112 protein-coding genes, 4 tRNA genes, 1 pseudogene and 1 riboswitch (1 of these 118 running past the window's edge) are annotated in these 111,758 nt (G+C 72.0%); of the genes and pseudogenes, 95 read left to right on the forward strand and 22 right to left on the reverse strand.

Translation table 11 applies throughout. The annotated features are described in order from the left end of the window. Positions 1–673 precede the first annotated feature (673 nt). Positions 674–1,096: pseudogene (locus tag ACFYE1_RS10235) on the forward strand (tyrosine-type recombinase/integrase); the annotation flags it as partial. Between the two features lie 141 nt (positions 1,097–1,237). On the opposite strand, the gene ACFYE1_RS10240 reads toward ACFYE1_RS10235, so the two are convergent. Then, positions 1,238–1,729, reverse strand: a complete 492-nt coding sequence (locus ACFYE1_RS10240) for a YajQ family cyclic di-GMP-binding protein (RefSeq protein ID WP_387742438.1) — start codon at positions 1,727–1,729, stop codon at positions 1,238–1,240. Between the two features lie 137 nt (positions 1,730–1,866). Between ACFYE1_RS10240 and ACFYE1_RS10245 the strand changes: the two genes are divergently transcribed. The 5 genes from ACFYE1_RS10245 (at position 1,867) to ACFYE1_RS10265 (ending at position 5,237) form a co-directional block, all read left to right on the forward strand. Continuing rightward, positions 1,867–2,187 (forward strand): hypothetical protein, encoded by a 321-nt coding sequence (locus tag ACFYE1_RS10245; protein ID WP_387742440.1) that lies wholly within the window; start codon positions 1,867–1,869, stop codon positions 2,185–2,187. A gap of 105 nt (positions 2,188–2,292) precedes the next feature. Further along, a tRNA-Tyr gene (locus ACFYE1_RS10250) sits at positions 2,293–2,374 on the forward strand. A 469-nt stretch (positions 2,375–2,843) separates the two neighbouring features. Beyond that, positions 2,844–3,545, forward strand: coding sequence for a hypothetical protein (locus ACFYE1_RS10255; RefSeq protein WP_387742442.1), 702 nt, complete (start codon positions 2,844–2,846; stop codon positions 3,543–3,545). 86 nt (positions 3,546–3,631) lie between these two features. Further along, positions 3,632–4,324: a class F sortase gene (locus ACFYE1_RS10260; RefSeq protein WP_387742444.1), complete on the forward strand. Its 693-nt coding sequence runs from the start codon at positions 3,632–3,634 to the stop codon at positions 4,322–4,324. A 535-nt stretch (positions 4,325–4,859) separates the two neighbouring features. Further along, positions 4,860–5,237 carry a thioredoxin family protein gene (locus ACFYE1_RS10265; RefSeq protein ID WP_387742446.1) on the forward strand — a complete coding sequence of 126 codons (378 nt, stop codon included), beginning with the start codon at positions 4,860–4,862 and terminating at the stop codon, positions 5,235–5,237. Between the two features lie 136 nt (positions 5,238–5,373). Here the strand turns inward: ACFYE1_RS10265 and ACFYE1_RS10270 are convergent, their stop codons facing one another. Both ACFYE1_RS10270 and ACFYE1_RS10275 read right to left on the reverse strand, forming a co-directional pair. After that, on the reverse strand, positions 5,374–6,093 hold the full coding sequence (locus ACFYE1_RS10270; protein ID WP_387742448.1) for a VIT1/CCC1 transporter family protein: 720 nt from the start codon (positions 6,091–6,093) through the stop codon (positions 5,374–5,376). 101 nt (positions 6,094–6,194) lie between these two features. Continuing rightward, a complete protein-coding gene (locus tag ACFYE1_RS10275; RefSeq protein WP_387742450.1) occupies positions 6,195–7,184 on the reverse strand; it encodes a DNA-3-methyladenine glycosylase family protein in 990 nt (329 codons plus the stop codon). Between the two features lie 50 nt (positions 7,185–7,234). Between ACFYE1_RS10275 and ACFYE1_RS10280 the strand changes: the two genes are divergently transcribed. From ACFYE1_RS10280 to ACFYE1_RS10300, 5 genes are all read left to right on the forward strand, one after another. Beyond that, complete coding sequence (locus tag ACFYE1_RS10280) at positions 7,235–8,677, forward strand: DUF2079 domain-containing protein (protein WP_387742452.1); 1,443 nt, start codon at positions 7,235–7,237, stop codon at positions 8,675–8,677. A gap of 241 nt (positions 8,678–8,918) precedes the next feature. After that, entirely contained in the window at positions 8,919–10,796 is a 1,878-nt protein-coding gene (locus tag ACFYE1_RS10285) for a DEAD/DEAH box helicase (protein ID WP_387742454.1), read from the forward strand. Positions 10,797–10,920: 124 nt separating this feature from the next. Continuing rightward, entirely contained in the window at positions 10,921–12,510 is a 1,590-nt protein-coding gene (locus ACFYE1_RS10290; RefSeq protein ID WP_387742456.1) for a sensor histidine kinase, read from the forward strand. A gap of 9 nt (positions 12,511–12,519) precedes the next feature. Continuing rightward, positions 12,520–13,176 (forward strand): response regulator transcription factor, encoded by a 657-nt coding sequence (locus ACFYE1_RS10295; protein WP_387742457.1) that lies wholly within the window; start codon positions 12,520–12,522, stop codon positions 13,174–13,176. Between the two features lie 513 nt (positions 13,177–13,689). After that, positions 13,690–14,367, forward strand: coding sequence for a hypothetical protein (locus ACFYE1_RS10300; RefSeq protein WP_387742459.1), 678 nt, complete (start codon positions 13,690–13,692; stop codon positions 14,365–14,367). Between the two features lie 186 nt (positions 14,368–14,553). Here ACFYE1_RS10300 and ACFYE1_RS10305 read toward each other — a convergent pair whose 3' ends face one another. Continuing rightward, on the reverse strand, positions 14,554–15,003 hold the full coding sequence (locus ACFYE1_RS10305; RefSeq protein WP_387742461.1) for a MarR family winged helix-turn-helix transcriptional regulator: 450 nt from the start codon (positions 15,001–15,003) through the stop codon (positions 14,554–14,556). 100 nt (positions 15,004–15,103) lie between these two features. Here ACFYE1_RS10305 and ACFYE1_RS10310 point away from each other — a divergent pair, with 100 nt between their 5' ends. Beyond that, positions 15,104–15,910, forward strand: coding sequence for an alpha/beta fold hydrolase (locus tag ACFYE1_RS10310; RefSeq protein WP_387742463.1), 807 nt, complete (start codon positions 15,104–15,106; stop codon positions 15,908–15,910). Positions 15,911–16,215: 305 nt separating this feature from the next. Next, entirely contained in the window at positions 16,216–17,277 is a 1,062-nt protein-coding gene (locus ACFYE1_RS10315) for a glycosyltransferase family 4 protein (protein WP_387742465.1), read from the forward strand. Positions 17,278–17,399: 122 nt separating this feature from the next. Here ACFYE1_RS10315 and ACFYE1_RS10320 read toward each other — a convergent pair whose 3' ends face one another. The 3 genes from ACFYE1_RS10320 to ACFYE1_RS10330 form a co-directional block, all read right to left on the reverse strand. Next, the gene (locus ACFYE1_RS10320; protein WP_387742467.1) at positions 17,400–18,869 is read right to left on the reverse strand and encodes a carboxylesterase family protein; all 1,470 of its coding nucleotides are present in this window, start codon (positions 18,867–18,869) and stop codon (positions 17,400–17,402) included. A 430-nt stretch (positions 18,870–19,299) separates the two neighbouring features. Beyond that, positions 19,300–20,079 (reverse strand): ANTAR domain-containing protein, encoded by a 780-nt coding sequence (locus tag ACFYE1_RS10325; protein ID WP_387742469.1) that lies wholly within the window; start codon positions 20,077–20,079, stop codon positions 19,300–19,302. Between the two features lie 76 nt (positions 20,080–20,155). After that, positions 20,156–20,500, reverse strand: a complete 345-nt coding sequence (locus tag ACFYE1_RS10330) for a hypothetical protein (RefSeq protein ID WP_387742471.1) — start codon at positions 20,498–20,500, stop codon at positions 20,156–20,158. Between the two features lie 174 nt (positions 20,501–20,674). Here ACFYE1_RS10330 and ACFYE1_RS10335 point away from each other — a divergent pair, with 174 nt between their 5' ends. The 9 genes from ACFYE1_RS10335 (at position 20,675) to ACFYE1_RS10375 (ending at position 30,636) form a co-directional block, all read left to right on the forward strand. Then, positions 20,675–21,424 carry a YqjF family protein gene (locus ACFYE1_RS10335; protein WP_387742472.1) on the forward strand — a complete coding sequence of 250 codons (750 nt, stop codon included), beginning with the start codon at positions 20,675–20,677 and terminating at the stop codon, positions 21,422–21,424. 245 nt (positions 21,425–21,669) lie between these two features. Continuing rightward, a complete protein-coding gene (locus ACFYE1_RS10340; RefSeq protein ID WP_387742474.1) occupies positions 21,670–22,878 on the forward strand; it encodes a glycosyltransferase family protein in 1,209 nt (402 codons plus the stop codon). Then, positions 22,875–24,221 (forward strand): glycosyltransferase, encoded by a 1,347-nt coding sequence (locus ACFYE1_RS10345; RefSeq protein WP_387742476.1) that lies wholly within the window; start codon positions 22,875–22,877, stop codon positions 24,219–24,221. Before ACFYE1_RS10340 ends, ACFYE1_RS10345 begins: the two co-directional genes overlap by 4 nt. Further along, positions 24,221–25,495, forward strand: coding sequence for a glycosyltransferase family 4 protein (locus tag ACFYE1_RS10350; RefSeq protein ID WP_387742478.1), 1,275 nt, complete (start codon positions 24,221–24,223; stop codon positions 25,493–25,495). Before ACFYE1_RS10345 ends, ACFYE1_RS10350 begins: the two co-directional genes overlap by 1 nt. Further along, complete coding sequence (locus ACFYE1_RS10355; RefSeq protein ID WP_387742480.1) at positions 25,492–27,321, forward strand: ABC transporter ATP-binding protein; 1,830 nt, start codon at positions 25,492–25,494, stop codon at positions 27,319–27,321. The genes ACFYE1_RS10350 and ACFYE1_RS10355 overlap by 4 nt, the downstream gene beginning before the upstream one ends. Further along, positions 27,318–29,756, forward strand: a complete 2,439-nt coding sequence (locus ACFYE1_RS10360; RefSeq protein ID WP_387742482.1) for a phosphotransferase — start codon at positions 27,318–27,320, stop codon at positions 29,754–29,756. Before ACFYE1_RS10355 ends, ACFYE1_RS10360 begins: the two co-directional genes overlap by 4 nt. 54 nt (positions 29,757–29,810) lie before the next feature. Further along, a complete protein-coding gene (locus tag ACFYE1_RS10365; protein WP_387742484.1) occupies positions 29,811–30,248 on the forward strand; it encodes a hypothetical protein in 438 nt (145 codons plus the stop codon). 181 nt (positions 30,249–30,429) lie between these two features. After that, positions 30,430–30,501, forward strand: a tRNA-Thr gene (locus ACFYE1_RS10370). A 61-nt stretch (positions 30,502–30,562) separates the two neighbouring features. Continuing rightward, positions 30,563–30,636, forward strand: a tRNA-Met gene (locus tag ACFYE1_RS10375). A 108-nt stretch (positions 30,637–30,744) separates the two neighbouring features. On the opposite strand, the gene ACFYE1_RS10380 is transcribed toward ACFYE1_RS10375, so the two are convergent. Then, positions 30,745–31,878: a calcium/sodium antiporter gene (locus ACFYE1_RS10380; protein WP_387742486.1), complete on the reverse strand. Its 1,134-nt coding sequence runs from the start codon at positions 31,876–31,878 to the stop codon at positions 30,745–30,747. Positions 31,879–31,990: 112 nt separating this feature from the next. Here ACFYE1_RS10380 and ACFYE1_RS10385 point away from each other — a divergent pair, with 112 nt between their 5' ends. The 4 genes from ACFYE1_RS10385 to ACFYE1_RS10400 are packed head-to-tail and all read left to right on the forward strand — an operon-like array spanning position 31,991 to position 34,487. Next, entirely contained in the window at positions 31,991–32,440 is a 450-nt protein-coding gene (locus ACFYE1_RS10385; protein ID WP_387742488.1) for an FAS1-like dehydratase domain-containing protein, read from the forward strand. Positions 32,441–32,442: 2 nt separating this feature from the next. Beyond that, on the forward strand, positions 32,443–32,922 hold the full coding sequence (locus tag ACFYE1_RS10390; protein WP_387742623.1) for a MaoC family dehydratase: 480 nt from the start codon (positions 32,443–32,445) through the stop codon (positions 32,920–32,922). Positions 32,923–32,965: 43 nt separating this feature from the next. Continuing rightward, entirely contained in the window at positions 32,966–34,081 is a 1,116-nt protein-coding gene (locus ACFYE1_RS10395) for a UDP-N-acetylmuramate dehydrogenase (RefSeq protein ID WP_387742490.1), read from the forward strand. Positions 34,082–34,091: 10 nt separating this feature from the next. Then, a complete protein-coding gene (locus tag ACFYE1_RS10400; protein WP_387742492.1) occupies positions 34,092–34,487 on the forward strand; it encodes a PGPGW domain-containing protein in 396 nt (131 codons plus the stop codon). 21 nt (positions 34,488–34,508) lie between these two features. Here the strand turns inward: ACFYE1_RS10400 and ACFYE1_RS10405 are convergent, their stop codons facing one another. The 9 genes from ACFYE1_RS10405 to ACFYE1_RS10445 all read right to left on the reverse strand — a co-directional run bounded on the left by ACFYE1_RS10405 (position 34,509) and on the right by ACFYE1_RS10445 (position 43,163). Further along, positions 34,509–34,883: a GntR family transcriptional regulator gene (locus ACFYE1_RS10405; protein ID WP_387742494.1), complete on the reverse strand. Its 375-nt coding sequence runs from the start codon at positions 34,881–34,883 to the stop codon at positions 34,509–34,511. A 3-nt stretch (positions 34,884–34,886) separates the two neighbouring features. Then, entirely contained in the window at positions 34,887–36,029 is a 1,143-nt protein-coding gene (gene asd, locus ACFYE1_RS10410) for an aspartate-semialdehyde dehydrogenase (RefSeq protein WP_387742496.1), read from the reverse strand. Positions 36,030–36,039: 10 nt separating this feature from the next. After that, positions 36,040–36,432, reverse strand: a complete 393-nt coding sequence (locus tag ACFYE1_RS10415; RefSeq protein WP_387742498.1) for a GNAT family N-acetyltransferase — start codon at positions 36,430–36,432, stop codon at positions 36,040–36,042. Between the two features lie 26 nt (positions 36,433–36,458). Continuing rightward, complete coding sequence (locus ACFYE1_RS10420; protein WP_387742500.1) at positions 36,459–37,082, reverse strand: dihydrofolate reductase; 624 nt, start codon at positions 37,080–37,082, stop codon at positions 36,459–36,461. After that, the gene (locus tag ACFYE1_RS10425) at positions 37,079–37,921 is read right to left on the reverse strand and encodes a thymidylate synthase (RefSeq protein WP_387742502.1); all 843 of its coding nucleotides are present in this window, start codon (positions 37,919–37,921) and stop codon (positions 37,079–37,081) included. Before ACFYE1_RS10425 ends, ACFYE1_RS10420 begins: the two co-directional genes overlap by 4 nt. Positions 37,922–38,031: 110 nt before the next feature. After that, positions 38,032–39,054: an NUDIX hydrolase gene (locus tag ACFYE1_RS10430; RefSeq protein ID WP_387742504.1), complete on the reverse strand. Its 1,023-nt coding sequence runs from the start codon at positions 39,052–39,054 to the stop codon at positions 38,032–38,034. A 92-nt stretch (positions 39,055–39,146) separates the two neighbouring features. After that, complete coding sequence (locus tag ACFYE1_RS10435; RefSeq protein ID WP_387742506.1) at positions 39,147–41,432, reverse strand: RNA degradosome polyphosphate kinase; 2,286 nt, start codon at positions 41,430–41,432, stop codon at positions 39,147–39,149. A 64-nt stretch (positions 41,433–41,496) separates the two neighbouring features. Continuing rightward, a complete protein-coding gene (gene mshD, locus ACFYE1_RS10440; RefSeq protein WP_387742508.1) occupies positions 41,497–42,429 on the reverse strand; it encodes a mycothiol synthase in 933 nt (310 codons plus the stop codon). A gap of 50 nt (positions 42,430–42,479) precedes the next feature. Continuing rightward, a complete protein-coding gene (locus ACFYE1_RS10445; protein WP_387742510.1) occupies positions 42,480–43,163 on the reverse strand; it encodes a response regulator transcription factor in 684 nt (227 codons plus the stop codon). Positions 43,164–43,404: 241 nt separating this feature from the next. Here ACFYE1_RS10445 and ACFYE1_RS10450 point away from each other — a divergent pair, with 241 nt between their 5' ends. From ACFYE1_RS10450 to ygfZ, 3 genes are all read left to right on the forward strand, one after another. Beyond that, a complete protein-coding gene (locus ACFYE1_RS10450) occupies positions 43,405–44,010 on the forward strand; it encodes a hypothetical protein (RefSeq protein ID WP_387742512.1) in 606 nt (201 codons plus the stop codon). 116 nt (positions 44,011–44,126) lie between these two features. Continuing rightward, positions 44,127–44,726: an FABP family protein gene (locus ACFYE1_RS10455; RefSeq protein ID WP_387742514.1), complete on the forward strand. Its 600-nt coding sequence runs from the start codon at positions 44,127–44,129 to the stop codon at positions 44,724–44,726. 5 nt (positions 44,727–44,731) lie between these two features. Then, the gene (ygfZ, locus tag ACFYE1_RS10460; protein WP_387742516.1) at positions 44,732–45,829 is read left to right on the forward strand and encodes a CAF17-like 4Fe-4S cluster assembly/insertion protein YgfZ; all 1,098 of its coding nucleotides are present in this window, start codon (positions 44,732–44,734) and stop codon (positions 45,827–45,829) included. Between the two features lie 102 nt (positions 45,830–45,931). Here the strand turns inward: ygfZ and ACFYE1_RS10465 are convergent, their stop codons facing one another. Continuing rightward, a complete protein-coding gene (locus ACFYE1_RS10465) occupies positions 45,932–46,963 on the reverse strand; it encodes a 6-phosphofructokinase (protein ID WP_387742518.1) in 1,032 nt (343 codons plus the stop codon). A gap of 186 nt (positions 46,964–47,149) precedes the next feature. On the opposite strand from ACFYE1_RS10465, the gene ppk2 reads away from it, so the two are divergent. After that, positions 47,150–48,061 carry a polyphosphate kinase 2 gene (gene ppk2 / locus ACFYE1_RS10470; protein WP_387742520.1) on the forward strand — a complete coding sequence of 304 codons (912 nt, stop codon included), beginning with the start codon at positions 47,150–47,152 and terminating at the stop codon, positions 48,059–48,061. Positions 48,062–48,143: 82 nt separating this feature from the next. On the opposite strand, the gene ACFYE1_RS10475 is transcribed toward ppk2, so the two are convergent. Together ACFYE1_RS10475 and ACFYE1_RS10480 are read right to left on the reverse strand one after the other, a co-directional pair. Further along, positions 48,144–48,491: a hypothetical protein gene (locus ACFYE1_RS10475; protein WP_387742522.1), complete on the reverse strand. Its 348-nt coding sequence runs from the start codon at positions 48,489–48,491 to the stop codon at positions 48,144–48,146. Then, positions 48,488–49,693: a pyridoxal phosphate-dependent aminotransferase gene (locus ACFYE1_RS10480; protein ID WP_387742524.1), complete on the reverse strand. Its 1,206-nt coding sequence runs from the start codon at positions 49,691–49,693 to the stop codon at positions 48,488–48,490. Before ACFYE1_RS10480 ends, ACFYE1_RS10475 begins: the two co-directional genes overlap by 4 nt. Before the next feature lie 284 nt (positions 49,694–49,977). Between ACFYE1_RS10480 and ACFYE1_RS10485 the strand changes: the two genes are divergently transcribed. The 60 genes from ACFYE1_RS10485 (at position 49,978) to glmM (ending at position 103,619) form a co-directional block, all read left to right on the forward strand. Next, a tRNA-Trp gene (locus tag ACFYE1_RS10485) sits at positions 49,978–50,050 on the forward strand. Between the two features lie 111 nt (positions 50,051–50,161). Continuing rightward, positions 50,162–50,434: a preprotein translocase subunit SecE gene (gene secE / locus ACFYE1_RS10490; protein ID WP_387742526.1), complete on the forward strand. Its 273-nt coding sequence runs from the start codon at positions 50,162–50,164 to the stop codon at positions 50,432–50,434. A gap of 84 nt (positions 50,435–50,518) precedes the next feature. Further along, positions 50,519–51,397, forward strand: a complete 879-nt coding sequence (gene nusG / locus ACFYE1_RS10495) for a transcription termination/antitermination protein NusG (RefSeq protein WP_387742528.1) — start codon at positions 50,519–50,521, stop codon at positions 51,395–51,397. Between the two features lie 146 nt (positions 51,398–51,543). Further along, positions 51,544–51,975, forward strand: coding sequence for a 50S ribosomal protein L11 (gene rplK / locus ACFYE1_RS10500; protein WP_368799086.1), 432 nt, complete (start codon positions 51,544–51,546; stop codon positions 51,973–51,975). A gap of 88 nt (positions 51,976–52,063) precedes the next feature. Continuing rightward, positions 52,064–52,771 carry a 50S ribosomal protein L1 gene (gene rplA / locus ACFYE1_RS10505; protein ID WP_387742530.1) on the forward strand — a complete coding sequence of 236 codons (708 nt, stop codon included), beginning with the start codon at positions 52,064–52,066 and terminating at the stop codon, positions 52,769–52,771. Between the two features lie 145 nt (positions 52,772–52,916). Next, a complete protein-coding gene (locus ACFYE1_RS10510) occupies positions 52,917–54,068 on the forward strand; it encodes a GNAT family N-acetyltransferase (protein ID WP_387742532.1) in 1,152 nt (383 codons plus the stop codon). A gap of 333 nt (positions 54,069–54,401) precedes the next feature. Next, positions 54,402–54,926, forward strand: a complete 525-nt coding sequence (gene rplJ, locus ACFYE1_RS10515) for a 50S ribosomal protein L10 (protein ID WP_387742534.1) — start codon at positions 54,402–54,404, stop codon at positions 54,924–54,926. A gap of 98 nt (positions 54,927–55,024) precedes the next feature. Then, the gene (gene rplL, locus ACFYE1_RS10520) at positions 55,025–55,408 is read left to right on the forward strand and encodes a 50S ribosomal protein L7/L12 (RefSeq protein WP_387742536.1); all 384 of its coding nucleotides are present in this window, start codon (positions 55,025–55,027) and stop codon (positions 55,406–55,408) included. 118 nt (positions 55,409–55,526) lie between these two features. After that, positions 55,527–55,635, forward strand: a riboswitch (glycine riboswitch). Between the two features lie 154 nt (positions 55,636–55,789). After that, positions 55,790–58,675 (forward strand): aminomethyl-transferring glycine dehydrogenase, encoded by a 2,886-nt coding sequence (gene gcvP / locus ACFYE1_RS10525; RefSeq protein ID WP_387742538.1) that lies wholly within the window; start codon positions 55,790–55,792, stop codon positions 58,673–58,675. A gap of 275 nt (positions 58,676–58,950) precedes the next feature. Next, positions 58,951–62,460: a DNA-directed RNA polymerase subunit beta gene (rpoB, locus tag ACFYE1_RS10530; RefSeq protein WP_387742540.1), complete on the forward strand. Its 3,510-nt coding sequence runs from the start codon at positions 58,951–58,953 to the stop codon at positions 62,458–62,460. 62 nt (positions 62,461–62,522) lie between these two features. Further along, a complete protein-coding gene (locus ACFYE1_RS10535; protein WP_387742542.1) occupies positions 62,523–66,407 on the forward strand; it encodes a DNA-directed RNA polymerase subunit beta' in 3,885 nt (1,294 codons plus the stop codon). Positions 66,408–66,555: 148 nt separating this feature from the next. Beyond that, positions 66,556–67,320, forward strand: coding sequence for an IclR family transcriptional regulator (locus tag ACFYE1_RS10540; RefSeq protein ID WP_387742544.1), 765 nt, complete (start codon positions 66,556–66,558; stop codon positions 67,318–67,320). Positions 67,321–67,461: 141 nt separating this feature from the next. Beyond that, positions 67,462–68,661, forward strand: a complete 1,200-nt coding sequence (locus ACFYE1_RS10545; protein ID WP_387742546.1) for a 4-hydroxybenzoate 3-monooxygenase — start codon at positions 67,462–67,464, stop codon at positions 68,659–68,661. 174 nt (positions 68,662–68,835) lie between these two features. Next, positions 68,836–69,657 (forward strand): protocatechuate 3,4-dioxygenase subunit beta, encoded by an 822-nt coding sequence (gene pcaH, locus ACFYE1_RS10550; protein ID WP_387742548.1) that lies wholly within the window; start codon positions 68,836–68,838, stop codon positions 69,655–69,657. Beyond that, positions 69,650–70,234: a protocatechuate 3,4-dioxygenase subunit alpha gene (pcaG, locus tag ACFYE1_RS10555; RefSeq protein WP_387742550.1), complete on the forward strand. Its 585-nt coding sequence runs from the start codon at positions 69,650–69,652 to the stop codon at positions 70,232–70,234. Before pcaH ends, pcaG begins: the two co-directional genes overlap by 8 nt. Positions 70,235–70,329: 95 nt before the next feature. Next, positions 70,330–71,775, forward strand: a complete 1,446-nt coding sequence (locus ACFYE1_RS10560) for a lyase family protein (protein ID WP_387742552.1) — start codon at positions 70,330–70,332, stop codon at positions 71,773–71,775. Then, on the forward strand, positions 71,772–72,608 hold the full coding sequence (locus ACFYE1_RS10565) for an alpha/beta fold hydrolase (protein ID WP_387742554.1): 837 nt from the start codon (positions 71,772–71,774) through the stop codon (positions 72,606–72,608). Before ACFYE1_RS10560 ends, ACFYE1_RS10565 begins: the two co-directional genes overlap by 4 nt. Then, a complete protein-coding gene (gene pcaC, locus ACFYE1_RS10570; RefSeq protein WP_387742556.1) occupies positions 72,605–73,027 on the forward strand; it encodes a 4-carboxymuconolactone decarboxylase in 423 nt (140 codons plus the stop codon). Before ACFYE1_RS10565 ends, pcaC begins: the two co-directional genes overlap by 4 nt. A 70-nt stretch (positions 73,028–73,097) precedes the next feature. Then, positions 73,098–74,291, forward strand: coding sequence for a thiolase family protein (locus ACFYE1_RS10575; protein ID WP_387742558.1), 1,194 nt, complete (start codon positions 73,098–73,100; stop codon positions 74,289–74,291). Positions 74,292–74,339: 48 nt separating this feature from the next. Beyond that, positions 74,340–75,032, forward strand: coding sequence for a 3-oxoacid CoA-transferase subunit A (locus tag ACFYE1_RS10580; RefSeq protein ID WP_387742560.1), 693 nt, complete (start codon positions 74,340–74,342; stop codon positions 75,030–75,032). Position 75,033: 1 nt separating this feature from the next. Then, positions 75,034–75,711 (forward strand): 3-oxoacid CoA-transferase subunit B, encoded by a 678-nt coding sequence (locus ACFYE1_RS10585; protein WP_387742562.1) that lies wholly within the window; start codon positions 75,034–75,036, stop codon positions 75,709–75,711. Positions 75,712–75,786: 75 nt separating this feature from the next. Further along, positions 75,787–76,599, forward strand: coding sequence for an IclR family transcriptional regulator domain-containing protein (locus ACFYE1_RS10590; RefSeq protein ID WP_387742564.1), 813 nt, complete (start codon positions 75,787–75,789; stop codon positions 76,597–76,599). 306 nt (positions 76,600–76,905) lie between these two features. Then, positions 76,906–77,280: a 30S ribosomal protein S12 gene (gene rpsL / locus ACFYE1_RS10595; protein WP_017833291.1), complete on the forward strand. Its 375-nt coding sequence runs from the start codon at positions 76,906–76,908 to the stop codon at positions 77,278–77,280. Then, complete coding sequence (rpsG, locus tag ACFYE1_RS10600) at positions 77,280–77,750, forward strand: 30S ribosomal protein S7 (protein WP_017833292.1); 471 nt, start codon at positions 77,280–77,282, stop codon at positions 77,748–77,750. Before rpsL ends, rpsG begins: the two co-directional genes overlap by 1 nt. Before the next feature lie 69 nt (positions 77,751–77,819). Continuing rightward, entirely contained in the window at positions 77,820–79,934 is a 2,115-nt protein-coding gene (fusA, locus tag ACFYE1_RS10605) for an elongation factor G (protein WP_387742566.1), read from the forward strand. A 160-nt stretch (positions 79,935–80,094) separates the two neighbouring features. After that, on the forward strand, positions 80,095–81,285 hold the full coding sequence (tuf, locus tag ACFYE1_RS10610) for an elongation factor Tu (protein ID WP_387742567.1): 1,191 nt from the start codon (positions 80,095–80,097) through the stop codon (positions 81,283–81,285). A 619-nt stretch (positions 81,286–81,904) separates the two neighbouring features. Continuing rightward, entirely contained in the window at positions 81,905–82,213 is a 309-nt protein-coding gene (gene rpsJ, locus ACFYE1_RS10615) for a 30S ribosomal protein S10 (RefSeq protein WP_003803825.1), read from the forward strand. Between the two features lie 16 nt (positions 82,214–82,229). Beyond that, positions 82,230–82,886: a 50S ribosomal protein L3 gene (rplC, locus tag ACFYE1_RS10620; protein ID WP_017833296.1), complete on the forward strand. Its 657-nt coding sequence runs from the start codon at positions 82,230–82,232 to the stop codon at positions 82,884–82,886. Positions 82,887–82,893: 7 nt separating this feature from the next. Then, positions 82,894–83,517, forward strand: coding sequence for a 50S ribosomal protein L4 (gene rplD, locus ACFYE1_RS10625; RefSeq protein ID WP_387742569.1), 624 nt, complete (start codon positions 82,894–82,896; stop codon positions 83,515–83,517). Beyond that, positions 83,514–83,819, forward strand: coding sequence for a 50S ribosomal protein L23 (gene rplW, locus ACFYE1_RS10630; protein WP_017833298.1), 306 nt, complete (start codon positions 83,514–83,516; stop codon positions 83,817–83,819). Before rplD ends, rplW begins: the two co-directional genes overlap by 4 nt. Positions 83,820–83,849: 30 nt before the next feature. Beyond that, positions 83,850–84,689, forward strand: a complete 840-nt coding sequence (rplB, locus tag ACFYE1_RS10635) for a 50S ribosomal protein L2 (protein WP_387742571.1) — start codon at positions 83,850–83,852, stop codon at positions 84,687–84,689. Between the two features lie 12 nt (positions 84,690–84,701). Then, positions 84,702–84,983: a 30S ribosomal protein S19 gene (gene rpsS / locus ACFYE1_RS10640; RefSeq protein WP_017833300.1), complete on the forward strand. Its 282-nt coding sequence runs from the start codon at positions 84,702–84,704 to the stop codon at positions 84,981–84,983. Between the two features lie 53 nt (positions 84,984–85,036). Then, positions 85,037–85,402, forward strand: coding sequence for a 50S ribosomal protein L22 (gene rplV, locus ACFYE1_RS10645; RefSeq protein WP_387742573.1), 366 nt, complete (start codon positions 85,037–85,039; stop codon positions 85,400–85,402). Then, positions 85,403–86,254: a 30S ribosomal protein S3 gene (rpsC, locus tag ACFYE1_RS10650; protein ID WP_387742575.1), complete on the forward strand. Its 852-nt coding sequence runs from the start codon at positions 85,403–85,405 to the stop codon at positions 86,252–86,254. It abuts the gene before it with no gap. Continuing rightward, complete coding sequence (rplP, locus tag ACFYE1_RS10655) at positions 86,255–86,671, forward strand: 50S ribosomal protein L16 (protein WP_017833303.1); 417 nt, start codon at positions 86,255–86,257, stop codon at positions 86,669–86,671. Positions 86,672–86,673: 2 nt separating this feature from the next. Then, entirely contained in the window at positions 86,674–86,949 is a 276-nt protein-coding gene (gene rpmC / locus ACFYE1_RS10660) for a 50S ribosomal protein L29 (RefSeq protein ID WP_387742577.1), read from the forward strand. Beyond that, positions 86,946–87,236 carry a 30S ribosomal protein S17 gene (gene rpsQ / locus ACFYE1_RS10665; RefSeq protein WP_387742579.1) on the forward strand — a complete coding sequence of 97 codons (291 nt, stop codon included), beginning with the start codon at positions 86,946–86,948 and terminating at the stop codon, positions 87,234–87,236. Before rpmC ends, rpsQ begins: the two co-directional genes overlap by 4 nt. 355 nt (positions 87,237–87,591) lie before the next feature. Continuing rightward, positions 87,592–87,960 carry a 50S ribosomal protein L14 gene (gene rplN / locus ACFYE1_RS10670; RefSeq protein ID WP_017833306.1) on the forward strand — a complete coding sequence of 123 codons (369 nt, stop codon included), beginning with the start codon at positions 87,592–87,594 and terminating at the stop codon, positions 87,958–87,960. Positions 87,961–87,962: 2 nt separating this feature from the next. Then, entirely contained in the window at positions 87,963–88,307 is a 345-nt protein-coding gene (gene rplX, locus ACFYE1_RS10675) for a 50S ribosomal protein L24 (RefSeq protein ID WP_380216031.1), read from the forward strand. After that, positions 88,307–88,876 carry a 50S ribosomal protein L5 gene (gene rplE, locus ACFYE1_RS10680; protein WP_017833308.1) on the forward strand — a complete coding sequence of 190 codons (570 nt, stop codon included), beginning with the start codon at positions 88,307–88,309 and terminating at the stop codon, positions 88,874–88,876. The genes rplX and rplE overlap by 1 nt, the downstream gene beginning before the upstream one ends. Before the next feature lie 85 nt (positions 88,877–88,961). Beyond that, positions 88,962–89,360, forward strand: coding sequence for a 30S ribosomal protein S8 (gene rpsH / locus ACFYE1_RS10685; RefSeq protein WP_017833309.1), 399 nt, complete (start codon positions 88,962–88,964; stop codon positions 89,358–89,360). A 23-nt stretch (positions 89,361–89,383) separates the two neighbouring features. Continuing rightward, on the forward strand, positions 89,384–89,920 hold the full coding sequence (gene rplF, locus ACFYE1_RS10690; protein WP_387742581.1) for a 50S ribosomal protein L6: 537 nt from the start codon (positions 89,384–89,386) through the stop codon (positions 89,918–89,920). Between the two features lie 2 nt (positions 89,921–89,922). Further along, positions 89,923–90,294, forward strand: coding sequence for a 50S ribosomal protein L18 (gene rplR / locus ACFYE1_RS10695; RefSeq protein ID WP_387742583.1), 372 nt, complete (start codon positions 89,923–89,925; stop codon positions 90,292–90,294). Beyond that, positions 90,291–91,022 carry a 30S ribosomal protein S5 gene (gene rpsE, locus ACFYE1_RS10700; RefSeq protein WP_387742585.1) on the forward strand — a complete coding sequence of 244 codons (732 nt, stop codon included), beginning with the start codon at positions 90,291–90,293 and terminating at the stop codon, positions 91,020–91,022. The genes rplR and rpsE overlap by 4 nt, the downstream gene beginning before the upstream one ends. Further along, positions 91,022–91,231: a 50S ribosomal protein L30 gene (rpmD, locus tag ACFYE1_RS10705; protein ID WP_344119400.1), complete on the forward strand. Its 210-nt coding sequence runs from the start codon at positions 91,022–91,024 to the stop codon at positions 91,229–91,231. The genes rpsE and rpmD overlap by 1 nt, the downstream gene beginning before the upstream one ends. Before the next feature lie 2 nt (positions 91,232–91,233). Continuing rightward, positions 91,234–91,722 (forward strand): 50S ribosomal protein L15, encoded by a 489-nt coding sequence (gene rplO / locus ACFYE1_RS10710; RefSeq protein ID WP_387742586.1) that lies wholly within the window; start codon positions 91,234–91,236, stop codon positions 91,720–91,722. Between the two features lie 267 nt (positions 91,723–91,989). After that, the gene (secY, locus tag ACFYE1_RS10715) at positions 91,990–93,300 is read left to right on the forward strand and encodes a preprotein translocase subunit SecY (protein ID WP_387742587.1); all 1,311 of its coding nucleotides are present in this window, start codon (positions 91,990–91,992) and stop codon (positions 93,298–93,300) included. Between the two features lie 87 nt (positions 93,301–93,387). Continuing rightward, positions 93,388–93,951, forward strand: a complete 564-nt coding sequence (locus ACFYE1_RS10720; RefSeq protein WP_387742589.1) for an adenylate kinase — start codon at positions 93,388–93,390, stop codon at positions 93,949–93,951. Positions 93,952–94,068: 117 nt separating this feature from the next. Further along, positions 94,069–94,905, forward strand: coding sequence for a type I methionyl aminopeptidase (gene map, locus ACFYE1_RS10725; RefSeq protein ID WP_387742591.1), 837 nt, complete (start codon positions 94,069–94,071; stop codon positions 94,903–94,905). 50 nt (positions 94,906–94,955) lie between these two features. Next, positions 94,956–96,131: a 23S rRNA (adenine(2503)-C(2))-methyltransferase RlmN gene (gene rlmN, locus ACFYE1_RS10730; RefSeq protein WP_387742624.1), complete on the forward strand. Its 1,176-nt coding sequence runs from the start codon at positions 94,956–94,958 to the stop codon at positions 96,129–96,131. Positions 96,132–96,395: 264 nt separating this feature from the next. Next, a complete protein-coding gene (infA, locus tag ACFYE1_RS10735) occupies positions 96,396–96,617 on the forward strand; it encodes a translation initiation factor IF-1 (protein WP_017833319.1) in 222 nt (73 codons plus the stop codon). Between the two features lie 55 nt (positions 96,618–96,672). Then, a complete protein-coding gene (gene rpmJ / locus ACFYE1_RS10740; protein ID WP_017833320.1) occupies positions 96,673–96,786 on the forward strand; it encodes a 50S ribosomal protein L36 in 114 nt (37 codons plus the stop codon). 170 nt (positions 96,787–96,956) lie between these two features. Then, a complete protein-coding gene (gene rpsM, locus ACFYE1_RS10745) occupies positions 96,957–97,325 on the forward strand; it encodes a 30S ribosomal protein S13 (RefSeq protein ID WP_387742593.1) in 369 nt (122 codons plus the stop codon). Positions 97,326–97,407: 82 nt separating this feature from the next. Then, entirely contained in the window at positions 97,408–97,812 is a 405-nt protein-coding gene (gene rpsK, locus ACFYE1_RS10750) for a 30S ribosomal protein S11 (protein ID WP_017833322.1), read from the forward strand. Positions 97,813–97,949: 137 nt separating this feature from the next. Continuing rightward, positions 97,950–98,957 carry a DNA-directed RNA polymerase subunit alpha gene (locus ACFYE1_RS10755; protein WP_387742595.1) on the forward strand — a complete coding sequence of 336 codons (1,008 nt, stop codon included), beginning with the start codon at positions 97,950–97,952 and terminating at the stop codon, positions 98,955–98,957. 67 nt (positions 98,958–99,024) lie between these two features. After that, positions 99,025–99,798, forward strand: a complete 774-nt coding sequence (rplQ, locus tag ACFYE1_RS10760; protein WP_387742597.1) for a 50S ribosomal protein L17, sunset domain variant — start codon at positions 99,025–99,027, stop codon at positions 99,796–99,798. Positions 99,799–99,892: 94 nt separating this feature from the next. Beyond that, positions 99,893–100,885: a tRNA pseudouridine synthase A gene (locus ACFYE1_RS10765; protein ID WP_387742599.1), complete on the forward strand. Its 993-nt coding sequence runs from the start codon at positions 99,893–99,895 to the stop codon at positions 100,883–100,885. Positions 100,886–101,145: 260 nt separating this feature from the next. Further along, positions 101,146–101,589, forward strand: a complete 444-nt coding sequence (gene rplM / locus ACFYE1_RS10770; RefSeq protein ID WP_368799130.1) for a 50S ribosomal protein L13 — start codon at positions 101,146–101,148, stop codon at positions 101,587–101,589. 33 nt (positions 101,590–101,622) lie between these two features. After that, positions 101,623–102,129, forward strand: coding sequence for a 30S ribosomal protein S9 (rpsI, locus tag ACFYE1_RS10775; protein ID WP_387742602.1), 507 nt, complete (start codon positions 101,623–101,625; stop codon positions 102,127–102,129). A 134-nt stretch (positions 102,130–102,263) separates the two neighbouring features. Continuing rightward, entirely contained in the window at positions 102,264–103,619 is a 1,356-nt protein-coding gene (gene glmM / locus ACFYE1_RS10780) for a phosphoglucosamine mutase (protein WP_387742604.1), read from the forward strand. Positions 103,620–103,677: 58 nt separating this feature from the next. Here glmM and ACFYE1_RS10785 read toward each other — a convergent pair whose 3' ends face one another. Together ACFYE1_RS10785 and coaA are read right to left on the reverse strand one after the other, a co-directional pair. After that, positions 103,678–104,487, reverse strand: a complete 810-nt coding sequence (locus ACFYE1_RS10785) for a M15 family metallopeptidase (RefSeq protein WP_387742605.1) — start codon at positions 104,485–104,487, stop codon at positions 103,678–103,680. After that, positions 104,487–105,443 (reverse strand): type I pantothenate kinase, encoded by a 957-nt coding sequence (coaA, locus tag ACFYE1_RS10790; RefSeq protein WP_387742606.1) that lies wholly within the window; start codon positions 105,441–105,443, stop codon positions 104,487–104,489. Before coaA ends, ACFYE1_RS10785 begins: the two co-directional genes overlap by 1 nt. A 172-nt stretch (positions 105,444–105,615) precedes the next feature. Here coaA and ACFYE1_RS10795 point away from each other — a divergent pair, with 172 nt between their 5' ends. From ACFYE1_RS10795 to ACFYE1_RS10815, 5 genes are all read left to right on the forward strand, one after another. After that, positions 105,616–107,709, forward strand: a complete 2,094-nt coding sequence (locus ACFYE1_RS10795; protein ID WP_387742607.1) for a PTS mannitol transporter subunit IICBA — start codon at positions 105,616–105,618, stop codon at positions 107,707–107,709. Continuing rightward, positions 107,709–108,854 carry a mannitol-1-phosphate 5-dehydrogenase gene (locus ACFYE1_RS10800; protein ID WP_387742609.1) on the forward strand — a complete coding sequence of 382 codons (1,146 nt, stop codon included), beginning with the start codon at positions 107,709–107,711 and terminating at the stop codon, positions 108,852–108,854. The genes ACFYE1_RS10795 and ACFYE1_RS10800 overlap by 1 nt, the downstream gene beginning before the upstream one ends. A 124-nt stretch (positions 108,855–108,978) precedes the next feature. Further along, positions 108,979–110,871, forward strand: coding sequence for a glutamine--fructose-6-phosphate transaminase (isomerizing) (glmS, locus tag ACFYE1_RS10805; protein WP_387742610.1), 1,893 nt, complete (start codon positions 108,979–108,981; stop codon positions 110,869–110,871). Between the two features lie 79 nt (positions 110,872–110,950). Beyond that, positions 110,951–111,322 (forward strand): holo-ACP synthase, encoded by a 372-nt coding sequence (locus ACFYE1_RS10810; RefSeq protein ID WP_387742612.1) that lies wholly within the window; start codon positions 110,951–110,953, stop codon positions 111,320–111,322. Beyond that, positions 111,319–111,758: the 5' end (the start) of an NAD(P)H-hydrate epimerase gene (locus tag ACFYE1_RS10815; RefSeq protein ID WP_387742614.1), read on the forward strand. 1,126 nt of this gene lie beyond the right edge of the window; the window shows 440 of its 1,566 coding nt (coding positions 1–440); the start codon lies at positions 111,319–111,321; its stop codon lies off the right edge, out of view. The genes ACFYE1_RS10810 and ACFYE1_RS10815 overlap by 4 nt, the downstream gene beginning before the upstream one ends.

The following is a 111,758-nucleotide window of genomic DNA, read 5'->3' on the forward strand; positions in this document are numbered from 1 at the left end:
CTGGCCCTCAGCGCCTGACCACCCCAAGAATCACGCGGGGACTGCGTTACACCACGCAAATGGACTTGACCCGCTACCCATGACCAGCCCGAAAACACCAGCATGACCGCATGGTCACCCCCCCCATATGTACTTCAACGTCCACGAGGTCGCTCCCTTGATCGGCATGAACCCCGAAACCCTCCGCGGATTGTGCCGCATCGGCCCGAACCACGGCGGACTGCGGGCCGTCAAAGGTCCCGCACGAAACTCGCCCTGGCGCATCCCCGAGTCAGCAAACGTCGAGTGGGAGCAGCGCAACACCTACAACCCCGGGGGTGTGACGGTGCCAAGGCCGCAGCCGCCGGTATGGTCAAGCCCCTGTCCCTCGGGGCAGGTACCGGATCGCCACCCTGAGTACGTGAACGTCCCGCCGGACGTCGGGTTGGCGGGACGTTCTGCCTAGTCAGGCCCTATCGTCCGCTATGTGACGAGGTTGCCCCTATTGGCCGGTGGCCCACCAACTAGTTTTCCAATTGCTAGGCCAGTCGAGTGGGGGCTCGACGTAGGCCAGGGCACCCTCTGGGGGGACGCCGAGCCACCCCGGCTGAACGCGCCTAGCCCTGCGCCGCCGGCGCAGCGAAACGCCCCCCGCCTTCTCCCAGGCGGGGGGCGTTTTCGTTATCCCGGTGACGTGCTGCGGCTGGGCGAGGCCGCTGGGGTGCAGCTCGGGGACGTGGACTTCCTGCGGCGGACCTTGCACGTCGGGCGGCAGGCGCAACGGGCCAAGGCCGGGGAGGTCGAAATCCTGGCGCCCGAGTACGGGTCTGAACGAGACGTGTTCCTGCCCGAGGAGCTGGTGCGCATGCTCGCGGCCCAGGTTGAACGCCATGTCATCGGGGACGAGGAGGGGTCGTTCCGTGGCCCGAACGGGAACCCGCCGGACCGTGCCGCGGTGGGGTACTGGTGGCGGAAGGCGACGACAGCGGCGGGCGTGGACTTCGTGCTCCACAACCTCCGGCACTTCTACGCCTCTGGTCTGATCGCTGCGGGGGCGGACGTAGTGACGGTGCAAAGGGCGCTGGGGCACTTGTCGGCGGCTATCACACTCGGCACCTACAGCCACATGGGGCCGACAGCGGAGGACACTACTCGTCGCGCCGCGGCCGGCCTGATGGGGCAGGTATTTGGAGCTCCTGCGGACCCTGTCCGCACCGACGAGGTAGCCCGCGCCGCTGACCAGGGCAAACGGGGCATGTCAGCGGTAGTTGATGAACTGCAGGTCCACCTCGAGCTCCGAGCTCTTCAGCAGGGTGATGACGTCCTGGAGATCGTCGCGGGACTTCGACGACACCCGCAGCTCATCGCCCTGGATGGTGGCCTTCACGCCCTTGGGGCCCTCGTCGCGGATGAGCTTGGTGATCTTCTTGGCCTGGTCCTGGGCGATGCCCTCCTTCACGGAGGCCTCGATCCGGTACTCCTTGCCGGAGGCGAAGGGCTCCCCGGCATCAAGGGACTTCAGGGAGATGCCGCGCTTGACCAGCTTCGACTGGAAGACGTCGAGGACGGCGTTGACGCGCTCCTCGGAGTTCGCCTTCATGAGGATCTTCTCGCCGGAGAAGTCGATCTCGGCGCCCACGCCCTTGAAGTCGTAGCGCTGCGCGATCTCCTTCTGGGCCTGGTTCAGGGCGTTGGACACCTCCTGCTTGTCGACCTTGCTGACGACGTCGAACGAGGAATCGCTGGCCATGCTGCCTCCTGGGCTGGAACGGTGGGCGGGCGGCGGACGGCCCGTGGGACCGTGGCCCAGCCTACCGGGAGGACCCCGTCACCGTTTCGTGACCTGCGCCCAAGGATCCGTCCAGGTCGGTCTCCCAGGATGGCGGCATGAGCACATCCCAGGGTCACGACGACGTGATGCCCGGTCCGGGGCGGTCCCTGCGCGGCAGCGCCGTGGCGGCCACCGCCCTGGCGGCGGTCCTGTTGATGGGCATCGGCCTGAGCCCCGCGGCGGCGACCGCCGGCGGGGCGGCGCCGCCCTCGCGCCCGGGCCCGGGAGCTCCGGCCAGCGAGCGGATCGACCCCGAGGTGGCGCAGCGGCTGATCGGCGTCGCCCAGGACCTCGCGGAGGCTGTGACCCACGGCGAGATCACCGCGGAGCAGGCGGAAAAGTTCCTCCAGCAGGTGTGCGAGCGGCTCGCCGCCTGAGCCGCTCCGGCAATTTCGCATCGCGGCGGATGTTCTGTACTGTTGAACTGCTCCCGCACGCGGGGGCCGCCACCACCGGGCCGGAAGGGCCGGCGGCAGCACCCCGGCAGATTACCCGAGCGGCCAAAGGGGGCTGACTGTAAATCAGCTGGCACAGCCTACGGGGGTTCGAATCCCTCATCTGCCACGAGCTCCACGACGAAGGCCCCGGTCCGAGGACCGGGGCCTTCGTCGCACCCGGTCACAGGCGGTCCAGCGGTCCCCCGTGGCGTGGACGCTCCCGTTCGCACCGCGGCCTGGAGGCTTCCGCCACGGGTGCCGGTCCGGCGGGGGAGGGCCACTCCCGCGCGCGGAATCCTGGGACGGGATCCCCCGATGCGGGGACACTGTGAAGATGCCGCCGCGCCGTTCCGGCCTTAACAATTGCTAAGAACATGAATATACTTGTAGCTTGAGGCGACAGCATCATCCGGCCGCGTGCCAGCACTCCCCGAGCCGGCACGTCGGGACCCCCTACTCCGGATGACCAGCAGCACGACCGACCCTGCAGCGCTCCTGCCGGTGCACCACGCCGAGGACGCTGGGAAGGACTGTGCCGCGCGCTGGTACCCCAGGGGCAGGCCCGGGGTTCTGAACGATTGAGGAGACAGACCGATATGACTGCTGTGAAGAAGTGGGTGGCCGCGGGTTCGTCTGCTGCCGTCCTGGCCGGAGGCCTGTTCCTGGGTGCCCCCGCGGCCCACGCCGACACCTGTGTGGCCCCCGCCGCCAGCACCGCGGTGACCAACCTGGTCACCGCCGCCGACCACCTCTACGACGCGGGCACGCACTTCAACTCGCTCGTCACGGACCAGGCGGTCCTGAGCCAGCTCCAGACGCAGCAGGCCGTGCTCGAGGACGCCATCGTGAACGACGACACCATCGACCGTGCCCAGGCCGCCTGGAACGAGATCCTGCGCCTGCAGGAGTCCTACGCCGCCTCCACCGACGATCCCGCCGTGGACGAGGCCTATGCGGCGAGCTCTGCCGCCGCGGCCGCCTTCCAGACCGCCGCCGTGGAGGCCCGTGCGCAGGGCGAGGTCTTCATGGAGGACGGCGCCGATCTCGTGGCGCTCTTCCAGGGCAACTGCGACGTCCTGGGCACCGGGACCGACTCCGGTAACTGGAGCGACTCGGACGACTGGAGCGACTCCGACGACTGGGCCGGCGCCGGCACCGACTCCGGTGTCAACCAGGGCATCAACATGCAGACCGCCGAGGAGGGCGGGCTCAGCACGGGTGTGCTGGCCGGCCTGCTGGCCGCCGGTGCGGCCGTGTCCGGGGCCGTGGCCTTCCGGATGCGCCGCGGGCGCGCCTGATCCCGAACCGCTGACCGCCCTGGTGCCGCGCTCGCGCGGCACCAGGGCGCAGCCATTTCCCGAGCCGACCCCGTGAGGACCCCAGCATGGACGCACCCGAGCAGAAGACCGCGCCCCCTCGTCGTACGGGCACGCGCTGGGCCGCCGTCGGCGGTCTCGGCGCCGCGGCGGTCCTGTCCACCGTGCTGCTGACGGATCCCTGGGGCGCGGAGGAGTCCGACACCGGCTCCCCGGCCGCGACGGCCACCTCTCCGATGGAGGCCGCCTCGGCGGCACCCCCCACCACGGCGGCCACCACGGACGCACCGTCCGCCGCGGCCTCCTCCGACCGGCCGGCGGCGGCGGCGCCGTTGCGGCTGGCCGTGGAGGACGCCCAGCTCGACGTGACCGTCCTGCCGCTGACGCCGAGCGAGCAGGAGCTGGCCACGGAGCTGCTGGTGCCGCCCGACACCCTGGACGGCTACTGGCTCACCCCCTACGGCATGCCGGGCGAGGGCTCGGAGAACACCACCTACATCACCGGCCACAGCTGGGAGGACCGGGACGCCCCGTTCAACCGGCTGAGCAATCCGGGACTGGTGGGCAGCGAGATCGAGCTGGAGACGGGGACCGGGACCCTGGAGTACGTGGTGGACTCGGTGGTCACCCACGACAAGAACACCCTGAAGGACAGCGACATCTGGCGCATCGTCCCGGACCGGCTGGTCATCGTCAGCTGCTACACCGACGACCTCTGGGGCAAGAACGTGGTGCTCACGGCATCCCCCGCGCCGGCCTGAGCCGAAGCCCCTCGCCCCACCGCCGGGCGCCGGTGCCCGACGTCAGCTCAGGGCCGCGCGCACCCACGGCACCACCTCGGCGCCGAGCAGCGTGATCGACTCGAGCGCCAGGTGGTGCGGGACGCCGCCCGCGTCCATCCGCAGCAGGAGACGCTCGTGGCCGAGCGCGCCGCTGGGCCACGATCTCGGCGGCCACCTCGTCCGTCCCGTGGTTCTCCCCGACGCCCATCACGGTGAGCCCGGCGCGCTCCGCGGCCTCGGCCTGCTCGATGATGTCCCGCAGGCGCTGACGGCTGTCGGGACGGGTGTCCGTGACAGAGCCGGGGACCACGTCGCCCAGGGAGAAGATGCCGATCTCGAAGTTCATGGCGCACCCCGGCGTGCACGGGCTCTGCCGCCGGACCGCAAGCCCGGTACAGGAGCCCGGACCGGCGGCCCGGCCCGGACGCCCCGTCCAGTTCGCGCCCACCGCCCGGTCTTGAGCCGGCAGTGAAATCCGGTGCCCCCGGGCGGTCGGGCCTCTACGCTGGAGGGCATGGCTACCGTTGACATCACCCAGGACACCCTGGGCCAGACCATTGCCGAGAACGACATCGTCCTGCTCGACTGGTGGGCCGAGTGGTGCGGACCCTGCAAGCAGTTCGCCCCCACCTACGAGGCCGCCTCGGAGAAGCACGGGGACATCGTCTTCGGGAAGGTCGACACCGAGGAGCAGCAGATGCTCGCCGCGTCGGCCCAGATCTCGTCGATCCCCACGCTCATGGCCTTCCGCGAGGGCATCCTCGTCTTCTCCCAGCCGGGGGCCCTGCCCGCCTCCGCCCTCGACCAGGTCATCGACGCCGTCAAGGGCCTCGACATGGAAGAGGTCCGCGCCGAGGTCGCCAAGCAGTCCCAGGACGCGCCCAACGCCTGACCGCGGAACCGTTCCCGCACCACCGCGCCGGGCCCCGCCTCTTCGGAGGCGGGGCCCGGCGCGGTCGCGTCCCGCGTGCCCGGGTGCGGCGCCCGTGCCCGGGGAGCGGACGGCGTCACCCCCTGCCGAGAGCGGGTCAGACGATGCCGGTGACGCCCAGCAGGGAGCCCACGGCGAAGGTCGCGACGAGGGCCAGGGCGCCGCCGACGACGACGCGCAGGGCCGCGCGACCCGTCTGCGGCGTGTCCCCGAGCCGGGCCCCGAGCCAGCCGGTGAGGGCGAGGGCCGCGAGCACGGCGACGAACGTCACGGGGAGCCGCCACTCCTCCGGCGGCAGCAGGATGGCCAGGAGCGGCAGCAGGGCGCCGAGCAGGAAGGACAGCGCGGAGGCGACCGCCGCGTTCCAGGGGCTGACGATGTCCTCCTCGTCGATGTTGAGCTCGGCGTCGAGGTGCGCGGCCAGGGCGTCGTGCTCGGTCAGCTCCTCCGCCACCAGCCGTGCGGTGCCCTCGGTGAGCCCCTTGGCCCGGTAGATCTCGGCGAGCTCCTGCAGCTCCGCCTCGGGCATCTCGGCGAGCTCGCGCTTCTCCTTCTCGACCAGAGCCCGGTGGGAGTCCGACTGGCTCGAGACGGAGACGTACTCGCCCAGGGCCATGGACAGCGCGCCGCCGACGAGCGCGGCGGCGCCCGCGGTGAGGATCGCGCTCGAGCTGGCGGTGGCGCCCGCCACGCCGACGACCGTCGCGGCGACCGAGACGATGCCGTCGTTGGCGCCCAGCACCCCGGCCCGCAGCTTGTTCATCCGCTCGGTGTAGCCCACACCGTGCGGCTCCTGGATCACGTGTTCGGGGGTCATGGCTCCATTGAACTCCCGCCGGTGCGGCCGTGCCAGCAAGGACAGGATGTCCTCACCGGCACGCAGCAGCACGCACCGGCACGTCGCGGCGCGCGGGGGTTTCACCGGCGCCGGTGGTCCTCCGGGTGCAACCGCGGGGCGAAGGACGGCTTGCGGAAGCCGGAGGCGCGCAGCAGGCGCACCACCCGCTGCCGGTTGCCCCGCCACGGCTCCAGCAGCTCGAGCATCCTGCGGTCGTCGCCGGGACGCCGGTCGAAGAACCAGCACACCGTGTCCGCGAGGTGGAAGTCGAAGACGCTGACCGAGTCCGGGTCGCCGTGGGTGCACTGGACGATCTCCGCGACCGTCCAGGGCCCGAGCCCGGGGATCGAGCGCAGACCCCGGTGCAGCTCGGCGTCCAGCGGTGCCCGGCCCAGGCGCTCCAGGGCGGCGGCCCGTCCGGCCACGCGCCGGACGGTGGCCGCCCGGGCGCCGTCGACCCCTGCCCGGTGCCACTCCCAGACGGGCACCCGGCACCACGCCTCGGCGGTCGGGGGGACCCGCATCCCCTCCGGGGCCGGGCCCGGAGCGGGCTCGCCGTAGCGCCGCACGAGCTGCCGGTGTGCGGCCACGGCCTCGCGCACGGTGACGCGCTGCTCGAGCACCGAGAGCACGGCGCGGTCCAGCACCCGGCCGGTCGAGGGCAGCCGCAGCCCCGGGTGGTGGTGCCGGGCCGCGCTCAGCCGGTGGGGCAGCGCGCGGAAGGCGTCCGAGACCTCGAACCGTTCCCACGCGTCCTCCGCGCCCGCCCAGCGCGGGGCCTCCAGCAGGAACTCCTCGGCGCCCGGGCCCCACGCGCGCACGCGCACGGGCCGCTGCAGGGGACGGCCGGCGCCGGTGCGGGAGAAGAGGGCGGTGACCGGGCCCGCCGCTGTCCCGGCCGTGACCCACACGGCGTCGGGAGCCGCGAGCCGGACCAGGGGATCGGCGTTGCCGCGGCCCAGCACGCCGAGCGTCTGACCCAGGTGCAGCGCGCCCTCCGGGTCCCACACGAGCTCGGCGTCCGGGGTCACCGGTCGCCGGCGGGCAGGCGGGGGAGCGGTGACGGTCATGAGACCATGATGGCAGTCCTGTCAGACGGCGCCCCCGCCCCGAGGAGGCCATGCCCGCCACCGCGCTCCGTCGGGCCGCACCGCCGGCCCATCCCGTGCCGCTCACCGGGCGGGCGCGGCTGGTGCCGCTGGGCGTGGGGCTCCTCGTGCTCGTCCTGTACTCATGGTGGTCCCTGCTCCAGTGGCACCGCTGGGAGGTCCCGTCCTGGGACCTGGCCATCTTCACCCAGCTCGCCAGGTCCTACGCCGCCGGGGACGGCCCGATCGTGCACATCAAGGGCCACGGCGCCAACCTGCTGGGCGACCACTTCCACCCGGTCCTGGTGCTGCTGGGACCGGTCTACGCGCTGTTCCCCTCCGCGCTCACCCTGCTCGTGGTCCAGGACGTCCTCGTGGCGATCTCGGCGGGGGCGCTGACGGGCTTCGCCGTGCGGGCGCTGGGCACGGGCCCGGGCGCGGCCCTGGGGCTCGCCTACGGGCTGAGCTTCGGGCTGCAGGCCGCGGTCGCGGTGCAGTTCCACGAGGTGGCCTTCGCCCTGCCGCTGCTGGTCCTCGCCCTCGGCTGCCTGCTGGAGCGGCGGTGGACGGCGGCCGCGCTGTGGGCCGCGCCCATCGTGTTCGTCAAGGAGGACCCGGGCGTCACGGTCGCGGTGCTCGGCCTGGTGCTCGCCTGGCGGGCGCATCGCGAGGCGGACGGGGAGCGCCGCCCGGTGGTGCTGGGGTTCGCGCTCTCCGCGTGGGGCGCGGCCTGGTCGTTGCTCGCGGTGACCGTGGTGCTGCCCGCCCTCAGCCGGGACGGCCGGTTCGCGTACGCGGACCGGCTGGACCTCGCGGCGGCGGCGGCCGACCCCGTCGGGGCGCTGGTCTCCCTGGTGGTGCCGGGTCAGAAGGCGCTCACCTGGCTCACCGTGCTGGCGGTGGGCGCGGTGGTCGTGGTGCGCTCTCCGCTGGCGCTCGTGGCGCTGCCCACGCTGATCTGGCGGATGCTCTCGCCGAACCACGGCTACTGGGGCACGGGCTGGCACTACAGCGCCGTCCTCATGCCCATCGTCCTCGTCGCGCTGCTCGACGCCGTGCTCCGGCTGCGCGGCGGACGGTTGAGCCGGCCGGCCCACGCCGCCCCGGCACTGGCGCTCGTCGTCGCCCTCCTGCTCGTCCCGGGGCGACCGCTGGCCGACCTCGTGGACCCCGCCGCCTACCGGCCCGACCCCCGGGCGGACGCCAAGGCCGCGGTCGTCGCGGCCGTCCCCGAGGGGGCGAGCGTGGCCACGGACCTGACGCTCCTGCACCACCTCGTGCCCCGCGCGCAGGTGCACTGGGTGGGGTCCGAGGGCGATCCCGCCCCCGAGTACGTGGTGATCGACCGGCACGGCGCCGCGTGGGGCGGGGACCCGCCGGTGGACGTCGCCGACTGGGCCCGCCAGCGCTACGGCACCGGCTACATCGAGATGCGTGACGAGGAGCACCTCGTGGTGGTGCGTCGACGGGGATGACCGCACCGCCCGGTGCGCTAGACTGGACAGACCGAATCCGGTCACTCCCTCACTTTCTCGTGCAACGCGATGCCGTCCGCGCATCGTGTTCGGCCGCGGCCCGTGTCGCGCCGTGTCCGACGCTCCCGCTCCGTGCGGGGCTCCAAGTGGTTGGCAGGGACGTCCGGACACCACGACCGTGGCCGACGCCCCTGGGCATGCTCCCGGGCCGCCACCCGCACAGATAACGAGGCACTTCTCCATGACCGTCGACACCCCCAGCACCTCCGGCACCGCCGAGGAGCACACCACCACCTTCGCCGAGCTCGGCATCGACTCCAGGGTGCTCGCCACCCTGGACGAGGTCGGCTACGAGAATCCCACGCCCATCCAGGCCGCCACCATCCCGGTGCTGCTGCAGGGCAAGGACGTGGTGGGCCTGGCCCAGACCGGAACCGGCAAGACCGCGGCCTTCGCCGTGCCCGCGCTGTCCCGGCTCGCCGAGCTCTCCGACGTCAACGGCGTCTCCCGCGACACCCAGGTCCTGGTGCTCGCCCCGACCCGCGAGCTCGCCCTCCAGGTCGGCGAGGCGTTCTCCTCCTACGCCACCCACCTCGAGGACTTCACCGTCCTGCCGGTCTACGGCGGCTCCCCTTACGGCCCGCAGCTGGCCGGGCTCCGCCGGGGCGCCCAGGTCGTCGTCGGCACGCCCGGCCGCGTGATCGACCACCTCAAGAAGGGGTCCCTGGACCTGTCCCACCTGCAGTACGTGGTCCTCGACGAGGCCGACGAGATGCTGCGCATGGGCTTCGCCGAGGACGTCGAGCAGATCCTCTCGCAGACGCCCGTCGAGAAGCAGGTCGCGCTGTTCTCCGCGACCATGCCGCCGGCGATCCGCAAGATCGCCAAGCAGTACCTGCGGGACCCGCAGGAGATCGCCGTCAAGGGCAAGACCACCACGGGCACCAACACCCGCCAGCGGTACCTGCAGGTCATGGGCTCCCACAAGATCGAGGCCATGACCCGCATCCTCGAGGTCGGGGACTACGACGGCGTCATCGTCTTCGTGCGCACCAAGGCCGCCACCGAGGAGGTCGCCGACCGGCTCAAGGCCCGCGGCTACGCGGCCGCCGCGATCAACGGCGACATTCCGCAGAACCTGCGCGAGCGCACGGTCGAGGCCCTGCGCGATGGCAAGATCGACGTCCTCGTGGCCACGGACGTCGCGGCCCGTGGGCTCGACGTCGAGCGCATCTCGCTCGTGGTCAACTACGACATCCCGCACGACACTGAGTCCTACGTGCACCGGATCGGGCGCACCGGCCGCGCCGGGCGCTCCGGCGAGGCGATCCTGTTCATGACCCCGCGGGAGAAGTATCTGCTGCGGGCCATCGAGAAGGCCACCCGCCAGCCGGTGGAGCTCATGCGCATGCCCTCCACGGAGGACGTGAACCGGACCCGCAAGGACAAGTTCGCCCAGCAGATCACGGACACCATGGAGTCCGAGGACCTCGCCCAGTTCCGTGAGCTGGTCGAGCAGTACCAGTCCGAGCACGACGTCGACGGCGTGGAGATCGCCGCCGCGATCGCCGTGATGGCCCAGGACGGCCGGCCCTTCTTCGTGGAGGAGCTGCCCGAGCCCGTGCAGCGCACCCGCGACCGGGACCGCCCGGGACGGGACGGCGACGACCGGCCGCGCCGCGAGCCGCGCACCGAGAAGGGCATGGCCACCTACCGGATGTCCGTCGGTCACCGGCACCGCGTCTCGCCGGGCTCCGTGGTGGGGGCGCTCACCAACGAGGGCGGACTGAGCGGCGAGCAGATCGGGGCGATCGACATCCGTTCGACCCACACCCTGGTGGGCCTGCCCGAGAACCTGCCCGCCTCGACCCTGGACCGGCTCTCCCGCACGCGCATCAACGGGGAGCTCATCCAGCTCGAGGCCGACCGCGGCCCGGGCGCCGGCGGGCGGGCCCGGCCCCGCAGCACCTCGTCCTCCTACCAGGACCGCCCCCGTCGCGGCGGCGGTGCCCGGGGCGACGACTCGCGCGGCGGCTACCAGGGCAAGCGCTCCGGGTTCTCCGCGGGCGACCGGGACGGCGACAAGCCGTTCCGCAAGCCGCGCCACAAGAAGTACTGAGCCCGGGGGCAGGACCCGCGAGCTGAGAAGGAGGGAACGGGCCGCGCGGCCCGTCCCCTCCTTCATTTTCCTCTCACGTGCCGTCGATAGGCTGGGCCGCATGGCGGGCGCGCGGTGGGAGAGGGTGCGGACGGAGCTGCGGTCCGTGCGCAGCCGGGTGCTCGCCACGACCATCGCCTTCCTGGCCGTCGCCCTCCTCGCCGTGGGCGGCATCACCCACTACCTGCGCCTGGTGGACCTCGACGAGTCCGTGCGCCAGGACATCGTCCAGGAGGCCGGAGAGCTGCAGCGGCTCGCGCAGCGCGGTCCGCTGGGTCCGGACGCCTCCCTCTCGGAGGACCTGGACGCCACGGCCGAGGAGCCGTTCACGGACCTGCCGCAGCTCTTCTACACCTTCATGACCACCACGGTGCCCGGGGAGCACGAGAGCATCCTCGCGCTCGTCGGCGGCGAGCCGGCGTTCGAGCACGCCGACCGGTCCCGGTTCCAGCTCGACGACCCCGCGACCCTCGCCGCGGCCGCGGGGCGGGCCCGGCCCGGGCAGACCGTGGTCTTCGACCACGAGCAGGACGGCCGCGCGCTGCGCCTCGGCGTCATCGCCGTGGTCCTGGACCAGGACCCGCGCCAGGGCTACCTCGTGGTCGGCTTCGACATGAGCGCCCAGCGCCAGATCGTGCTGGACTCCCTGTGGCGCTACCTCGGCATCGCCGCTCTCACGACGGTCGTGGCGGGGCTGGCGGCCTACGTCCTGGTGGGCCGGGTCACCGCCCCGATCACCCGCCTGCGCCGGGCCACGGAACAGATCAGCCCGGAGGACCTGGGGCGGCGCGTGCCCGTGACGCAGGACGACTCGGACGTGGGCCAGCTCGCCGTGAACTTCAACGGCATGCTCAGCCGGATCGAGGCGGCCTTCGTCCAGCAGCGCCAGTTCCTCGACGACGCCGCCCACGAGCTGCGCACCCCTCTGACGATCCTGCACGGCAACCTCGAGCTGATGGACGAGCACGACCCCGCCGACGTCGCGGAGACCCGGGCGATGCTCCTCGACGAGATCGAGCGGATGAACCGTCTCGTGGAGGACCTGCTGCTGCTCGCCAAGGCCCCGCGCGCCGACTTCATCCGCCCCGGCCCCGTGGACGTCCCCGCCTGGCTCGACGACACGATGGACCGGTTGCGCGCGCTGGGGGACCGGCACTGGGAGCTCGAGGCGCGGGCCGAGGGACAGCTCGTGGCCGATGCGCAGCGCCTCACCCAGGCGGTGGTGCAGCTCGCCGCCAACGCGGTGAAGTTCTCCGCTCCCGGGGACCTCGTGGCCCTGGGCGCGGGCTGGGCCACCGGGCCCGCCGCGCCCGGCGAGGACGCCCCCGCGCGCAGCCTCGAGGTGTGGGTCCGGGACACCGGCGTGGGCGTGGCCCCGGAGGACCAGCAGCGGATCTTCGAGCGCTTCGGCCGGGCCGAGACCGGGCGCACCGTGGAGGGCTCCGGGCTCGGCCTCGCGATCGTGGCGGCCATCGCCCACGGCCACGGCGGGACCGTGGGACTGCGCTCGAGCCCCGGCCACGGGGCCACGTTCACCCTCCGCCTGCCAGAGGTCCCACCGGCCGCGGTCCCGATGGCCGATTCCTCCGGATCCGGATCCGCCGCGACCGGGTCCGCCGTGTCGCCGGTCCCCGTGCCCGGTCCCGCCGTCAGCACCGCATCCCCCAGGAAGTAGAGGCGACCCATGGCCAGCATTCTCATCGCCGAGGACGAGGAGCGCATCGCGCGCTTCATCCAGAAGGGCCTGCGCGCCGCGGGCTACACGACCACGGTGGTCGAGGACGGCACGAGCGCCCTCGACTACGCGAGCACCGGTGAGTTCGACCTGCTCGTCCTCGACGTGGGCCTGCCCGGCATGGACGGCTTCCAGGTGCTCTCGGTGCTGCGCTCCCTGGGCTTCTCGATCCCCGTGATCATGTGCACCGCCCGCGACTCCGTCGAGGACACCGTCGCGGGGCTGGAGCAGGGTGCCGACGACTACCTCGCGAAGCCGTTCCGCTTCCAGGAGCTGCTGGCCCGGCTCCGGGACCGGGCGGTGGCCGAGCAGACCCCCGACGCGCTGCGGTACGGCGGACTCGCCCTCGACGTCGGGACCCGGTGCGCTGTGCTCGAGGACCGGCAGATCGAGCTCTCCACCCGGGAGTTCGCCATGGCCCGGGCCTTCCTCGAGAGCCCCGGCCAGGTCCTCACCCGCGAGCAGCTGCTGAACAAGGTCTGGGGCTACGACTTCGACGGCTCCTCCAACGTGGTGGACGTCTACGTCCGCTACCTGCGCAACAAGCTCGGCGCGGAGCGCATCGTCACCGTCCGGGGTGCCGGGTACCGGCTCGCCAAGCTGTGAGAGGGACCGGGATCGCGGGGTGCCGTGCGTGCCTCGCAGGCTGAGTCGCGCACGCGTCGCCGGCGCCGGTGAGCGCCCGGAGGCGCTCGAGGACGACCCGACTCCGCCGAACCGCACGTCTCCGTTCGCCCCCGTCCGGATCACCGACCGTCGATGCCGCCGGTCTCGTCGGACGACTTCGTCGGACGACACGCGGTGTCGAACCGACATGACACGTCGCGGCGGTGATCTCCGCCCGGGTCGTGCACGGCGTCCCAGGAGCCGGCGGGAGGTCTCGAAGGCCATGGGCTGTGGGGGGCTGTGGTTGCGGAACGTCGTGTGCCCGGATGGTTCCGTCCCATGGTCCGGGTCATGTCGCGCCGGCTGTGCCGCCGCCAGGGCACAGGGGTTTCGCAGGGACTCGAGACCGCCGAAGTCTTCTGCTCCGACAGCCCGATGGGGGAGGATTGCCTCACGACCCGGCGTTGCCCTGTGCCAGCCCCCCGTTGCCAGGCCGTTTCCTTGGAGCAGATCATGCATGACCCTCTCAGCCTCACCCTCGACGGTTTTCCCGCCACTCCCAGTCCGCTGGATGCGGTGCTGGCCCCTGCGACGCAGCGTGCCTTCCTGGGTGGCCGGCGCTCCTCGATCTTCTGCTCGATCTGTCCGGGAACGGTGACGAGCCCGCAGCTGCGCCGGCTGGCGGGCACTGGAGGTTTCGAGGTCCTCGTGGGCTTCTTGGCCCACTACGTGGCGTTGGCGCTGCCGGATCCAGTGGCGACCGAGGGCAGCTTCTGGGCGGTGGGAACGGTCACCGACTCCGATGTTCCGGTGGGGGATCGGCAGCAGCTGGTGCGGCTCCGGGTCCACGGAGTGGCGGTGGCCACCGTGGTGGAGGACCCGGACGGGGACGGGCAGGAGCCCATGGTGTGTCTGGCGCTGGCCCCGGCGCCGGTCGTCGACCGGATGTACTCCCCCCGGTCGTGCTACCTGGACGTGGCAGGCGCCCCGGTGCCCGCCCAGCACGCCGAGGGGCCTGCGGGGGAGATGGCAGGGAGGTTGCTCGCGGACCCGGAGCTCCTGACGGCGGCACGCCGGGCCGTGATCGGGCTCATGCGCCTGGGCGCCACCGGAGGAGCGCGGCACGAACGCGACCTCGCTGATGCCGTGTTCACCGCCATCGCCCATACGGAGCACTTGGCCGGCCCGTGACTGCACGCCTGAACGCGGCTCCTGGAGGGGCGGCGGCCAGGTCTGCGCGCTCCCGGCCCGCCCGGTCCGGCCCGCCCTGCCCTGCCGGACAGGGCTTGCGTCGGAAGGTCGAACACCGCCGTCATCCGTTCGCGCAGTCGCCGAGGACAACGGATCCGCGCGGGACGGGTGGCTGCGCGATGCGCGTCACTCCAGACCGGCGAGCATGGACCGCAGAACACGGAGAGCGGTGTCGATGTCGGCGTCGGTGAGATGACCGGCCACCCGGGCCATCATGCGGTGCTCGCGGTCGGTCACCGCCGCGATGGCACTGTGGCCCTCGGGTGTGAGCCGGACCAGGGACGACCGACGGTGACGCGGGTTGCCGACCAGCTCGACGAGGCCCGCCTCCCGCGCCTCGTGCACCATGCGTTGGACGAACTGGCGGCTGAGCTCCTGGGAGGCCGCGATCGTCGGGACGGTGACTTCGCCGTCGCGCTGCAGCTGTTCCAGCACTGCCCGCACCCCCACCGACATGCCCATGACCGGTTGCTCGCGTTCCACGACCCGGGAGGCCTTGCGGTAGAGCGGCCCGACGACGAGGTATATCTCGGCGAGGCGGGCCGCGAGGGCATCAGGGCTGAGCGAGTCGGACACGTCGACAATTATGACACCCGGGTTGTCACTCCGGATGCAGTGTGACACCTTGGGTGTCATGTTCGGTCCGTCGCGAAGTCGGCAGCTCGCCGACCACACCGTGAGCTTCTTCGACGTCGCCGCATCAGTGTCCGCACCACACACCGCATTGATCCTGCTGCACGGTGGCGCGGTCGACCGACGGATGTGGACCCCCCAGCTGGATGCGTTCCCCGAACGGCGCGTCATCGCCCCGGACGCCCGAGGACACGGCGGCTCCTCCGACGCCGACAGCCCGTATCGGCTCGCCGACGACGTCGTGGCCGTGATGGATGCGCTGGAGATCGACCGCGCCGTCCTGGCCGGGGTCTCGATGGGGGGTGGCACTGCCGTCGACGTCGCGCTGGAACACCCGGATCGTTGCGCAGCCCTCGTCGTCACCGGCACGGGAACCAGCGAGCCGGTCTTCACCGATCCGTGGACGCTGGCGGCGTTCCGTGAGTGGAAGGACGCCGTGGCGGCGGGCGATGTGGATGCCTGGGTCGACGTCTTCATGCGGTTCACGCACGGGCCGTACCGCACCCGCGCCGATCTCGACCCCACCGTCGATGCGCTGGTGGAGCAGATGGCGCGCGAGACCCTCCTCGGCCACCTCCGGTGCGACCCGGGCGGAGCGCCCGTACCGCCGACGCCGCCGTCCCCGGTCCCCGGCACCTGGGGGCGGGTGCCGGGGATCGGCGTGCCGGTGCTCGCGCTCAGTGGGGCACTGGACGCACCGGATCACCTGGAGAACGGCCGTCGGCTCGCTGAACTCGCTCCCGCCGGCGCACATCTGGAGATCCCCCGAGCGGCGCACTACCCCAATCTGGAACAGCCGGCCGAGTATGCCCGGACGGTCCAGGAGTTCCTGCGCGTGCACCGTCTCTGAAGCAGAGGTCAGTTCCGGCATGCGGCGGCCTCCCCGCCGGCCCCGTCGCGACACGGACCTCCTCCGTGCACCGGGTGAGCGGCATCCGTGCCACAGGGGCGGCCCCACCCACAGCACGATCCGGCGACGGGGTGACGACGTCCGCCACCGGGTCCGGCGCCACCACCGCCTGTAACGTGGGTCACGTGATGGACGCTGCGACGACGGGACCGCTTCCGCGGCCGAGCGCCTCTTCGGCCGGGGAGGGCGTCCGGGAACCCCGCCGGTCCGTCTGCTTGTACACTCGGTCCGCGAGCCCTTCCGGAATGGGGTGGCACATGCTGGACCTGGTGGAGGGCCTCAAGGACCGGATGGACGTCTGGGTGATGTGCCGCACGGATCCCGGCGCACGCTGGCTCTTCGAAGAAGCCTCCGCACGCGGGGCGCGGACGGTGCCACTGCCCGGCCCGCATGAGAGCACCTACCCGCAGGTGATCCGTGAGTTCCTGTCCGCTCATCCGATGGACGTCTTCCACTGCCACGCCGGATGGGGCTGGGAGGATCCCGACGGGCTGCGACTGGCGAGGGCCGCCGGAGTACCGGCGGTCGTCATCACCCACCACATGCCGTTCCTGCTCACCAAGCGGGCCAAGGCCGACAAGCTGGTCGAGCGCACCTCCTTCGCCCACTGGAGGATCGCAGTGTCCGACGGGCTCCGCGAGACCTACACCGGGCGAGGTGTCAGCGAGGAGCACTTCACCACGGTGCCCAACGGCGTCAGGCCCCGAAGCCGCCCGCCGGGGCGGGCCGCGGCCAGAGCAGCGCTGCACCTGCACCGGGACGATCCCGTCGTGATGTCGACCGGCCGACTGATGCGGCTGAAAGGGCAGCGGGATCTGATCGAAGCAGCCGCACTGCTCAAGCCTGTGCACCCGACGGTGCAGGTCGTGATCCTGGGCGAGGGAGAGCTGCGCCGGGACCTGGAGGACCTGGCCGCCGAGCGCGGCCTCGCCGGCTCGGTCCACCTTCCGGGCCACCAGGAGGAGGCCCGGATGCTTCTGGACGCCGCCGACGTGTTCGCGCTGCCGTCATGGGCCGAGGGCATGCCGCTGGCCCTGATCGAGGCGATGGAGGCCGGCCTGCCGGTGGTGGCAACACAGGTGACCGGCTCCACGGAGGTCGTGGCCCATGGTGAGACAGGGCTTCTCGTGCCGGCAGGGGACGCCGAGATGCTGGCAGCAGCGCTCGCGGAGCTGCTGGCGGACGGTGAGAGGCGGGCGCTGTACGGAGCAGCCGGCCACAGAAGATATCTGCGCCACTTCACCGTCGAAGACATGGTGACGCGGACACGCGCCGTGTACGACCTTGCCCGGGGAGCTCAGGCATGATGCGGTGAGGTGAAAGCCTGCCACGCTGGGGGTTCCAGCGGCCGCCACACCACCGGGGATCGTGCCGCGGGTCTGTGCCGCGGTGGCGAGGAACAGCGTGCGGCCACCGCCGGCTCGACATCTCATGCTTCCAGTACGGCGACGGGCAGCCCCTGCCGGTGCTCGGACCGTCCTGCCCGAGGTGGATGCCCGGGGGGCGGGACCGGTCGCGACATCGGGGTGTCCGCAGGACCGGTCCACCCGGTCACCGCTGCCCAGGGCAGGTCCTGAGCGCGCCGATAGCGCAGCGCCCCGGGGATGCGGCCCTTCTCGTCCAGTGCGGTCCCGCGGGCGAAGGCGGCCCACAGCCGACGGAGCTGGCGGCCGTGGGCGTCGACCTCCTCCCAGTCGGCGCCGGCGACGAGTCCGGTGCCGGACCAGGTGTGCTCGCCCCCGAACAGCAGGGGCAGATCGATGGCGTGGGCGGCTCCGTACTCGTTGCCCGGAGCGGCCCAGGAGATCTGGTAGGTGTGGGCGGTGCCACCGGCGCGCACGTGACGCCTCGCGAAGCGCCGGATGGCCCGGGAGTAGACCGCTGCGGTCACGTGGCCCACGACGGCGCGGCGGACCAGCGGGCCGACCACCGGCAGCCGGATCCACCGTTGCAAGGTGGTGGCGGTGGGGATGTGCAGTCGTGCTTCTTCGGTGGTGTGACCGATGAGGACGTCGATGTGCGGGGCCGCACGGTCCCAGGCCGCCTCGATCTCGTCCTCCTCGGGCAGGGGGTGGTGGCCGTACTGGGTGCCGAAGGCCATCGCTCCCATGAGCCCGAAGGAGGTGGCGTGGGCGGCGACCTCGGCCTGGAGGGCCACCACCTCGGCCACGGGTGTGTCGGCGGTGACGACGTCGGCCGCACGGTTCATGGCCGCGTTCATCGCCGCCCGGCCGCGAGAGATGCCCAGCGGGGGGCTCTGGAGAATGGCGCGGCGGAACAGCGACGCCGCGCCGGGGGTGGCCATGAGGTGGGCCACGGCGTCGGCCCCGGCGGACTGCCCGAAGGCGGTCACCTGGTCCGGGTCCCCGCCGAAGGCGGCGATGTTGCGTCGCACCCAGCGGAAGGCCTCGAGCTGGTCGAGTAGCCCCAGGTTGGCCGGGCGGTGGTGGCCTGAGCCCAGGTAGCCGAACAGGCCCAGCCGGTAGGTGACCGTCACGACCACCACGCGTTGTTCGGCGACCAGCCGGGCCGGGTCCATGATCGGGGCGTCCCCGGCCCCGGTGGTGTAGGAGCCGCCGTGGATCCAGACCATCACCGGCAGCCTCTCGTCCGGTGCCACGTCGCGGGGCAGGGTCACCGACAGTCGCTGGCAGTGCTCGTCCCGGGGCAGAGCCGCCATGGCCCCGCCCAGGACCTCCTCGAGAAAGGCCGAGCGGACCTGCGGACAGGCCGGGGCCGGGGCGGTGGCGGCGAAGGGCTCCTCCCAGTCGGTGGCCGGGACGGGGGCGGTGAACCGGCCGGCCGTGGCGTAGGGGATCCCGGTCGCCCGGATGACCTCGCCGTCGGCCCATCCGTGGACGGGCCCGCAGGCCGGTGTGAACGTCAGTGTGGAGATCATCGATCCAATTCTCGTCGGTCAGAAGTGAGGCACGGGTGGGGCCGTGGAGGTGGAGCGCTGCCTCAGGGCTCGGGGACAGAGGACCGATGTGTCCTCGCACCGGGGCGTACGGCCTTGCGCCCCGGGCGATCCTCCGAGACCGTCACTGGCGCGGGAAGGGCCTCACCGTGCTCCCCGGCCCGGACCGGCGTGCTGCGGTCGCCGGGGACCGGTGGCCTCGAGCTGTCGGCGCGAGCATCCGTCGCCGGCCTCGGCGCTGGGACGACCACTGCCGTCCGGGCGGCATGGGAGGTTCACGGTGCAAAGGGCAGCTCCTGGCCACGAGGCTCGTTGCGGCCGGCTGCTGGACCTCCCCCGAGACTAGAGGCACGGAGGTGTTCTGGCCAGTCAGGGGCACGGCCGGCACCCCTGGAGCCTGGGCTCCGGCGCGTCAGCATCCGGGGCCGGACGTCGGGTGGCCGGTGTGAGTTCGGTGGGGTCCGGTGGGTGCGGCTGGGAGCCGCCCGATGGTGGTGTCGACGATCTCTGTGGCGGCCTCGGCCATGCTGCGGTGACTGTCCTGGGCCGCTGCTCGGAGCAGGTGCAGGGCTTCGTCGCGGGGGATCCCGTGGCGGGCCATCAGCACCCCGACGGCGGTGCCGACCTCGCACGCCGTGCCCACGAGCCGTTCGGCACGCCGGTGGTGCTGATCGGCCGAGACCGCCGCCACGGCGTGGGAGGCCAGCACGCTCCCGGTCCACAGCTCCGGCGCGCCGAAGGCGTCGGCGGCATCGGAGTAGAGGGTCAGCCCCACGGTGGTGCCGGACTCCTCGGGCAGGGGCAGACGGTAGGCCAGGAGGCCGGCCACGCCCAGGCGTTGTACGGCCTGGGCTGCGAACTCGGGCCAGCGGCGGTCCCGGGCCAGATCCCCGATCAGGTGGACGGTGCCCTCCAGCGTGGGGTCCACGACGGGACCCTGCCCGATGGAGTGCTGGAGCTCGTCGGCCTCGGCGGCCATGGGGGCGGTGGCCACCAGGGTGCGGAACCGCCCCTGTCCGCCCATGCTCACGCTGGCCCACCGGGCGCCTGGCACGTGGTAGACGGCTGCTTGGGCGATGGCGGCGACCGCAGCCCCGCCCGAGACCGTGCGCAGCCGCCGGCCCAGGGCGGTGAGGACCCGGTCGGTCTCGGTCAGCTGCGCCGAGGAGTTGACGCGTGCAGATCTGGTCATGTCCGGGGACTCCTGCCTGTGGTCCGCCGCGCGCTCGTCCCGGAGCGCCCGCCTGCGGTGGGCGCGGCGGTCCGTCTCATGCCGCCCACGGTTCCGGGGCCTCCAGACGGCGGTCGGTCCGGTCCGGCGCGGACCGGTGCCCGGGCAGGCCGTGGGGGACGAGCAGTTCCACCGGGCTCGATCCGTCCCGGGTTTCGTCGTGGTCGAACGCCCAGCGCAACAGATCGACCGCGGTCGGCTCCACGTGCCCGGCGGCGGTGAGGTCCACGCTGACGGCCACCGGGGTGATCAGCGTCCGTGCCCGGCGGATCAGCGGATACAGGACGTGCTGGTTGGCCTCCGTGAGGCACCCGGTCACGGTCAAGCGCACATAGGTCCCGTTCAGATCGATCTGGACGAGCACGGAAAGCTTGTGGTCCATGAGAGCATCCTTCGTCGCAGGCGATCTGTCTCATGGCCGTCTACTTGACCTCTCCTCACGGTACTCCTGCCGCGCCTGGTCGACCAGGGATCTGCATGATCTGCGTCTCCAGCTCATGTCCTGAGCACAGGTCGGGTCTGGAGGAGGGACCTCGACCGTTGCTAGGTTGACGCCATGCACGTGCGTCGATCCGGTGGGACCGATCCGTGGCCGGCCGGGCCGGTGGTGGCCCGCCCCTGGCTGATGGAGCAGACCTGGTCGGAGGCGGTGATCCTGCACTGGCGTCTGCCCGCCGGCGTTGCCGCCGGGTTCATGCCGCCGGGGACGGTGCCCGACGTGTTCGGTGGATCCACCTGGGTGGGGCTGATCGGTTTTCGCATGAGCGGGGTCCGCCTGGGCCGGGTCCTGCCGGTGCCGTACGTGGGTACCTTCGTCGAGGTCAACGTGCGCCTGTACTCCCGTGGGGCGGACGGGACGCGGGGCGTGGTGTTCCTGTCACTGGATGCCCCCCGGCTGCCCGTGGTCCTGGCTGCGCGCGCGCTGAGCATCCCCTATGTCTGGTCGCGGTGCCGGTCCACCGGCACGGACGGGTCGGCACCGATCTGCGGATACGACGTCCAACGCTGCCGCCGGCAGGCAGGCTCTTCCTTCGCCGTCCGCCCGGACCGGTCCGTGCAGGCCGATGACGAGCTGTCGTTGGAGCTCACCGCTCGTTTCGGGGCGCACACCCGGTTCGCCGGCCGGACCTTCTTCCTGCCCGTCTCGCACCGGCCCTGGCCGTTGCACCCGGCGGAGCTGGTGCACCTCGACGACGGGCTGCTGGGCGCGGCCGGCCTGGACGTGGAGGGTCCGCCGGAGTCGGTGCTGTTCTCACCGGGAGTGGACACGGTGTTCGGCCGCCCCGGGTGGGTTCCGGAATCCTGAGCGGTCCCGCCCTCCTGACAGATCGGCACCGACCGGTGGGGTAGCGGGTCCCGCGCCGCCCCTGGAGCCGAGGTGATGGCGGGAACTCGCGGCGCGGACCCCGGGAGCGTGCCCGGACCCGGCCGGCCCCTGCAGATGAGAACCTTTTCATCGACGGCTCATGTTCTCATCATGTCCCTCGGCCACAGTGGGCGGCAGCTGCCACGGCGCCGGACCCACCGGCGCCATCCCCCGAGGAGGACACGATGAGCGACGACGAGCTGCGGGTGGTGCTGTACTCGCACGACTCCCAGGGCCTGGGCCACACCCGCCGGAACCTTGCACTCGCCCGGTCCCTCGCCCAGCACCTGCCGGCGCTGACCGGGCGCCCGGTGACGGGCATGCTGCTGACCGGCATCGACGCCGCCACCTCCTACGGGCGTCCCGAGGGCTTCGACTGGGTGGTGCTGCCCGGGATCCGCAAGGGCGCGGGCGGCTACGCGCCCCGCAACCTCGCCGTGGGCATGACCCACCTGACCGCCCTGCGCTCCGGGATGGTGGACGCCGCCCTCACGGGCTTCCGCCCGCACCTCGTCGTCGTCGACCGCCACGCCTGGGGGGTGGACCGGGAGCTGCTGCAGCCGCTGCGGAGGCTGCGTGCCCAGCGCCCCGGCACGGTCGTGGTCCTCGGCCTGCGCGAGGTCCTCGACGGGCCCGCGGCCGCAGCCCGGGAGTGGGCGGCGCTCGGTGACCTGGACTCCGTGCGGGACGTCTACGACCAGATCTGGGTCTACGGCGACCGGGCGGTGCACGACCCGGTGGCCTCCGGCGAGATCCCCGCCGAGCTCGTCGACCGCGTCCGCCACACCGGCTACCTCGCGACCGGCCGGGCCGCAGGGCGGCGCACGAGCGGAGTGGACCGCCCCTACGTCCTGACCATGGCCGGCGGCGGCTCCGACGGCCACCGGCTGACCCTCGCGGCCGCGCGCGCCCGGGTGCCCCACGGCCACCGTCACGTGGTGATCACGGGCCCGCAGATGCCGGTGGAGCACGCCGAGCAGGTGCGCGCTGCCGCCGTGCCGGGCACCCTCGTCCTGCCCTCCGTGCCCGACGCGCTCGCGGAGGTGGTCGACGCGAGCGCGGTGGTGTCCATGGGCGGCTACAACTCGGTCGCCGAGATCCTCACCACGAACACCCCTGCGCTCCTGGTGCCCCGCGACCGGCCCCGGCAGGAGCAGCTGATCCGGGCCCGCGCCCTCCGGGCGCACGGAGCGGTGGACGTGCTAACCGCCGACGCCCTCACCAGCGCCGCGCTCAGCGGCTGGCTGCACCGCGTGGTCGGCACCGTGCGGCTGCGCCGGCACCTCGCGCTCGACGGGCTGCACACCGTGCCCGTCCTCGCCGCGCGGCTCCTGCCCGCGGACCCGCCACCGGTCCCGGCCCCCGTCCCGGCCCGCGCGGGCGGCCTCCGGTGAACGGACACCGCATCGGCTACGTGCTGAAGGTCTACCCCCGCTTCTCGGAGACGTTCGTCGTCACCGAGGCCCTGGCCCGGGAGGCCCAGGGCGAAGACCTCACCATCTTCGCCCTCCGGCACAGCACCGACCCGCGATTCCACCCCGAGCTGTCCCGCGTCCAGGCGCCGGTCCAGCACGTGGAGCGTCCCGAGCGGGCCTCCGCCGGCTGGGCCGTCCTGGCCCGTGCGGCGGAGGTGGTCCCCGGGTTCGGCCCCCGCTTCACCGCGCTGCTGCCGGAGCTGGCCGGCACGGAGGCGTCGGAGGTCCACCAGGGCGTGGCGCTGGCCACCCGGGTCGTGGAGCAGGGCATCACCCACCTGCACGCGCACTTCGCGACCCTCGCCGCGCACGTCGCCGAGGTCGCGTCCCGGCTCACGGGGGTGCCGTTCTCCGTGACGACCCACGCGAAGGACATCTTCCACGAGTCGGTGGACCCCGCCAGGCTGCGCCGCACGCTCGAGCGGGCGGACCACGTGGTGGCGATCTCCGAGTACAACCGGCGGCACCTGGCCTCCGCGCTCCCCGCGTACGCGCACCGGCTGCGGCTGGTGCGCAACGGCCTCGAGCTCGCCCGCTTCCCCTACCGGGACCCCGCGCCCGTGGGGGAGACCCTGCGGGTCGTGGCCGTGGGACGGCTCGTGGAGAAGAAGGGCTTCGACCGCCTCGTGCGGGCGGCCGCACGGTACCGGGACGACGGCGGACGGCTGTCCGTCACCGTCGCCGGCGGCGGCGAGCTGGACCGGCCGCTGCGCGCCCTGATCGCCGAGCTCGGTGCCGAGGACGTCGTCGAGCTGATCGGGCCCCGCACCCAGGCCGAGATCGGGCAGCTGGTGCGCGCCGCGGACGTCTTCGCGGTCCCGTGCACGGTGGGCGCGGACGGCAACGCCGACGGCCTGCCCACCGTGCTGCTCGAAGCGATGGCCATGGGCGTGCCCGTGATCGCGAGCGACGTCACCGGCATCCCCGAAGTGGTCCGCAACGCGACCCCCCGCACCGGGATCCTCGTGCCCGCCGACGACGACGAAGCCCTCCTCGGGGCGCTCGCCGCGGTCGCCGACCCCGCCTTCGACCGGGTGGGCACCGCCCGCGCCGCCCGGTCGCTCGTCGCCCGGGACCACGACTCCACCCGCCAGGCCGCCACCTTGCGGGCGCTGCTGCCCCCGCCGGGTTCCGCCCCGCCGGATCCTGCCCAGCACCCCGGTCCGGACCCGGAGAGCGTCCCCGCCCCGGGCCCCGTCCCGTCCCTCACCCCGCACCTCACCCCGGGCCCCGTCCCGGTCACCGAAGGAGCCGACCGCTGATGCGCCTCGCCTACGTCTGCGCCGACCCGGGCGTCCCCGTGTTCGGCACCAAGGGCGCCTCCGTCCACGTGCAGGAGATCCTGCGCGCCTGGCGCGCACGCGGCGCCGAGGTCCGCCTCTACGCCACCCGCGTCGGGGACGACGTCCCCGCCGACCTCGCCGATGTCCCGGTCGTCCACGTCCCGGTCCCGGCGGCCCCCGCAGGGACCGCCCCCGGGCGCGCCGCCCGCGTCGCCGCCCGGGAGCGGGCCCAGGCGGACGCCGCCCGCCGGATCACGGAGCGGGTCGTCGCCGACGGCGCCGACGCGGTCCACGAGCGGCACTCCCTGTTCTCGACCTCCCTGGCCGGGATCACCGGCGCGCTCGGCGTGCCGGGCGTCCTCGAGGTGAACGCGCCCCTCATCGACGAGCAGCGGACCCACCGCGACCTCGTGGACGAGGCGGCCGCCCGCGCCGCGCTCGCCGTGCAGGTCGCCGCCGCCGAGCGCACGGCCTGCGTCTCCGAGCCGGTCGCCCGCTGGGTGGAGCGGACCGTGGCCGCGGCCGGCGGAACCGCCGACCGGGTCCTGGTCGCGCCCAACGGCGTGAACGTGGAGCGCATCCTTCCGTGCCGCGACTCGGCCACCCGGGGACCGGACCCCGTGCCGCCGGTCGTCGTGTTCATCGGCACGCTCAAGCCCTGGCACGGCGTGGAGCACCTGCTCCGCGCCCGCTCGGCGGCCGCCACCCAGTGGCGTCTGCGCGTGGTGGGGGACGGCCCCCAGCGGACGTTCCTCGAGCAGCTGGCCGCCGGGCTGGGCGTCGAGGCCGAGTTCACGGGCGCGGTGGCTCCCGCCGAGGTCCCCGGGCTCCTGGCCGACTGCGCCGTGGCCGTCGCGCCCTATCCCGCCACGCAGGACGCGGCGGACCAGTACTTCTCGCCGCTGAAGATCCACGAGTACGCCGCCGCGGCCCTGCCGGTCGTCTCGTCCCGCGTGGGCCAGGTCCCAGCAGCCGTCGAGGACGGGGTCACCGGGCTGCTCGTGGAGCCCTCGCAGCCCTCCGCGCTGGCCGGGGCCGTCGACGCGCTGGTGGCCGATCCGGACCGGCGGCGGGCCATGGGCCGCGCCGGCCGCCGCGCCGCGGTCGCCCGGCGCTCCTGGACCGCGGTGCTCGGCGGCATCCTCGCCGGCACGGACGTTCCCGGCACGGACGTTCCCGGCACGGACGTCGCCGGCACGTCGTCGGGTGCCGGCGCAGCGCCGCGCCCGGCGCCGGCGGGAGCGCCGCGGTGAGCGGGGGCAAACGGCTCGACCGCCGGGCCCTCCGGCGCACCGTCGGGCTGCTGGCCCCGCACCTGCGCGAGTACCGGCTGCTCGCCGCGGGCGGCGTCGTGGTGCTGCTGGCCGAGGTGGCCTTCCGCGTGCTCGAGCCCTGGCCGCTGAAGATCGTCGTCGACGCGGTCTCCCTCTCCCTCGGCGCGGACAACGTCGACCCGTGGATCCCGGAGGCCTCGTGGCAGCTGCTCCTGGCCGCCGGCCTGGCCACGATCGCGGTGGTGGGCTTCCGCGCGCTCGCCAACTACCTCGCCACGGTCGCGTTCGCCCTCGTCGGCTCCCGGGTCTCCACCGCGCTGCGCGAACGGGTGTTCGCCCACGTCCAGGCCCTCTCGGACCGCTACCACTCGGTCTCCCGGGCGGGGGACACGGTCCAGCGCCTCGTCTCGGACATCGGCAGGCTCCAGGAGGTGGCCGTCACCGCGGGCCTGCCCCTGCTGGCCAACGTCATCACCCTCGTGGTCATGTGCACGGTGATGCTGTTCCTCGACTGGCTCCTGGCCCTCGTGGTGGTCGTGGCGATCGTGGCCTTCCTGCTGGTGGGACGCGGGTCCTCCGGGCGGATCACCGAGGCCTCGCGCCGGACCCGGCAGGGGGAGGGCGCCCTGGCGAACACCGCCCACGAGTCCCTCGGCGCGATCCGCACGGTCCAGGCCTACGGGCTGGAGGAGCACATGGCCGAGTCCTTCGGCCGCTCCAACCGGCAAGCCCTCACCCAGGGGGTGCAGTCCCGCCGTCTGGCCGCCGCGCTCGAACGGGCCACGGACGTGATCGTGGGCGTGGCCACCGCGGCCGTGATCTTCGGCGGCGGCATGCGGGTGCTCCAGGGCGCCATGAGCCTGGGCGACCTGGTCCTGTTCACGACCTACCTCAGGACGTGCATGAAGCCCCTGCGGGACATGGCCAAGTACACCGGGCGCATCGCCCGCGCCGCGGCCTCCGGAGAGCGCGTGGCCGACCTCGTGGACGAGCCCGTGGACGTGCGGGAGGCCCCGGACGCCCTGGTCCTCCCGGGCGTGCGCGGGGAGATCGCCTTCCACCACGTGGACGCCGCGTACGGTGACCCGGGAGACGGCGGGCGCACCGTGCTGCGCGACATCGACCTCGTGGTCCCGGCGGGCCAGCACGTCGCCGTCGTCGGACCGTCCGGCTCCGGGAAGTCGACCCTCGTCTCCCTGCTGGTGCGGATGATGGACCCGGTCGCCGGCTCCGTGACCCTCGACGGCCACGACCTGCGGGCGCTCGGCCTCGGCACCGTGCGCGGCAGCACCGCCCTGCTGCTGCAGGACTCCGTCCTGTTCCACGGCACCGTGCGGGAGAACATCCGGCTCGGCCGCCCGGGCGCCACCGACGCAGAGGTCGAGGCCACCGCATCCGCCGCCCAGGCCCACGAGTTCGTGACGGCGTTCCCGCAGGGCTACGACACCCCGGTGGGGGAGCGCGGCTCGACGGTCTCGGGCGGGCAGCGCCAGCGACTGGCCATCGCGCGCGCCCTGCTGCGGGACGCACCGGTCGTGCTGCTCGACGAGGCCACCACCGGACTGGACCCCCGGTCCACCCGGGACGTGCTGGACGCCGTCGGCCGCCTGGTCCGCGGCCGCACGTCCCTGGCGGTGACCCACGACGCCGCCCTGGCGCTCGCCTCCGACCGCGTGCTGTGGATCCAGGACGGGCGCATCCTGCTCGACGGCGCCCCCGAGGAGCTGCTCGCCCGGCCGGACGGCGTGTTCGCGGCGTGGGTCGAGCAGCAGCGGGCGCAGGACCGCCGGGAGGTCCGCTCATGAGGTCCCTCCTGCCGGACTCCTGGGAGAGCCTGCCCGCGCTCGCCACGGTCCTCGACCCCGGCCGGCTCACCGAACTCTTCGGCCACGAGCTGGGCGGTCCGCTCCGGACGGGCCACCTGCGCTACAAGCCGGGCGTCTCGGTGGTGGCCCGCGTGGACGTCGAGTCGACGGGATCGGTGCACTGGGTCGCGGCCTACGCCCCCGACGGGGGCGGGCGGGACAAGCTCGAGAAGGTCCTGGCCCGCGCCGGGCGCGCCCCGCGGAACGGCCGCGCCGCGCCCGTGCTCGTCGCCGACGTGCCGGGACGGACCGGTCAGCGCCTGGCCGTGGGAACCATCGGCACGGACCCCGAGCTGCGGCGCGCGCTCGCCGTGCTGGGACCGGACCGGGCCCAGGGACTCGGACGGCCGGGGGACCCTGCCCGGCTGCTGCGCTACAACCCCCGCCGCCGCGCGGTCCTCACGGACGCCGACGACCACGGTGCCGGCCCGGTCACGAAGCTCACCGCCGGCCCCTCCCCGGCGGACCCGCTGCTGTTGACCCGGCTCGCCGCCGCCGGGCTCCCGGTGCTCACCCCGGTGCCCGTCCCCGGCCTCCCGGTGTCACCGCACGTGCTGCACTACCCGTGGTTCGGCGACGGGGACCTCGCGGCCCACGCCGTCGTCCCAGGCGGAGCCGGCCACAGCGCACTCGTGCACGAGGCCGCCGCCGCCGCGGGCACCGCCCTGGCGGAGCTGCACGTGCGCGGCCCGTCCCTCCTCGGCTCCGCACGGGTCGGCGCCCCCCTCGACGCGGACCGGAAGCTGCGCTCCGTGGCCGCCGACCTGTCGGCCCTCGACCCGCGGTCGGCCGCCCGCTGCGCCCGGGCGGGCCGGGCCGTCGCCGAGGCCCTCGCGGGCCGCACCGGGGCCCCGGCGCGGCTCCTCCACGGGGACTTCTCCGCGGACCAGGTGCTCGTGCGCCGCTCGGGGCGCCCGGACCCGCCGGAGCTCCGGCTCGCCGACCTCGACCGGGTGCGCACCGGCGCGGCGGCCGACGACCTCGGCGGGTTCCTCGCCGTCGAGCTGCTCGGGGCGGGCGCCGGGACCCCCACAGGACCGGACGGACTGCCCCTGACCGGCGCCCTGCTGCGCGGATACGAGGCCGGGGCGACGCTCCCGCCGCGGCCCGACATCCTGGCCTGGGCCGCGTTCCACGTCCTGGCCCGGAGCATGGAGCCGTTCCGATCGACCGCCGCCGACTGGCGGGAGCGCACGGACCGGCGGCTCGCGCTCGCGGAGCGGCTGGTGGCGCAGGCGGGGCGGGCACCGGTGACCGTGCCGTCCGTGCCGGGGGACGCCGACCGCACCGGTCCGGTGAGCGTCTGCGCCGATCCCGTGCGCGCCCTGGGCGCCGTGCCGGAGACCGTGCCCGACGCAGACGGGCGCCCGCTGCGGGTGCGCCGCGCCTGGCCCGCGGACTCCGCCCGGCTCGTCCTCGAGCTCGAGGACGAGAACGGACGCGTCCGCGCGGGCGAGGCGTTCCCCGGCGCGGAACGGCCGTGGACCGTCCGCGCCCTGCCCCACGGCGAGGACCCCCGCCTCCCGGGGCTCGCTGCCGCGGCCGCGGCGGGCGGCCGGGTGGTGGTGCACCGGCACCGCCGCCGGGCCGTGGTCGGGACCCCGGACCGCTTCGTCAAGTTCCTCGCCCGCGGCCGCGCCGTGCAGGTCGCCGAGCTGTCCGACCGGCTGCACGGACTCGGCACGGCGGCGGGCTTCGCCGTTCCCGCGGTCCTGGCCCGGGCCGAGGACCGCGTCGAGTTCTCCGTGCTGCCCGGCCGGAGCCTGCACGAGCTGGGTGCCGCTGGACGGGCGGACGCGTACCGTGCCGCGTGGGAGGAGTGGGCACGGTGCTGGCCGGTCCTGGCCACGGTGGCGCCGGGCGCGGAGCTGCTGCCCGCGCACACCGCCGAGGACGAGGCCCGCACGCTGGCCCGCTGGGCCGGCCACCTCGACGCGTTCCCCGGCCTGCTCGACGCCCCGCCGGGGGAGGCCGCCGCGCTGGCGCGGCGGATCGGGGAGGAGCTCTCGGCCCGGCCCGCCGACCGGCGGACGCGGGTGGTGCTGCACCGGGACCTGCACGACAAGCAGCTGCTCTTCGACGGCGCACGGCTGGGGCTGCTGGACTTCGACACCGCGGCCCTCGGCGAGCCTGAGCTCGACCTCGCGAACCTCTCCGTGCACCTGGAGCTGCGGATGGTGCAGGGGCTGCTCGATCCCGCCCTGCGGGCCGCAGGAGAGGAGGCCGTCACCGTGGTGGCCCGGGCGCTGGGCGCCGATCCCGCGCGCCTCGCCGTCCACGGGGAGGCGACCCGGCTGCGGCTCGCCTGCGTCTACGCGTTCCGCCCGCAGTGGCGCGGCGTGGCCCAGGGCCTGCTCGACGGGCTGCGTTCCTGAGAGGGCTCTCATGTTCTCATGCCTCCCTCAACCGGCTCCGGAACACTGGCAGGCATGAGAATCCTCTGGTCGGCAGTCTCCCTCCTGGTCGTCGCAGGTCTGGCGCTCCTGCTGTGGAACGCGGCGAGCGGCACGGACCGCGTGGAGGTCGTGCGCGGCGGCGTCTCCGTGAGCGGCACTCCCACGCCGGGCCCGTCGCCCGGCACCGTCCGGCGCGCCGGGACCCCGTCGCCGTCGCCCACCGATCCCGCGGACACCGGGGAGGACGTCCCGGCGGCGGGCCCCGGCGACGCGGGGAGCTCCGGAGCAGCCGTCCCGCCGGTGGAGCAGAAGGCCCCACCCGCACCCGTCCCTGTCCCGCCGGCCGTGCCCGCCCCCGAGCCGCCGGCCCAGGTCCCGCTGCCCGTGCAGCCGGCCCCGCTCGACGACGACCGGGACGACGATCTGGACGACGACGGGGACGATGATCTGGACGACGACTGGGACGACTGAGCACCGGGGCCCGCGACGCCTGCCCCCGCTCCGGACAGCCGGGCGCCGGAGGTCGGGTACGGCGCCGTCGGCCCCGAAAATACCGCCCGACCAGGCCCGACGGGACGGCTCCGGAGGCACCGGGCGGGGGTGTCCGACGATTTTGGTTCTGCCGAAACGTGCTGGTAGAGTCTTCGTCGTTGCCCCGATAGCTCAGTGGTAGAGCGCCATCTTGGTAAGATGGAGGTCCCGGGATCGATTCCCGGTCGGGGCTCTCGTGATGAGATCCTGTGGCCCGGTCGTCAAGGCCATCAGCCGCGGTGTCCCATCCCTCTGGCGGTGTAGCTCAGCTGGTTAGAGCGCACGACTCATAATCGTGAGGTCGACGGATCGAGCCCGTCCACCGCTACGGCGAAAAGCCCGTGACCCTCCGGTCACGGGCTTTCGTCGTCCCCCGGCAGCCCCCGTGCCGGCGTCCGTCCCGACGCGGCCGGCAGGGTCCTGGCGGACGGGCACGTCACGGTGAGCGCGCGGGATCTCGGCGCCCTCGGTGCAGCCCGATCTCGTAGGCCGTGAAGGCGACCAGGGTCATCGCGAGCAGCGGCAGCACGAACCAGACCATGGCTGCGGTGAAACCCTCCAGCGCATCGTGGGCGGTGGCGGCCAGGACCACGTAGCCGGTGTAGGCCAGGTACAGGCCCACGAAGAGAGCGCCCTCCCAGCGGGCCACCGCGAACCCGGTGAACGCGATGGGCAGCAGGGCGACGGCGGCGGCCAGCATCACCGGGATGTCGAAGGCCACCGCAGCACCGGACACCGGGATGCCCTCCGAGGAGATGAGCGAGGGAAGTCCGAGCACCAGCCCGATGTTGAAGATGTTGCTGCCCACCACGTTGCCCACCGCCAGATCGCGCTCACCGCGGCGCACCGCGATGACGGAGGTCGCCAGCTCGGGCAGCGAGGTGCCGACGGCCACCACGGTCAGGCCGACCACCAGACTGCTCACCCCCAGGGTGGTGGCGATGTTCACCGCGCCTTCGACGAGCTGAGTGGCGCCGGCGACCAGCAGAGCGATCCCCAGCACCACGAGCAGGAGCGATCTGCCGATCGACGCGGGAACCGTCTCCTCGTCCTCTTCTGCGGCGTCCGGGACGGACGAACTCCCGGCGGACCCCGCAGCACGAGCCGGGGTCCTGGCCTCGCGCCGGCTGATGACCACCGTCAGCACCGTGTGCACCACCACGGCGGAGAGGAGGATCAACCCGTCCACCGCGCTGAGCCGCCCGTCGAGGGAGACGACCAGCAGTCCGACCGACAGGACGACCATCCAGGGCAGGTCGAACCGTACCAGCCGCTGCTTCACAGCAAGGGGGATGACGAGGGCGGAGAGCCCGAGGATGAGCAGGACGTTGACGATGTTGCTGCCGACCACGTTGCCCACGGCCAGGCCCGGTTCGTCGCGCAGGACGGCGCCGACGGCGACGGCCAGCTCCGGCGCGGACGTGGCCGCCGAGACCACGGTGAGCCCGACCACCAGGGAGGAGATCCCGACGCGCCGGGCGAGCGCGGACGCCCCCCGCACCAGGAGCTCCCCGCCTGCCACCAGGAGCACCAGTCCGACGACGATCCGGGCCAGGTCCATGAGATCCATGGGACAGGAGTGTACGTGCACCGGGTTGCGGCCACGTGCCGGGTGGGAGCGCCACCGTAGACTGGGCGGGTTCCCGCCGCCTGCGCGCGGCCCCGTCCAGCGAGGAGCTGCCATGCCCGTGAACCCCGATCTCGTCGGGCGGACCTACCCGCCGGCTGAGCCCTACAGTGTCGGACGCGAGGCGATCCGCGACTTCGCCCGCGCCGTCCAGGCCGCCCACCCCGCCCATTACGACGTCGAGGCGGCCCGGTCCCTCGGCCACCGCGACCTCGTGGCGCCCCCCACCTTCGCGATCGTGGTCGCCCAGCGCGCCGACGCCGCGCTGATCGCAGACCCCGAGGCCGGCATCGACTTCTCGCGCGTGGTCCACGCCGACCAGCGCTTCACCCACCACCGCCCGATCGTCGCCGGAGACGAGCTCGTGGCCGAGCTGCACGTGGACCAGGTCCGGGCCATGGGCTCCGGCGCGATGGTGACGTCCCGCGCCGAGATCCGCGCCGCGGACGGCGAGCACGTCGCCACCGCGGTGTCGTCCCTGCTGGTGCGAGGAGAGGACCAGTGACCGTGAGCATCGCCTTCGACAGCCTCGAGAAGGGCCAGGACATCGGCGAGCGCCGCATCGAGCTCTCCCGCGCGGACCTGGTCCGGTACGCGGGCGCCTCCGGGGACCTCAACCCCATCCACTGGAACGAGGAGTTCGCCCGCTCCGTGGACCTGCCCGACGTCATCGCCCACGGCATGCTCACGATGGGCGCCGCCGTCCAGCTCGTGACCGACTGGGCCGGCGACCCGGGCGCCGTCGTCGACTACCAGACCCGCTTCACCAAGCCGGTGGTCGTCCCCAACCGGTTCGGCACCGCGGTGGAGGCCTCCACCGCGCTGACGGTCTCCGGGAAGATCGGCGCCCTCGACGACGACGCCCGCACCGTGCGCGTCGACCTCACCGTGACCGCCCCGGACCTCTCCGCGGCCGGCGCCGACCCGGCGACCGCCGCCCCGCTGAAGGTCCTGGTCAAGGCCCAGGCCGTGGTGCGGCTGACGTGAGTCCCGGCCGGGGCGCCGCGGGCCGCCCGATAAACTGGTCGCCATGACGTCCCCTCGCATCGCAGACCTCACGACCGCCGCCGTGGGCGGACCTGCCCGCCACTACGTGCGGGCGGAGTCCGAGCAGGCGGTCGTCGACGCCGTCGCGGCGGCCGATGCCGCCGGGCGGGACGTGCTCGTGGTCGGGGGCGGCTCCAACCTCATCGCGGCCGACGCCGGGTTCGCGGGCACCGTGGTGCACGTCCTGTCGCGCGGCGTCGAGGTCCTCGCCGACGATCCCGCCGGCGCCCTCCTGGAGGTCCAGGCCGGACACTCGTGGGACGAGCTCGTGGCTCAGGCCGTGACCGAGGGGCTGGCCGGCATCGAGGCCCTGTCCGGGATCCCCGGCACCACGGGCGCCACCCCGGTGCAGAACGTGGGGGCCTACGGCCAGGAGGTGGCCCAGACCGTCGAGCTGGTGCGGGTCTGGGACCGCCAGGAGCGGCGCGTGCGGGAGTTCGCCCCGGCCGACCTGGCGTTCTCCTACCGGGACTCGGCCCTCAAGCGCAGCACGGTGGCCGGCTCCCCGCGCCACGTGGTGCTCGCGGTGCGGTTCCGGCTCGAGCGCGGCACCGGGAGCGCCCCGGTGCGCTACGGCGAGCTCGCCCGCCGGCTCGGCGTCCAGGTGGGGGAGCGCGCCCCGCTGGGGCGGGTGCGGGAGACCGTCCTGGCCCTGCGGGCGGGCAAGGGCATGGTCCTCGACCCGGAGGACCGCGACACCTACAGCACCGGATCGTTCTTCACGAACCCCATCCTCCCGGCGGACGCGCTGGGGGAGCGGCTGCCCGCCGACGCCCCCCGCTTCCCCGTGGTGGACGCGGCGGGGCGCCCGCTCGAGGACCGGATCAAGCTCTCGGCCGCGTGGCTCATCGACCACGCCGGCTTCGGCAAGGGCTTCGGCCTGCCGGGGACCCGCAACGAGCTCCTGGACCTCGACGGCGCCGCGGTCGCCGGGGGCCGCGCCTCGCTGTCGACCAAGCACACGCTGGCCCTGACCAACCGGGGCGGTGCCTCCGCCCAGGACCTCATGGCGCTGGCCCGGGCGGTGCGCGACGGCGTCGCGTCCGTCTACGGGGTGGACCTCGTCGCCGAGCCCGTCATCGTGGGCACGGCGGTCTGAGGCGGCGGCCGTGAGCAGCCTCGAGGAGGAGATCGCCCAGGGGCAGAACTCCGAGGGCCGCGTGCGCCGCGGCCTCCAGCGCTTCCGGCGCTGGACCGGGCACCATCCGTTGTTGCGCATCGTCTACAAGACGGTCGTCACGATCGCCGGGGTGACCCTCGTGCTGCTGGGGATCGCGATGCTCGTGCTCCCCGGTCCGGGGTGGCTCGCGATCTTCCTGGGGCTCGGCGTCCTGGGCACCGAGTTCCACTGGGCGCACCGCCTGAACCAGCGGGCCAAGCGCCTCGTCCTGCGCGGATGGCGCTGGTGGCTGGCCCGGACCGCGGACGGGCGCCACCGCCGGGCGCTCGCGGGCCCCGGCAATCTCGTGCCCGGCCCCCGGCACCTGCGGACCCCGGGGATCTGAGGCGGGGCCCCGTCCCCGGGCTCAGCGGCCCAGCTGCGCCTCCACCAGCTCCAGGGCCCGCTCGGCCGAGAGCCCGAGGTGCGCGATCTCGGCCGCGTAGCGGCGGGCCGCCTGCACGGCCAGCTCCTCGGTCCGGTCCGCGGCGCGCACGAAGCTCCCCTGGCGGCCCCGGGTCTCGATGACGCCGGCGGCCTCGAGCTCGCGGTAGGCCTTGGCCACGGTCCCGGCCGCGAGGCCGAGCGCCTCGGCGAGCCGGCGCACCGGCGGGAGCCGGGTGCCCGCGGGCAGGGTGCCGTCCGTGCGGCCCTGCTGCACCCGGTGCCTGAGCTGCTCGGAGGGCGGACGGGCGTCACCCGCGTCGAGCGACAGCCCCGGCGGGATCGAGGTGTCCGCCACCGGCTACAGGGTGCCGGTGGCGATGCGCAGCATGCGGCGCAGCGGCTCGGCCGCGCCCCACAGCAGCTGGTCGCCGATGGTGAAGGCGCTGATGTAGCCCGGGCCCATGGCGAGCTTGCGGATCCGGCCCACGGGGATGTCCAGGGTGCCGGAGGTCGCCACGGGGGTGAGGTCCCGCATCGAGTCCTCCTTTGTGTTGGGCACCACGGTGGCCCACTCGTTGTCGGCGTCGACGATCCGCTCGATCTCGTCCACGGGCAGGTCCTCCCGCAGCTTGATCGTGAGGGCCTGGGAGTGCGAGCGCATCGTGGCGATCCGCACGCACAGCCCGTCCATGGGCACCCAGTCCTGGGCGTACCGGTCGGTGCGGCCCAGGATCTTGTTCGTCTCGGCCGCGGACTTCCACTCCTCGCGGGACTGCCCGTTGCCGAGGTCGGCGTCGATCCAGGGGATGAGGGAGCCGGACAGGGGCGCGCCGAACATGGAGGTGTCCAGGGTGTCGCCGCGCTGGGCGGCGAGGACCTTGCGGTCGATGTCCAGGATCGCGGAGGCGGGATCGGCCAGCTCGTCCGCGACGACGCCGTGGAGGTCGCCGAACTGCGCCAGGACCTCGCGCATGTGCCGCGCCCCGCCGCCCGAGGCGGCCTGGTAGGTCATCGACGTGGCCCACTCCACGAGGTCGTTGCGGAACAGTCCGCCGAGCCCCACGAGCAGGCAGGAGACCGTGCAGTTGCCGCCCACGAAGTCCTTCACGCCGTTCCCGAGACCGCGGTCGATGACGTCGCGGTTGACGGGGTCGAGGACGATGATCGCGTCGTCGTTCATCCGCAGGGTCGAGGCGGCGTCGATCCACAGACCGTCCCAGCCGGCGGCGCGCAGCTTCCCGTGTACGTCCTTGGTGTAGTCCCCGCCCTGGGCGGTGACGACGATCGGCAGCTTCGCCAGGGTGCCGAGGTCGTAGGCGTCCTGCAGCGTGCCGGCGTCCCCGGCGAACGACGGGGCGGGGCGGCCGGCGCTGGAGGTGGAGAAGAACACCGGGGTGATCCCCTCGAAGTCCCCCTCCTCCTGCATGCGCTGCATGAGCACGGAACCCACCATGCCCCGCCAGCCGACGAACCCTACCGAATCTCCCGAGCGAAAAGTCATGGCCCCCAGTCTACGGGGCGCGGCGGAGGGCCCAGCGCCGCCGCTTCTCCTTCACCTTCTGCGCCGTTGGGAGCTCGAAGCCCGGGGCCACGACGTCCTGGTACTGCGGGAAGCGGTGGAGGAAGTCCTGGACGTAGGGGCATGTGGGACGCACCGCCACGCCCTGCTCCCGGAAGCCGTCCAGCAGGAGCGTGACGAGGGTCCGCGCATAGCCCTGCCGGCCGAACTGCTCGCCGATGATGGTGTGCTGGAGCTCGACCGTGCCGTCCTCGTGGTCCTGGAAGCCCTCGAAGCCGATGAACTGCTTCTCCCGCCACAGCTCGTAGCGGTCGAGGTCCGTGTTCTTCACGAGGTGCAGCTGCTCGTCGTCCCGGATCGTGGGGTCGGGTGGCAAAGCGGTCACGGTGGTCCTCCTGGTCGTGGTGCAGCTCACGCTACCGGAGCGGTGGGGCTACCGGAACCGTCCACCCGGGCGCCGGGTCCGCCCCGGTCGCGCGTGCGCCGGTCGATCCGGTAGCCGAGGCCGGTGCGGGACACCGACGGCCCCACGACCGGCTCGGTGGCCCACGTGTCGTCGAGCTCCGGGGCGTGCGTGTCCCCGTCGGCGTCGAGGTCGATGATCGTCACGAGCGCCTCCGTCACGGGGTGCTCGGCGTCCTCGAGCGCCTGCCGGTAGACCTCGCCGCCGCCGATCACCCAGATGCGCTCCGCGCCGGGACTCGTCCGGGCCAGGCGCACGGCCTCCGCGTAGGAGGACGCGGTCAGCACCGCACCGGGGGCCGCGCCCCGGTCCACCCGCTCGGGAGAGGAGGTGATGACGATGTTGGTCCGTCCGGGCAGGGGCCGGAAGCGCTCCGGGAAGGACTCCCAGGTGCGCCGGCCCATGATCACCGGGTGGCCGGTCGTCGTGCGCCGGAAGAAGGCCATGTCCTCGGACAGCGACCAGGGCATCGCCCCGGCGCGGCCGATGACCCCGTCGGCGGTCTGCGCCCAGATCGCCCCGACCGTCCCGGTGGGGCCGGCCGGGCGTGCCCGGCCGGGCGCGGCGGTCATACGGCCACCGGTGCCTTGATCGCCGGGTGGTGGCGGTAGTCGAGGACCTCGAAGTCCGCCAACTCGTAGTCGAAGACGGTGGCGGGTCGCCGGGCGAGCTGAAGCCGGGGATAGGGGTAGGGGTCCCGGGAGAGCTGTTCGCGGACCTGCGCCACGTGGTTGTCGTAGACGTGGCAGTCCCCGCCGGTCCAGACGAACTCCCCGGGCTCGAGGTCGGTCTGCTGGGCGATCATGACGGTGAGCAGCGCGTACGAGGCGATGTTGAAGGGGACGCCCAGGAACATGTCGGCGGAGCGCTGGTAGAGCTGGCAGGACAGCCGGCCCGGCCCGTCCTCCCGGGGCTCGACGTAGAACTGGAACAGCGCGTGGCACGGCGGCAGGGCCATCTCGTCCACCTCGGCGGGGTTCCACGCGGTCACCACGTGGCGCCGCGAATCGGGGTTCGTGCGGATCTGCGCCACGACCTTGGCGATCTGGTCGATCGACCCGCCGTCGGCGGTCGGCCAGGACCTCCACTGCACGCCGTAGACCGGTCCGAGCTCCCCGTCCTGGTCCGCCCACTCGTCCCAGATGGACACGCCGCGCTCCTGCAGCCACCGCACGTTCGAGCCCCCGCGCAGGAACCACAGCAGCTCGAGGGCCAGCGACCTGAAGTGCACCCGCTTGGTGGTCAGCAGCGGGAAGGACTCCGCCAGGTCGAATCGGATCTGGCGCCCGAAGACGCTGCGGGTTCCGGTGCCAGTGCGGTCGGACTTGTGCACGCCCCGCTCGAGGACCTCCCGCAGGAGGTCCTCGTAGGGCGTCGGCACCGGGGCGGGCACGGGGTCGGGGGAGGTCATGCGGGGCTCCTCGGGAAGGATCGTGGCTGGGAGGATCGTGGCTGGTGGCCCGTGCCGGCTCGTCCGTGCCGGGGCGGTCCGTGGCGGGTCGTCCGGCGCGGGGGCGGAGGTCAGTCGTCGAAGGGTTTCACAAGCTCCACGGAGACGACCCGCCGGCGGTGCCGGCGGGAGACCTGCAGGACGATCATCTCGCCGGGGGACAGGTACGGGTCCTTGGTCGGGAGCAGGGCGGCGAGCTCAGGGCCGGCGTGCCGGGCGATGACCTTGAGGACGGTGGGCAGCACCGGACGGTGCGTGCACAGCGCCACGGGCGTGTCCTTGTCGAACATGGTCTCGACCACGGCGGCCGCCTTCTTGGGGTGGCGCTTGTGCGAGGCCTCCGTGAGCTGCGGGCGTTCCCGCACGGGCACGCCCGCCTTCCGCGCGTACGGCACCACGGTGGACAGGCAGCGCAGCCAGGGGGAGGTGAGCACCCGCTCGGGGGACCACGACCGGAGCAGGCGGGTCACGGCGAGGGCCTGGCGCTTGCCCGTCGCGGCCAGCGGCCGGTCGCCCTCGGCCCGGGACCAGGCCGAGCGCGGCTTCGCCTTGGCGTGGCGCACGACGATCGCCGGGCGGGTGGCGAGGTCCCCGTGCTCGTGCAGGTCCACGAGGGCCGTCAGCGGCTCCCGGTCGGAGGGGTTGGTCAGCATCCGGTGCGCCTCGTCGGGCTCGACCCAGCGGACGGCGTCCACCTCCCGGCCGTCGGGCTCGGGCCGTGCGCCGGGACCGAACTCCGCGGCCCAGTAGTGCACGTCCTTGATGCCGTCCTTGACGTCGTAGCGGATCATGGGCAGGGGCACCCCCAGGCGCGGGAGCAGTCCGATCTCCTCGCTCACCTCCCGGTGAGCCGTCTCGGGCAGCGTCTCGCCGTCGTCCTGCTTGCCCTTGGGGAAGGACCAGTCGTCGTAGCGCGGGCGGTGGATGAGCAGGACCTCGAGGCCGCTGCCCGTCCGGCGCCAGCACAGGCACCCGGCCGCGAGCACGTCGGCGGGCCGCCTGCTCCCGGCGCTCTTCGTGCCGATCTTCGCCCCCGCCCGGCCGGCGCTGTGGTCCGTGCTCTGCTCGGCGGTCTTCTCTGCGGTCCTGGGCATGGCCCCTCTTTCGTCCCCTGTCCGTGGTGCACGGGCGTGCCGGGGCCCGCGGTCCGGACCGTCGGGTGGCACCCCCACGATGCTACCGCCGACTAGATCGCGGGCCGGCCGAGGGCCCGGTTGCGCAACAGGTGGTCCTGGATGTCCACGAGCGGTTGCCCCTCGGCGTCCCGGTGGTGGCGGGTCCACGCGCCCTCGGCGTCCAGGTGCCAGCTGGCCGTGGCGTCGGAGACGTAGCGGGCCAGCAGCCGCACGAGCGCCTCCGCCTGGTGGGGGGCCGTGATCCGCACCAGGGTCTCCACCCGGCGGTCCAGGTTGCGGTGCATCATGTCCGCCGAGCCGATGTAGACCAGGGGCTCGCCGGCGTTGCAGAACGCGAAGACCCGGGAGTGCTCCAGGAACCGGCCCAGCACCGAGCGGACCCGGATGGTCTCGCTCAGTCCCGGCACCCCGGGGCGCAGGGCGCAGATCCCGCGGACCACCACGTCGACGGGCACCCCAGCCTGCGAGGCCCGGTAGAGGGCGTCGATCACGGCCTCGTCCACGATCGAGTTGCACTTGACCTGGATCCGGGCCGGGCGGCCCTCCCGGTGGTGGCGGATCTCGGCCTCGACGAGGTCGATGAGCCCGGAGCGCACGGAGCGGGGCGCCACGAGCAGGCGCTGGAAGGTGGTCTTCGGGGCGTAGCCGGAGAGCTGGTTGAACAGCCGGGAGACGTCCTCCCCGACCTCCGGATCGCACGTGAGCAGCCCCAGGTCCTCGTAGAAGCGCGCGGTGGAGGGGTGGTAGTTGCCGGTGCCGATGTGCACGTAGCGGCGCAGCCCGTGCTCCTCCTGGCGGACCACGAGGGAGAGCTTGCAGTGGGTCTTCAGCCCCACGATGCCGTAGACCACGTGCACCCCGGCCTGCTCGAGCTTGCGGGCCCAGGAGATGTTGGCCTGCTCGTCGAAGCGGGCCTTGATCTCCACGAGCGCCAGCACCTGCTTGCCGGCCTCGGCGGCGTCGATGAGCGCGTCCACGATGGGGGAGTCGCCCGAGGTCCGGTACAGGGTCTGCTTGATGGCCTGGACCCTGGGATCTGCGGCGGCCTGCTCCAGGAAGGCCTGGACGCTCGTGGCGAACGAGTCGTAGGGGTGGTGCAGCAGTACGTCCCGGGCCCGGGTCGCGGCGAAGACGTCCGCTGCCTTGGCGGTCTCCGCGGCGTTGAGGTAGCGGGAGGTGTGGGCCACGTGGCGGGAGTAGTGCAGCTCGGGGCGGTCGATGTCGGCGATGACCCCCAGCCCGCGCAGGTCCAGCGGCGCGGGCAGCCGGTAGATCTCGGACTCGTCGATGCCCAGCTCGGAGACGAGCAGCTCGAGCACCTCGGTGCTCATGCTGTCCGTGACCTCCAGGCGCACCGCAGGACCGAAGCGTCGGCGCAGCAGCTCCTTCTCGAGGGCCTGCAGGAGGTTCTCGGCGTCGTCCTCCTCGACCTCCAGGTCCTCGTTGCGGGTCACGCGGAACACCTGGTGCTCCTCGACCTCCATCCCGGGGAAGAGGTCGTCCAGGTGCTGGGCGATGACGTCCTCGAGCGGGATGAACCGGGCCTGGCCGTTCGGCAGGCGGGACGCCCGGGGCCCGTCCACGGGCAGCAGCCGGGGCAGCTGGTCCGGGACCTTCACGCGGGCGAACAGCCGCTTGCCCGACTGCGGGTTGCGGACCATCACGGCCAGGTTGAGGCTCAGCCCGGAGATGTAGGGGAACGGGTGGGCCGGGTCCACGGCCAGCGGCGTGAGGATGGGGAACACCTGCCGGTGGAAGTCCCGGGTGAGCCCGTCCCTGGTGGAGGCGTCGAGGTCCTGCCACCCGACCAGGTGGATGTTCTGCCGGGTCAGCTCGGGCCGCACCAGGTCGTGGAAGGCCCGCGCGTGCCGCTCCTGGAGCTCGTGGGCTCGCGCGGCGATGGTGGCCATCTGCTCCGCCGGGGAGTGCCCGGAGGCCGCCGGCCGGGCGATGCCCGTGGCGATGCGCCGCTTGAGTCCCGCCACCCGGACCATGAAGAACTCGTCCAGGTTGGAGGCCACGATGGACAGGAAGTGCACCCGCTCCAGGAGGAAGAGGTCCGGGTCCTCCGCGAGCTCCAGGACCCGGGAGTTGAACGCGACCCAGCTGGCCTCCCGGTCCAGGAAGCGCTCGGGCCCGTGCCGGCCCTCCAGCACCTGCCGGGCCGCGGGCACGGGGTCGTCGATCCGGTCCCGGTCCCCGTGGCTGCGGGCGGCGTCGGAGACCGGGAGCTCGTCGGTGCCGGCGAGAGGAACGGTGTCCGTCCCGGCGGGCGGGGCGTCGGGCGCGCCCGGGGCCGGCGCGGACGGCGGGGTGTCCTGCTGGTGGGTGGTCATCACGGTCCTGTCTCGTCGTGCCCGGTCCGGGCGGTCCGGGCGCGGGAGGAGCGGGGCGGGCGGGTCAGCCGGGGAGGCTCCCCGCGTACATCACGTCGAGGTGCCACGGCCGGAAGCCCAGCCCCTCGTACAGGCGCAGGGCGGCGGCGTTGTCCCCGTCCACGTAGAGCATGACCTCGGCCAGTCCCTGCCGGGCCAGGTGGTTGACGCCGGCGGCCGTCAGCGCCCGGCCCAGTCCCGTGCCCTGGTGCCCGGGCGCCACCCCCACGGCGTACACCTCGCCGAGGGGGCCGCGCTCGGCGTCGCCGGCGTGGATCTTGGTCCAGTGGAAGCCGGCCACGGTCCCCGGCTCGTCCTCCCGGACGGCGAGCAGGAAGCCGGCGGGGTCGAACCACGCCTCGGCCTCCCGCTGCCGGAGGTCGTCGAGGGTCATCCGGCCCTGCTCGGGGTGCTCGGCGAACGCGGCCGCGTTGACCTGCAGCCACTCCTGCTCGTCGCGGCCGGGCTCGAACGCCCGCAGGCGGAAGCCCGCGGGCATCGACTCGGGGAGGGGGAGGTCCCCCGCGCCGCGCAGCGGGCGCAGCAGCCGGTGCAGGTCCCGCACGGGGGCCAGCCCGTGCCGGGCGGCGAGCGCGGCGGCGGCCGGGTGCCCGCCGTGCGCCCAGGCCCGGACGGTGCCGGTGGTCCCGGCGGCCACGGCCCCGGCCAGCGCCGCGCCGATCCCGGCGCCGCGGTGGCCGGGGCCGACCACGAGCTCCACGAGGTGGGCGCCGTCGGGCTCGGGCACGCGCACCGCCGCGCCGAGGAGCTCTCCGCCGCGCGAGCGCGCCAGGACGGTGCGGAGCCGGCCGTCCTGCGCCGAGCGCAGGTGCACGAGGGTCTGGTCGGAGAACGGCGGGTCGCCGTCCGCGGCGGCGGCGCGGGAGGCGAGCTCCACGATCTCCGCGGCCGGCGGGACGTCCGGGCGGTCGAGGTCGTACGGCACGGGCTGGGACATGGGGACCTCCTGCGGGGCGGTGTGGGGTGCGCGGACCGGGGTGCCGGTGCTCAGCTCTCCCGGGGCCGCGACGTGGCGAAGCTGTAGCCCACGTTACGCACCGTGGTGATCAGGTGCTCGTGGTCGGCGCCCAGCTTGGCGCGCAGCCGCCGCACGTGCACGTCCACGGTGCGGGTGCCGCCGTAGTAGTCGTAGCCCCAGACCTCGCTGAGCAGCTGGGCGCGGGTGAAGACCCGCCCCGAGTGCTGGGCCAGGTACTTCAGCAGCTCGAACTCCTTGTACGTCAGGTTCAGGGGCTGGCCGTTGACGTGCGCGGAATACGCGGCGTCGTCGATGACCACGGAGCCCGCACGGATGCGGGTGTCGTCCTCGGGGAGCTCGGCCGTGCGGGAGGAGGCGAGGCGCAGCCGCGCCTCGACCTCCGCGGGACCCGCCGTGTCGAGCACGACGTCGTCGACCATCCAGTTCGCGGCCACCGCCGCCATTCCGCCCTCGGTGAGGACCATGAGCAGCGGCGCCGCCAGCCCCTTGGCTGTGAGCAGCTGCGCGAGGTTGCGCGCGGTGATCAGATCGGTGCGCCCGTCCAGCAGGACCACGTCCGGGGACCGGCCGTCGACGCTCCCGGACACGGTCCGGGTGGGGGCGACCGACACCTTGTGGTTGAGCAGGTCGAGGGCCGGGAGCACCGATGCCGAGGGTCCGTCCGAGTCGGTCAGCATCAGGATATGGAACACTCGTGCTTCTCCACTCTGGCGTGCGGGCTGAGCTGTCAGTATAGGTCCGGGCGGGCGACCGGCTCCGCGACCCCGCCGGCCCGGAGCGTCCCGCGGCCGGTGACCGCCCCGCCGTTCCCCCCGCTCCCGGCGCTCCACCCCGTCCGGGTGCTCCACCCGCGCCCCGCGGCGAGCCGCTATCGTTGCTCGTGTCCGCCCGGGCGCAGGTCCCGACCCTCGACAGTGCAGGAACCCGATCGCCATGAGATACGCCATGATCGCCGCGTGCAGCGTGGTCGGCCTCGTGGCGGCCCTGGTGGCGGTCGCGGTCGCCGGGCCCGCGCCGCTGCTGCTGGCGCTGGGGATGTCCGTGGTCATCGGCTTCGGCTGGCCGGCGGCCACCGGCATCTCGGCGAGGCACCGCCACAACGTGATCATGACCGCCGCCGGCGTCGTCGCGGCCCTGCTCGTGCAGTTCCTGCCCGGCCAGCAGCTCGTGTGGCTGCCCGCCGTCGTCGGGGTGGCCCTGATGACCGTGTTCACGGCGGAGCTGGTGCGCGGCGAGAGCGCCGAGAACCGGCTCGAGTCGGCGATCGCTTCGACGGCGGGCGTGCTCGCGGCGGTCAGCTCCTCCGGCTGGATCGCCCTGGCCGGCGACTACCGGGCCACCGGTCAGGACCCTGCCCTGCTCGTGGTGGTCGGGGCCGTCCTGGCCGCGCTGGTGGCCCTCGTGGGCGGCCGCGTCATCGCGGCGGCCCCGAAGAGCTCGCCCAAGCGGGGCGTCGTGGCCCTCGGTGTGACCCCCGTGGCGTTCCTCGGGGTGGGGGCCGTCTTCACTGCCCGGCTGGTGAGCACCGTGGTAGTTTAGGGCCATGCTTGCACTCGAAATCTTCTACCTCGCCCTGCTCGGCATCTCCGGCCTGTTCATCGCCGGGATCTCCCTGAAGGTGGTCCTCGGGCTGTTCAAGGGACAGAACTAGTCCCGTGCCGATCGAGATCCCCTCGGATCTGATGCCCGAACTCGTCCCGTTCGCCTGGTTGCTGGGCACCTGGGAGGGCGACGGCTTCATGGGCTACGGAGAGGTCGAGCAGCGGCCGTTCCGGCAGCGCGTGACCTTCGAGCAGAACGGACTGCCGTTCCTCGAGTACCGGGCGCAGACCACGCTCCTCGACGAGGAGGGGCAACCGATGCGCCCGGCCACCGTGGAACAGGGCTTCTGGCAGCTCGACCGCACCCTCGAGGACGGTGACGTGGGCCCCGGGATGCTCCCGCCCGACCTCGTGCCCGTGCTCCAGGGCGCGGAGGACGTGGAGCGGGTGCGCAACGCGGACGGCGGCTTCGACGTCCTCATGACCCTGACCCACCCGGGCGGCGTCGCCGAGCTCTACGCCGGGCAGATCAAGGGCCCCCGGATCGACCTCGCCACCGACGCCGTGATCCGCGCCCGCGGGGCCAAGGAGTACAGCTCCTCGACGCGCATGTACGGCCTGGTCCACGGCGACCTGTTCTGGGCCTGGGACATGGCCGCCCTCGGCGAACCGCTGACCACCCACGCCTCCGCGCAGCTGCGGAAGATCGGCTGAGTTCCGTGACCGAGCACCGTTCCCCCCTGCTCCACCGACCCGGAGCGGTCGAGGCCGAGGGCCTGGACCGCGGGGTCGCCGCCCACTACGGCGACCCGCTGCGGGAGCAGCGCTCCCTCGTGCGGACGCCCGGCACCGTGGTGGACCTCTCCCACAAGGGTGTCGTCACCGTGACCGGGCCCGACCGGCTCAGCTGGCTCAGCACGCTCTCCTCGCAGGTGCTCACCGGCCTCGAGCCCGGGCGCAGCACCGAGACCCTCTTCCTGTCCGTGCAGGGACGGATCGAGCACGCACCCCACGTGGTGGACGACGGCGCCACCACCTGGCTGCTCACCGAGGCCGACGAGGCCGCGCCCCTGGTGGCGTGGCTGGAGGCCATGCGCTTCGCGCTGCGCGTCGAGATCGAGGATCGCACCGGGCAGTGGGCCGTGCTCGGTGCCACGGGCACCGTGCCCGGTCTGCCCGCCACGGTCGTGTGGCGGGACCCCTGGCCCCAGGTCGCCCCCGGTGGATGGAGCTACGCCGTGCTCGACGGCCCCCATCCCGGTGAGGAGCGCACCTGGTGGGAGCACCTCGTGCCCCGCGACGAGCTCGACGCGCTGACCCTCGACCTCCCGCTCGCCGGTGCCTGGGCCGCCGAGGCGCTGCGGATCGCCGCATGGCGCCCGCGCTGGGGCGCCGAGACGGACGAGCGGACGATCCCGCACGAGCTCGACCTCCTGCGCACCGCCGTGCACCTGGCCAAGGGCTGCTACAAGGGCCAGGAGACCGTCGCGCGGGTGCACAACCTCGGGCACCCGCCGCGCCGGCTCGTGCTGCTCGACCTCGACGGCTCGGAGCACACGCTGCCGGCCACGGGTGCCGACGTGGTGGCGGGGGAGCGCACGGTGGGGCGCGTCACCTCCGTGCAGCTGCACCACGAGCAGGGCCCCATCGCCCTGGCCGTGCTCAAGCGCACCGCCGATCCCGCCGCCCAGCTCGTCGTCACCGACGGCGGGCAGCGGTGGGCCGCGGCGCAGCAGGTCGTCGTCCCGCCGGACGCCGGCCAGGTGGTCGGCCGGCAGACGGGCTTCCTCCGCGGCGCCCGGGACGCGCGCCCGTAGTCCACGACCCCCGAACCCGCAGCACAGCACCCGAGCCCGCAGCGCACGACCCGAGCCCGGGCGCGCGGGTCGTGGACCGCGCGCGGGGGGTCGTCGTCCGCCTCAGCGGCCGAAGAGCACGCGGGCCTCGTTCCAGCGGTGCTGGGGGACGGTCTTGAGCCCCTCGAGGGCCTCGGCGAAGTCGACGCGGACCATGTCGGTGCCGCGCAGGGCAACCATCCGCCCCCACTGCCTCTCGTGCACGAGGTCGACCACGGCCATCCCGAACCGGGTGGCCAGCACCCGGTCGAAGCCGGTGGGGGCCCCGCCGCGCTGGATGTGCCCCAGCGTGGTGTTGCGGGTCTCGATCCCGGTCATCGCCTCGATCTGCTCGGTGACGTACTCCCCGACCCCGCCCAGCCGCGGCCGGCCGGAGGACTCGGTGCCCTTGCCGGCGAGCACGTCCTCCCGGTCCTCGGGGATGAACCCCTCGGCCACCACCACCAGCGGGGACCGGCCCCGGTCGTAGACCTCCCGCACCCAGGCGCAGACCTCGTCCATCGAGACCTTCTGCTCAGGGATCAGCACCGCGTGGGCGCCGGCGGACATCCCCGAGTGCAGGGCGATCCACCCGACGTGGCGGCCCATGACCTCGGCGACCATGCACCGGTGGTGGGACTCCCCGGTGGTGCGCAGCCGGTCCATGGCGTCGGTGGCGATGGACACGGCGGTGTCGAAGCCGAAGGTGTAGTCGGTGGCCTGCAGGTCGTTGTCGATGGTCTTGGGCACACCGACCACCGGCAGCCCGGCGTCGGACAGGCGCTTGGCCCCGGCCAGGGTGCCCTCCCCGCCGATGGCGACGATCGCGTCGATGTGGTGGCGCTCGAGCATCACGGCGATCTTCTCCGGTCCGCCGCCGGGGCCGTCGTAGGGGTTGGTGCGGGAGGTCCCCAGGATGGTCCCGCCCTCCCGGGCCAGGCCCCGCACCCGGGTGCGGGGCAGGTCCATGATGTCGCCCTCCACGACTCCGCGCCAGCCGTCGCGGAAACCCACGAACTCGTGGTCGTAGGTCTTGATCCCGTGCAGCACGGCGCCGCGGATCACCGCGTTGAGTCCGGGGCAGTCCCCGCCGCTGGTCAGCAGTCCGATCTTCATCCGTACAGTCTCCTCCGGGTGGGCGGGGCGTGCGTGGCGGCCGGACGTGCACCGGCACGCCCAGTCTAGTGAGTCCGGGCACCGGCGGCAGGGACGGCCCGGGAGTTCTGGCCCCGGCACCGGCGCCCGCCGCCCCGGGCCTAGACTGCCGGGGAGGGCCCCTCCGGGCCCGTGAGGAGGGTGGCGATGAACGCGGACAAGGAACCGGCCCGGGAGAACCTGCGGGAGTTCATCGACAAGCTGGTCGACCAGGGGTACACGGTGCGGGACGGGCAGTCCCCGGACCCGGACCTCGTCGATCCCGGGGGGTCGGCCGTGGAGACCTGGCGGGAGGACTACCCGTACGACGAGCGGCTGTCGCGGGAGGAGTACGAGCTCGAGAAGTACCAGCTGCAGATCGAGCTGCTGAAGTTCCAGTACTGGGGCCAGGACCACGACCTCCAGCACGTCATCGTGTTCGAGGGACGGGACGCGGCCGGCAAGGGCGGGACGATCAAACGGTTCACCGAGCACCTCAACCCGCGCGCGGCCCGGGTGGTGGCCCTGACGAAGCCCTCGGACCGCGAACGGGGCCAGTGGTACTTCCAGCGCTACATCCAGCACCTGCCCACCGCCGGGGAGATCGTGATGTTCGACCGCTCCTGGTACAACCGCGCCAACGTCGAGCGGGTCATGGGCTTCTGCACGGACCCGCAGTACGAGCAGTTCATGGCCCAGGCCCCGGTGTTCGAGAAGATGCTCGTGGACTCCGGCGTCCACCTCACGAAGTTCTGGTTCTCCGTCACCCAGCACGAGCAGCGCACCCGGTTCGCGATCCGCCAGATCGATCCCGTGCGCCGGTGGAAGCTCTCTCCCATGGACCTGGCCTCCCTGGACCGCTGGGAGGACTACACGGACGCAAAGGAGGAGATGTTCCTGCGCACCGACACCGACCACGCCCCGTGGATCACGGTAAAGTCCAACGACAAGAAGCGGGCCAGGCTCAACGCGATGCGCTTCTTCCTGGACCAGTTCGACTACGAGGACAAGGACCCGGACGTGGTCTATCCCCCCGATCCGCTGATCGTGCGCCGCGGCCTGGAGGCCGTCGGCGACTGAGGCTCGGCCCGGACGCACGACGACGACGGCGCCGCCCGCCCCCTGCCGGGGGCGGGCGGCGCCGGTGCGGGACGGTCGCGGGTCAGCGGCCGGAGCGGTCCACCAGGACGGTGCTGGCGGCGGCGTTGACGGCGGTCACGGCCAGGACCGAGGGCCAGGCGCCGATCCGCTTCGCCAGCGGGTGGGAGAGCCCGAAGCCCAGGACGTAGAGCCCGCCGAGCGCCGCGGTGGTCCCCGGCCCGCCGCGGTGCCACCACGTGTGGGCGGCCGCCGCCCCCGCGGCGGCCAGCACCGCCCCGCCCAGGGGCCGGACGCCGGTCGCCCGGGCCGTGGCGTACCCGCCGATCAGCCCGGCGGTCACGAGCGCCGCCGCGGGCACCGACCCCGCCGCGGCCGCGGCCGTGCCCAGCGCGTCCGTCGCGGCGCTCACGCGGCGCCGCCCAGGTACTCCTGGAGCCGGCGCAGGCCCTCGGCGAGGTCGTCGTCGCCGAGGGCGTAGGACAGGCGCAGGAAGCCGGAGGGGCCGAAGGCCTCGCCGGGCACCACGGCCACCTCCGCCTGCTCCAGGATCAGCTCGGCGAGCTCGGCGGAGGTCCGGGGCGTCGCGTCGCCGAAGCGCCGGCCGAGCAGGCCGCGCACGTCCGCGTAGGCGTAGAACGCGCCGGTCGGGGTGGGGCACTCCACGCCGTCGATGGCGTTGAGGGCCTCGACCATGGCACGGCGGCGGCGGTCGAAGGCCTCCCGCATCCGGTGGGCCTCGTCGAGCGGCCCGGACACGGCCGCGAGCGCGGCCCGCTGGGCCACGTTGTTGACGTTGGAGCTCAGGTGGGACTGCAGGTTCGTGGCCGCCTTGATCACGTCGGGGGCGCCGATCATCCAGCCCACCCGCCAGCCGGTCATCGCGTACGTCTTGGCCACGCCGTTGAGGACGACCACGTTCTCGCCCAGCTCCGGCACGGCGGCGGCGATCGACGTGAACGGCACGTCGTCGTAGGTGAGGTGCTGGTAGATCTCGTCGGTCAGCACGAAGATTCCCTTCTCCGCCGCCCAGCGACCCACGGCCGCGGTCTCCTCGGGCGAGTACACGGCGCCCGTGGGGTTGGACGGGGAGCAGAACAGCAGCGCCTTGGTGCGCTCGGTCCACGCCGCCTCGAGCAGCTCGGGGGTCACCTTGTAGCCGAGCTCCGGTCCGGCGAAGACCTCCACCGGGTTGCCCCCGGCGAGCTTGATGGCCTCGGGGTAGGTGGTCCAGTACGGGGCCGGCAGCAGGACGTCGTCGCCCTCGTCCACGACCGTCGCGAAGGCCTGGAACACGGCCTGCTTGCCGCCGTTGGTGATGAGCACCTGGGAGGGCTCCACCGCGTACCCGTCGTCCCGGGCGGTCTGCTCGGCCACGGCCTTGCGGAGCTCGGGCAGGCCCGCGGCCGGCGTGTACCGGAAGTTCGCCGGGTCCTGGAGGGCGGCCGCGGCGGCGTCCACGATGTACTGGGGGGTGGGGAAGTCGGGCTCCCCGGCGCCGAAGCCGATCACGGGCCGGCCGGCGGCCTTGAGCGCCTTCGCCTTGGCGTCCACGGCGAGCGTCGCGGACTCTGCGATGGCGCCGACGCGCCGGGAGATGCGGGACGTGGTCATGACCGGGGGCCTCCTGGATGGGGAACGGACGGTCTCCGCCGGGTGCGGGGACGGCGGAGCGGACGCCCCCATGCTACTCGGGGGTCCGGGCCGCGGGTTCGGCGCCCCGGCGTCCGCGCCCGGCCGGATTGCACCCCGCCGCCCGGGTCGCCTAGGATGGACGACTGGTGTCATCGGCGCCTGCTCGACCGCGCCGTCACGGCGGGGCCGGGTGGTAGAGTCGGTGACCGGGTCCGAGCGATCGAGACCGGCGTCCCCACGCCGGCCGAGGCCGCGAGGCACAGAGGGCAGTGGCGCAATTGGTAGCGCAGCGGTCTCCAAAACCGCAGGTTGCAGGTTCGAGTCCTGTCTGCCCTGCTCCAGTCCGGGGCGGTCCCCGGCTCCCCGCACCGGGGTGCCGGGAGCCGCCGCGGCGACGGCGGGCCGGCAGCACCGCGCGGCACGCACGAGTCCACACAGGGAGAGCCGATGTCGCAGACCACCGCCGGCCGCGCGTCGGGCCAGCCCCCGGAGCAGGGCGCAGAGAACCCCCGCGGCGTCTTCGGGCGCCTGTTCCTGTTCCTGCGCCAGGTCGTCGGGGAGCTCCGGAAGGTGGTCACCCCCACCCGGCGCGAACTGGTCAACTACGTCCTGGTCGTCCTCGTGTTCGTCGCGTTCATGATGGTGCTCATCTCGATCCTGGACCTCGCGTTCGGCCAGGCGGCCCTGTGGATCTTCGGGCAGGGGGACGCCGCCGGCTGATCCGGGCGGCGCACGGGCCGGCACGGCCGGCCACCGTGACCCAGCAGAGCACGACATCCACGAAAGAACTTTGAGGGAGATCCAGTGACCGAGCACGAGCTCGAAAACGGCACCGAGGCACCGGCCGAGGTCGACCAGCAGGCTCCGGAGCTGCCGGAGGCCGAGTCCTCCGTGCAGGAGGACGACTTCGCGGCCGCCCACGAGCCGGACGACGCCCCGGCGGACCCGGTCGCCGACGAGGCTCCCGCGGAGACGGCCATCGACGAGGCTCCCGCGGAGACGGCCGACGACGACGCTCCGGCCGAGCCGGCCGACGACGAGGCGGCCCCCGCGGCCGAGGACGAGCCTCCCGCCGTGGACCCCGTCGAGGAGTTCAAGTCGAAGCTGCGGCGCCAGGAGGGTGACTGGTACGTCATCCACACCTACGCCGGCTACGAAAACCGCGTGAAGACGAACCTCGAGACCCGCATCCAGTCCCTCAACATGGAGGACGACATCTTCCAGATCGAGGTGCCGATGGAGGAGGTCGTCGAGATCAAGAACGCGCAGCGCAAGATCGTGCGCCGGGTGCGGATCCCCGGCTACGTGCTGGTGCGCATGAACCTCACCGACGCCTCGTGGGGCGCGGTCCGCCACACCCCGGGCGTCACCGGCTTCGTCGGCCAGGACGCGTACAACCCCGTGCCGCTGCGCCTCGACGAGGTCTTCGAGATGCTCAACCCGGTCTTCGAGGCGCCGCAGGGCGCGGGCGGAGAGTCCGCCGCCCAGTCCAGCGCGCAGCCCCGGATCGACATCGACTTCGAGGTCGGCGAGTCCGTCATCGTCAAGGAGGGCCCGTTCGAGACCCTCCCCGCCACGATCTCCGAGATCAAGGTGGAGTCCCAGCAGCTGGTCGTCCTCGTGTCGATCTTCGAGCGCGAGACCCCCGTCACCCTCGGCTTCAACCAGGTCTCCAAGATCTGAGCCCCGCGGGCCGCTCCGGCCCGCCCCAGTTCCCGGCCCCGCGGTGCATGCTTCGCCGCCGGGCCGCCCGGCCGCCGCGCCACGGCGGCCACCCGCCGTCGTACGCTCCTGTGCGCCGGTACGTCCAGCAGAAGAAGGACCAGCACATGGCTCCCAAGAAGAAGAAGGTCTCCGGCCTGATCAAGCTGCAGATCCAGGCAGGCGCCGCCAACCCGGCGCCCCCCGTGGGTCCGGCCCTCGGTCAGCACGGCGTCAACATCATGGAATTCTGCAAGGCCTACAACGCGGCCACGGAGTCCCAGCGCGGCAACATCGTGCCCGTGGAGATCACGGTGTACGAGGACCGCTCGTTCACCTTCATCACGAAGACCCCGCCCGCCGCGCAGCTGATCAAGAAGGCCGCCGGCGTCGCCAAGGGCTCGGGTGTCCCGCACACCCAGAAGGTCGGCAAGCTCAGCATGGACCAGGTCCGCGAGATCGCCGAGACCAAGAAGGAAGACCTCAACGCCAACGACATCGACGCCGCCGCGAAGATCATCGCCGGCACCGCCCGCTCCATGGGCATCGAGGTCGAGTGATCAGCCTCGGCTGACACCACCCACCGTTATTCACGTGGCAGGGCCGAGCGCGGCCCGCAGACCACAACTGCACAAGGAGAAGAAGCAGATGGCAAAGCGCAGCAAGGCATATCAGGCGGCCGCCGCCAAGATCGACGAGGGCACGCTGTACGCCCCGGCCGAGGCCGTGGCCCTGGCCAAGGAGCTGGACACCGCGAAGACCGACTCCACCGTGGAGGTCGTCCTCCGCCTGGGTGTGGACCCCCGGAAGGCCGACCAGATGGTCCGCGGCACCGTGAACCTGCCCAACGGCACCGGCAAGACCGCCCGCGTCGTCGTCTTCGCGACCGGCGACAAGGCCGCCGCCGCGGAGGAGGCCGGGGCTGACTACGTCGGCTCCGACGACCTGATCGCCCGCATCCAGGGCGGCTGGACCGACTTCGACGCCGCCGTGGCGACCCCGGACATGATGGGCAAGGTCGGCCGGCTGGGCAAGGTCCTCGGTCCCCGCAACCTGATGCCGAACCCCAAGACCGGCACCGTGACCATGGACGTGACCAAGGCCGTCAACGACATCAAGGGCGGCAAGATCGACTTCCGCGTCGACAAGCACTCGAACCTGCACTTCATCGTGGGCAAGACGTCCTTCGACCTCGAGAAGCTCGCGGAGAACTACGGCGCCGCCCTCGAGGAGATCCTGCGCCTGAAGCCCTCCGCGTCGAAGGGCCGCTACATCACGAAGGCGACCGTCTCGACCACGTTCGGACCGGGCATCCCGGTCGACCCGAACGCGACCGAGGTCGTCGTCGGCGCCTGACGCCGTGCACCGGAGCCCTCGGGGCTCCGACGGGTGGGGGCCCGGCCGATGCGGCCGGGCCCCTTCCCGTCCGACGGGACCACCCCTCCCTCGACCCAGCAGCCGACGGGCGTCCGCCGGCGCCCACGGAACGGAGATCCCCCACGTGAGCGAGCACCCCCCAGTGCGCATCGAGCAGATGCGCATTCCCGACGAGTTCGACGACGCCGCGCACGAGCTCCTGGGGCGCGTCGCGGATGTCGTGCGCCGGTCCCGGCAGCACGTGTGGGGAATCTCGGACCTCACCGGTGACGCCCAGGAGCTCTACCGCGACCTGCTGGACCCCTTCGAGCGCGTGGTCATCCTGCTCGCGTGGGCGGGGGACCGGCTCGCGGGACGGGCCGAGGTGCGGATGCCCCTGGTCACGCTCACCGACTCCGCCCACATCACCGTCGACGTGGACCCCGACGTCACCTCGCAGGGCACCGGCAGCGAGCTGCTGGCCGCCGCCGAGCAGCTCGCCGTCGGGGAGTCCCGCCGGCACCTGCGGATCCAGACCGAGCACCCCGGCCCCGAGGAGATCCAGGGCGACGGCAGCGTCACCGGGGTCTTCCCGGTGCTCACGCCCGGGATGGTCGAGTGGGTGGACGCCGCGGACGGGTCGGGCCGGCTGCCCGTGTCCAACCGGCAGACCCGCTTCGCCCTCAGCGCCGGCTACCGGCTGGAGTCCGTCAGCGACTTCGGCGTGCTGGACGTCCCGCTGCCGCCCGAGCGGGTGCAGGCCCTGCTGCGCGAGGTCGCGGCCTCGCAGGCCCAGGAGCCCTACCGCATCCACGTCTGGAGCGGCCCCGCGCCCGAGGACCGGCTCGACGAGCTCGCGGCCCTGCACTCGCGCATGGCGACCGACTCCTTCCTGGCCCCCGTGGTCGTCGCCCAGCCCGAGCCCTGGGACGCCGAGCGGGTGCGGCGGACCGAGCAGCTGCGCGCCGAGGCGGGCAACGTCTCGCTCGTGGCCGTCGCCGAGCACGAGCCCACGGGCCGGCTCGTCGGGATGACCGAGATCGTCCTGGCGGGGGAGGAGCCGCCGATCGGGATGCAGGACGAGACCGTGGTCCTGCGCGAGCACCGCCGCCAGTGGCTCGCCACCCGGCTGAAGCTGGCCAACCTGCAGCAGCTCGAGCGGCAGGCCCCGAGCGTGCGCACCGTCTACTCCTGGAGCCACAGCGGCGACGACCGGATGAGCCGGGTCAACGCCCGGCTGGGCTTCCGCGTGGCCGGGCGCAGCGGCGTGTGGTCCCGCGACTTCCCCTCCGCCTGAGGCGGACCGGGCCTGTTGACGGGCCGGCCCCCGGTGCCGGTTCCGGGCCCGTGCGGGGCCGATTTGGTCGACGCGGGGCCCTCCGGTAGCCTGGGGCGTACCAAAGACCGCCGGTCGTGGTCCCTCTGCCTCGTGCACCCCGTTTCGGAGTGCACGGAACGGACGGACAGCCGTAAGAGTTCCGCCAGGAACCGCCAGCGCAGGTGAACCAGCACAGCGAGCACGCCCCGTCCTGCACGGGCCGTCACGTCGAGCCCCGGGCATCTGCGCGGGGCTTTTTCTGTGCCCGGGCCCTTCCGGCAGCGGCCGGCAGCGAAGACCGGAAGGAGTACCATGGCGAACCCGGAAAAGGCAGCCGCGGTCGCCGAGTTGAAGGAGATGTTCTCCAACTCGGACGCCGCTGTCCTGACTGAGTACCGCGGCCTCACCGTGGCCCAGCTCAAGGAGCTGCGCCGCTCGCTCGGTGAGAACGCAGAATACGCCGTGGTGAAGAACACGCTGACCGCGATCGCGGCCAAGGAGCTGGGCATCGACGCGTTCGACGGCCAGCTCGCCGGCCCGAGCGCGATCGCCTTCATCTCGGGGGATCCCGTCGAGGCCGCCAAGAGCCTGCGTGACTTCGCCAGGGCGAACCCGCAGCTCGTCGTCAAGGGCGGCTACCTCGAGGGCAAGGCCCTGAGCGACGCGGAGATCAAGCAGCTCGCGGACCTCGAGTCCCGCGAGGTGCTGCTGGCCAAGGTGGCCGGTGCCGCCCAGGCGTCCCTGTCCCAGGCCGCGGCGCTGTTCCAGGCCCCGCTGTCGAAGACCGTCCGCACGGCCGAGGCGCTGCGCGCCAAGGTCGAGGAGCAGGACGCCTGACCAGCATCCCCGCCGCGAGGCACATTCTCACCACGGAACCAGACCGTCCCGCGCCGACGAACCCGGCCGGGGCACACCATCGAAAAGGAGCCACAACCATGGCCAAGCTCACCACCGCTGAACTGATCGACGCGTTCAAGGAGCTCTCCCTCATCGAGCTCTCCGAGTTCGTGAAGGCCTTCGAGGAGACCTTCGACGTCACCGCCGCCGCCCCCGTGGCCGTCGCCGGTGCCGCCGCTCCGGCCGCCGCCGCCGAGGAGGCCGAGGAGCAGACCGAGTTCGACGTCGTCCTCGAGGCCGCCGGCGAGAAGAAGATCCAGGTCATCAAGGAGGTCCGCGCGCTGACCTCCCTCGGCCTCAAGGAGGCCAAGGACCTCGTGGACTCGGCCCCCAAGGCCGTCCTCGAGGGCGCCGCCAAGGATGCCGCCGACAAGGCCAAGGAGGCCCTCGAGGGCGCCGGCGCCACCGTCACCCTCAAGTAGGACCCCGGAAGCGTTCCTTCCCGGACGCTCCTGCGAGGCCCCGGACGCACGGCGTCCGGGGCCTCGTGCCGTGCCCGGCCGGTCTGTGGGAGACTGGGGGCACAACCACATCGGCCGCCCACGCGCAGCGGGAGAGTCCGCCGCCGCCCTCGTCCCGGGCGGCGGGCGGCGCCGAAGGAGCAGATCCTCCCCGGGAATCTCTCAGGCCCCAGGACCGCTGCGAGCGGGCCACTCTGAAGAGGTCCCCCGCCGCCGGCCCGGACGCGAGGCCACCGACGGTGCAGGCCGGCCCGCAGCGGCCGGTGAGAACTCTCGGGTCAGGGGACTTCAGCGGGGAGGCCGGACGGGCCCCACCGGGCCTCGAACCACGAGGAGCTGACCTTGTCCTTCCTGCCACGCCACCTCGGGCCGGACGCCGCCGAGACCCGGAGCATGCTCCGGGCGATCGGCGCCGCCGACCTCGACGAGCTCGTCGCCCGCGCCGTCCCCGCCGGCATCGTCTCGGACGAGCCCCTGCGTCTGCCGGCCCCGATGCCGGAGCACGAGGCGCTCTCCGCCCTGCGCCGGATCGCCGCGAAGAACCGCGTGATGACCCAGATGATCGGGCAGGGCTACGCGGACACCGTCACCCCGCCCGCGCTGCGCCGCAACATCCTCGAGAACCCCGCCTGGTACACCTCCTACACCCCGTACCAGCCCGAGATCTCGCAGGGCCGCCTCGAGGCGCTGCTGACGTTCCAGAACGCCGTAATGGACCTCACCGGCCTGGACCTGGCGAACGCCTCCCTCCTGGACGAGGCCACCGCGGTGGCCGAGGCCGTACTCATGATGCGCCGGGCCAACCGCAAGGCCACGAGCCGGCGCGTCGTCGTCGACGCCCGGACGCTCCCGCAGACCCTCGCCGTGCTGGGCGGGCGCTGCCGTGCCGTGGGCATCGAGCTGGTCGTCACCGACCTCGCCGAGGGGCTGCCCGAGGGGGACCTCTTCGGCGCGGTCCTGACCCAGGTGGGCGTCGACGGTGAGGTCGTCCCCCTCGCCGAGCTGGCCGAGGAGGCGCACGCCCGGGGAGCGCTCGTGGCCGTCGCCACCGACCTGCTGGCCCTGACCCTGCTGCGCTCGCCCGGGGAGCAGGGGGCGGACATCGCCGTGGGCTCCGCCCAGCGCTTCGGCGTGCCCCTGTTCTTCGGCGGACCCCACGCCGCGTTCCTCGCCTGCCGCAGGGGTCTCGAGCGGAATCTGCCGGGCCGCCTGGTGGGCGTCTCGACCGACTCCTCCGGCCGGCCCGCCTACCGGCTGGCACTGCAGACCCGGGAGCAGCACATCCGCCGCGAGAAGGCCACCTCCAACATCTGCACCGCCCAGGCGCTGCTCGCCATCGTGGCCGGCGCCTACGCCGCGTACCACGGCGGGGACGGGCTCCGCGTCATCGCGGAGCGCGTGCACCGCCTGGCCGCCCGCCTGGCCGCGGGGCTCGCCGCGGCCGGCGTCCGCGTGGTCCACGACCGGTTCTTCGACACCGTGCTGGCCGAGGTCCCCGGCCGCGCGGACGCCGTCGTGGCGGCCGCCGCGGAGCGCGGGATCAACGTGCGCCGGGCCGGTGCGGACCACGTGTCCGTGTCGGTCGGGGAGTCCCACGACGAGCGCGTCGTCGACGACGTCCTCGCGTCCTTCGGCGCCGCGGCCACCGACGACGGCGGCGCGGGCGCCGACTGGGACCTGCCCTCCGAGCTGCTGCGCACCGACTCCTACCTGACCCACCCGGTGTTCACGCTGCACCGCTCCGAGACCGCGATGATGCGCTGGCTGCGCTCCCTCGCGGACAAGGACCTGGCCCTCGACCGGACCATGATCCCGCTGGGCTCCTGCACCATGAAGCTCAACGCCGCCGCGGAGATGGAGCCCATCAGCTGGCTCGAGTTCGCCTCGATCCACCCGCTGGCTCCCGAGGACCAGACCCTCGGCTGGCGCGAGCTCATCGCCCAGCTGGAGTCCTGGCTCACGGAGATCACCGGCTACGCCGCGGTCTCCGTCCAGCCCAACGCAGGCTCGCAGGGCGAGCTCGCCGGCCTGCTCGCGATCCGGCGCTACCACCTCTCCCGGGGCGACCGGCAGCGCAAGACCGTCCTCATCCCGTCCTCGGCGCACGGGACCAACGCCGCGTCCGCGGTGCTCGCCGACCTCAAGGTCGTGGTCGTGGCCACCGCCGGGGACGGCTCCGTGGACATGGAGGACCTCGCGGCCAAGATAGCGGCCGCGGGGGAGGAGCTGGCGGGCATCATGGTCACCTACCCCTCGACGCACGGCGTGTTCGAGGAGCAGATCACGGCCGTGTGCGCCGCCGTGCACGACGCGGGGGGCCAGGTCTACGTGGACGGCGCCAACCTCAACGCCCTCATGGGCCTCGCCCGGCCGGGCCGCTTCGGCGGGGACGTCTCCCACCTGAACCTGCACAAGACCTTCTGCATCCCGCACGGCGGCGGGGGACCCGGCGTGGGGCCCGTGGCCGTGGCTGAGCACCTCGTGCCGTTCCTGCCCGGGGACCCCGGGGCCGTGGACGGCGGCGAGGAGGCGTTCCCCGTGTCCCAGGCCCGCTGGGGGTCGGCCGGGGTGCTGCCGATCTCCTGGATGTACGTCGCCATGACGGGCGCGGAGGGGCTCACCGCGTCGTCGCGCACCGCGATCCTCAGCGCGAACTACGTCTCCGCCCGGCTCGCCGACGTCTTCCCCACCCTCTACACCGGCCCCGGCGGGTTCGTGGCCCACGAGTGCATCCTCGACCTGCGCGCGCTCACGAGAGCCTCCGGGGTGACCGCAGAGGACGTGTGCAAGCGGCTCGTCGACTACGGGTTCCACGCCCCCACCCTCGCGTTCCCGGTGGCGGGCACGCTCATGGTGGAGCCCACGGAGTCCGAGATCCTCGCGGAGCTCGACCGGTTCGTGGCCGCGATGCGCGCGATCCACGCGGAGATGACGGCCGTGGCCGAGGGCGAGGTGGCCCTCGAGGACTCGGTGCTGCGCCACGCCCCGCACACCGCGGAGGTGCTCACGGCCGACGAGTGGGACCGGTCCTACCCCCGGTCCCGGGCCGCCTACCCGCTGCCCGAGCTGCGCCTGGCCAAGTTCTGGCCGCCCGTGGGCCGGGTGGAGAACGCCGCCGGGGACCGTCACCTCGTCTGCAGCTGCCCGCCGATCGAGGCGTTCGCGGCCGACGTCCCGGAGCCCGCCGCCGGGACGGTGCGGAGCGGGGCCGTGGAGGCCGCCCGCTGAGCCGCCGGGCCCGGCGCCCCGCGGGGCGCTGAGACCCAGGGCACGAAATTTCCCATCCTACGACCGGTGGACGCCCGCGTCCACCGGTCGTGTGGACAGAGCCGCGCTTCCGGCCTATGCTGGTTGTTTGCGTTGTCCCTCATTCTGCGTGCCTTCATATAGCGGTGGGCGCCCCCGGGGAGCGAACCAGCAGCACTGTCCGCTGGCCCTCGCACACCCGTACACCCGATCGGGTACTGCGCGATTCAACTGCAGGTCTGTGGAAGGAATCCATCTTGGTCGCCTCGAGCACCGATTCGAACGTAACCGCTAACCGACCGGCCGACGGGAACATCCCGCGCCGCATCTCCTTCGCCAAGATCCATGAACCGCTGGACGTGCCGAACCTGCTGGCCCTCCAGACGGACAGCTTCGACCGTCTCGTGGGCAACGAGCGGTGGCAGGCCCGCGTCCAGCAGGCCGTCGAGACCGGGGAGCAGGGCATCGCCCGCACCTCCGGCCTGTCCGACATCTTCGACGAGATCTCCCCGATCGAGGACTTCCAGGGCACCATGTCCCTGTCCTTCTCGGAGCCGGAGTTCTACGACCCGAAGTACACCATGGACGAGTGCAAGGACCGGGACGCCACGTACTCGGCGCCCCTGTACGTCAAGGCCGAGTTCATGAACAACAACACGGGCGAGATCAAGCAGCAGACCGTGTTCATGGGCGACTTCCCGCTGATGACCGAGAAGGGCACCTTCGTCATCAACGGCACCGAGCGTGTCGTCGTCTCCCAGCTCGTCCGCTCGCCCGGCGCCTACTTCGAGCGCGGCCAGGACCGCACCTCGGACAAGGACATCTACTCCGCGAAGATCATCCCTTCCCGCGGCGCCTGGTTCGAGCTCGAGATCGACAAGCGCGACCAGGTGGGCGTGCGCCTGGACCGCAAGCGCAAGCAGTCGGTGACCGTGCTGCTGAAGGCCCTCGGCTGGAGCGAGTCCCGCATCCTCGAGGAGTTCGGGGAGTTCGACTCCATCCGGGCGACCCTCGAGAAGGACACCGTCGAGTCCCGCGAGGACGCGCTGCTGGACATCTACCGCAAGCTGCGCCCGGGGGAGCCGCCCACGGTCGACGCCGCGCAGGCGCTGCTCGACAACATGTACTTCAACTCCAAGCGCTACGACCTCGCGAAGGTGGGCCGCTACAAGATCAACCGGAAGCTGGGCCTCGACAAGGCGTTCGAGGACGAGGACGCCTCCGTGCTCTCGGTCGACGACATCGTCGCGATGATCCGCTACCTCGTGACCCTGCACGCCGGCGGCGGCACCATGAAGGGCGTGCGGGACGGCGAGCCCCGCGAGGTCGTCGTGGACGTCGACGACATCGACCACTTCGGCAACCGCCGCATCCGCGCCGTGGGCGAGCTGATCGAGAACCAGATCCGCACGGGCCTGTCCCGCATGGAGCGCGTGGTGCGCGAGCGCATGACCACCCAGGACGTGGAGGCGATCACCCCGCAGACCCTGATCAACATCCGTCCCGTCGTGGCGGCGATCAAGGAGTTCTTCGGCACCTCGCAGCTGTCGCAGTTCATGGACCAGAACAACCCGCTGGCGGGCCTGACCCACAAGCGCCGCCTGTCCGCGCTCGGCCCGGGCGGGCTGTCCCGCGACCGCGCCGGCATGGAGGTCCGTGACGTCCACCCGTCGCACTACGGCCGCATGTGCCCCATCGAGACCCCTGAGGGCTCCAACATCGGCCTCATCGGCTCGCTGGCGACCTACGGGCGGATCAACCCGTTCGGCTTCATCGAGACCCCGTACCGCAAGGTCGTGGACGGCCTGGTCACCGACGACGTCGAGTACCTCACCGCCGACGACGAGCGCGGCGTCACGATCGCCCAGGCCAACGCCCCGCTGGGCCAGGACAACCGGTTCGCCGAGGACGCCGTGCTGGCGCGCGCCGCCGACGGCTCGGGCGAGGCCGTGCTGGTCGACCCGACCGCCGTGCAGTTCATGGACGTCTCCCCGCGCCAGATGGTGTCCGTGGCGACTGCGCTCATCCCGTACCTGGAGCACGACGACGCCAACCGCGCGCTCATGGGCGCCAACATGCAGCGCCAGGCCGTGCCGCTGCTCGAGTCCGAGGCCCCGCTCGTGGGCACCGGCATGGAGCGCTACGCGGCCCTGGACGCCGGGGACTCCGTGCTGGCGCGCAAGGCCGGCGTGGTCGAGGAGGTCTCGGCGAACCTCGTGCGCGTGCTCAACGACGACGGGACGACCACGGTCTACCCGATCAACAAGTTCACGCGCTCCAACCCGGGCAACACGTACAACCAGCGCGTCGTCGTCTCGGAGGGCGAGCGCGTGGAGGAGCGCTCGGTCATCGCCGACGGCCCCTCCACGGACCAGGGCGAGCTGGCCCTGGGCAAGAACCTGCTGGTCGCCTACATGTCCTGGGAGGGCCTCAACTACGAGGACGCGATCATCCTCTCCCAGCGCATGGTCTCGGAGGACGTGCTCACCTCGATCCACATCGAGGAGCACGAGATCGACGCCCGCGACACGAAGCTGGGCGCCGAGGAGATCACCCGGGACATCCCGAACGTGTCCGAGGAGGTGCTGTCCGCCCTCGACGAGCGCGGCATCATCCACATCGGCGCGGAGGTCCAGGCCGGCGACATCCTCGTGGGCAAGGTCACCCCGAAGGGCGAGACCGAGCTGACCCCGGAGGAGCGCCTGCTGCGGGCGATCTTCGGCGAGAAGTCCCGCGAGGTGCGCGACACGTCCCTGAAGGTGCCCCACGGCGAGTCCGGCACCGTCATCGGCGTGCGCGTCTTCGACCGCGACGACGAGGACGACGACCTGCCCGCGGGCGTCAACCAGGTGGTCCGGGTGTACGTGGCGCAGAAGCGCAAGATCACGGACGGCGACAAGCTCGCCGGCCGCCACGGCAACAAGGGCGTCATCTCGAAGATCCTGCCGCTGGAGGACATGCCGTTCCTCGAGGACGGGACCCCCGTGGACATCATCCTCAACCCGCTGGGCGTGCCCGGCCGCATGAACCTGGGGCAGGTCCTCGAGGTGCACACCGGCTGGCTCGCGAAGCAGGGCTGGAACATCGAGGGCGATCCCGAGTGGCTGGACCGGCTGCCGAACTTCCCGAAGCAGTCGGGCCCCACGAACGTGGCCACCCCGGTGTTCGACGGCGCGCGCGAGGAGGAGATCTTCGACCTCCTCGACCACACCAACCCGACGCGCGACGGCCTGCGGCTGATCGACCGGTCCGGCAAGGCCCGGCTGTTCGACGGCCGGTCCGGTGAGCCGTTCCCGGACCCGGTGTCGGTGGGCTACCAGTACATCCTGAAGCTGCACCACCTCGTGGACGACAAGATCCACGCGCGCTCGACCGGCCCGTACTCCATGATCACCCAGCAGCCGCTGGGCGGTAAGGCGCAGTTCGGCGGCCAGCGCTTCGGCGAGATGGAGGTCTGGGCGCTCGAGGCGTACGGCGCCGCCTACACGCTGCAGGAACTGCTGACGGTCAAGTCCGACGACGTGCACGGGCGCGTGAAGGTCTACGAGGCCATCGTGAAGGGCGAGAACATCCCCGAGCCGGGTGTCCCCGAGTCCTTCAAGGTCCTCATCAAGGAGATGCAGTCGCTGTGCCTGAACGTCGAGGTGCTCTCGGCGGACGGCAACACCATCGAGATGCGCGATTCGGATGACGAGGTCTTCCGGGCGGCCGAGGAACTGGGCATCGATCTCTCGCACTCCGAGCCCAGCTCGGTCGAAGAGGTCTGATCCCTCTCGTTCCACCCCCGACGAGACGTCAACTTTTCCAGAGAAAGAGATAAAGGACCCTCATGTCCAATGAATCTTCACTAGGCCTCATGCGGATCGGTCTTGCGACCGCGGAGGACATCCGGACCTGGTCCTACGGCGAGGTCAAGAAGCCGGAGACCATCAACTACCGCACGCTCAAGCCCGAGAAGGACGGCCTGTTCTGCGAGAAGATCTTCGGCCCCACCCGGGACTGGGAGTGCTACTGCGGCAAGTACAAGCGCGTGCGCTACAAGGGCATCATCTGCGAGCGCTGCGGCGTGGAGGTCACCCGGGCCAAGGTGCGCCGTGAGCGCATGGGCCACATCGAGCTCGCCGCTCCCGTGACCCACATCTGGTACTTCAAGGGCGTGCCCTCGCGGCTCGGCTACCTGCTCGACCTCGCCCCGAAGGACCTCGAGAAGGTCATCTACTTCGCGGCGTACATGATCACGTCGGTGGACGAGGACGCCCGACACGACGACCTGCCGAACCTGCAGGCCGCCGTGGACCGCGAGAAGGCGCAGATGGAGTCCACCCGCGACTCCGACATCGCCGCGATCGCCCGCGACCTCGAGACCGAGCTCGGCCGCGTCGAGGAGGAGGGCGGCAAGGCCGCGGAGAAGCGCAAGCTCCGCGACTCCGCCGACCGCCAGATGGCCAACGTGCGCAAGCGCGCCAACCTGGAGATCGACCGCCTCGAGCAGGTCTGGGACCGCTTCAAGAACCTCAAGGTCAACGACCTCGAGGGCGACGAGGCGCTCTACCGCGTCATGGTGGACCGCTACGGCATGTACTTCGAGGGCTCGATGGGCGCGGAGGCGATCAAGAAGCGCCTCGAGACGTTCGACCTCGAGGCCGAGGCCGAGTCCCTGCGGGAGACCATCGCCACCGGCAAGGGCCAGCGCAAGACCCGCGCCCTGAAGCGGCTCAAGGTCGTCAACGCGTTCCTGACCACGGACAACTCCCCGCTGGGCATGGTCCTGGACGCCGTCCCGGTGATCCCGCCGGAACTGCGCCCGATGGTCCAGCTCGACGGCGGCCGCTTCGCCACGTCGGACCTCAACGACCTCTACCGGCGCGTCATCAACCGCAACAACCGGCTCAAGCGCCTGCTGGACCTGGGCGCCCCGGAGATCATCGTCAACAACGAGAAGCGGATGCTGCAGGAGGCCGTGGACTCGCTGTTCGACAACGGCCGCCGCGGCCGCCCGGTCACCGGGCCGGGCAACCGTGCGCTGAAGTCGCTGTCCGACATGCTCAAGGGCAAGCAGGGCCGCTTCCGGCAGAACCTGCTCGGCAAGCGCGTCGACTACTCCGGCCGCTCGGTCATCGTGGTCGGCCCGCAGCTGAAGCTGCACCAGTGCGGTCTGCCCAAGCAGATGGCGCTCGAGCTGTTCAAGCCCTTCGTGATGAAGCGGCTCGTGGACCTCAACCACGCGCAGAACATCAAGTCCGCCAAGCGCATGGTCGAGCGCTACCGCCCCCAGGTGTGGGACGTGCTCGAGGAGGTCATCACCGAGCACCCCGTGCTGCTCAACCGCGCCCCCACCCTGCACCGTCTGGGCATCCAGGCGTTCGAGCCGCAGCTCGTCGAGGGCAAGGCCATCCAGCTCCACCCGCTCGTGTGCGGCGCGTTCAACGCCGACTTCGACGGTGACCAGATGGCCGTGCACCTGCCCCTGTCCCCGGAGGCCCAGGCCGAGGCGCGCATCCTGATGCTGTCCTCGAACAACATCCTGAAGCCCTCGGACGGCAAGCCGATCGCCCTGCCCTCGCAGGACATGATCATCGGGCTGTACCACCTCACCACCGTCCGCGAGGGCGAGGAGGGGGAGGGCCGCTCGTTCTCCTCGGTCGCCGAGGCGATCATGGCCCACGACGCCGGGAAGCTGCACCTCAACGCGCTGTGCCGGATCGAGCTGGACGACTTCGTGCCGTTCGAGGGCTGGGAGGCCCCCGAGGGCTGGGAGCCGGGTCAGCCGGTGCTGGTGCAGACCACGCTGGGTCGCGTGCTGTTCAACGAGACGCTGCCCGAGGACTACCCCTGGGACGAGGCCGTCGCGGACAAGAAGCACCTGTCCGCGCTGGTCAACGATCTCGCGGAGCGGTACCCGATGGTCACCGTGGCGCACACGCTGGACGAGCTCAAGGACGCCGGGTTCCACTGGGCGGCCCGCTCGGGCGTGACCGTGGCGATCTCGGACATCGCGACCCCGCCGGAGAAGCCCGCCATCATGGAGGGCTACGAGGCGCAGGCCGCGAAGATCCAGGGCCAGTACGACCGCGGCCTGATCGACGACGACGAGCGCCGCTCGGAGCTCATCGACATCTGGACCAAGGCCACGGACGAGGTCGCCCAGGCCATGCAGGCGAACCTGTCCCCGCTGAACACCATCAACCGCATGGTGTCCTCCGGCGCCCGTGGCAACTGGATGCAGGTCCGCCAGATCGCCGGCATCCGCGGGCTCGTGTCCAACCCCAAGGGCGAGATCATGCCCCGCCCGATCAAGTCCTCCTACCGGGAGGGCCTGTCGGTGCTGGAGTACTTCATCGCGACCCACGGCGCCCGCAAGGGCCTGGCCGACACCGCGCTGCGCACGGCGAACTCGGGCTACCTGACCCGCCGTCTCGTCGACGTCTCCCAGGACGTCATCGTGCGCGAGGCGGACTGCATGACGGAGCGCGGCCTGAACCTGCCGCTCGCCGACGTGCAGGAGAGCGGTGCCCGCCTGCTGCACGAGGACATCGAGAACACCGTGCACGGCCGGGTGCTCGCGGTGGACGTGGTGGACGCCAACGGCGAGATCCTGGCCGAGGCCGGCACGGACCTCTCCGACGGGCTCATCAGCGCCCTCTTCGCGGGCGGGGCCGACACGGTGCGCGTGCGCTCCGTGCTGACCTGCGAGTCCGCGGTGGGCGTGTGCGCGGCGTGCTACGGCCGTTCGCTGGCGTCCAACCAGCTGGTGGACATCGGCGAGGCCGTGGGCATCATCGCCGCGCAGTCGATCGGCGAGCCGGGCACGCAGCTCACGATGCGCACCTTCCACACCGGTGGTGTGGCGTCCTCGGACGGCGACATCACCCAGGGTCTGCCCCGCATCCAGGAGCTCTTCGAGGCCCGCACGCCCAAGGGGGTGGCGCCGATCTCGGAGGTCGCCGGGCGGATCAGCATGGAGGACACCGAGAAGGCGCTGAAGCTCGTCGTGACCCCGGACAACGGGGACGAGGCGATCGGCTACCCGGTGCTGCGCCGCGCCAAGCTGCTCGTGACCGAGGGCGACCACGTCGAGGTCGGCCAGCAGCTGGTCTCGGGTGCCGTCGACCCGAAGGAGGTGCTGCGCATCCGCGGTCCGCGGCAGGCGCAGAAGCACCTCGTGGACGAGGTGCAGCGCGTGTACCGCTCCCAGGGCGTGGGCATCCACGACAAGCACGTCGAGGTCATCGTGCGGCAGATGCTGCGCCGCGTGACGATCATCGAGTCCGGCGAGACAGACCTGCTGCCGGGCGAGCTCGTCGAGAACGTGCGCTTCCTGGAGGCCAACCGCAGGGCCGTAGCCGAGAGCAACCGTCCGGCCGCCGGCCGTCCGGAGCTCATGGGCATCACCAAGGCCTCGCTGGCCACCGACTCGTGGCTGTCGGCCGCGTCCTTCCAGGAGACCACCCGCGTGCTCACGCAGGCGGCCATGGAGGGCAAGTCCGACCCGCTGGTGGGCCTCAAGGAGAACGTGATCATCGGCAAGCTGATCCCGGCCGGCACCGGGCTCGCGCGGTACAACAACATCGACGTGGAGCCGACGGCCGAGGCGAAGGCCTCGCTGTTCACGGAGCCGGGTTCGTTCACGGACTTCAGCTACGCGGAGGAGAACTCCTCGCCCGCCGAGTTCCAGGCGATCCCGCTGGAGGACTACGACTTCGGCTCCAACTGAGGTCGGCGTCCCAGAAGGACGTGATCACACTCGTGGTCACCACGGCAGCCCCGTTCCGGAAGAAGCATCTTCCGGGGCGGGGCTGCCCCCGTCCCGCGGCGGGCCACGACGCCCGCCCGCGGACCAGGAAGGAGCCCGAGGAGGGACCATGGCGAACTCACCCACCGGGGAGTCCGTGCTCGAGCGGGCGGACCGGATCCTCGCGGCGTTCACGGCCGAGGACTCCCGGCTGACGGGGGGCCGGATCGCGGACCTCGCCGGGCTGCCCACCGCCACCGCGCACCGGCTCGCCCGGGACATGGCCCGCCAGGGCTGGCTCGAACGGGTGGAGGGTGGGCACTACGTGGTCGGCACCCGGCTGTGGGAGCTGGCCAACCGCTCCTCGCGCGAGCTCGGGCTGGCGCGCGCCGCCCGCCCGTTCATGGGGGACATCCACGCGGTGCTGCGCCAGCACGTGCAGCTCGGCATCGTGGAGGGCCGCGAGGTGCTACTCGTGGAACGGCTCTCCCACCCCCGGGCGGTGCCCGTCCGCTCGGAAGTGGCGGGCCGGCTGCCCCTGCACCTCTCGGCCACGGGCCTCGTCCTGCTGGCGCACGCGCCTCAGGACTACCAGGAGGAGTACCTGCTGGGGCCCCTCGCCGCGTTCACCGAGCTCTCGCCGACGGACCCCGGGATGCTGGCCGCGGAGCTCGAGCGGATCCGCGGAGCCGGCCACGCCCTGCAGACCGGCTATCTGGAGGCCGGGACGACGGGCATCGCCGTGCCGGTGCGGGGGCGCGGCGAGCAGGTGGTGGCCGGTCTGGGCGTCATCACCCCCGCGGGCGACCCGGCCGCGCGGGCCGGGGCGATCGTTCAGGCGCTGCACACCGCGGCGCACGGCATCCGCAGGACGCTGCGGGACGCGCCCCGCTGAGACCGGCGGGCGCACGGGCTCCCATGCCGGCGACGCCCCGTGCACGCCACCCGGCCGATCCCGTTCAACGGGATGGTTGTGGTGCCGCCCACAGGCCGCTGAGACACTGGGCACGATGTCGTCGTCTCACCAGGAGCACTCATGAGCGCACAGCGCACCGTTCTCAGCACGCAGGTCGGCATCGTCGGCGGCGGCCCGGCCGGGCTGATGCTCGCGCACCTGCTCGGCCGCGCCGGCATCGACAGTATCGTCGTGGAGAAGCGCGACAAGGACACCATCCACGCCACCCACCGGGCCGGCATCCTGGAGGCGCCCACCGTGCGGATGCTGACCGACGAGGGGGTCGGCGGGCGCGTGCTGACGGAGGGCCACGAGCACGAGGGCACCGTGCTGCGCTTCGAGGGAGAGAGCCACCGGATCGACTTCAAGAAGCTCGTCGGCGAGTCCGTGTGGCTCTATCCGCAGAACGAGGTGTTCCTGGACCTGGCCAACGCCCGGGAGCGCGACGGCGGCGACGTCCGCTGGTCCGTCACGGACACCGAGGTGGTCGACCTGACCGCCGACCGGCCGGGGATCCGCTGCACCGACGCCGCGGGCGAGGACGTCGAGATCCGCTGCGAGATCCTCGTGGGCGCCGACGGCTCGCAGAGCATCTGCCGCCGGGCCATCCCGGAGCAGGAGCGCACCGACAACTTCATCGAGTACCCCTTCGCCTGGTTCGGGATCCTCGCCGAGGCCCCGCCCAGCGCCCCGGAGCTCATCTACTCGAACTCCGAGCACGGCTTCGCCCTGGTCTCCCAGCGCAGCGAGACCGTCCAGCGGATGTACTTCCAGTGCGACCCGGAGGAGAACGTCGACGACTGGGACGACGAGCGGATCTGGGCGGAGCTCCAGCGCCGCGTCGAGGGGCCCGACGGTCTCCGGCTCCAGGAGGGCCTCATCTTCGACAAGACCGTGCTCAAGTTCCGCTCCTACGTCTGCGAGCCCCTGCGCCACGGCAACCTGTTCCTCGTCGGCGACGCCGGCCACACCGTCCCCCCGACCGGTGCCAAGGGCCTGAACCTCGCGTTCTGCGACGTCCGCGTGCTCGCCCCGGCGCTCGTGGCGTTCTTCCGCTCGGGCGACGACTCCGGGCTGGCCGGGTACTCGGCCACGGCGCTGGAGCGCGTGTGGAAGGCGCAGAACTTCTCCTACTGGGCCACCCACCTCATGCACGCCCAGCCGGGGGAGAACCCCTTCAACCAGAAGCGCCGGCGCGGTGAGTTCACGGCGATCACCGGCTCCGAGCGCGGTGCCGCCTACTTCGCGGAGTCCTACACGGGCTGGCCCGACGACTACTGACCCCCGGGCCTCCGGGCCCTGCACTGTGACCCCACAATAAGTTCGCACAACGAACACATGTGCGAATGCTGCACCCGATGCGCTAGCCTCGGAGAGTTCGCCGCGGACGCGCCGACCACCGCGGTCAGCACGCCCGCCGGTGCGGCAGCCACCTCGCAACCAAGGAGCTGAACCATGACCGACCAGGACCGGGGGCCCGAGGAGTCCTTCGCGCACCTCACCCCGAAGGGCCCCGACGACGCGGTGGACACGCAGTCCGACCTCGACCGCGAGATGGCGCGGATCAGCGCCGACTACACCGCGTCCGGCCGCGCGGAGACGCAGCCGCGGCTGGACTACGCGCCCTACCGCAGCTCGATCCTGCGGCACCCCACCAAGGACCTGCACCACGCGGACCCGGAGACCATCGAGCTGCACGCTCCCGCGTTCGGCGAGCGGGACGTGCACCGGCTCGAGTCGGACCTGACCATCCAGTCGGGCGGGGAGCCCGTCGGCGAGCGCATCAAGATCCGCGGCCGGGTCCTCGACGGCGACGGCCGGCCCGTGCGCCGCCAGCTCGTGGAGATCTGGCAGGCCAACGCGGCCGGGCGGTACATCCACAAGCGGGACCAGCACCCCGCCCCCATCGACCCGAACTTCACGGGCGTGGGGCGGTGCCTGACCGGCGACGACGGCTCCTACGAGTTCGTCACCATCAAGCCCGGGCCGTACCCCTGGAAGAACCACCACAACGCCTGGCGACCCGCGCACGTGCACTTCTCCCTGTTCGGCACGGACTTCACCCAGCGGATGATCACCCAGATGTACTTCCCCTCGGACCCGCTGTTCGCGCTGGACCCGATCTTCCAGTCCATCGTGGACCCGAAGGCCCGCCGGCGGCTCGTGGCCGAGTACGACCACGCCGCGTCCGAGCACGAGTGGCTGCTCGGCTACACCTGGGACATCGTGCTCAGCGGCTCGAACCGCACCTGGACGGAAGGCGACACCAATGACTGAGACCTCGGCCGCACCTGCCCTCCCGGCGACCCCCGGCCAGACCATCGGGCCGTTCTTCGGCTACGCGCTGCCCTACGACAAGGGCGAGCTGCTGGTCCCGCTCGGCCACCCGAAGGCGGTGCGCCTGCACGGCACGGTCACGGACGGCCACGGCGACCTCGTGCCGGACGCCATGCTCGAGATCTGGCAGGCCGACGGCAACGGTGACGTCCCCACCGCGACCGGCTCGCTCGTGCGAGACGGCTACACCTTCACCGGTTTCGGCCGCGCGTCCGTCGACAACGAGGGCCACTACACCTTCACGACACTGGACCCGGGGCCGACCGAGCCCGGCAAGGCGCCGTTCATCACGCTGACCGTCTTCGCCCGGGGCGTGACCAACCGGCTGTTCACCCGCATCTACCTGCCGGAGGACGCCGAGGCCCTCGCGAACGACCCGCTGCTGCGCTCCCTGCCCGAGGACCGCCGCCGAACCCTGGTCGCCGTGCGCGAGGCCGACGGCTCCCTGCGCTTCGACCTCCGGCTGCAGGGCGAGGGGGAGACCGTCTTCCTCACCTACCCGAACCTCGAGGGGTGACCGGTCCGTGCGGGAGCCCCGACCGGGGCTTCCGCACGGTGCCGGCGCCACCACCCCACGACCGACCACCCGACGAACACCGAGGAAGGACGCGCATGACCGACGCCGGGCTGCTCCGCCCCGGAGCCCACCGGGGCGACGCGCCCACGGACGACACCGCGGTGCTCCAGGCGCTGCTCGACGTCGAGGCCGCCTGGGTCGCCGCGCAGGCGGACGCCGGGCTCGCCCCGCGCCCCGCCGCCGAGTCCGCCCGAGCGGCCGCTCGCGCCGCCGACTACGACGCCGGGGACATCGCCCGGCGCGCCGAGGGCGGCGGCAACCCGGTCATCCCGCTCCTCGCCGACTACCGGCACCGGCTGGGGGAACTCGACCCCGACGCCGTGCGCTTCGTGCACCGCGGCCTGACCAGCCAGGACGTCATGGACACCGCCATGATGCTGCTGGCCCGGCGCGCCGCCGTCCCCCTGACCCAGCAGCTGGCCGGCACCGCGGACGCCCTGGCCCGGCTGGCCGACGCCCACCGCGGCTCCGTCCAGGCCGCCCGCACCCTGACGCAGCACGCGCTGCCCACCACCTTCGGCCTCAAGGCCGCCGGCTGGCTCGCCGGGCTGCAGGACCTCGAGGCGGATCTCGCCGGGCTCGCCCGGCTGCCGGTGTCCTGCGGCGGCGCCGCCGGCACCCTCGCCGGGAGCCTCGCCCTCTTCCCGGGCGCCCCCGACGCCGACGAGCAGGCCGTGGACCTCGCCCGCCGCTGGGCCGACGAGCTCGGGCTGGGCCTGCCGCCGCACGTGTGGCACACCACCCGACGGCCGGTGCTGCGCACCGCCGAGACCCTCGGGGCCGTCTGCGCCGCCCTCGGCCGGATCGCCAACGACGTCCTGCTGCTCTCCCGCCCCGAGCTCGGCGAGCTCCGTGAACCGGCCGCCGAAGGGCGCGGCGTGTCCTCCGCGATGCCGCAGAAGCAGAACCCGGTCCTCTCGGTGCTGCTCAGGCGCACCGCCCTGACGGCGCCGCAGCTCGTGGCCCAGCTCCACGTCGCCGCCGCGCAGTACGTCGACGAGCGCCCCGACGGCGCCTGGCAGGCGGAGTGGCCGGCGCTGCGGGAGCTCGCCCGGCTCGCCGTCGCGGCGTCGTCGCACGCGGCCGAGCTCACGGCCGGGCTCACCGTGGAGACCGCCCGGATGCGGGCCAACCTGGACGCGTCCGGGCCCGCGGTGCTGGCCGAGCGGATCAGCGCGGTGCTCGCGCCCCTGCTGCCGCCCGCCGCCGACGGCGCCACGGGCAAGCAGCGCGTGCAGGCGGTGGTGCGCGAGCACGCGACCGACGGGCCGGGCATGCTCGACGCGCTCGTGGGCCTCGCCGCCGGCACCGTCCTGGCGGACGGCACTCCCGTGGACCGGGGCGTCGTGGCCGGGCTGCTCGACCCTGCCGGCTACCTCGGCGCCAACGACCTGCTGATCGACCGTGTCCTCGAGCGGCACCGCCGGTCCGCGAACGACCGTCCGTCCACGACCCGGCCCTCCCCAGGAGCAACCGCATGACTGTCCCCGTCCTGACCCTCGTCGAGTTTTCGACCCGCCGGACCCCGTCGCCGCAGGCACCCCTCCTGGTGCTCGGCCCGGGGCTCGGCACCTCCGCCGCCTCGCTGTGGTCCGCCGCTGCGCGCCTGCTGGAGGGCGATCTGCGCGTCGTCGGCTGGGACCTCCCCGGCCACGGTGGCTCCGCGCCCGCCGGAGAACCGTTCGGCACCGCCGAACTGGCGCAGGCCGTGCTCGAGTCCGTGGACCGGTACCGCACGGCCTCGGGCATCGAAACCGGAGATCCGTTCTACTATGCGGGCACGTCCCTCGGCGGCTGCGTGGGTCTCCAGCTGCTGCTCGACGCGCCCCAACGGCTGGGCGCGGCCGTGCTGGTCGGCACCGCCGCGCGGGTGGGGGAGCCCGGCGTGTGGTCCGAGCGCGCGCAGATGGTGGCCGTCGCCGGCACGCCCACCCAGGTCGTGGGCTCCGCGCATCGGTGGTTCGCACCGGGCTTCATCGAGCGGGACGCGGTCACGACGACGGGGCTGCTGCACGACCTCCAGGACGCGGACCGGTTCTCGTACGCCCGGGCCTGCGAGGCCTTCGCCGACTTCGACGCGGACGGGCGCCTCGGCGCCCTGGACGTCCCCGTGCTCGCCGTGGTCGGCGCGCAGGACGTCGCCACGCCGCCCGATGACGTGGCGGAGCTGGCCGGGGCGACCGGCGGCCGCCTGGTGGTCGTCGAGGACGCGGGCCACCTGGTGCCCGCGGAGGCCCCGCAGGTCGCGGCGCGGCTGCTGGACGAGCACATCTCGGCCCACCCTCTCGACGACCCCGCAGGAGCACGAGCATGAGCGGCAACCCCCGGCGCACCGAGCAGGAGGCGCACGCGGACGGCATGGCGGTGCGCCGCGAGGTGCTCTCCGACGCCCACGTGGACCGCGCCGAGGCCGGCAAGGACGCCTTCACCGCCGAGTTCCAGGACTTCATCTCCCGCTACGCGTGGGGCGAGATCTGGACCCGCCCCGGACTCGACCGGCGGATGCGCAGCGCCGTGACCCTGACCGCGCTGATCGCGGCCGGGCACTGGGAGGAGTTCGAGATGCACGTGCGCGCCGCCCTGCGCAACGGCCTGGAGCGCGACGAGATCAAGGAGATCCTGCTGCAGTCGGCGATCTACCTCTCCGTGCCCTCCGCCAACAACGCCTTCAAGCACGCCAAGCAGGTCCTCGACGCCGAGGGATCCGGCGGCCCCCCGCCCCCGGCCTCCTGACCTCCCGCCCTCCTGACCGCCCCTCCCGACACCCCGTGACCGACGTGCGACGACGCAAGTGAGGAACACCATGACCGAGGCCTACATCTACGACGCCGTGCGGACCCCCTTCGGCCGCTTCGGCGGCGCCCTGGCGGGCACCCGTCCCGACGACCTGGCCGCCCTGGTCCTCGGCGAGCAGGTCCGGCGCGCCCCCGGCCTGGACCCCGCCGCGATCGACGAGGTCGTGCTCGGCAACGCCAACGGCGCCGGCGAGGAGAACCGCAACGTCGCCCGCATGGCCACGCTGCTGGCGGGCCTGCCCGTCGAGCTGCCCGGCACCACCGTCAACCGGCTGTGCGGGTCCTCCCTGGACGCCGCGATCATCGCGTCCCGGCAGATCAACGCCGGCGAGGCCGACCTGATGCTCGTCGGCGGCGTCGAGTCCATGAGCCGGGCACCCTGGGTGCTCCCGAAGACGGAGAAGCCCTACCCGGCCGGTGACCTGACCCTGGCCTCCACCACGCTGGGCTGGCGGCTCGTGAACCGGCGGATGGAGCCCGAGTGGACGGTGTCCCTCGGGGAGGCCACCGAGCAGCTCGCCGAGCGGCACGGCATCACCCGCGACCGCATGGACGAGTTCGCATTCCGCTCCCACCAGCTCACCCAGCAGGCGTGGGACGAGGGCTTCTACGGGGACCTCACCGTCCAGGTCCCCGGCACCGAGCTGACCCGGGACGAGTCCGTCCGCGCGTCCTCGACCGTCGAGAAGCTGGGCGGGCTCAGGACCGTCTTCCGCCCGGCGGAGGAGGGCGGCACCGTCACCGCCGGCAACGCCTCGCCGCTCAACGACGGGGCCTCGGCGGCGCTGCTGGGCTCCGGGCGGGCCGCCGAGCTGACCGGACTGCAGCCCCTGGCCCGCATCGCCGGACGGGGTGCGGCGGCCAACGAGCCGCAGTTCTTCGGCTTCGCCCCGGTCGAGGCCGCGAACCTCGCCCTGCGGCGTGCGGGGATCACCTGGGACGACGTCGCCGCCGTGGAGCTCAACGAGGCCTTCGCCGCACAGTCCCTGGCGTGCGTCGACGCCTGGGGGATCGACCCCGGGATCGTCAACCGGCACGGCGGCGCCATCGCCATCGGCCACCCCCTCGGGGCCTCGGGCACCCGCATCCTCGGCACGCTCGCGAAGTCCCTGCAGGCCTCCGGGCAGCGCTGGGGCGTGGCGGCCATCTGCATCGGCGTGGGCCAGGGCCTCGCCGTCGTGCTCGAGAACCAGAACGCCTGAGACCCGCGGGGGAGCCGCGGAACACATCACCGAAGGAAGGCACATCGCATGCTGCACATCGCAGACAGCTGCGCGCAGGCCGTGGCACCGGTCCACGACGGCGCCACCGTCATGATCGGCGGCTTCGGCGTGGCCGGCCAGCCCGTCGAGCTCATCGACGCGCTGATCGTCCACGGCGCCACCGACCTGACGGTCGTGAACAACAACGCCGGCAACGGCGACGTGGGCCTGGCCCGGCTGATCCAGCTCGGGCGCGTGCGCAGGATCATCTGCTCCTTCCCGCGCCAGTCGGACTCGTGGCACTTCGACGAGAAGTACCGGGCCGGGCAGATCGAGCTGGAGGTCGTCCCCCAGGGCAACCTGGCCGAGCGGATCCGCGCCGCCGGCGCCGGCATCGGGGGGTTCTTCACCCCCACCGGCTACGGCACCCCGCTGGCCGAGGGCAAGGAGGTCCGCGAGATCGACGGCCGCCACTACGTGCTCGAGCACCCCATCAAGGCCGACTTCTCCCTGACCAAGGCGCACGTCGCGGACCGGGCCGGCAACCTCGTCTACCGCAAGACCGCGCGCAACTTCGGCCCGATCATGGCCGCCGCCGCCACGACCTCCATCGTGCAGGTCGCCGACGTCGTGGAGCGCGGCGGGCTGGACCCGGAGGTCGTCGTGACCCCGGGCATCTACGTGGACACCGTCGTGCGGATCGACGACCCCGCCCGGACCGACCCCCGAGAGGACATCTGAGATGAGCGAGAACACCGTCGACGCCGTGCCCATGATGTCCGAGACCCCGCTGACCCCGGAGGAGCTGGCCCGCGTGGTGGCCCGCGACATCCCCGCCGGCTCCTACGTCAACCTCGGCATCGGCCAGCCCACCCTGGTCTCCAACTACCTCAGCGCCGAGGACGACGTCACCCTGCACACCGAGAACGGCATGCTCGGCATGGGCCCCGAGGCCCACGGCGCCGAGGTCGACGCCGACCTCATCAACGCCGGGAAGATCCCCGTGGTCGAGACGCCCGGCTGCTCCTACTTCCACCACGCGGACTCCTTCGCCATGATGCGCGGCGGCCACCTCGACTGCTGCGTGCTCGGCGCCTTCCAGGTGGACCGGGCGGGCAACCTCGCCAACTGGCACACCGGCAGCCCGGACGCGATCCCCGCTGTGGGCGGGGCCATGGACCTGGCCACGGGTGCGAAGATGACCTTCGTGATGATGTCCCTGCAGACCAAGAAGGGCCGGTCCAAGCTCGTGGAGCGGTGCACCATGCCCCTCACCGGCGTGGGCTGCGTCTCCCGGATCTACACCGACCAGGCCGTGTTCCTCGTCGAGGAGGACGGCGTCTCGGTGCGCGAGGCCTTCGGCACGAGCCTGGAGAAGCTCCGGCAGATCGTCGACGTCCCGCTGCGGCCCGCCCGCTGAGCCCAGCACCCATCCCGGGGGCGGGCGGCCGGTACCGGCCGCGGCGACCCCGGACGAGGCCCGCAGGAGGCCACGATGACCGAGCAGGACCCGACCGCCCCGGCGGAGGAGCGGGGCGCCCCCGGACAGTTCGTGCAGTCGCTGGCGCGCGGGCTCGGCGTGATCACGGCCTTCGACGCCCGGCACCCCCGGATGACCCTCAGCGACGTGGCCCGGCGCACCGGGCTGACCCGCGCCACCGCGCGCCGGTTCCTGCTCACGCTCGAGGACCTGGGCTACGTCCGGACCGACGGGCGGCTCTTCGAGCTGACCCCCACGGTCCTCCAGCTCGGCTACTCCTACCTCTCCTCCCAGCCGCTGCCGGCCCTGGCCGCCCCGCACCTCGAGACGCTGTCGGCGCGGGTCGAGGAGTCCACGTCCGCCTCCGTGCTGGACGGCTCCGACATCGTCTACGTCGCCCGCGTCTCCACGCACCGGATCATGACGGTGGCGATCGCCGTGGGCACCCGGTTCCCCGCCCACGCCACGTCCATGGGCCGGGTGCTGCTCGCAGGCCTGGACCCGGAGCAGCTCGGCGAGTACTTCCGCACGGCGCGGATCGAGCGGCTGACCGAGCACACCCTCACCGACCGCGCAGCTCTCGAGGCCGACCTGCGGCGGGTCCGCGCCCAGGGGTGGGCGCTCGTGGACCAGGAGCTCGAGGTCGGACTGCGCTCCGTCGCCGCCCCCGTGACCGACGGCACCGGGCGTGTGGTCGCGGCCGTGAACGTCTCCATGCGGGTGGGGATGCCCGGGGCGAGCGCGGGGGACCCCGTGGACGACGTCGTGCCGCCCCTGCTCGAGTGCGCCCGGCGGATCTCCGCGGACCTCGCCGCGACCGGGCGCTGAACGGGCCGGTCCGGGCCCGTTTCCCCGCCCCGCCGGGGGTCTGATAGGCTGTCGAGGAATTGAACGGTCATCCCTCGGCGCCCGCGCCCCTGGAGGCCGGAGAAATCATGGCAGAACGGACTCGGTCCTCCGGTACGCGGTGTGTACCGAAATGCCATCCTTTTCGTCTGCCCAGCTACCTTCGGCACGGCGACCGAGGTGCCCGCCCGGCGGGTTCACGGCCGTCGCCGCCCCCGCCCCGGCCGGGAGCGGGCGAGCCGAACACCCAGCGGGCCGCTGACGCGTCCCGTCCGATCAGGAGACACTGTGCCTACAATCCAGCAGCTGGTCCGCAAGGGCCGGACCCCGAAGGTCGTCAAGACCAAGGCGCCCGCACTCAAGGGCAGCCCCATGAAGCGCGGCGTGTGCACCCGCGTCTACACCACCACCCCCAAGAAGCCGAACTCCGCGCTGCGCAAGGTCGCCCGTGTGAAGCTCAACGGCGGCGTGGAGGTCACGGCCTACATCCCCGGTGAGGGCCACAACCTGCAGGAGCACTCCATCGTGCTCGTCCGCGGCGGTCGCGTGAAGGACCTCCCCGGTGTCCGCTACAAGATCGTCCGCGGCGCCCTCGACACCCAGGGTGTCAAGGGCCGCCAGCAGGCCCGTTCCCGCTACGGCGCCAAGAAGGAGAAGAAGTAATGCCTCGTAAGGGTCCCGCTCCCAAGCGCCCGCTCGTCGTCGACCCGGTCTACAGCTCCCCGGTCGTCACGCAGCTGATCAACAAGGTCCTCCAGGACGGCAAGAAGTCCACCGCCGAGCGCATCGTCTACGGCGCCCTCGAGGGTGTCCGCGCCAAGTCCGGCGCCGATCCCGTCGCCACCCTCAAGAAGGCCCTGGAGAACGTCAAGCCGGCCCTCGAGGTCAAGTCCCGCCGCGTCGGCGGCGCCACCTACCAGGTGCCCGTCGAGGTCAAGCCGGGTCGTGCCCAGGCGCTGTCCCTGCGCTGGCTCGTCGGCTACTCCAAGATCCGTCGTGAGAACACCATGACCGAGCGTCTGCAGAACGAGATCCTGGACGCGTCCAACGGTCTCGGTGCCGCCGTGAAGCGCCGCGAGGACACCCACAAGATGGCGGAGTCCAACAAGGCCTTCGCCCACTACCGCTGGTAGAATCTTCCAGGCCTGTCGGCCCCACCCGGGCCGACAGGCCGCCGGCACCATCTCCGAAAGGGAACCACCGTGGCACTTGACGTGCTTACCGACCTCAAGAAGGTCCGCAACATCGGCATCATGGCGCACATCGATGCCGGCAAGACCACCACCACCGAACGCATCCTGTTCTACACCGGTATCTCCCACAAGCTCGGCGAGACCCACGATGGTGCCTCCACCATGGACTGGATGGCGCAGGAGCAGGAGCGCGGCATCACGATCACGTCCGCCGCGACGACCTGCTACTGGCACGACAACCAGATCAACATCATCGACACCCCCGGTCACGTGGACTTCACGGTCGAGGTCGAGCGCTCCCTGCGCGTGCTCGACGGCGCCGTGGCGGTCTTCGACGGCAAGGAGGGCGTCGAGCCCCAGTCGGAGACGGTCTGGCGCCAGGCCGACAAGTACGACGTCCCCCGCATCTGCTTCGTCAACAAGATGGACAAGCTGGGTGCCGACTTCTACTTCACCGTCGACACCATCATCAACCGCCTCGGCGCGAAGCCGCTGGTCATGCAGCTCCCGATCGGCTCCGAGTCCGAGTTCACCGGCGTGGTCGACCTGCTCACCATGAAGGCCTTCGTCTGGCCGGGCGACTCCAAGGGCGACGTCTCCCTCGGCGCGAAGTACGAGATCGAGGAGATCCCCGCCGACCTGCAGGAGCGGGCCGAGGAGTACCGCAACCAGCTGGTGGAGTCCGTCGCCGAGGCCGACGACGAGCTCATGGAGAAGTACCTGGGCGGCGAGGACCTCACCCTCGAGGAGCTCAAGGCCGGCATCCGGAAGCTCACCATCACCTCCCAGGCGTACCCGGTGCTCTGCGGCTCCGCCTTCAAGAACCGCGGCGTGCAGCCGATGCTCGACGCGGTCATCGACTTCCTGCCGTCCCCGCTCGACGTGCCGAACGTCGAGGGCCACGCCCTGAACAACGAGGAGGAGATCCTCTCCCGCCCGGTGGACTCCACCGCGCCGTTCTCCGCGCTGGCGTTCAAGGTGGCCTCCCACCCGTTCTACGGACAGCTGACCTACATCCGGGTGTACTCCGGCAAGGCCGGCAACGGCGACCAGGTGCTGAACTCCACCAAGGGCAAGAAGGAGCGCATCGGCAAGCTGTTCCAGATGCACTCCAACAAGGAGAACCCGGTCGACACCATCCAGGCCGGCCACATCTACGCGGCCATCGGGCTCAAGGACACCACCACGGGCGACACCCTGTGCGACCTCCAGAACCCGATCGTGCTCGAGTCGATGTCCTTCCCGGCCCCCGTGATCTCCGTGGCCATCGAGCCGAAGACCAAGGGCGACCAGGAGAAGCTCTCGGTCGCGATCCAGAAGCTCTCCGCCGAGGACCCCACGTTCACCGTGTCCCTCAACGAGGAGACCGGCCAGACCGAGATCGGCGGCATGGGCGAGCTCCACCTGGACATCCTGGTGGATCGCATGAAGCGCGAGTTCAAGGTCGAGGCGAACGTCGGCAAGCCGCAGGTGGCCTACCGCGAGACGATCAAGAAGGCCGTCGACAAGGTCGACTACACGCACAAGAAGCAGACCGGCGGCTCCGGCCAGTTCGCCAAGGTGCAGCTGGCGTTCGAGCCGATCCCGCTGGACGCCGAGGAGCTCTACGAGTTCGACAACAAGGTCACCGGCGGCCGCGTCCCGCGAGAGTACATCCCGTCCGTCGACGCCGGCATCCAGGACGCCATGCGTCTCGGCATCCTCGCCGGGTACCCGGTCGTGGGCGTCAAGGCCACGCTGCTCGACGGCGCCTACCACGACGTCGACTCCTCCGAGATGGCGTTCAAGATCGCCGGCTCGATGGTGTTCAAGGAAGGTGCCCGACGGGCCCAGCCGGTCCTGCTCGAGCCGCTCATGGCCGTGGAGGTCCGCACCCCGGAGGAGTACATGGGCGAGGTCATCGGCGACCTGAACTCCCGCCGCGGCCAGATCCAGTCCATGGAGGACGTCACCGGCGTCAAGCTGGTCAAGGCGCTCGTGCCGCTGTCCGAGATGTTCGGCTACATCGGCGACCTCCGGTCCAAGACCCAGGGCCGCGCCGTGTACTCGATGCAGTTCGACAGCTACTCGGAGGTCCCCAAGGCCGTCGCCGAGGAGATCGTGCAGAAGAACCGCGGCGAGTAGGCACCACCCCCTCGGCCCCGGCCGGGAATTTCATCAAACAAGCACAGCCAAAGTAGACTTGCAGAGGTTTCAGTACTGCTGAGCGCCTCAAGCTCCCCCCGACAACACGCGGTGGGAAAGTGCTGAGCAAGTTTCGACAAATGTTCTAGGAGGAACAACCATGGCGAAGGCCAAGTTCGAGCGCACCAAGCCGCACGTCAACATCGGCACCATCGGCCACGTGGACCACGGCAAGACGACGCTCACGGCTGCCATCTCCAAGGTCCTGGCCGACAAGTACCCGGACCTGAACGAGAAGCGCGACTTCGGTGCCATCGACTCCGCTCCGGAGGAGAAGCAGCGCGGCATCACGATCAACATCGCGCACATCGAGTACCAGACGGAGAAGCGCCACTACGCTCACGTCGACGCCCCGGGCCACGCGGACTACGTCAAGAACATGATCACCGGTGCGGCGCAGATGGACGGCGCCATCCTGGTGGTCGCCGCCACGGACGGCCCCATGGCCCAGACCCGCGAGCACGTGCTGCTCGCCCGCCAGGTGGGCGTGCCCTACCTGCTGGTGGCCCTGAACAAGTCCGACATGGTCGACGACGAGGAGCTGCTGGACCTCGTCGAGATGGAGGTGCGCGAGCTCCTCGCCGACCAGGGCTTCGACGGCGACAACGCGCCGGTCGTCCGCGTCTCGGCGCTCAAGGCCCTCGAGGGCGATCCCGAGTGGGTCGCCAAGGTCGAGGAGCTCATGGAGGCCGTCGACGAGAACGTGCCCGACCCCATCCGTGAGATGGACAAGCCGTTCCTCATGCCGATCGAGGACGTCTTCACCATCACCGGTCGCGGCACCGTGGTGACCGGCCGTGCCGAGCGTGGCACGCTGCCGATCAACTCCGAGGTCGAGATCGTCGGCATCCGCCCGGTCCAGAAGACCACGGTCACCGGCATCGAGATGTTCCACAAGCAGATGGACGAGGCCATGGCGGGCGAGAACTGCGGCCTGCTGCTGCGCGGTCTCAAGCGTGACGACGTCGAGCGCGGCCAGGTCGTGTGCAAGCCGGGTTCCATCACCCCGCACACCGACTTCGAGGCCAACGTCTACATCCTCTCGAAGGAGGAGGGCGGGCGCCACAACCCGTTCTACTCGAACTACCGTCCGCAGTTCTACTTCCGGACCACCGACGTCACCGGCGTCATCACGCTGCCCGAGGGCACCGAGATGGTCATGCCCGGCGACAACACCGAGATGACGGTCGCGCTGATCCAGCCGATCGCCATGGAGGAGGGCCTCGGCTTCGCCATCCGTGAGGGTGGCCGCACCGTGGGCTCCGGTCGCGTCACCAAGATCAACCAGTAGTCCCCGGACTGCTCGATCTGCGCAGAACCCCCCGTCGCTCGTGCAGCGGCGGGGGGTTCCGCGCGTTCCGGGTGCACGACGACGGGGCTCGGCCGTTGCGCCCGTGCGGGCCGGGGTGCCGGCCCTCGCCGCCCAGCCACGCGCTCCGGCGCGAGCGGAGCGGCGGAGGACAGGCTGGGTTGCTGCCGGCAGGACTCCCGGGCGCGGTCGAGCCCGCGCACGGCCCGCCCTCCGCCCGGCCGGTGCCGTGCGTTTGCACCGGTCTGCCATCTCTGGCAGGATGGAGGACGTTGTTCAAGCGCCGACGTGTGCTCCCAACGGTTCGAACCGGCAGGCCCCAGGACACCATCGGGCTCCGAAGCAGAACCGGGAGCCGGCAGCTCGCGGAAGCTGCCACGTACGGACCACATACAGCCCGCCCCACCGAACGGACCGGTGCGCCCTCGTGCCAGCACGAGGCGACACGCCCGAGTTCGGGGGTCGGAGCTCCAGCAGGGTGAGGAACCCGGATCCTTCCGGATTCAGTCTGCGTGGAGGGGCGCCCACCAGGTGGCGCCATGCACAAGGAGCCTCGGCTCCGTCACAGGGAAGTACGTTCAAGAAAGAGAGTCACGACGCCATGGCGGGACAGAAAATCCGCATCCGGCTGAAGTCTTATGACCACGAGGTCATCGACGTCTCGGCCCGGAAGATCGTTGAGACGGTGACGCGCGCAGGCGCCACGGTGGTCGGCCCCGTGCCGTTGCCCACCGAGAAGAACGTGTACTGCGTCATCCGTTCGCCGCACAAGTACAAGGACAGCCGCGAGCACTTCGAGATGCGCACGCACAAGCGGCTGATCGACATCATCGACCCCACGCCGAAGGCCGTCGACTCGCTCATGCGCCTCGACCTGCCGGCTGACGTGAACATCGAAATCAAGCTGTAAAGAGGATCGCATCCCAATGACTACCACTTTCGAACGCCAGGTGAAGGGCCTGCTGGGCACCAAGCTCGGCATGACCCAGGTCTGGGACGAGAACGGGAAGTTCGTGCCGGTGACCGTCGTCAAGGCGGACTCCAACGTCGTGACCCAGCTGCGCAACCAGGACCGTGACGGCTACTCGGCCGTGCAGATCGGGTTCGGTGCGATCGACCCCCGCAAGGTCACCCAGCCGCTGGCCGGCCACTTCGAGAAGGCCGGCGTGACGCCGCGCCGCCACGTCGTGGAGCTGCGCACGGCCGACGCCGACACCTACGAGCTGGGCCAGGAGCTCTCCGTCGAGCTCTTCGAGGCCGGCCAGAAGGTCGACGTGATCGGCAAGACCAAGGGCAAGGGCACGGCCGGTGTGATGAAGCGTCACGGCTTCTCCGGCGTCGGCGCCTCCCACGGTGCCCACAAGAACCACCGCAAGCCGGGATCCATCGGCGGCGCGTCCTACCCCGCTCGCGTGTTCAAGGGCATGCGCATGGCGGGCCGCATGGGCGCTGTCCGTCACACGACGCAGAACCTCACCGTTCACGCCGTGGACGCCGAGAACTCCCTGCTGCTCATCAAGGGTGCCCTGCCGGGCCCCAAGGGTTCGGTCGTCCTCGTCCGCACCGCAGTGAAGGGAGCCTGATCAGACCATGGCAACTCAGACCGTCAACGTCGAACTGCCCGCCGAGATCTTCGACGTCCAGACCAACGTGCCCCTGCTGCACCAGGTCGTCGTCGCGCAGCTGGCCGCGGCCCGCCAGGGCACGCACAAGACCAAGAACCGCGCCGAGGTCTCCGGTGCCGGCCGCAAGCCCTTCAAGCAGAAGGGCACCGGCCGTGCGCGCCAGGGCTCGATCCGCGCCCCGCACATGACCGGTGGCGGCGTGGTGCACGGCCCGACCCCGCGCGACTACAGCCAGCGCACCCCCAAGAAGATGAAGGCCGCCGCGCTGCGCGGAGCCCTCTCGGACCGGGCGCGCAACAACCGCATCCACGTCGTGGAGTCGATCGTCGAGGGCGCCGCCCCCAGCACGAAGGGCGCCCGGGCGACGCTGCGCGGACTGACGGAGCGCAAGAACGTGCTGGTCGTGCTCGACCGCCAGGACGAACTCGCCTTCCGGTCGGTGCGCAACCTCGACGACGTGCACACCCTCTACGCGGACCAGCTCAACACGTACGACGTGCTGGTCTCCGACGACGTGGTCTTCACCAAGGACGCGTTCGAGTCCTTCGTGGCGGCCGCCAGCAAGAAGAAGCAGGAGGACGCCAAGTGAGCGCGACCACCATCAAGGATCCCCGGGACGTCATCATCGCGCCGGTCGTCTCGGAGAAGTCCTACGGGCTCATCGACGAGGGCCGCTACACGTTCTTCGTGGCGCCCGACTCGAACAAGACGCAGATCAAGTACGCCGTGGAGCAGATCTTCGGCGTCAAGGTCGAGTCCGTGAACACCATCAACCGTGCCGGGAAGCGGAAGCGCACGCGCTTCGGCTGGGGTCAGCGCAAGGGCACCAAGCGTGCCGTTGTGACCCTGAAGGAAGGCACCATCGACATCTTCGGCGGTCCGCTCGCCTGAGCGGAGACCACTTTAACGAGGAACTGACACATGGCTATCCGTAAGCACAAGCCGACAACCCCGGGCCGTCGCGGCTCCTCCGTTGCCGACTTCGCAGAAATCACGCGCACGACCCCCGAGAAGTCGCTGGTCCGGCCGCTGCCCAAGAAGGGCGGCCGGAACAACACCGGTCGCATCACCACCCGGCACAAGGGCGGCGGGCACAAGCGCCAGTACCGCGTCATCGACTTCCGTCGCCACGACAAGGACGGCGTCGACGCCAAGGTCGCGCACATCGAGTACGACCCGAACCGCACGGCGCGCATCGCGCTGCTGCACTACGTGGACGGCTCCAAGCGCTACATCATCGCGCCGAACAAGCTGTCGCAGGGCGACGTCGTCGAGTCGGGTCCCGGCGCCGACATCAAGCCCGGCAACAACCTGCCGCTGCGCAACATCCCCGTCGGCACCGTGATCCACGCCGTCGAGCTCCGTCCGGGCGGCGGCGCCAAGCTCGCCCGCTCCGCCGGTGCGTCCGTGCAGCTCGTCGCCAAGGAGGGCAAGTACGGCCAGCTCCGTCTGCCCTCCGGCGAGATCCGCAACGTCGACGTCCGCTGCCGCGCGACGGTCGGCGAGGTCGGCAACGCCGAGCAGTCGAACATCAACTGGGGCAAGGCCGGCCGCAACCGCTGGAAGGGCGTCCGCCCGACCGTCCGCGGTGTGGTCATGAACCCCGTCGACCACCCGCACGGTGGTGGCGAGGGCAAGACCTCCGGTGGCCGGCACCCGGTCAACCCGAACGGCAAGCCCGAGGGCCGCACCCGCCGCCCCAACAAGGAGAGCGACAAGCTCATCGTCCGCCGTCGTCGCACCGGCAAGAACAAGCGCTAAGGAGCCTGACACATGCCACGCAGCCTGAAGAAGGGCCCTTTCGTCGATCAGCACCTTTTCCTGAAGGTCGCCAAGGAGAACGACAAGGGCACCAAGAACGTCATCAAGACGTGGTCCCGCCGCTCGATGATCGTCCCCGACATGCTCGGGCACACGATCGCCGTGCACGACGGACGCAAGCACATCCCCGTGTTCATCACCGAGTCGATGGTCGGGCACAAGCTCGGCGAGTTCGCCCCCACGCGGACTTTCCGCGGCCATGTGAAGGACGACAAGAAGGGCAAGCGCCGCTGATCCTCCGGGATCCCGCAGCGTGAGCACTTCGAGAAGACGAGAGAAGGAAAGCAATGGAAGCCAAGGCATCTGCGCGCTACATCCGCGTGACGCCTATGAAGGCCCGGCGCGTCGTCAACCTGATTCGTGGCCAACAGGCGAATGAGGCTCTGGCGATTCTGAAGTTCGCCCCCCAGGGTGCTTCGGAACCGGTGTTCAAGGTCCTCCAGTCGGCGGTCGCCAACGCGCGCCAGCTGGCGGACCGCGACGGTCTGCCGTTCAAGGAGGAGGCGCTCGTGGTGAGCGAGGCCTTCGTCGACGAGGGTCCGACCATGAAGCGGTTCCGGCCGCGCGCCCAGGGCCGCGCCTACCGCATCAACAAGCGCACGAGCCACATCACCGTGATCGTGGCGAGCCCTGACAGCGAGGAGGTCCGCTAAGTGGGACAGAAGATCAACCCGCACGGGTTCCGGCTGGGCATCACCACCGACCACGTGTCGCACTGGTACGCGGACTCCACCAAGGAGGGCCAGCGCTACAAGGACTACGTCCGTGAGGACATCAAGATCCGCAAGCTCATGTCCACGGGCATGGAGCGGGCCGGCATCTCCAAGGTCGAGATCGAGCGGACCCGGGACCGCGTGCGCGTGGACATCCACACCGCCCGCCCCGGCATCGTCATCGGCCGCCGCGGCGCCGAGGCCGACCGCATCCGCGGCGAGCTCGAGAAGCTCACCGGCAAGCAGATCCAGCTGAACATCCTCGAGGTCAAGAACCCCGAGGTGGACGCCCAGCTGGTCGCCCAGGGCGTCGCCGAGCAGCTCGCCTCCCGCGTGGCCTTCCGCCGCGCCATGAAGAAGGCCATCCAGTCGGCGCAGCGCGCCGGCGCGAAGGGCATCCGCATCCAGTGCGCCGGCCGCCTCGGCGGCGCCGAGATGAGCCGCTCGGAGTTCTACCGCGAAGGCCGTGTGCCCCTGCACACCCTGCGCGCGAACATCGACTACGGCTTCTTCGAGGCCAAGACCACCTTCGGCCGCATCGGCGTGAAGGTCTGGATCTACAAGGGCGACCTCACCGCGAAGGAACTGGCGGCCCAGCAGGCCGCCGCTCCCTCGCGCGGCCGCGGCGGCGACCGTGACCGCCGTGGCGGTCCGGGCGAGCGCCGCGGAGGCGGCGGCGGCGACCGTCGTCGTCCCGACCGTAACGACCGTGGCGGACGCCGTGAGCGCAGCGACTCCGCCGCCTCCCCGGCTCCGGCCGCGGGAGCGACCAACGCAGAGGGTGGTAAGTAAATGCTCATCCCACGTCGTGTGAAGTTCCGCAAGCAGCACCACCCGAAGCGGTCGGGCGCTGCCAAGGGCGGCACCACCGTCGCCTTCGGCGAGTGGGGCATCCAAGCGCTCACGCCGGCCTACGTGACGAACCGTCAGATCGAGGCCGCCCGTATCGCCATGACCCGCCACATCAAGCGTGGCGGCAAGGTCTGGATCAACATCTACCCGGACCGCCCCCTGACCAAGAAGCCGGCCGAGACCCGCATGGGTTCCGGCAAGGGCTCCCCCGAATGGTGGGTCGCCAACGTCAAGCCCGGGCGCGTGATGTTCGAGCTCTCCGGTGTCTCCGAAGAGGTCGCCCGCGAGGCCCTGCGCCTGGCGATCCACAAGCTCCCGATGAAGGCACGCATCGTGCGTCGCGAAGGTGGTGAATGAGAATGGCTGTTGGATCCAAGGATCTGAGCATCGAGAACCTCGCGGCCCTCGACAAGGACTCTCTGGGTGAGGCGCTGCGCAAGGCCAAGGAGGAGCTGTTCAACCTCCGCTTCCAGTCCGCAACCGGTCAGCTCGAGAACAACGGCCGCCTCAAGGCCGTCAAGCGCGACATCGCGCGCATCTACACGGTGCTGCGCGAGCGCGAGCTCGGCATCCGGCCCCAGGCGGGCTCCGCCGAGAACACCGCCGAGACCACCTCCGAGGAGGACGCCAAGTGACCGAGCAGATCAACAACAGGGCCGAGCAGGCCGCCGAGCGCGGTGACCGCAAGAGCCGTCGCGGCTACGTGGTCTCCGACAAGATGGACAAGACCGTCGTCGTCCAGCTGCAGGACAACGTCAAGCACTCGCTGTACGGCAAGGTCATGCGGCGGTCCTCGAAGGTCAAGGCCCACGACGAGCAGAACGCCGCCGGCGTCGGCGACCTCGTCCTGATCTCCGAGACCCGCCCGCTGTCCGCCACCAAGCGGTGGCGGATCGTGGAGATCCTCGAGAAGGCCAAGTGACCCTGGTTCGCTAGTGCCGGCCACGGCCGCGACGGCCCGTCCCTTCCACGAAGGGGCGGGCCGCCGACCGTTCACGGCCCCGCACGGACGGCCTCCCGCGTGTGCTAGGCTGGTGAGCTTGTATGGGCCGAAATGTCCGCCTGTGCATCCCACAGCTCTTCGTGCCAGCGCATAATGACCGCGTGCAGGGCGCCCCGTGCCACCTGGTGGCGGGTTCAGATGCTCCTGGCATGGAGGGCTGGGCCCGGTCCGGCGTGCGCGCCGGGGGAGGGCACATCATCCGACAAGCTGTTCCGCAAGGCCCGCACCGTGCTCTCGATCGGTGTTGGAACCGGCGTGACGACAGGAGTAATCAGTGATTCAGCAGGAGTCGCGACTGAAGGTCGCCGACAACACGGGTGCGAAGGAAATCCTCACCATCCGTGTTCTCGGTGGATCCGGACGTCGCTACGCAGGCATCGGCGACATCATCGTCGCCACCGTCAAGGACGCGATCCCCGGCGGGAACGTGAAGAAGGGCGACGTGGTCAAGGCCGTCATCGTCCGTACCAAGAAGGAGCGTCGTCGTCCGGACGGCTCCTACATCAAGTTCGACGAGAACGCCGCAGTGATCCTGAAGAACGACGGTGACCCCCGTGGTACCCGCATCTTCGGCCCCGTGGGCCGTGAGCTGCGCGACAAGAAGTTCATGAAGATCATCTCGCTGGCTCCGGAGGTGCTCTGACCATGGCGAAGTTCAAAATCAAGACCGGCGACCTGGTGCAGGTCATCTCCGGCAGCAAGGACAACAAGGGCAAGCAGGGCAAGGTCCTGCGCGTGATCCCCGAGACCTCCCGCGTGGTCGTGGAGGGCGTCAACGTGATGACCCGCCACCGCAAGGCCTCCATGCAGGGCGAAGCCGGCGGCATCGACAAGGTCGAGGCCCCGATCCACGTCTCCAACGTGGCGCTCGTGGACCCGGAGACCAACAAGCCGACCCGCGTCGGCCACCGCACCGAGACCGTCGAGCGCGACGGGCGCCAGAAGACCGTCCGCGTCCGCGTCTCCAAGAGCACCGGCAAGGACCTGTGATGACCGAAACCACCGAGATCAGCGTGTCCCCGCGCTTCAAGGACAAGTACCAGGAGACCGTCGTGCCCGCGCTGCAGGAGCAGTTCGGCTACGGCAACGTCATGGAGATCCCGCGCGTCGTCAAGGTCGTCGTGAACATGGGTGTCGGCGACGCCGCGAAGGACTCCAAGCTCATCGACGGCGCCGTCCGCGACCTCACCGCTATCACGGGCCAGAAGCCGCTCGTGACCCGGGCGAAGAAGTCCATCGCGCAGTTCAAGCTCCGCGAGGGCATGCCGATCGGCGCGCACACCACGCTGCGCGGCGACCGCATGTGGGAGTTCCTCGACCGCCTGGTGACCCTGGCCCTGCCGCGCATCCGCGACTTCCGCGGTCTGTCCGACCGCCAGTTCGACGGCAACGGCAACTACACCTTCGGCCTCACCGAGCAGTCCATGTTCCACGAGATCGACCAGGACCGCATCGACCGGGTCCGCGGCATGGACATCACGGTGGTGACCACCGCGAAGACCGACGACGAGGGCCGCGCGCTGCTGAAGGCGCTCGGCTTCCCCTTCAAGACCAACTAATCTCGCTACGTTCCAGGTCCGGCCGGGCGCCCACGGGCGCCGCCAGGTGCGGAAACCGGGACGAGGAAGGGCACGTGCCCCCAAAATGACAATGACAGATCCTGTCGCGGACATGCTGACGCGTCTGCGCAACGCCAACTCCGCCTACCACGACTCCGTGAGCATGCCGTACTCGAAGCTCAAGGCCCGCGTGGCGGACATCCTCAAGGCCGAAGGCTACATCGCGGACTACAAGGAGGAGGCGGCCGAGGTCGGCAAGACCCTCACGCTGTCCCTGAAGTTCGGCCCCAACCGGGAGCGGTCCATCGCGGGCGTCCGGCGCATCTCCAAGCCGGGCCTGCGCGTCTACGCCAAGTCCACCAACCTCCCCAAGGTCTTGGGCGGCCTGGGCATCGCCATCCTGTCCACCTCCTCCGGGCTGCTGACCGACAAGCAGGCCGCGAAGAAGGGCGTGGGCGGCGAAGTCCTCGCGTACGTCTGGTAACCCGGAACAGAAAGGAAGAGAACATGTCACGTATCGGACGTCTCCCCATCTCTGTGCCGGCCGGTGTGGAGATCACGATCGACGGCAACGTCGTCTCCGTCAAGGGCACCAAGGGCGAGCTGCAGCACACCGTTGCCAGCCCGATCTCGATCGCGCTCGAAGACAGCACCCTCACCGTCACCCGACCCGACGACGAGCGCGAGTCCCGCTCGCTGCACGGTCTCACCCGGACCCTGATCGCCAACATGATCCAGGGCGTCACCCAGGGCTACTCCAAGGGCATCGAGATCGTGGGCACCGGTTACCGCGTGCAGGCCAAGGGCCAGGACCTCGAGTTCGCCCTCGGCTACAGTCACCCGATCACCTTCAAGGCCCCGGAGGGCATCTCGTTCGCCGTCGAGGGCGTCAACAAGCTCTCGGTCAACGGCATCGACAAGCAGCAGGTCGGCGAGGTCGCCGCCAAGATCCGCAAGCTCCGCGCCCCCGAGCCCTACAAGGGCAAGGGCGTGCGGTACGCCGGCGAGCAGATCCGCCGCAAGGCCGGAAAGGCTGGTAAGTAATCATGGCTCTGAAGATCAAGGGCAATTCCAAGGCCGCGGCCCGCAGCCGCCGCCACGTCCGGGTGCGCAAGCACCTGGCCGGCACGGCCGCGCGCCCGCGCCTGGTCGTCAACCGCTCGGCCCGCCACGTGTTCGTCCAGGTCGTCGACGACACCCAGGGTGTCACCGTCGCCTCGGCGTCCACCATGGAGGCCGACCTGCGCGGCGCCGACGCGGACAAGACCGCGAAGGCCAAGCGGGTGGGTGAGCTCGTGGCCGAGCGCGCCAAGGCCGCCGGTGTCGAGGCCGTCGTGTTCGACCGCGGCGGCAACAAGTACCACGGTCGCGTGGCGGCTGTCGCCGACGGCGCCCGCGAAGGAGGTCTGGCACTGTGAGCGAGCAGAACAACGAGAAGGAAACCCAGGTGACCGAAGCCAGCACCGCCTCCACGGAGGCGACCGGGGCCCAGCAGACCACCGAGCCCAACCGCTCCCAGGACTCCCGCGGCGACCGCGGCGGCCGTGGTGAGCGCGGCGGCCGTGGTGAGCGCGGCGGACGTGGTGAGCGCGGCGGACGCGGTGGCCGCGGCGGACGCGACGAGGAGAAGGACAAGTTCCTCGAGCGCGTCGTGACCATCAACCGTGTCTCCAAGGTCGTCAAGGGCGGTCGTCGCTTCAGCTTCACCGCCCTCGTCGTCGTCGGCGACGGCAACGGCATGGTCGGCGTCGGCTACGGCAAGGCCAAGGAGGTGCCGGCGGCGATCTCGAAGGGCGTCGAGGAGGCGAAGAAGAACTTCTTCCGCGTCCCGCGCATCGAGGAGCGCACGATCCCGCACCGCGTGCAGGGCGAGGCCGCAGCAGGCGTCGTCATGCTGCGCCCGGCGACCCCCGGTACCGGTGTGATCGCCGGTGGCCCGGTCCGCGCCGTGCTCGAGTGCGCCGGCATCCACGACGTGCTGTCGAAGTCCCTCGGTTCGTCGAACCAGATCAACATCGTGCACGCAACCATCGAGGCGCTCCGCCAGCTCGAGGAGCCCGCGGCCGTCGCGGCCCGTCGTGGGCTGCCGATCGACGAGGTCGTCCCCGGTCCGTTGCTGCGCTCGATCCAGAAGGCAGGTGCCTGATGTCCGGCAAGCGTATCCAGCCCGACGGCGCGGAGCTGCGCATCACGCAGGTCCGGTCGGTGGTCGGCCAGAAGCAGAACATGCGGAACACCCTGCGGTCCCTCGGTCTCAAGCGGCCGGGCAACGTCGTGGTCCGCAAGGCCGACGGCGTGACCGCGGGCATGGTCAACACCGTCGCCCACCTGGTCAAGGTCGAGGAGGCCAAGTAACCATGGCAGAGAACACTGCTGAGAACACCGCTCAGAGCAACGAGAGGGTGCACGCCCTCAAGGTGCACCACCTGCGTCCGGCCCCGGGCGCGAAGACCGCCAAGACCCGCGTGGGTCGCGGTGAGGGCTCCAAGGGCAAGACCGCCGGCCGCGGGACCAAGGGCACGAGTGCCCGGTACCAGGTCAAGGCGGGCTTCGCGGGCGGGCAGCTCCCGCTGCACATGCGCCTGCCCAAGCTGCGCGGGTTCAAGAACCCGTTCCGCGTGGAGTACCAGGTCGTCAACCTGGACAAGCTCACCGAGCTGTTCCCGGAGGGCGGCGAGGTGACCGTGGAGTCGCTCGTGGCCCGCGGCGCCGTGCGCAAGAACCAGCCCGTCAAGGTCCTGGGCTCCGGCGACATCGCGGTCGCGGTCGACGTGAAGGCGCACGCCTTCTCGGGCTCCGCCGCGGAGAAGATCGCCGCCGCCGGCGGCAGCACCACCGCGCTGTGAGCGCGGGCCGGGGACCGGGCGCAGGCCCGGCCCCCCGGCGCCCGCGGATCAGGCCCCGTCCACGCGAGCGTGGGCGGGGCCTGATCCGTGGTCGGGCACGAGCCCGTCCCGTCGGCGCGCGCCCCGGGTGAGTCCCGGGCGCGCCGCGTTCGTTAGACTTGCCGGAGTCGTCCGCGACCACCGGGTGCGCGGACACCGGACCGAGCTCCTGCACCACCACACCCCCCGCCACCGGATGCCGGTCGGACCCAGTCTCTAGGAGGACATGTGCTCAGCGCTTTCGGAAGGGCGTTGCGAACCCCCGACCTGCGACGCAAGCTGGGGTTCACCCTCGCCCTCATCGTGCTCTACCGCCTGGGCACGTTCATCCCGGCGCCGGGCGTCGACTACGGCAACGTGCAGCAGTGCCTGGACCGCGGGACCACCACGGGCGGCGTCTACGACATGGTGAACCTCTTCAGCGGCGGCGCCCTGCTGCAGCTGTCGGTCTTCGCCCTGGGCGTCATGCCCTACATCACCGCGAGCATCATCGTGCAGCTGCTGCGCGTGGTCATCCCGCGCTTCCAGGAGCTGCACGAGGAGGGCGCGCAGGGCCAGACGCAGCTGACCCAGTACACCCGATACCTCACCATCGGCCTCGCGCTGCTCAACGCCACCACGGTGGTCTCGCTCGCCCGGTCCGGAGCCCTGCTGGGGGACTGCCCCCTGCCGATCATCCCGGACGACACCTGGCTGACCGTGCTGATCATCATCATCACGATGACCGCCGGCACGGCGATCATCATGTGGCTGGGGGAACGGATCACGGAGAAGGGCGTGGGCAACGGCATGTCGCTGCTCATCTTCACCTCCATCGCCGCGACCTTCCCCTCCGCCCTCGGCGAGATCCTCCGCACCCGGGGCTGGGGCGTGTTCCTCTCGGTGCTGGCCGTGGGTCTCGTGGTGATCACCTGCGTGGTCTTCGTGGAGCAGTCCCAGCGCCGCGTGCCCGTGCAGTACGCCAAGCGGATGGTGGGCCGCCGCACGATCGGCGGGACCACCACCTACATCCCGCTCAAGGTGAACATGGCCGGTGTCATCCCCATCATCTTCGCGTCCTCGATGCTGATGCTCCCCGGCATGCTCGCCCAGTTCGGCATGCCCGACGACGGGCGGGACATCCCCGGCTGGGTCAACTGGATCAACACCTACCTCATCACCGGGGACCACCCCGTCTACATGGCGATGTACTTCCTGATGATCGTGTTCTTCACGTACTTCTACGTGTCGATCACCTTCAACCCGGAGGAGGTCTCCAACAACATGAAGCGCTACGGCGGCTTCATCCCCGGCATCCGCGCCGGCCGGCCCACCGAGAAGTACCTGGCGTACGTGCTCAGCCGGATCACGTTCCCGGGTGCCCTCTACCTGGGCATCGTGTCGATGATCCCGCTGGTGGCGCTCGTGCTCATCGACGCGAACCAGAACTTCCCCTTCGGCGGGCCGTCGCTGCTGATCATGGTGGGCGTGGGCCTGGACACGGTGAAGCAGATCGAGGCCCAGCTGCAGCAGCGCAACTACGAGGGCCTGCTGCGCTGACCCCAGTCCCCGCCGTCCTCCCGCCGGGGACGCCGGGGACGGCCCGGTAGACTGGACCGCAGCCACCACACACCGCAAGGAGACTTCATGACCCGCATGCTCATCATCGGCCCCCCCGGCGCAGGCAAGGGCACGCAGGCCGTGCGCATCTCGGAGCGGCTCGGCATCCCGGCGATCTCCACCGGGGACATCTTCCGGGCCAACATCAAGGGCCGGACCTCCCTGGGGCAGGAGGCCAAGAGCTACATCGACGTCGGCGACCTCGTCCCGGACTCGGTGACCAACCGGATGGTCCGCGACCGGCTCGCCGAGACGGACACCGCCGACGGCTTCCTGCTCGACGGCTACCCGCGCAACGCCGCGCAGGTGGACGAGCTGGACGCCATCCTGGCCGAGCTGGGGCAGGAGCTCGACGTCGTGCTGAAGCTGACCGCCGAGCGCGACGAGCTCGTCCAGCGGCTCCTCGGGCGCGCCCGGAAGGAGGGGCGCACCGACGACACCGAAGCGGTCATCCGGCACCGCCTCGACGTGTACGAAGCGGAGACCGCCGTGGTCGTCGACGTCTACGACCGGCGCGGCATCGTCCGCGAGGTGGACGGCCTGGGGACCGTCGACGAGGTCTCCCAGCGGATCATGACCGCGCTGCCCTGACGCGCCGTCCCGCACCACGGACTCCGTGACACCCCCGGACGCCCCCGGGGGTCTCATGTTTAACCCACGACAGCCGCGAGCTCCCCGACCGGGGGAGCGGCTCGGAAGGAAGACCGCATGTTCGGCCGCCGCCGGATCGAGTACAAGACCAACGCCCAGCTGCGCTCCATGCAGCGCGCCGGGGTGGTGACCTCGCGCGCCCTCGACGCCGCCGTGGCGGCCGCCGTCCCCGGCGCGACCACGGCGTCCCTCGACGACGTCTTCCGCTCCGTCCTCGACGAGCACGGGGCCGGCTCCAACTTCCTCGGCTACTTCGGCTATCCCGCCGCGGTGTGCGTGTCCGTCAACGAGGTGGTGGTCCACGGCATCCCGGGGGAGCAGGTGCTGCAGGAGGGGGACATCCTCTCCGTGGACGGCGGGGCGATCGTCGGGGGCTGGCACGGGGACTCGGCGCGCACCGTGCTGCTGGGCCGACCCGACCCCGCGGACGCCGAGCTCTCCGACGTCACCCGCAACGCCATGTGGCACGGCATCGCGGCGGCGGCCACCGGCACGCACATCGGCGACATCGGCGCGGCCGTGGAGGACTACGTGCGGAAGGTCTCCGGGCACCGCTTCGGGATCCTCGAGGAGTACGTGGGCCACGGGATCGGCTCCAAGATGCACATGGCCCCCGACGTCCTCAACTTCCGCAGCACCGATCGCGGGCCCCGCCTGCGCGCCGGGATGGCGCTGGCCATCGAGCCGATGCTCGTGCGCGGCGGGATCGGCACCCGCGTGCTCGACGACGAGTGGACCGTGGTCACCACCGACGGGGCCCGCTCCAGCCAGTGGGAGCACTCCGTGGCGCTGCACGCCGACGGCGTCTGGGTGCTCACGGCCGAGGACGGCGGGGCCTCGGAGCTCGAGCCCCTCGGCGTGCGCCCCGTGCCGATCCCCGAGGACCTGCCGTGAACCGGCGCTCCACCAGCACCCCGGACCCGCGAGACCGCGAGGAGAACACCGTGGCCCAGCAGCCGCAGCAGAGCACCAGGACCAGCACGCCCGTCGAGCTCACGGCGAGGCCGCGACCCGGCCAGCTGACCTTCGCCGCACCGCGGCGCGGCAAGCCCCCGCGCCACCTCGCCGACTTCGACATGGCGGGACGCCGGGAGTTCCTCGCCGAGCTGGGGCACCAGCCCTTCCGCGCGGGCCAGCTCTCCCGGCACTACTTCGACCGGCTCGCCACCGCCCCGGAGGACATGACCGACCTGCCCGCGGCCGGCCGGGAGGAGCTGGTGTCCCAGGCCCTGCCGCCGCTCCTGACGACCGTGCGCAGCCTCGAGGCCGACCAGGGGGACACCGTCAAGAACGTCCACCGGTGCTTCGACGGGGCCACCGTGGAGTCCGTGCTCATGCGCTACACCCACCGGGTGACCATGTGCATCTCCTCCCAGGCCGGCTGCGGGATGAACTGCCCCTTCTGCGCGACCGGCCAGGCGGGCCTGACCCGCAACCTCTCGACCGCCGAGATGGTCGAACAGGTGGTGCAGGGCGCCCGGATGCTCCGCGGCGGCCGGGTCGGAAGGGCCGAGCAGGAGCCGCTGCGCATCTCCAACATCGTGTTCATGGGCATGGGGGAGGCCCTCGCCAACTACAAGGCCTCGATCGGCGCGATCCACCGCCTCATCGACCCCTCCCCGGAGGGCCTCGGCATCTCGGCCCGCGGGATCACCATGTCCACGGTGGGTCTCGTGCCGGGCATCCGGAAGTTCACGCAGGAGAAGCTGCCGGTCACGCTGGCGCTGTCCCTGCACGCCCCCGACGACGAGCTGCGGGACGACCTCATCCCGGTCAACACCCGCTGGAAGGTCGACGAGGCCCTCGACGCCGCCTACGACTACTACCAGGCCACCGGTCGGCGGGTCTCCATCGAGTACGCCCTGATCCGCAACATCAACGACCACGGGTGGCGGGCCGACCTCCTCGGGGAGAAGCTCAACGCCCGCGGCGGGGGCTGGGTGCACGTGAACCCCATCCCGCTCAACCCGACCCCGGGCTCCAAGTGGACCGCCTCGCGTCCCGGCGTGGAGCAGAACTTCGTGGAGCGACTCCGCGCCCACGGCATCCCCACCACCGTGCGGGACACCCGCGGCTCCGACATCGACGGGGCCTGCGGGCAGCTCGCCGCGACCGTCTGAGCGCCGTCGTCCCCGGTCCGCCGGGCCCGGCGCCGCTCCCGGGGGCGTCTCCCGCGTTGCGGGAGGCGCCCCCGATCCCGTAGAGTGTCCTGTTGGTTGTCTGTGCTCCAGCGATTCCGCACACATCGGACCGCGCCCACCCTCACCGTGCACCACGAACGGTGATGGTGCACGCGCACGGGTCCGCGGCGGCGTTTAACGACGATGTACACCCGAAACCCTGCTCGCCGCCCCGGCGGGGGGCACCTGAAGTTAGCGGAGGATATGGCCAAGAAAGACGGCGTCATCGAGATCGAAGGCACTGTGGTCGAGGCTCTGCCCAACGCGATGTTCCGCGTTGAGCTGAACAACGGTCACCTGGTCCTCGCCCACATCTCCGGGAAGATGCGACAGCACTACATCCGGATCCTCCCCGAGGACCGGGTGGTGGTGGAGCTGAGCCCGTACGACCTCACCCGCGGGCGTATCGTCTACCGCTACAAGTAGGACCGGCGGCCGTCCGGGCCGCACACCACTCGAGAGAACGACGCGAAGGAATGCGATGAAGGTCCAACCGAGCGTGAAGCCGATCTGCGACAAGTGCAAGGTGATCCGCCGCAACGGGCGGGTCATGGTGATCTGCGAGAACCCGCGCCACAAACAGCGTCAGGGCTGACCAGCCCCGACCACTCCACGCAAGTGGATCGACAACGGCACCGCTCCCGACCGGAGAGATCCAGGCGGGTGCCCCCGGTACAGAGGCCGGGGACCGGCGGACGGACATGACGTCACCGACCGGGCAGCGATGCTCCAGACCTCTGGAACAGCACAAGGAGAACCGCCGATATGGCTCGTCTCGCAGGCGTCGACCTTCCCCGCGAAAAGCGGCTGGAAATTGCGCTCACCTACATCTACGGCGTGGGTCGCACCCGCGCGCTCGACACCCTGGACGCCACCGGCATCTCGGGCGACCTGCGCGTGCGCGAACTCACCGATGCCCAGCTCGTGGAGCTGCGCGACTACATCGAGGACAACTACAAGGTCGAGGGTGACCTCCGCCGCGAGGTGGCCGCCGACATCCGCCGCAAGGTCGAGATCGGCAGCTACCAGGGCATCCGGCACCGCCGCGGCCTGCCCGTGCACGGTCAGCGCACCAAGACCAACGCCCGCACCCGCAAGGGTCCGAAGCGCACGGTCGCCGGCAAGAAGAAGTAGCCCGCTGCCGCTCGCGCGACAGGACCCCACGGTCCCCCGAGCGGCCCACCACCACTCTTCCCGAACTTTGTAGGAGATCTCCATGCCCCCGAAGACTCGCGCAGCGGCTGCCCGCAAGCCCCGCCGCAAGGACAAGAAGAACGTCACCCAGGGCCAGGCCCACATCAAGTCGACGTTCAACAACACCATCGTCACCATCACCGATCCCTCCGGCGCCGTCCTCTCCTGGTCGTCCGCCGGCGAGATGGGTTTCAAGGGCTCTCGCAAGTCCACCCCCTTCGCGGCCCAGATGGCCGCCGAGGCCGCCGCGAAGCGCGCGCAGGAGCACGGCATGCGCAAGGTCGACGTGTTCGTCAAGGGCCCCGGCTCCGGGCGCGAGACCGCGATCCGCTCCCTGCAGGCCACGGGCCTCGAGGTCGGCTCCATCTCGGACGTCACCCCGAGCGCGCACAACGGCTGCCGTCCGCCGAAGCGCCGCCGCGTCTGATGTGAGCACGCCCACCGGGACCCTTCGGGGTCCCGGTGCGCGTGCCGACAACGGACCGGGCACCGGTCCGCACCCTTCAACTGTTTTCCACCATTTGCGCGCGTCATATAGCGGATGCCCGCTGAAAGGAAACATCAGTGCTCATCGCACAGCGCCCCACCCTCTCTGAAGAGGTCGTGGCCGACAACCGGTCCCGCTTCGTGATCGAACCGCTCGAGCCCGGCTTCGGCTACACCCTCGGCAACTCCCTCCGCCGCACCCTCCTGTCCTCGATCCCCGGTGCTGCCGTGACCAGCATCCGGCTCGACGGGGTGCTCCACGAGTTCTCCACCGTGGAGGGCGTGAAGGAGGACGTCTCCGAGGTCATTCTCAACGTCAAGAAGCTCGCCGTCTCCTCGGAGCAGGACGAGCCCGTCGTCGCCTACCTGCGCAAGCAGGGCCCCGGCGTCGTCACCGCCGCGGACATCACGGCCCCGGCCGGTGTGGAGATCCACAACCCGGACCTGCACGTCGCGACCCTCAATGCGAAGGGCCAGCTCGAGCTCGAGCTGACCATCGAGCGCGGGCGCGGGTACGTCTCCGCCGCCCAGAACAAGGCCGGCGACGCGGAGATCGGCCGCATCCCGGTCGACTCGATCTACTCGCCCGTCCTGAAGGTGACCTTCCGCGTGGAGGCCACCCGCGTGGAGCAGCGCACCGACTTCGACAAGCTGGTCCTGGACGTGGAGACCAAGGAGGCCATCACCCCGCGTGACGCCGTGGCCTCCGCAGGCACCACCCTGGTCGAGCTGTTCGGTCTCGCCCGGGAGCTCAACACGGCCGCCGAGGGCATCGAGATCGGGCCCTCGCCGACGGACGCCGCGATGGCCGCCGACATGGCGCTGCCCATCGAGGACCTCGAGCTCACGGTGCGGTCCTACAACTGCCTCAAGCGCGAGGGCATCCACACCGTGGGTGAGCTCGTGGGCCGGTCCGAGGCGGACCTGATGGACATCCGCAACTTCGGCGCCAAGTCGATCGACGAGGTCAAGGCCAAGCTCGTCGACCTCGGGCTGTCCCTCAAGGACTCGCCCCCCGGTTTCGACCTCGCCGCTCGCGCCGCCGCGATCGACGACGAGAACCCGTTCGACGACGACGACCACTAGTCCTTCCCGCTGACGTCCCGGCGGGTGCCCGCCCGGGCCGGGACACACTTCCAGGAGATCAACAACCATGCCTACTCCCACCAAGGGACCCCGCCTCGGAGGCGGACCCGCGCACGAGCGCCTGATGCTGGCGAACCTGTCCCAGCAGCTGTTCGAGCACAAGCGCATCACCACCACCGTGACGAAGGCCAAGCGGATGCGTCCCTACGCCGAGCGCCTGATCACCTTCGCCAAGCGCGGTGACCTGGCCGCCCGCCGCCGCGTGCTGGCGCAGCTGACCGACAAGTCCGTGGTGCACGAGCTGTTCACGACCATCGCCTCGGCGATGGAGGACCGCAACGGCGGCTACACCCGCATCACGAAGATCGGCAACCGCAAGGGCGACAACGCCCCCATGGCGGTCATCGAGCTCGTGATGGAGCCCGTCGCGACGAGGGCCACCGTGGCCGAGGCCGAGCGCGCCACCGCGAAGGCCGCCCCGGCCCCCGCGGCCCCGGTCGACACCCCGGCGGACTCCACCGCCGGCGAGGTCGCCACCGAGGAGATCCCCGCCGACGAGCAGGCCCCCGAGGTCGGCTCCGAGCAGGCCGCCGAGGTCGCCGCGGAGAACACCGACGCGGAGTTCCCCGGCTCGCACGCCCCGCTCGAGTCCGGCGAGGCACCCGAGGGCTTCGAGGTCAAGGGCAACAAGAACTCGATGAAGTACCACGTGCCCGGCTCGCGCTGGTACGCGGGCACCACCGCCGAGATCTGGTTCGACTCGCCGGCCAACGCCGAGGCCGCCGGCTTCCAGCCGGCCGGCGGCGCCTCCGCGCAGAAGCTGCGCTCACCGGACGCCTGACGCACGGACACACCGCGACGCCGCCGGGGACCAGGTCCCCGGCGGCGTCGTCGTGCCCGCCCACTGCCCGACCACACCCTCCCAGGAGCTGAGCATGAGCCCGTCCGAGTCCCGCGTGCGCGTGCGGATCGACCTGGCCTACGACGGCGCGCCGTTCTCCGGGTGGGCCCGCCAGCCGGGCCTGCCCACCGTGCAGGGGGCACTGGAGGACGCTCTCGCCGTGCTGGTCCGCCGCGACGTGCGGGTCGCCGTGGCCGGCCGGACGGACACCGGCGTGCACGCCCGCGGCCAGGTGGTGCACCTGGACCTGGATCCGGAGGAGTGGGCCGGCCTCGCCCGCGGCCGGGAGGAGGACCCGGGGCGCGCGCTGGAGCGCCGCCTCACGGGGGCGCTGGGGCACGTCCTGGGCCGCGGCCGCCGCGGGCGAGGGCTGCCGGCGTGCCCGGGCGCGGTGGTCGTCCGCCGCGCGGGCGCCGCCCCGGCCGGCTTCGACGCCCGCTTCTCCGCCGTCTCCCGCCGCTACAGCTACCGGATCGACGACGGCGCGGCGGGCCGCGACCCGCTGACCCGGCACCTGACCTGGTGGACGAAGGACGTGCTCGACGTCCCCGTGATGGCCGGGGCGGTGCAGGATCTGGTGGGGCTGCACGACTTCCTGTCCTTCTGCCGCCCGCGGCAGGGCGCCACCACGGTGCGGGAGGTGCTGGACGTGTCCGTCGAGCGGGACCGGGACGGGCTCGTGCTGCTGGGCATCGAGGCGGACGCCTTCTGCCACCACATGGTCCGTTCCGTCGTGGGCGCGGCCGCCCGCGTCGGCGCCGGCCGGGAGGCCCCCGACTGGCTCGGCCGCAGGCTCGCGGAGCGGGTCCGGGACGCCAGGGCGCTGATGGCGCCGCCGCACGCCCTCGTGCTCGAGGAGGTCCGCTATCCCGGGGACGCCGCCCTGGGGGAGCGGGCCGAACGCACCCGCGCGCGGCGCGATCCGCTCGGCGACCCCCACGGCGAGGCCTCCCGCGACGCGGCCCGGGTCGCCCGGCACGGCGAGCCTGGGGCGGCCGGGGAGCCCGGGCGGCCGTGGGGAGATTGACCGCCGCACCCTCCGGGTGTATGGCCCGAGTGGTCTTTGGCCGCTCCATCCGGTACCGTTGGTTGCTGTTGTGCGTGTCCCGCCTCGGTTCACGTGTACCCGGATCCGCTGTCCCGTTGCAGGACGCCTGGCGGCCCGGTGCACCGGGGTCTCGGGCACCGGATGCAGCTCGGCCCTCACCCGAGCCCCGGACGGCACACCGAGAAACGGCGTGATCCCAACTAGCGCCACCGAGATAACCCGAACGAAGGCAAACTAACGTGCGTACGTACACCCCGAAGCCCGGTGACATCCAGCGCCAGTGGCACGTCATCGATGCCACCGACGTCGTCCTGGGTCGCCTGGCCAGCCAGACCGCAACGCTGCTGCGCGGAAAGCACAAGCCGACCTTTGCTCCCCACGTGGATGCCGGTGATTTCGTCATCATCGTCAACGCCGAGAAGGTGGCCCTGACCGGCTCCAAGCTCGAGAAGAAGCGGGCCTACCGCCACTCCGGCTACCCGGGCGGGCTCAAGTCCAGCTCCTACGCGGAGCTGCTGGAGAAGCACCCGGTCCGCGCCGTGGAGAAGGCCATCCGTGGCATGCTCCCGAAGAACAAGCTGGCCGCCCAGCAGATGTCCAAGCTCAAGGTCTACGCCGGCCCGGAGCACCCGCACGGTGCCCAGCAGCCGCAGACCTTCGAGTTCACCCAGGTCGCCCAGTAACCGGGCCTACGACAGAAACGAGCGAGGAAAATCGTGGCTCAGAATACTGAAGAGCAGAACATCGTGGACGGCGAGGAGCAGCTGAGCAGCTACACCTCCGAGTCCTCCCCCGCCGAGGAGACCGAGGCAGCCACCGAGCGCCCGGCCCTCACCGTCTCCGGCCAGGCCGTCGGCCGCCGCAAGGAGGCCGTGGCCCGCGTGCGCGTCGTCCCCGGCTCCGGCCGGTGGACCGTCAACGGCCGCACCCTGGAGAACTACTTCCCGAACAAGCTGCACCAGCAGGAGGTCAACGACCCCTTCAAGGTGCTGGAGCTCGAGGGCGCCTACGACGTCATCGCCCGCATCCACGGCGGTGGCCCCTCCGGCCAGGCCGGTGCCCTGCGCCACGGCGTGGCGCGCGCGCTGAACGAGATCGACCTCGAGAACAACCGGCCGACCCTCAAGAAGGCCGGCTTCCTGACGCGCGACCCGCGCGTCATCGAGCGCAAGAAGGCCGGTCTCAAGAAGGCCCGCAAGGCCCCGCAGTACTCGAAGCGCTGATCGGAGGGCCTCCGAGGCCCGCCCCCAGCGCTGCGGACCCCGTCCGACCCGGTGCCCACCGGTGTCGGGCGGGGTCTGTGCGTTGTGGCCCGCCTGCCGCTGTCCGGGCCGCGGGGAACGTAGGATGGGGGGCGATGTCTAGATTATTCGGAACGGACGGCGTGCGCGGGCTCGCGAACGACCTCCTCACAGCCAACATGACCCTGGACCTGGCGCAGGCCGCCGCGATCGTGCTCGGCCACGGCCACGCGCGCGACGGGCGGCGCCCGACAGCGGTCGTCGCCCGCGACGGGCGCGCCAGCGGGGAGTTCCTCAGTGCCGCCGTCACCGCGGGTCTCGCCGGGTCCGGCGTGGACGTCCACGACGCCGGGGTCCTGCCGACGCCGGCGCTGGCCTACCTCGTGGCGGACCTCGACGCCGACTTCGGCGTGATGATCTCCGCCTCGCACAACCCGGCCCCCGACAACGGGATCAAGTTCCTGGCCCACGGCGGGCGGAAGCTGCCCGACCGGGTCGAGGACGAGATCCAGCAGGTCCTCGAGTCCGGCGACTTCCGGCGCCCCACCGGCGCCGGGGTCGGGCGCATCCACCTGCTCACGGACGCGGAGGACCGCTACGTCCTGCACCTGGTGGGGGCCATCCCGCACCGCCTCGAAGGGATGCGGGTGGTCCTGGACTGCGCCAACGGCGCCGCCAGCGGGGTCTCACCGGACGCGTTCCGCGGCGCGGGCGCCGACGTGCACGTCATCGGCGCGGAGCCCGACGGCCTGAACATCAACGACGGCTGCGGCTCGACCCACCTGGAACCCCTCCAGCGGGCCGTCGTCGAGCTCGGGGCCCACCTCGGGATCGCCCACGACGGCGACGCCGACCGCTGCCTCGCCGTGGACGCCACCGGCCGGGAGGTCGACGGGGACCAGATCATGGCGATCCTGGCCCTGGCGCTGAAGGACGCGGGCCGGCTCGTCGACGACACGCTCGTGGCCACCGTGATGAGCAACCTCGGCCTCAAGCTCGCCCTGCGCCACGCGGGGATCGACGTCCGCGAGACCGCCGTGGGGGATCGCTACGTCCTCGAGACGATGACCGAGCACGGGTACAACCTGGGTGGCGAGCAGTCCGGCCACGTGATCATGTCCGACTACGCCACCACCGGGGACGGGCTGCTGACCGGGCTGATGCTGGCCTCGCGCGTGGCCCAGACCCGCGCGCCGCTCGCGGAGCTGGCCCGGGTCATGACCCGGCTGCCGCAGGTGCTGCTCAACGTGCGCGGCGTGGACCGCGCCGCAGTGGGCTCCAACCCCGGCGTGCAGGCGGCCGTCGCCGAGGTCGAGCAGCGCCTCGGCGAGACGGGCCGCGTGCTGCTGCGCCCGTCGGGGACCGAGCCCGTGGTCCGCGTGATGGTCGAGGCGGCCTCGGAGGAGATCGCCCGGGCCGAGACGGAGTTCCTCGCCTCCGTGGTGGAGCGCGAACTGGCCCTGACCGTCTGAGCCGGCCGGGCCGTCCGGCATCCCGGCAGCGGGATCAGGTGCGCCGGTGTGGAGCCGGTCAGCCGGGTGCGGACGGTCCGTAGTCCGGGGCCGGCGACAGGCCGGAGAACTCCTCGAGCGTCGCGGCGCCGGAGCGCACGAGCTCCCGGGCCCGCTCCGGACCGAGGTAGCGCAGGTGCCACGGCTCGTACCAGTAGCCGGTGATGCCGTGCTCGCCCCAGGGGTAGCGGAGCACGAAGCCGTGCTCCGGCCCGTGCTCGGCCACCCAGGCGGCGGCGGCCGTCCCGTCGAAGCACACCCGCAGGTCGCACCCGGAGCCGTCGCCGACGTCCATGGCCAGACCCGTCTGGTGCTCCGAGTGGCCCGGCCGGGCGGACACCGTGTCGGCCGCCTCCCGGCCCTTCTGCGCGACCCACCCGGCGTACGTGCCCGACTGCTCGGCGAAGGAGCGGTAGCCCGACACGATCCGGATCGGCACGCCGTCCGCCCGTGCCGCGGCCAGCAGCGCGCGCGCCGCGGCGGCCGCTTCGGGACGCAGCAGGTGGCCCTCGACGTCCTCGAGGGCGGCCGGAGCCCAGTCCTGCGGGTCCAGGGGCCGCTGCTTGTTGACCACCACGGCGAGCGAGGCGGGGTCGCCCAGGTCCGGGCGCGGTTCCGGGACCCGCTCCGGGACGGCACCGGGACCCGGCGCCGACGGCGCAGGGCCGGACGGCGGCGCAGGAGCGGATCCGGCGGGGGACGGGTCCGGTGCCGGCGTGGTGACGGAGGGGCCCGGCGGCGCCGGGGGAGCACCCCCGGGACCCGGCGCGCACCCGGCCACGAGCACCGAGGCGGCGAGCAGGAGGGCGCCGGCGCGCGCGGCGTCCATCAGTTCTTGCGCAGCAACACGCGCCGGATCGAGTGGTCGGAGTCCTTGGACAGGATCAGCCGGGCGCGGCCGCGGGTCGGCTGCACGTTCTCGATCAGGTTCGGCTCGTTGATCCGCCGCCAGATGCCGGTGGCGGTGGCCACGGCCCCCTCGTCGGAGAGGTCGGCGTAGCGGTGGAAGTAGGAGCCGGGGTCGGCGAAGGCGGAGTAGCGCAGGGCCTGGAAGCGCTCCACGTACCACCGCTCGATGTCCGCGGGCCGGGCGTCCACGTAGATGGAGAAGTCGAAGAAGTCGCTCAGCGCGAGGGCGGCGCGGTCCCCGGGGCCCACCTTGGCGGGGGCGAGCACGTTGAGCCCCTCGATGATGACCACGTCCGGGCGGGTGACCACGACCTCCTCCCCGGGCAGGATGTCGTAGCTGTGGTGCGAGTACTTGGGCGCGCGCACCTCGGGGGCGCCCGACTTGATCTTCGCGACGAAGCGCAGCAGGGCGCGGCGGTCGTACGACTCCGGGAAGCCCTTGCGGTCCATGAGCCCGCGGCGCTGCAGCTCGGAGTTGGGGTACAGGAACCCGTCCGTGGTGATGAGCTGCACGTGGGGTGTCGACGGCCACCGGGACATCAGCTCGCGCAGGAGCCGGGCCGTGGTGGACTTGCCGGCGGCCACGGACCCGGCGATGCCGATCACGAACGGGGTCCGGGCGTGCTCCTCGCCGAGGAACGCGTTGGTCGAGGCGTTGAGCCGGTTGGAGGACTCGTCGTAGAGGGTCAGCAACCGCGAGAGGGGGAGGTACACCTCGCGGACCTCCGCGACGTCGAGCCGGTCGCCGAGGCCGCGCAGGTTCTCGATCTCCCGAGAGGTGAGGGGAACGTCGATCTCGTGGGAGAGCCTCGACCAGGTCTGCCGGTCGAGCTCCACGAAGGGCGAGGCGCGTTCGCTCAGCGTAGATGCGGTCATCGACCACAGTCTAGACCGCGCCCGGGGGCCCCCCGCGAACGGAAGACAGGTGCCGTACCCGGGTGTAGATTAAACCTCGATCCGGTTTCGGCTGTGAACTGCCTCACGCGGGCACCTCGCGCGGGCGCCCCGCCGGAGGAGCCCCACCTCGTTCGAGAGTCAGGACTGCACCATGGCGACGGCAACGACCTCAGAGACCACAGCACCGGCGGGCGGCCGGTCGACCGCCGCCCGCGCGCACGTCCAACGCTTCGGCACGTTCCTGTCGGGGATGATCATGCCCAACATCGGGGCGTTCATCGCCTGGGGGCTGATCACCGCGTTCTTCATCGAGGCCGGCTTCACCCCCTTCGGCCCGCTGGGCGGGTTCGGCGAGAACGCCGAGGGCGAGCCGCACACGGGCCTCGTGGGCCCGATGATCACCTACCTGCTGCCGCTGCTGATCGCCTACACGGGCGGGCGGATGGTATACGACGTCCGCGGCGGGGTGGTCGGGGCGATCGCCACGATGGGCGTGATCGTGGGCACCGACATCCCGATGTTCATCGGCGCGATGCTCATGGGCCCGCTGACCGCCTGGGTGATGAAGAAGGTCGACGGCCTCTGGGACGGGAAGATCAAGCCCGGCTTCGAGATGCTGGTGAACAACTTCTCCGCCGGCATCCTGGCCGCGGCGATGGCGATCTTCGGGTTCTTCCTGGTGGGCCCGGCCGTGCTGGCCTTCTCCAACGCGGCCGCCACGGCGGTGGACTTCCTGGTGACCCGGGGGCTGCTGCCGCTGACCTCGATCCTGATCGAGCCGGCCAAGGTGCTGTTCCTCAACAACGCGATCAACCACGGCATCCTCACCCCGCTGGGCACCGCCCAGGCCCTGGAGCAGGGCAAGTCCATCCTGTTCCTGCTCGAGGCCAACCCGGGTCCGGGGCTGGGGATCCTGCTGGCCTACACGGTCTTCGGCCGCGGCGCGGCCCGGGCCTCGGCCCCGGGGGCGGCGCTGATCCACTTCGTGGGCGGCATCCACGAGATCTACTTCCCGTACGTGCTGATGAAGCCGGCGCTGATCCTGGCGGCGATCGCCGGAGGGGCCACCGGGGTGTTCACCCTGACCCTGTTCGACGCCGGGCTGCGCGCCCCGGCCGCGCCGGGCTCGATCATCGCGGTGTTCGCCCAGGCCACCACCGACAGCTACGTGGGGGTGGCGATCTCGGTGACGGCCGCGACGGCGGTGTCCTTCTTCGTGGCCTCGGTGATCCTCAAGGCCTCCAAGGACAAGGGCGAGGGGGACCTCACGGAGGCCACCTCCCGGATGGAGTCGATGAAGGGCAAGAAGAGCTCCGTGGCCTCCGCCATGGTCGGCACCAGCGGCGGCGCGGACACCGGCGGCGACTCGGCCCGTGCGCTCGCCGAGGGCGCCCCGGTGCAGCGCATCGTGTTCGCCTGCGACGCCGGCATGGGCTCCTCCGCCATGGGCGCCTCGGTGCTGCGGAACAAGGTCAAGGCCGCGGGCTTCGGCGACGTCAAGGTCACCAACGCGGCGATCGCCAACCTCACCGACGACTTCGACATCGTGGTCACCCACCAGGACCTGGCCACCCGGGCCCGGCCCAAGGTGCCCAGCGCCTCGGTGGTGACCGTCGACAACTTCATGGGCAGCCCCCGCTACGACGAGATCGTCGAGGCCGTGCAGCAGCGCAACGGCGCGGCCGTCCCGGCGGGCGGCGGTGCGGCCGGCGGTGGCGCGGCGGGCGCGGCCGGAGCCACGGCCGGCACCGGGAGCGAACCCACCGGTGGCGATACCGTGGCCGCGGCGGACGAGGGGGCCGGGACGTCCGGGGCCTCCATCCTCACCAAGGACCGGATCGTGATGGACGGCGGCGCGCAGAACGCCGCCCAGGCCATCGACGAGGCCGGCGGCCTGCTGGTGGCGACCGGTGCCGTCACCGACGAGTACGTGGCCTCCATGCACGAGCGCGAGGAGTCGGTGTCCACGTTCATGGGCAACGGCCTCGCCATCCCGCACGGCACCAACCAGGCGAAGGACAGCATCCGCTCCTCGGCCCTGTCCGTCGTGCGCTACCCCGAGGGCCTCGACTGGAACGGCAAGCCCGTCACCTGGGTGATCGGCATAGCGGGTCGCGACAACGAACACCTGGCGATCCTCTCCCGCGTCGCGAAGATCTTCGGCAACAAGGAGAAGGTGCGGCAGCTGGACGAGGCGAGGACCGCCGACGAAGTGCTCGACCTGCTGGGGAAGGTGAACGACTGATGCAGTGCGTGCACTTCGGGGCGGGCAACATCGGCCGGGGCTTCGTCGGCCTACTCATGCACCGCTCGGGCTACGAGGTCGTGTTCGCCGACGTGGCGGCCCCGCTGATCGACGCGCTGGCGTCGACCCCCAGCTACACCGTGCACGAGGTCGGGGCCGGCTCCCGGGACACGGTCGTCGAGGGGTACCGGGCGGTCAACTCGGCGAACGACCCGGAGGCCGTGGTCGCGGAGATCGCCACGGCGGACGTGGTCACCACGGCCGTGGGCGCGCACATCCTCAAGTTCGTGGCACCGCTCGTGGCCCGCGGCATCGCCGCCCGCCCGGACGGCGCCGCCCCGGTGGCGGTCATGGCGTGCGAGAACGCCCTGTCCGCCACGGACACGCTCGCCGAGGCGGTCCGCGCCGAGTACGCCGGCGAGGACCTCGACCGGCGGGCGGTGTTCGCGAACACCGCCGTCGACCGGATCGTGCCCCAGCAGGACGGCGGCGGGCTCGACGTGGTGGTGGAGCAGTTCCACGAGTGGGTCATCGACCGCACCCCGTTCGCGGGGAGCGAGCCGGTCATCGACGGGGCGACGTACGTGGACGACCTCGTGCCCTTCATCGAGCGGAAGCTGTTCACGGTCAACACCGGCCACGCCGCGTGCGCGTACTTCGGCTACCGCGCCGGTCGGCACCGCATCGCGGAGGCGATCGCCGACCCCGGCATCCGGGAACGGGTCGCCGCAGCGCTCGCGGAGACGCAGGCACTGCTCGTCGCGAAGCACGGCTTCGACGACCAGGAGCACGGACGGTACGTCGCGAAGATCCTCGATCGCTTCGCCAACGAGCACCTCCCGGACACCGTCGAGCGCGTCGGCCGCGCCCCGCTGCGCAAGCTCGGCCGGCACGAGCGGTTCGTGGGCCCGGCCGCCGAGCTGGCCGAACGGGGCCTCGGCACCGACGGGCTGCAGGCGGCCGTGGCGGCCGCCCTGCGGTTCGACCTGGCCGACGACCCGGAGGCCGTCCGGCTGGGCGAGCTCCTCGACACGCTGGCCCCGGCCGACGCCGTCCGGGAGATCACGGGGCTGGGCGCCGAGCACCCCCTCTGCGCGCCGCTCGAGGTGCTGGTGGCCGACGCCGTCCGGGAGCGCCGGGGCTGACCCGAGGGTCCGCCGGCCCCGCGGGCGGGCCGTGCCGGTGTCCCCAGAAGAGGCGGAAACACGGCCCGGCCCGCCGGGTCCGGCACGCCCGGCCGGGCGAGATCCATGCGGTACTGTGAAGCGCATGTGTGGAATTGTTGGATATGTGGGTCCCTCCTCCCAGCGGACGGACGAGCGCGGCACCGGCTCCGGGCACGACGCCCTGGACGTGCTCGTGGAGGGCCTGCGGCGCCTCGAGTACCGCGGCTACGACTCCGCGGGAGTAGCCGTGGTCTCCGACGGCACCGTCGGCTTCCGCAAGAAGGCCGGCAAGCTGCTGAACCTCGAGCAGGAGCTGCGGGAGAGCCCGCTGCCCAGCTCCACCACCGGCATCGGGCACACCCGCTGGGCCACCCACGGCGGACCGTCGGACGTCAACGCCCACCCGCACGTCGTCGACGGCGGCCGGCTCGCCGTGATCCACAACGGCATCATCGAGAACTTCGCCGAGATCAAGCGCGAGCTCGTCGAGAAGGGCCACGAGTTCCGCTCGGAGACCGACACCGAGGTCGCCGCCGTGCTCCTGGCCGAGACCTACAACGACCTCGGCGACCAGGACCTCACCGCGGCCATGCAGGTCGCGTGCCGCCGGCTGGAGGGCGCGTTCACGCTCCTCGCCGTGCACGTCGACCACCCCGGGCGCGTGGTGGCGGCCCGGCGCAACTCCCCGCTGGTGCTCGGGCTGGGCGAGGGCGAGAACTTCCTCGGCTCCGACGTCTCCGGCTTCATCGACTACACGCGCAGCGCCGTGGAGCTGGGCCAGGACCAGGTCGTGTCGATCACGGCCGACGACTACGAGATCACCGACTTCCACGGCAACCGCGCCGACGGCAAGCCCTTCCAGGTGCTGTGGGACGCCGCCGCCGCGGAGAAGGGCGGCTTCCCGTCCTTCATGGAGAAGGAGATCAACGAGCAGCCCGCCGCCGTGGAGCAGACCCTCATGGGCCGCACCGACCCGGACGGGAACCTGGTCCTCGACGAGCTGAAGATCGACGAGGCGGTGCTCCGCGCCGTGGACAAGATCGTCGTCGTGGCCTGCGGAACGGCCGCCTACGCGGGACAGGTCGCCCGCTACGCGATCGAGCACTGGTGCCGGATCCCCACCGAGGTCGAGCTCGCCCACGAGTTCCGCTACCGGGACCCGATCGTCAACGAGCGGACGCTCGTGGTCGCCCTGTCCCAGTCCGGCGAGACCATGGACACCCTCATGGCGGTCCGGCACGCCCAGGAGCAGGGGGCCAAGGTCGTGGCGATCTGCAACACCAACGGCTCCACCATCCCGCGCGAGGCCGACGCCGCGCTGTACACGCACGCCGGTCCCGAGATCGCCGTCGCCTCGACCAAGGCGTTCCTGGCCCAGATCACCGCCGCCTACCTGCTGGGCCTCTACCTGGCCCAGCTGCGCGGCAACAAGTACAAGGACGAGATCGGGGAGATCCTCGCCGATCTCGAGGCCATGCCCGCCAAGATCCAGCAGGTCATCGACGCGCAGGACGGGGTCAAGGCGCTGGCGCAGTCGATGAAGGACGCCGCGTCCGTGCTCTTCCTGGGCCGCCACGTCGGCTTCCCGGTGGCCCTCGAGGGGGCGCTGAAGCTCAAGGAGATCGCGTACATCCACGCCGAGGGCTTCGCCGCCGGCGAGCTCAAGCACGGACCGATCGCCCTCATCGAGGAGGGCCAGCCGGTGTTCGTCATCGTCCCCTCCCCGCGCGGGCGGGACTCGCTGCACGCGAAGGTCGTCTCCAACATCCAGGAGATCCGCGCCCGCGGGGCCGTGACCATCGTCATCGCGGAGGAGGGGGACGAGGCCGTCGCCGACTACGCCAACCACATCTTCCGCGTGCCGCAGTCCCCGGTGCTGCTCCAGCCGCTGCTGACCACCGTCCCGCTGCAGATCTTCGCGTGCGAGCTGGCCACGGCGAAGGGCTACGACGTCGACCAGCCCCGCAACCTCGCGAAGTCCGTCACCGTCGAGTAGTCCGCGTCCGCCGCACCGCCGGCCCGCCGCCGCCCGGATCCTTCCGGGCGGCGGGCCGGCGGTCGTTAGGCTGGGGACCATGATCATCGGCACCGGCATCGACGTGGTGGACATCGCCCGTTTCGAGGAGCAGATCGCCCGCACCCCCGGCCTCGTGGCCCGGTTGTTCACCCCGCTCGAGAGGGACCTGCACGTGCGCTCGCTCGCCGCGCGCTTCGCCGCGAAGGAGGCGGCGGCGAAGGCGCTCAAGGCCCCGCCCGGAATGATCTGGCAGCACTGCTGGATCGAGAAGGACCCCTCCGGCGCCCCGCTGCTGTGCACCGAGGGGACGGTGGCGGAGGAGGCACGCCGGCAGGGCATCGACCGGTGGCACCTCACCATGACGCACGACGGCGGGATCGCCATGGCCATGGTCATCGCCGAGCGCACCGGGGACGGGGGACCGGAATGATCACCGCCTGGACCGGCGCGCAGGTGCGCGCCGCCGAGACGCCCTTCCTGGACCGGGGGGAGGGCCCCGCACTGATGCGGCGCGCCGCCCACGGCCTGGCCCTGGTCTGCGCGCAGCGCCTGCGCGGGCGCCGGCAGCGAATCGCCGGGGCACGCGTGGTCGTGCTCACGGGGACCGGCAACAACGGCGGGGACGGACTGTGGGCGGGGGCGGAGCTGGCGGGCCGCGGCGCCTCCGTGCTCGCCGTGGCGGTCGGCGACCGGCTGCACCCCGAGGGCGCGGCGGCCCTCCGGGCGGCGGGAGGACGGGTGCTGCCCGCCGGGGACGGCGGCGCCGCCCTCCAGGAGGCGGCCGAGCACGTGCTCCGCGCCGACCTCGTGCTGGACGCCGTGCTGGGCACCGGCGCCCGGGGCGGGCTGGGCGGGCCGGCGGCAGA

This window comes from Kocuria nitroreducens (assembly GCF_042879195.1).
GTDB classification, from domain to species: Bacteria; Actinomycetota; Actinomycetes; order Actinomycetales; family Micrococcaceae; genus Kocuria; species Kocuria nitroreducens.

Excerpts from the sequence above, each read along its gene's own strand:
- ACFYE1_RS10435 (WP_387742506.1), bottom strand. The coding sequence starts at position 41,432 with ATGACCACCCACCAGCAGGACACCCCGCCGTCCGCGCCGGCCCCGGGC.
- ACFYE1_RS10545 (WP_387742546.1), top strand. The coding sequence starts at position 67,462 with ATGAGCGCACAGCGCACCGTTCTCAGCACGCAGGTCGGCATCGTCGGC.
- ACFYE1_RS10275 (WP_387742450.1), bottom strand. The coding sequence starts at position 7,184 with ATGACCGTCACCGCTCCCCCGCCTGCCCGCCGGCGACCGGTGACCCCG.
- rpsK (WP_017833322.1), top strand. The coding sequence starts at position 97,408 with ATGCCCCCGAAGACTCGCGCAGCGGCTGCCCGCAAGCCCCGCCGCAAG.
- rplB (WP_387742571.1), top strand. The coding sequence starts at position 83,850 with ATGGCTATCCGTAAGCACAAGCCGACAACCCCGGGCCGTCGCGGCTCC.
- rpsG (WP_017833292.1), top strand. The coding sequence starts at position 77,280 with ATGCCTCGTAAGGGTCCCGCTCCCAAGCGCCCGCTCGTCGTCGACCCG.
- ACFYE1_RS10325 (WP_387742469.1), bottom strand. The coding sequence starts at position 20,079 with ATGACCAGATCTGCACGCGTCAACTCCTCGGCGCAGCTGACCGAGACC.
- ACFYE1_RS10265 (WP_387742446.1), top strand. The coding sequence starts at position 4,860 with ATGGCTACCGTTGACATCACCCAGGACACCCTGGGCCAGACCATTGCC.
- ACFYE1_RS10465 (WP_387742518.1), bottom strand. The coding sequence starts at position 46,963 with ATGAAGATCGGACTGCTGACCAGCGGCGGGGACTGCCCCGGACTCAAC.
- pcaC (WP_387742556.1), top strand. The coding sequence starts at position 72,605 with ATGAGCGGCAACCCCCGGCGCACCGAGCAGGAGGCGCACGCGGACGGC.
- ACFYE1_RS10565 (WP_387742554.1), top strand. The coding sequence starts at position 71,772 with ATGACTGTCCCCGTCCTGACCCTCGTCGAGTTTTCGACCCGCCGGACC.
- rpmJ (WP_017833320.1), top strand. The coding sequence starts at position 96,673 with ATGAAGGTCCAACCGAGCGTGAAGCCGATCTGCGACAAGTGCAAGGTG.
- asd (WP_387742496.1), bottom strand. The coding sequence starts at position 36,029 with ATGACTTTTCGCTCGGGAGATTCGGTAGGGTTCGTCGGCTGGCGGGGC.
- rpmC (WP_387742577.1), top strand. The coding sequence starts at position 86,674 with ATGGCTGTTGGATCCAAGGATCTGAGCATCGAGAACCTCGCGGCCCTC.
- ACFYE1_RS10560 (WP_387742552.1), top strand. The coding sequence starts at position 70,330 with ATGACCGACGCCGGGCTGCTCCGCCCCGGAGCCCACCGGGGCGACGCG.
- glmM (WP_387742604.1), top strand. The coding sequence starts at position 102,264 with ATGTCTAGATTATTCGGAACGGACGGCGTGCGCGGGCTCGCGAACGAC.
- secE (WP_387742526.1), top strand. The coding sequence starts at position 50,162 with ATGTCGCAGACCACCGCCGGCCGCGCGTCGGGCCAGCCCCCGGAGCAG.
- mshD (WP_387742508.1), bottom strand. The coding sequence starts at position 42,429 with ATGTCCCAGCCCGTGCCGTACGACCTCGACCGCCCGGACGTCCCGCCG.
- rpmD (WP_344119400.1), top strand. The coding sequence starts at position 91,022 with ATGTCCGGCAAGCGTATCCAGCCCGACGGCGCGGAGCTGCGCATCACG.
- ACFYE1_RS10450 (WP_387742512.1), top strand. The coding sequence starts at position 43,405 with ATGAGATACGCCATGATCGCCGCGTGCAGCGTGGTCGGCCTCGTGGCG.
- ppk2 (WP_387742520.1), top strand. The coding sequence starts at position 47,150 with ATGAACGCGGACAAGGAACCGGCCCGGGAGAACCTGCGGGAGTTCATC.
- ACFYE1_RS10785 (WP_387742605.1), bottom strand. The coding sequence starts at position 104,487 with ATGGACGCCGCGCGCGCCGGCGCCCTCCTGCTCGCCGCCTCGGTGCTC.
- ACFYE1_RS10395 (WP_387742490.1), top strand. The coding sequence starts at position 32,966 with ATGACGTCCCCTCGCATCGCAGACCTCACGACCGCCGCCGTGGGCGGA.
- rplX (WP_380216031.1), top strand. The coding sequence starts at position 87,963 with ATGGCGAAGTTCAAAATCAAGACCGGCGACCTGGTGCAGGTCATCTCC.
- map (WP_387742591.1), top strand. The coding sequence starts at position 94,069 with ATGTTCGGCCGCCGCCGGATCGAGTACAAGACCAACGCCCAGCTGCGC.
- ACFYE1_RS10240 (WP_387742438.1), bottom strand. The coding sequence starts at position 1,729 with ATGGCCAGCGATTCCTCGTTCGACGTCGTCAGCAAGGTCGACAAGCAG.
- ACFYE1_RS10580 (WP_387742560.1), top strand. The coding sequence starts at position 74,340 with ATGCTGCACATCGCAGACAGCTGCGCGCAGGCCGTGGCACCGGTCCAC.
- rpsM (WP_387742593.1), top strand. The coding sequence starts at position 96,957 with ATGGCTCGTCTCGCAGGCGTCGACCTTCCCCGCGAAAAGCGGCTGGAA.
- ACFYE1_RS10575 (WP_387742558.1), top strand. The coding sequence starts at position 73,098 with ATGACCGAGGCCTACATCTACGACGCCGTGCGGACCCCCTTCGGCCGC.
- ACFYE1_RS10765 (WP_387742599.1), top strand. The coding sequence starts at position 99,893 with ATGAGCCCGTCCGAGTCCCGCGTGCGCGTGCGGATCGACCTGGCCTAC.
- ACFYE1_RS10350 (WP_387742478.1), top strand. The coding sequence starts at position 24,221 with ATGCGCCTCGCCTACGTCTGCGCCGACCCGGGCGTCCCCGTGTTCGGC.
- ACFYE1_RS10800 (WP_387742609.1), top strand. The coding sequence starts at position 107,709 with ATGCAGTGCGTGCACTTCGGGGCGGGCAACATCGGCCGGGGCTTCGTC.
- rplE (WP_017833308.1), top strand. The coding sequence starts at position 88,307 with ATGACCGAAACCACCGAGATCAGCGTGTCCCCGCGCTTCAAGGACAAG.
- ACFYE1_RS10535 (WP_387742542.1), top strand. The coding sequence starts at position 62,523 with ATGTCCAATGAATCTTCACTAGGCCTCATGCGGATCGGTCTTGCGACC.
- glmS (WP_387742610.1), top strand. The coding sequence starts at position 108,979 with ATGTGTGGAATTGTTGGATATGTGGGTCCCTCCTCCCAGCGGACGGAC.
- rplJ (WP_387742534.1), top strand. The coding sequence starts at position 54,402 with ATGGCGAACCCGGAAAAGGCAGCCGCGGTCGCCGAGTTGAAGGAGATG.
- rplO (WP_387742586.1), top strand. The coding sequence starts at position 91,234 with ATGGCAGAGAACACTGCTGAGAACACCGCTCAGAGCAACGAGAGGGTG.
- coaA (WP_387742606.1), bottom strand. The coding sequence starts at position 105,443 with ATGACCGCATCTACGCTGAGCGAACGCGCCTCGCCCTTCGTGGAGCTC.
- rplA (WP_387742530.1), top strand. The coding sequence starts at position 52,064 with ATGGCAAAGCGCAGCAAGGCATATCAGGCGGCCGCCGCCAAGATCGAC.
- rpsJ (WP_003803825.1), top strand. The coding sequence starts at position 81,905 with ATGGCGGGACAGAAAATCCGCATCCGGCTGAAGTCTTATGACCACGAG.
- ACFYE1_RS10720 (WP_387742589.1), top strand. The coding sequence starts at position 93,388 with ATGACCCGCATGCTCATCATCGGCCCCCCCGGCGCAGGCAAGGGCACG.
- rplR (WP_387742583.1), top strand. The coding sequence starts at position 89,923 with ATGGCTCTGAAGATCAAGGGCAATTCCAAGGCCGCGGCCCGCAGCCGC.
- rplF (WP_387742581.1), top strand. The coding sequence starts at position 89,384 with ATGTCACGTATCGGACGTCTCCCCATCTCTGTGCCGGCCGGTGTGGAG.
- ACFYE1_RS10270 (WP_387742448.1), bottom strand. The coding sequence starts at position 6,093 with ATGACCCCCGAACACGTGATCCAGGAGCCGCACGGTGTGGGCTACACC.
- rplC (WP_017833296.1), top strand. The coding sequence starts at position 82,230 with ATGACTACCACTTTCGAACGCCAGGTGAAGGGCCTGCTGGGCACCAAG.
- ACFYE1_RS10365 (WP_387742484.1), top strand. The coding sequence starts at position 29,811 with ATGAGAATCCTCTGGTCGGCAGTCTCCCTCCTGGTCGTCGCAGGTCTG.
- ACFYE1_RS10810 (WP_387742612.1), top strand. The coding sequence starts at position 110,951 with ATGATCATCGGCACCGGCATCGACGTGGTGGACATCGCCCGTTTCGAG.
- ACFYE1_RS10420 (WP_387742500.1), bottom strand. The coding sequence starts at position 37,082 with ATGACCGCCGCGCCCGGCCGGGCACGCCCGGCCGGCCCCACCGGGACG.
- ACFYE1_RS10280 (WP_387742452.1), top strand. The coding sequence starts at position 7,235 with ATGCCCGCCACCGCGCTCCGTCGGGCCGCACCGCCGGCCCATCCCGTG.
- infA (WP_017833319.1), top strand. The coding sequence starts at position 96,396 with ATGGCCAAGAAAGACGGCGTCATCGAGATCGAAGGCACTGTGGTCGAG.
- rplV (WP_387742573.1), top strand. The coding sequence starts at position 85,037 with ATGGAAGCCAAGGCATCTGCGCGCTACATCCGCGTGACGCCTATGAAG.
- ACFYE1_RS10330 (WP_387742471.1), bottom strand. The coding sequence starts at position 20,500 with ATGGACCACAAGCTTTCCGTGCTCGTCCAGATCGATCTGAACGGGACC.
- rplQ (WP_387742597.1), top strand. The coding sequence starts at position 99,025 with ATGCCTACTCCCACCAAGGGACCCCGCCTCGGAGGCGGACCCGCGCAC.
- rplK (WP_368799086.1), top strand. The coding sequence starts at position 51,544 with ATGGCTCCCAAGAAGAAGAAGGTCTCCGGCCTGATCAAGCTGCAGATC.
- ACFYE1_RS10385 (WP_387742488.1), top strand. The coding sequence starts at position 31,991 with ATGCCCGTGAACCCCGATCTCGTCGGGCGGACCTACCCGCCGGCTGAG.
- rplD (WP_387742569.1), top strand. The coding sequence starts at position 82,894 with ATGGCAACTCAGACCGTCAACGTCGAACTGCCCGCCGAGATCTTCGAC.
- ACFYE1_RS10320 (WP_387742467.1), bottom strand. The coding sequence starts at position 18,869 with ATGATCTCCACACTGACGTTCACACCGGCCTGCGGGCCCGTCCACGGA.
- pcaG (WP_387742550.1), top strand. The coding sequence starts at position 69,650 with ATGACTGAGACCTCGGCCGCACCTGCCCTCCCGGCGACCCCCGGCCAG.
- ACFYE1_RS10380 (WP_387742486.1), bottom strand. The coding sequence starts at position 31,878 with ATGGATCTCATGGACCTGGCCCGGATCGTCGTCGGACTGGTGCTCCTG.
- ACFYE1_RS10255 (WP_387742442.1), top strand. The coding sequence starts at position 2,844 with ATGACTGCTGTGAAGAAGTGGGTGGCCGCGGGTTCGTCTGCTGCCGTC.
- rplP (WP_017833303.1), top strand. The coding sequence starts at position 86,255 with ATGCTCATCCCACGTCGTGTGAAGTTCCGCAAGCAGCACCACCCGAAG.
- ACFYE1_RS10360 (WP_387742482.1), top strand. The coding sequence starts at position 27,318 with ATGAGGTCCCTCCTGCCGGACTCCTGGGAGAGCCTGCCCGCGCTCGCC.
- ACFYE1_RS10340 (WP_387742474.1), top strand. The coding sequence starts at position 21,670 with ATGAGCGACGACGAGCTGCGGGTGGTGCTGTACTCGCACGACTCCCAG.
- ACFYE1_RS10430 (WP_387742504.1), bottom strand. The coding sequence starts at position 39,054 with ATGCCCAGGACCGCAGAGAAGACCGCCGAGCAGAGCACGGACCACAGC.
- ACFYE1_RS10480 (WP_387742524.1), bottom strand. The coding sequence starts at position 49,693 with ATGACCACGTCCCGCATCTCCCGGCGCGTCGGCGCCATCGCAGAGTCC.
- ACFYE1_RS10425 (WP_387742502.1), bottom strand. The coding sequence starts at position 37,921 with ATGACCTCCCCCGACCCCGTGCCCGCCCCGGTGCCGACGCCCTACGAG.
- ACFYE1_RS10795 (WP_387742607.1), top strand. The coding sequence starts at position 105,616 with ATGGCGACGGCAACGACCTCAGAGACCACAGCACCGGCGGGCGGCCGG.
- tuf (WP_387742567.1), top strand. The coding sequence starts at position 80,095 with ATGGCGAAGGCCAAGTTCGAGCGCACCAAGCCGCACGTCAACATCGGC.
- ACFYE1_RS10315 (WP_387742465.1), top strand. The coding sequence starts at position 16,216 with ATGGGGTGGCACATGCTGGACCTGGTGGAGGGCCTCAAGGACCGGATG.
- rpsH (WP_017833309.1), top strand. The coding sequence starts at position 88,962 with ATGACAATGACAGATCCTGTCGCGGACATGCTGACGCGTCTGCGCAAC.
- ACFYE1_RS10245 (WP_387742440.1), top strand. The coding sequence starts at position 1,867 with ATGAGCACATCCCAGGGTCACGACGACGTGATGCCCGGTCCGGGGCGG.
- rplL (WP_387742536.1), top strand. The coding sequence starts at position 55,025 with ATGGCCAAGCTCACCACCGCTGAACTGATCGACGCGTTCAAGGAGCTC.
- pcaH (WP_387742548.1), top strand. The coding sequence starts at position 68,836 with ATGACCGACCAGGACCGGGGGCCCGAGGAGTCCTTCGCGCACCTCACC.
- rpsS (WP_017833300.1), top strand. The coding sequence starts at position 84,702 with ATGCCACGCAGCCTGAAGAAGGGCCCTTTCGTCGATCAGCACCTTTTC.
- ACFYE1_RS10590 (WP_387742564.1), top strand. The coding sequence starts at position 75,787 with ATGACCGAGCAGGACCCGACCGCCCCGGCGGAGGAGCGGGGCGCCCCC.
- ACFYE1_RS10540 (WP_387742544.1), top strand. The coding sequence starts at position 66,556 with ATGGCGAACTCACCCACCGGGGAGTCCGTGCTCGAGCGGGCGGACCGG.
- ACFYE1_RS10285 (WP_387742454.1), top strand. The coding sequence starts at position 8,919 with ATGACCGTCGACACCCCCAGCACCTCCGGCACCGCCGAGGAGCACACC.
- ACFYE1_RS10300 (WP_387742459.1), top strand. The coding sequence starts at position 13,690 with ATGCATGACCCTCTCAGCCTCACCCTCGACGGTTTTCCCGCCACTCCC.
- ACFYE1_RS10260 (WP_387742444.1), top strand. The coding sequence starts at position 3,632 with ATGGACGCACCCGAGCAGAAGACCGCGCCCCCTCGTCGTACGGGCACG.
- ACFYE1_RS10585 (WP_387742562.1), top strand. The coding sequence starts at position 75,034 with ATGAGCGAGAACACCGTCGACGCCGTGCCCATGATGTCCGAGACCCCG.
- ACFYE1_RS10295 (WP_387742457.1), top strand. The coding sequence starts at position 12,520 with ATGGCCAGCATTCTCATCGCCGAGGACGAGGAGCGCATCGCGCGCTTC.
- ACFYE1_RS10335 (WP_387742472.1), top strand. The coding sequence starts at position 20,675 with ATGCACGTGCGTCGATCCGGTGGGACCGATCCGTGGCCGGCCGGGCCG.